Here is a 115,343-nt window from a genome sequence, read left to right as displayed (position 1 = left end):
ATAAGATTAGAAAGTATATCCATGCTCGTCTTTCTAAAGCGAGTGTATCGCGTGTAATCATCGAGCGCACGCTTAAGCTTGTAACCGTTACTATCACTACTGCTAGACCTGGTATTATTATCGGGAAAGGTGGTCAGGAGGTAGACAAGCTTAAGGAAGAGCTAAAAAAGATTACCGACAAGGAAGTTCAAATAAACATCTTTGAGATTAAGAGGCCAGAACTTGATGCTCACCTTGTGGGTGCGAGTGTTGCCAGACAAATTGAGAATCGTATCTCTTACCGTCGTGCAATTAAAATGGCTATCGCGGCTGCAATGAGAATGAATGCTGAAGGAATCAAAATAGAGATTTCCGGACGTTTAAATGGTGCTGAAATGGCACGTTCAGAATCATACAAAGATGGAAGAATTCCATTGTCTACTTTTAGGGCTGATATTGACTATGCTTTAGTTGAAGCACACACTACTTATGGTAGATTGGGTGTTAAAGTATGGATCATGAAAGGTGAGGTATACGGAAAAAGAGAGCTTTCGCCTCTTGTTGGCCTTGCGAAAAATCAAGGTAAGAAGTCCGGAGCCGGACGAGGTGGTAACAAATCACGTCGTAGAAAGTAATTTTTTAAAGTAAAGAAAAAATGTTACAACCTAAAAGAACAAAATACCGTAAGCAACAGAAAGGCCGTATGAAAGGTTTGTCTCAAAGAGGGCACAGACTTTCTAACGGTACCTTCGGAATCAAATCTATGGATTCCAGTTTTGTTACTGCACGTCAAATAGAAGCAGCGCGTATCGCCGCTACCCGTTATATGAAAAGAGAAGGATCTATCTGGATCAAAATTTTCCCGGATAAGCCTATCACAAAGAAACCTCTTGAAGTACGTATGGGTAAAGGTAAAGGTGCGGTTGAATATTGGGCAGCTGTGGTAAAACCAGGAAGAATCATGTTCGAAATTGGTGGTGTACCAATGGACGTGGCTAAAGAGGCATTACGTCTTGCAGCGCAAAAACTTCCTGTGAGAACTAAATTTGTAGTAGCTAGAGATTATCAAGAATAATATTGGAATTATGAAACAATCAGAAGTAAAAGAATTGTCTGTTGCAGAATTGCAAGAAGAGCTTGGTAAGTCTAGAAAAGCTTATTCAGATTTGAAAATGGCTCACGCTGTTTCGCCTTTGGAAAATCCAATACAGTTAAGAACTGTAAGAAGAGATGTGGCGAGATTAGCTACAGAGTTAACTAAAAGAGAACAACAATAATTGTTATTCTGCTGAAAGATGGAAAAAAGAAACTTAAGAAAAGAGCGTGTAGGAGTTGTTACAAGTAACAAAATGCAGAAATCCATAGTGGTTTCTGAAGTGAAAAAAGTAAAACATCCTATGTATGGAAAATTCGTTTTAAAAACGAAAAAATACGTAGCCCACGACGAAAATAACGACTGCAACGAAGGTGATACTGTAAAGATCATGGAAACACGACCTTTAAGTAAATCCAAGACTTGGAGACTAGTAGAAATAATTGAAAGAGCTAAATAACCATGGTACAACAAGAGTCCAGACTAAAAGTAGCAGATAATACCGGGGCTAAAGAAGTTTTAGCAATCCGTGTATTAGGAGGTACAAAGAAAAGATACGCATCTGTTGGAGACAAGATAGTTGTCAGTGTAAAAGAAGCTACCCCTAACGGAAGTATCAAGAAGGGTGCAGTTTCAACAGCAGTTGTTGTTCGTACCAGGAAAGAAGTTCGCAGACCAGACGGATCTTATATTCGTTTTGATGATAATGCATGTGTATTGTTAGGTCCTCAGGGAGAAATGCGCGGAACCCGTGTTTTTGGTCCTGTAGCTCGTGAGCTTCGTGATAAGCAATTCATGAAAATTGTATCATTGGCACCAGAAGTGCTTTAATACATTAAAAAGATGACAAAGCTTAAGATAAAATCAGGAGATACCGTTCGTGTAATTGCTGGAGACCATAAAGGTCAGGAAGGTAAAGTGCAGAAGGTACTTATTGAAAAGAACAAAGCCATTGTGGAAGGGGTTAATATGATCTCTAAACATGAGAAGCCAAGTGCTTCTAATCCACAAGGTGGTATTAAGGAGAAAGAAGCTCCTATCCATATTTCTAATCTTTCACTAATCGATAAGAATGGTGATACAACCAGAGTTGGTTATAAAGAAGAAGATGGAAAGAAAGTGAGATTTTCTAAAAAATCTAATGAAGTAATATAGTTATGGCATACGTACCAAGACTTAGACAGGAATATAACGAGAGAGTGAAAAGTGCTCTTAAGGAAGAATTCAGCTACTCCAATATAATGGAGGTGCCAAAACTTACGAAAATAGTAATTAGCCGTGGAGTTGGTGGAGCAGTGGCAGATAAGAAACTTATCGACCATGCTATCGACGAACTTTCAGCTATTAGCGGTCAAAAGGCCGTTTCTACTATTTCGAAAAAGGATGTTGCATCGTTTAAGCTGCGTAAGGGAATGCCAATTGGAGCAAAAGTTACTTTACGCGGATATAGAATGTATGAATTCTTAGATAGATTAATCACTAGTGCGTTACCACGTGTACGTGATTTTAACGGAATCAAATCTAATGGATTTGATGGTAGAGGTAACTATAACCTTGGGGTGACAGAGCAAATCATCTTCCCTGAGATAGATATTGATGCAGTGAATAGAATCGCTGGTATGGATATCACATTTGTTACCACTGCTGATACCGATAAGGAAGCAAAAGCATTGTTAACAGAACTAGGATTACCTTTTAAAAAGAACTAATTATGGCTAAAGAATCAATGAAAGCCCGTGAGGTGAAAAGACAGAAATTGGTGAAGAAGTATGCTGAAAAAAGAGCCGCTTTAAAAGAAGCTGGTGATTACGAAGGCCTACAGAAACTACCAAAGAATTCTTCTCCGGTTCGTTTGCATAACAGATGTAAATTAACAGGTAGACCTAAAGGGTATATGAGACAATTTGGTCTTTCTCGTGTAATGTTCAGAGAAATGGCTAATCAAGGTCTTATCCCAGGAGTTAAGAAAGCAAGCTGGTAAAATTATAAATTGAATGAAGGTTCTCCCGATAGCTATCGGGATTGAAAACCACATTCGCAAATAAAGATAAATGAATACAGATCCTATTGCAGATTACTTAACAAGAATCAGGAATGCAAATGCTGCGAACCACAGAGTAGTGGAAATTCCTGCTTCCAATGTTAAAAAAGAGATCACAAAGATATTATTCGATCAGGGATATATTCTTAGTTATAAATTCGAAGATACTACCGCTCAGGGAACTATCAAGATCGCTCTTAAGTACGATAAACTTACTAAAGAGCCGGTAATTAAGAAGATCCAGAGAATAAGTAAACCTGGTTTACGTAAATACGCTGGATCAACTGAAATTCCAAGAATCCTTAATGGTCTTGGTATTGCGGTTGTTTCTACTTCTCACGGAGTAATGACTGGAAAACAAGCGAAAGCGAATAAAGTTGGTGGCGAGGTATTGTGCTACGTATACTAATACTTAAAAGACTAAAGAAATGTCAAGAATAGGTAAAAGCCCAGTTACAATTCCAGAAGGTGTGACAGTAGATCACAAAGATGGTGTTGTAACGGTAAAAGGAAAGTTAGGAGAGCTTAAGCAAGAGATAAGAGATATCGATGTTAAAATCGAAGATAATGTTATTACTTTTGAGCGTTCTTCAGAAAAAAGTGATCAGAAAGCTAAACATGGTTTGTACCGTGCTTTGGTAAACAATATGATTGAAGGGGTTACAAACGGTTACACTAAATCACTTGAATTGGTAGGTGTAGGTTACCGTGCTACGAACCAGGGGAACAAGTTAGATCTTGCTGTTGGTTATTCCCATAATATTGTGCTAGATTTGGCTCCCGAAGTTAAGGTGGAGACTATCTCAGAAAAAGGTAAGAACCCGATCGTAAAGGTAACTTCTCATGATAAACAACTTGTTGGACAGGTTGCAGCTAAAATCCGTTCATTCAGAGCACCAGAACCATATAAAGGTAAAGGTATCAAGTTTGTTGGAGAGCAATTGAGAAGAAAAGCAGGTAAATCAGCTTAATAAAGTTTAGTTATGGCATTATCAAAATTAGATAGAAGAAATAAAATTAGAAAACGTATCCGTAAGGATATCGTTGGAACAACAAGCCGTCCTAGATTATCTGTTTTTAGAAGCAATAAAGAAATTTATGCTCAGATTATCGATGACGTTGAAGGTAAAACTTTGGCATCAGCTTCTTCAAGAGATAAGGATATCGCTTCTGCTTCTGCAGATAGAAAAGAGCAGGCTCAAATGGTTGGAAAAACCATTGCTGAGAAGGCGAAAAAAGCCGGAATAGATACTATTTCTTTTGATAGAGGTGGTTATTTATATCACGGTAGAGTTAAATCATTAGCAGAAGGTGCTCGCGAGGGAGGACTAAAATTCTAGAAAATATGTATCAAGATTATAAAAACGTAGAACATGTAAAACCAGGAGGTCTTGAATTAAAGGATCGTTTGGTTGGAGTACAACGTGTTACTAAGGTTACAAAAGGTGGTAGAGCATTTGGATTCTCTGCTATTGTTGTAGTTGGAGATGAAAATGGTGTTGTTGGACAAGGACTTGGAAAATCCAAGGAAGTTGCAGACGCTATTTCTAAAGCGGTAGAAGATGCTAAGAAAAATCTGGTACGCATCCCTTTACACAAAGGAACTTTACCGCACGAACAAAAAGGTAAGTATGGTGGAGCAAGAGTAATGCTTCTTCCAGCTGCTGCCGGTACCGGTATTATTGCTGGTGGTGCGATTCGTGCAGTATTGGAATCTGTTGGGGTACATGATGTACTTTCTAAGAACCAGGGATCTTCAAACCCTCACAATGTTGTAAAAGCTACTTTTGATGCCTTACTACAATTAAGAAGTGCTGAAACTGTTGCGAAACAGAGAGGCGTTTCATTGGAAAAGGTTTTTAAAGGATAAATCAAGGAATAAGATGGGAAAGATAAAAGTCACAAAAGTAAAAAGTGCCATCAACCGCACGAAGAACCAAAAATTAGTTCTTGAATCTTTAGGATTGAAGAAGATTGGTCAAACGGTTGAGCATGACGATACGCCAAACATCCTTGGTATGGTAAATAAAGTTAAACACTTAGTTTCTGTAGAAGAAACAAAATAATAATCTCTCATGGATTTAAGTAACTTAAAACCTGCAGAAGGTTCAGTTAGAAAGAATAGCAAGCGTATTGGTCGTGGTGAAGGATCTGGTAAAGGTGGAACCGCTACCAGAGGTCACAAAGGTGCCAAGTCACGTTCAGGTTATTCTAAAAAGATTGGTTTTGAAGGTGGGCAGATGCCACTTCAGAGACGTGTTCCAAAATTTGGATTCACTAACAGAAACCGTAAAGTATATCAGGGAATTAACCTGGATACATTACAGAACCTGGTAGATGAAGGAAGAATTAAGGATACAGTTGATATGGACGTGTTGGTTGAAAACGGTCTTGCCGGAAGAAACGAGCTTGTTAAGATATTAGGTAGAGGTGAATTAAAGGCTAAGTTGAAAATATCTGTTCATAAATTTACGGCCTCAGCGAAAGAAGCTATTGAAGCTGCCGGAGGTGAAGTTGTTACTTTATAATAGATAATCAAATGAAATTCATCAATACGATTCAAAATATTTGGAAAATCGAGGAGCTAAAAAATAGAATTTTAGTTACCCTCGGTTTGCTTTTGGTTTATCGTTTTGGGGCACAGGTTGTGCTTCCCGGAATTGATGCCGCTCAGCTTTCTAATCTGGCTACCCAAACGGATGGTGGATTATTAGGGCTTCTTAATGCTTTTACCGGAGGTGCATTCTCAAATGCATCGGTTTTTGCACTGGGGATCATGCCCTATATTTCTGCTTCCATTGTGGTGCAGCTGATGGGAATTGCGATTCCTTATCTTCAGAAGCTTCAGAAAGAAGGAGAAAGCGGGCGTAAGAAGATTAATCAGATCACACGTTGGCTTACCATTGCGATTACCCTTGTACAGGGGCCAGGTTATATCTATAACCTGTTTGCGACCTTACCAGGTGAAGCATTTTTGTTAGGCGATAATCTAACATTTGTGGTATCATCAGTAATTATACTTACTACAGGTACTATTTTCGCGATGTGGCTTGGTGAGAAGATCACAGATAAAGGTATTGGTAACGGTATTTCATTATTGATTATGGTTGGTATTATTGCCACACTGCCACAAGCCTTTATTCAGGAATTCGCTTCAAGAGTATTTGAATCGAATGGTGGTCTTGTAATGATACTGATAGAATTAGTTATCTGGTTTGCCATTATAATGGCTTCAGTAATGCTGGTTATGGCAGTACGTCAAATTCCTGTGCAGTATGCCAGGAGATCTGCTTCAGGCGGATATGAAAAGAATGTTTTCGGATCAAGACAATATATACCGTTAAAACTGAATGCATCAGGGGTTATGCCTATCATCTTTGCTCAGGCGATTATGTTTATTCCTGTGGCTGTAGCTGGTCTATCAGACTCAGATACTGCTCAGGGTGTAACTGCTGCATTTCAGAATATTTTCGGATTTTGGTATAATCTAGTGTTTGCATTATTGATTATAATATTTACATATTTCTATACTGCGATCACAGTTCCAACAAATAAAATGGCTGACGATCTTAAAAGAAGTGGTGGATTTATTCCTGGTATTCGTCCGGGAGGTGAAACTTCTGAATATTTAGATCGTATTATGTCTCAGATAACCCTTCCGGGATCTATATTCCTGGCTCTTATTGCAGTGTTCCCTGCGATAGTTGTTCAACTGTTGGGTGTACAACAGAACTGGGCGTTATTCTTTGGAGGTACTTCGCTTTTAATTATGGTTGGAGTTGCAATAGATACTATGCAACAGGTAAATTCTTACTTGCTGAATAGACACTATGATGGATTAATGAAAACAGGTAAAAACAGAAAAGCAGTAGCTTAAATTATGGCAAAGCAAGCAGCAATCGAACAAGACGGAACTATCATTGAGGCATTGTCTAATGCTATGTTTCGTGTAGAATTGGAAAATGGTCACGTGGTGACTGCACACATCTCCGGAAAAATGCGTATGCATTATATAAAATTACTTCCTGGAGATAAAGTAAAACTGGAAATGAGTCCTTACGATTTAACTAAGGCTCGAATAACTTACAGATACTAAAAAGTAATTTTCAGCCTTTTATAAATTTTTTATACTTTTGCACTCTGAAAAATTTATGACGGCTAAAATTTCACAGAATGAGTTAAGACTCTGCCGGTGAATAAAAAAGAGATAAGATGAAAGTTAGAGCATCAATAAAAAAGAGAAGTGCCGACTGCAAAATTGTACGCAGAAAAGGGCGCCTTTACGTAATTAACAAAAAGAATCCTAGATTTAAACAAAGACAAGGCTAATTATGGCAAGAATTGCAGGGGTAGATATACCTAAACAAAAGCGAGGGGTTATAGCATTGACCTATATCTTCGGAATTGGCAGAAGCAGGGCTCAGGAGATACTTGCACAAGCTAAAGTAGACGAGAGTAAGAAAGTCTCAGATTGGGACGATGACGAGATTGGTAAAATCCGTGAGGCTGTTGGTCAGTTTACAATTGAAGGAGAATTACGTACTGAAGTTCAAATTAGTATCAAACGTCTTATGGACATTGGATGCTATAGAGGAATTCGTCACAGAGCTGGACTTCCATTAAGAGGTCAAAGAACTAAGAACAACTCCAGAACCAGAAAAGGAAGAAGAAAAACAGTTGCTAACAAGAAAAAAGCGACTAAATAGTAAGTAGTATGGCAAAGAAAGCAAATCCAAAAGCTAAAACTCAGAAAAAACGTAAAGTAGTCGTTGAATCCAACGGTGAAGCACACGTAACTGCTTCTTTTAACAACATTATTATTTCTCTTACCAACAAAAAGGGAGATGTTGTTGCATGGTCGTCTGCAGGTAAGATGGGCTTTAGAGGATCTAAGAAAAATACTCCTTACGCTGCACAATTAGCTGCTGAAGATGCTTCGAAAGTAGCACATGAGGCAGGTATGCGTAAAGTGAAGGTTTATGTAAAAGGTCCTGGAAACGGTAGAGAATCTGCAATAAGAGCAGTTCACAATAGTGGTATCGAAGTTACTGAAATTATCGATATTACTCCACTTCCACACAACGGTTGTCGTCCACCAAAGAGACGTAGAGTTTAATAAATTTTAATAATAAGAGAGGATTTAGATTATCGAAGGACTTATGCCTTAATTCATAATCCCTTTCTAAAATAACTATAGTAATGGCAAGATATACAGGTCCAAAAACTAAAATAGCCCGTAAATTCGGTGAAGCTATTTTTGGAGACGACAAATCTTTCGAAAAAAGAAATTATCCTCCGGGACAGCACGGTAATAACCGTCGTCGTGGAAAAAAATCAGAATATGCTATCCAGTTAATGGAGAAGCAAAAAGCCAAGTATACGTATGGTATTCTTGAGCGTCAATTCCGTAACATGTTTGAAAAAGCTACCCGTGCCCAGGGAATTACTGGTGAGGTTCTTCTTCAACTTTGCGAATCTCGTTTAGATAATGTAGTGTACCGTATGGGTGTAGCACCTTCAAGAAGAGCTGCCCGTCAGTTAGTTGGTCACCGTCATATCACTGTAAATGGGGAATTGGTAAACATTCCTTCTTATCACCTAAAAGCTGGTGACGTTGTTGGAGTTAGAGAAAAATCTAAATCACTTGCTGTGGTACAGGAATCACTATCAAATAACAGCAGTGTTTACGAATGGATTTCATGGAATTCAGAAAAGAAAGAAGGTACTTTCGTAGCTGTTCCTGGAAGAGTTCAGATTCCTGAAAACATTAACGAGCAATTTATAGTCGAATTATATTCGAAATAATAATTCACACAGAAGTCGAAATATGGCAATACTAAATTTTCAGAAGCCCGATAAAGTTATAATGATTGATTCAACCGATTTCGAAGGGAAATTTGAATTTCGCCCTTTGGAGCCTGGTTATGGATTAACTGTTGGTAACGCTTTAAGACGAGTGCTTTTATCTTCTTTGGAAGGTTTCGCGATCACTTCAGTAAGAATTGAAGGTGTAGATCACGAATTCTCTACCATTGCAGGTGTAGTGGAAGACGTAACTGAAATTATCCTGAATCTTAAACAAGTAAGATTCAAGAGACAAATCGATGAGATCGATAATGAATCGGTTACTATTTCGGTTTCAGGAGAAGAGCAATTAACTGCCGGTCACTTCCAGAAATTCATTTCAGGATTTCAGGTTCTTAATCCAGATCAGGTAATCTGTCACATGGATAAGAAAGTTAGCTTGAACATGGAGATCACTATCGAGAAAGGTAGAGGTTATGTTCCGGCTGAAGAAAACAAAAAAGCCAATGCTCCTCTAGGAACGATTTTCGTAGATTCTATTTACACTCCTATTAAGAATGTAAAATATAGTATCGAAAACTTTCGTGTTGAGCAGAAGACTGACTACGAAAAACTGGTATTTGAAATTATCAGTGATGGTTCTATTCATCCAAAAGATGCTTTAACCGAAGCAGCTAAGACACTTATACATCACTTCATGTTATTCTCTGATGAGCGTATCACTCTTGAAGCAGATGAAATTGCCCAAACTGAAACTTACGATGAAGAATCTCTTCATATGAGACAACTTCTTAAGACGAAGTTGGTAGATATGGATCTTTCAGTAAGAGCATTGAACTGTCTTAAAGCAGCTGAAGTTGATACTTTGGGAGACCTTGTTTCTTATAATAAGAACGATTTGATGAAGTTTAGAAATTTCGGTAAAAAATCACTTACTGAATTGGAAGAGCTTGTAAGCAATAAAGGTTTGAACTTTGGAATGGACCTTTCAAAATATAAATTAGATAAAGACTAGTTCAGGATTCAATTCTTAACTGGGATTTAAAATAAATAACCGTCATAATTTGCTCCTCAAAATGAGTTGTAGCAAGATGATGAAACATAAAATGTCATGAGACACGGAAAGAAAATAAACCACTTAGGTAGACAAACTGCACATCGTAAAGCTATGCTTGCGAATATGGCATGTTCCCTAATTGAGCATAAACGTATCAATACAACGGTAGCTAAAGCTAAAGCTCTTAAAGTATTTGTAGAGCCTCTAGTTACTAAATGTAAGAACGATACTACTCACAACAGACGTCTTGTGTTTAGTAAGCTTAGAAGTAAAGAAGCTGTAAGCGAATTATTTCGTGAAGTAGCTCCTAAAGTAGGAGATCGCCCGGGAGGTTATACCAGAGTTATCAAACTTGGTAGTCGTCTTGGGGATGCTGCAGAAATGGCATTGGTAGAACTTGTAGACTTTAATGAAACCTACAATGTAGGAGAGAAGCCTAAGAAGAAAAAATCTACTCGTCGTGCTGGTAAGAAGAAGACTGAAGATACAGCTTCTACTGCCGAGCCTAAAGAAGCTTCTGCTAAAGAAACGAAAAAAGAAGAGCCTAAAGCTAAAGAGCCAAAGGCTGAAGAAAAAAAGGACGATAAAAAAGAGGAATAACAATGATTCTTATTACCGCCTAAATTTTAAAAGGATAAGCTTTAATAGTTTATCCTTTTTTTATACCCAATAAATAAATTATTAAATTTGCCGCAGCATCAACTATATCACAACTATGAAATATCAGGCTAAACGTAAAGCGATCATCTTACTTGAAGATGGAACCATTTTTTATGGAAAATCAGTCGGAAATAAGGAAGGTAGCGCCGTAGGAGAAGTTTGTTTTAATACGGGAATGACAGGTTACCAGGAGATCTTTACAGATCCTTCTTATTATGGACAATTAATGGTGACCACCAATGCTCATATTGGTAATTATGGAACCAGTGAAAGGGAAAATGAATCCAATACTGCTAAAATATCGGGGCTTATCTGTAAGAATTTTAGTTATACAGAATCCAGGCCGGCATCAGATAGAACGCTGGAGGAGTTTCTGAATGAAAATAATATTTTCGCTATTTCAGATGTAGATACCAGGGCTTTGGTGACTTATATTAGAGAAAACGGTGCTATGAACGCTATAATTTCTTCTGATGTGACAAATATTGAAGGTCTTAAAAAACAATTGGCAGAAGTGCCAAATATGAACGGACTGGAATTGGCTTCTAAAGTTTCTACTAAAGAGGCGTACTACTTTGGTGATGAAAATGCGACCTACAGGATTGCAGCCTTGGATGTAGGTATTAAAACTAATATTCTTAGAAATCTCTCTGAAAGGGATGCCTATATAAAAGTGTTTCCTTACAATGCTACCTATGAAGAAATGAAAGAATGGAATCCTGATGGATACTTCCTTTCTAACGGACCTGGGGATCCGCAACCTTTGGAGAGTGCAATCAACGTTACAAAGACTATTATTGAAAAGGATCATCCCTTATTCGGAATCTGCCTTGGTCACCAGATTATAGCGATAGCAAACGGAATTAAAACCTATAAAATGCATCACGGACACCGAGGGATAAATCATCCTGTAAAGAATATGGTGAGTGGTAAAGGTGAAATCACGTCTCAAAATCACGGTTTTTCAGTAGACAAAGATCAAACTGAAGCACATCCTGATGTAGAAGTTACACATATATGTCTTAATGACGGTACAGTTGGAGGGTTGGCTATGAAAAACAAAAATACTTTTTCTGTGCAGTATCACCCGGAAGCAAGTCCTGGACCACATGATGCCAGTTACTTGTTTGATGAGTTTATAGATCGAATCAAATCAGTGAAAGCTTAGAAACAAAAATTATATAAATATAGAAAAGCCGGAATCTCGATTTCGGCTTTTTTTTTGGTTACTCTTAGAACTAAAATAAAATTTGCCAATTAGGTATATTCGGCTAGCTTTGAATCTTCGTCCTATCTAGATATTAAAATGAAGCATTTCTTATTTGTTCTGGCATTAATAGCAAGTCTGAATATATTTTCTCAGGAAACAACTACAAATAATCAATTCTCTCTAAATTTATTAGCTCCTTCAGCCGAATATGAATTTTCAGTTTCAGATCGGTCAACCATAGATTTAAATCTTGGAATTGGATTCACGTATCAATATTCTTCTTTATTCGGGGAAGCCTATGGTATTTATCCAGGCTTTGAGGCTCAATATCGTTATTATTATAATTTCGAAAAAAGAGCGGATAAGGGTAAAAAAACTTCAGAGAATTCGGCTAACTATATTACCGGTATCGCTTCTGTAACCAGCGGCAATGCAATAATAGGTGATTTGGATTATGAAAATGATTACGGCGCATTTGTAGGCCCAGCCTGGGGATTGCAAAGAGTTTATGAAAGCGGATTTAAATTGAATTTAAACCTGGGGCTTGGTTTAGGATTTAATGATTCAGGGGACACCTACGTTAAACCACTATTTTCGTTTCAGTTAGGATGGTTGGTCGCACAATAATAATTTTCTTCTTCATACTTAATTCCATACATGGAATTGCGCAAAAGCACCCGGTGTTGTATGGGGGCTTTGAATATTATCGGCATACAGGATTTGAGAATGATGCTTTTTATAATGTAAACTTTGGAAGTCAGGTTTATCAATGGGAATTTTTTGCACCTGAAGTAGGGTTGAATTTTAGTGCTGGAATATTGCCTGAAAGGGAATTTAATGATAGTCCGGATCCAAATGCCATTCCTGGTGCTTTATACAAAGCTTCATTTACTTCTTTTTCTATAAGTCTTGCCCCAAAATTAAAATTTGGGAATGAGGAGGCTGCGCTAGTTCTTATTCCGGAGTATAATTTTGGAAAGCTCTATGCAAAAGGGAACTACTTTCTATATAATGGAAATGAGAGATACGAGCTGGAAGAGAAGCAGAAGTATTCAAAAGATCAGAACTATTGGAGTTTTGCAGCAGGAATAGAAGGGCAATTAGTGAATGTTGATCATCTCTGGTTTGCCTTTTATTTGAAGTACACCAGGTTAAATTCTAAAGAAGGTATAGAGTCTCTTGATTTTTCAGACTACGATTTTACGTCTGGAGGAGGTAGCAAAGATGGAATTGGTTTAGGAATACGTGTGTATTATGACCTCTTTTCAGCATTATGATAAAAACTTCATAAACCGAAAACGTTTTAGTATGTTTTAATGTTATAAATGCTTTAAAACTAACAGTCTCAGTCGATTTTTTATACTTGTCTTTGTATCTTGCAGATTGTTCAACTAACTAATAAAATAAGAAAATGAGCGCTATTTTAGATATTCACGCACGTCAGATTTTTGATTCAAGAGGAAACCCTACTGTAGAAGTAGATGTATATACAGAAAATGGAATTATGGGCCGTGCAGCGGTTCCTTCAGGAGCTTCCACGGGAGAACATGAGGCTGTTGAGCTTCGTGACGGAGGTAAGGATTTTATGGGAAAGGGAGTTCAGAAAGCTGTTGATAATGTAAATGGAGAGATCGCAGATCATTTATTGGGATTTTCAGTATTTGAACAAAACCTGATAGACCAGACAATGATAGATCTTGATGGAACTCCAAACAAATCTAAATTAGGGGCTAACGCCATTCTTGGGGTTTCTCTTGCTGTAGCCAAAGCAGCTGCGAACGAATTAAATATGCCTCTTTACAGATATGTAGGTGGAGTGAGTGCAAATACACTTCCGGTGCCTATGATGAATATCATTAATGGAGGTTCTCACAGTGATGCGCCTATCGCGTTTCAGGAATTTATGATCATGCCGGTAATGGCAGATAGCTTTTCCCATGCTTTGAAAATGGGAACTGAAATTTTTCATAATTTAAAGAATGTACTACACGATCGCGGTTTAAGTACAGCTGTTGGGGATGAAGGTGGTTTTGCCCCAACCCTTGATGGAACTGAAGATGCTTTAGATACTATTCTGAAAGCTATAGAAAAAGCGGGTTATAAGCCAGGGAAAGAAGTGATGATCGCTTTAGATTGTGCTGCAGCTGAATTTTTTGTAGACGGGAAATACGATTATACCAAATTTGAAGGAGATAAAGGGAAAGTAAGAACGAGCGAAGAACAGGCAGATTACCTTGCAGAACTTGCTTCAAAATATCCAATTATCTCTATTGAAGATGGAATGGATGAAAATGACTGGGAAGGTTGGAAAGCAGTTACCGATAAAATCGGGGATAAAGTTCAGTTGGTTGGTGATGACCTTTTCGTAACCAATGTGGAGCGTTTGGGAAGAGGAATTAAAGAAAGTATTGCAAATTCTATTTTGATCAAAGTAAATCAGATTGGAACGTTAACTGAAACTATTGCTGCGGTAAATATGGCTCATAATGCCGGGTACACTTCTGTAATGTCACACAGATCTGGAGAAACTGAAGATAATACGATTGCAGATCTTGCGGTGGCATTGAATACTGGCCAGATTAAAACAGGTTCTGCTTCCCGTAGTGATCGTATGGCTAAATACAATCAATTGTTAAGAATTGAGGAAGAACTTGGAGATGTAGCCTTCTATCCTCAGGATAAAGCATTCAAAATAAAGTAGTATTTTTTATAGATACATTAAAAAGCCTCTTCGGAAGAAGGGGCTTTTTTTTGTTTAATTATTTTCGATTATCTATTTTATTAACAATCATTTAATCAATTTCGCTGTGAGAGTCGTAGTTTTATGATTAAATTCAATTACTTAACTAACCAAAATCTTTGAAGACCAATTTTCTATTTGTCGCTGCTGAAAACGATGGAATTCCACGCTGTAAAGCTGGTGGAATGGGTGATGTTGTTCGTGACGTACCGAGACAGATAGCGGCAAAGGGCGATATCGTAAATGTAATCACGCCTTCATATTCACGTTTACATATTTCTGAAGCTAGAAAGATTGCCGACGTGAATTTTGTTTTCCGGGGAGTACCTCATAATGGAGAAGTGTACCAGGTTCAGGGGAAAAAACAGATTGCCGGAATAAAACATTATGTATTTCATCATCCAGATATAAAAGCCGGGGATATCGCCCATATTTATTTTAATGATCCCGATCAACCTTTTTTTACAGACGCCAATGTTTTTTCACTGTTTTGTACAGGTGTTGCCGCGGCTATCCGGGAAGAAATATTTGGAAAAATAGATATCATTCACCTTCATGACTGGCATACAAGCATGCTATTATTTTTGAAAGAATTTAATCCAAAATTTAGTGTATTAAAAGATATCAGGTTTGTGTATTCAATTCATAATCTGGCCATACAGGGAATAAGACCTTTCAGTAATAATTACTCTTCTGTAGATGCATTCTTTCCGGATTTAGAATATGATCGGGAAAAATTATACGATCGTCGCTATCCGGATTGTATTAATCTTATGGCGGTGGGGATTAGATTGGCAGATGCAGTACATACCGTATCGCCATCTTACAAAGAAGATATTCAGAAGCCGAGTCATCCGCCCCATTTTATTGGAGGTGAAGGTCTGGAAGAAGATCTTAAAAAAGCAAAAAAGGAAAAGCGTTTATTCGGAATCTTAAATGGAGCCAACTACTCAAATATTAATGAGGTAGAAAAAGGTATTTTATTAAGACAATGTGTTCGAAGACTTTTTCGCTGGTTGCAAGAAGATAATAAAGATTATAAAGCACATTATCTGGCACATACAGGAGAAAAAATCACTCGATGGCAAGAGCACAACCCGGATTTTATTTGTGCCAGTGTTGCACGCTTAACAGAACAGAAATTTTTCTTCTTCAAAGAAAATCCTGATCTACTGGCTGGATTAATGGAAAAACTCACCGAGGTTAATGGAATATATATCCTTCTTGGAACCGGTGCACCAGAATATGAATCAATCTTTAGAGAGGCTAGCTATAAATACAAGAACTTTATATTTATAAATGCACAGTCTGATAGTATTATAGATATGTTATATCAAGAGTCTGATTTGTACCTAATGCCCAGTCAGTTTGAGCCCTGCGGAATTAGTCAGATGCTCGCAATGAGAAATGCGCAGCCGTGCCTGGTTCATCATACAGGTGGATTAAAGGATACTGTTGTACATAAGAAGACTGGTTTTAGTTTTGATGGGAAGAATATAGAAGAAAAAACCAAAAATTTTGTAGATGTATTCTCAGAAGCAGTAGATCTCTTTTTTAATGATAAGGAGACATGGCAAAAAATATGCGTGAATGCGAAGCAAGAGAGATTTACATGGGAAAAATCGGTAAATAGATACTATAAAGAACTTTATAAGATTTGAAGTTAGCAATGTTGTATTAGATCTGTTTGCGGTTAATGACATTCTTTATTGTCTCATAAAAACTTAATATTGAAACCTGCATTTTTTCCATATTTAAGCCTTTATTATTAAAACAAGCCTAAGTTTTTGGTTGTCTATAGTTAAATTTCATGAAAACTGAATAAAATCGGACTATTTATGAAATTTCGTTACTAGCCTTAAAATTATTTTAACACTAAATTTCGTAATTTAGCAATCCTTAAAAATTAATCTAAAAGAATTATATATAATATGTCTAAAACAGCGACACTCGAATTTGACGGAAAAAAATATGAGTTTCCCGTTACTAAGGGAACCGAAGATGAAATAGGCGTAGATATTAAACAACTACGTGGAGAAGCAGGAATCATAACTTTAGACCCAGGATTTAAAAATACTGGAAGCTGTGAGAGTGCTATCACATTTTTGGACGGTGAGAAAGGTATTTTAAGATATCGTGGTTATGCAATTGAAGATCTTGCAGAAAAAGCTGATTTTCTTGAAGTGGTATATCTATTGATTTTCGGAGAATTACCAAATAAGCAACAACTTGAGAAGTTTACTACAGATATTAAAGAACAATCTCATGTAGATGAGGAAATGAAGAAGATCCTTGATGGATTTCCGAAATCAGCACATCCAATGGGAGTTCTTTCATCGTTAACAAGTGCTTTGATCGCTTTTAACCCATCTTCAGTAGATGTTTCTTCAGAAGAAGAGATGTATAAGGCAATCGTTAAGATTCTCGGGAAATTCCCGGTACTTGCTGCTTGGACGTTGAGAAAGAAAAATAGCCTTCCGCTTAATTATGGTGATGAGTCTCTTGGTTATGTAGAGAATCTGCATAAAATGATGTTCGAAAAACCAAATAAAACCTATAGCGTAGATAAAACTGTGATTGATGCTTTAGATAAATTATTGATTCTTCATGCAGATCATGAGCAGAATTGTTCTACGTCAACGGTAAGAATGGTAGGTTCTTCTCATGCTGGATTATTTGCATCACTTTCTGCAGGTATTTCTGCGCTTTGGGGGCCACTTCACGGTGGAGCTAACCAGGCAGTAATTGAAATGCTTGAAAAAATTAAGGAAGATGGTGGAGATACTCACAAGTTCATGCAGAAGGCGAAGGATAAAGAAGATCCTTTCCGTTTAATGGGCTTTGGTCACCGTGTTTACAAAAACTTTGACCCTAGAGCTAAGATCATTAAGAAATCTGCTGATGAAGTTCTTAGTCAGTTAGGAGTTGAAGACCCTGTGCTTGATATTGCAAAGGGATTGGAGAAAGAAGCATTAGAAGATGATTATTTCGTAAAAAGGAAATTATATCCAAACGTAGATTTCTATTCGGGAATTATCTATCGTGCACTGGGAATTCCTGTAGAAATGTTCACGGTAATGTTTGCATTAGGTAGACTTCCGGGCTGGATCGCTCAATGGAGAGAAATGAGATTAAAAAAGGAACCAATCGGTCGTCCACGTCAGATTTATATTGGTGAAAATCACAGAGATTTTAAGCCACTTGGAAATAGATAAGATTCCATATTCTTATCAAAAATGAATTAATTAAAAAAGCTTCATCAACGGATGAAGCTTTTTTATATTTGTCAAAATTTTAGCAATGAAATTGCATATAAGCAACGAAACTTCAAGACTTAGAACTGTGGTGCTGGGAACAGCCGAAAGTAATGGTCCTATTCCTACATTAGAAGAGGCATACGATCCAAAGTCTCAAGAGCATATTAAGGCCGGGACCTATCCTGAAGAAGAAGATATGATTAAAGAAATGGAAGCGGTGGCTGCTGTTTTTGAAAAATATGAAGTTGAGGTATTCAGACCTAAGGTAATTGAGAATTATAATCAGATCTTTACTCGCGATATCGCGTTTGTGATAGATGATAAGTTTATAAAATCAAATATACTTCCAGACCGTGATCAGGAGATTGATGCTATTGAACATGTTCTTAAAAAAATAGATCCTGCCAAGATTATCACCTTGCCTGAAGAAGCACATATTGAAGGTGGTGATGTAATGCCTTACGGGGATTATATTTTTGTTGGCACCTACAAAGGAAAAGATTATAAAGATTTTATAACCGCCAGAACTAACTGGCAGGCAGTAGAAGCTTTAGAAAAGATCTTTCCCGAAAAGAAGGTTGTTTCCTTTAGCCTGAAAAAATCTAATACCATAGCAAAAGATAATGCGTTGCACCTGGATTGTTGTTTTCAACCTGTAGGAAAAAATAAGGCTATCCTATATAAAGGTGGTTTTTTAATTGAAGAGGAATATGAATGGCTTATAAATTTCTTCGGAAGAGATAATGTGTACGAGATCACTCGTGATGAAATGTACCAGATGAATTCTAATATTTTCTCAATTTCTGAAGATGTGGTAATTTCTGAAAAAGGATTTACCAGATTAAATTCATGGCTTAGAGAACAGGGAATCACTGTTGAAGAAGTGCCTTACGCTGAAATTTCCAAACAGGAAGGTTTATTACGATGTTCTACTTTACCTTTAATTAGGGATTAAATTTTTTATGATGAAGCAGATTACAGATACGATATTGATGGTAAGACCGGTTGGTTTTAGAATGAATGAACAAACCGCGGTAAATAATTATTTCCAGACCGAAATTGAAGGAGATGACATAAATGAGCTGGCCACACAGGAGTTCGATATTTTTGTGGAGAAACTAAGATCGGTTGGAGTAAATGTGGTGGTAGTAAATGATGTTCCTGAAGATGATACACCAGATTCAATATTTCCAAATAATTGGGTCTCTTTTCATGAAGACGGAAAAATTGCGCTATATCCAATGTTTGCTGAAAATAGAAGAAAAGAACGCCGACTTCAATATTTTGCTGAACTGGAAGATGCAGGCTTAAAAATTAAGGAAATTGTAGATTATACAATTGCAGAAGAAGATGATGTTTTTTTAGAAGGAACAGGGAGTCTTATTTTAGATAGAGAACATCAAAAGGCTTACTGTGCTATTTCTCCAAGAGCAGATGAAGATTTATTGATCGAATTTTGTGAGGATTTTGAATTTACACCGGTTATTTTCAATGCATATCAAAGTGTTGAAAATAAAAGGCTTCCTATTTATCATACCAATGTCATGATGTGCGTCGCCGAAGAATTTGCGGTTATTTGTTTGGATACTATAGATGATAAAAAGGAACGTAAGAATGTTGTAAAGCATCTTAAAATGGATAACAAGGAGATTATTTCCATCAGTGAAGAGCAGATGCATGAGTTTGCCGGGAATATGCTTCAGGTTCAGGGTTCAGAAAAGAAATATCTTGTGATGAGCGCCAGAGCTCACAGAAGTCTTACTGATGATCAGATTTCAAGAATTGAGAAACATTGCGAAATTTTAAGTTCTGAAATTCAAACGATAGAAACCTGCGGTGGCGGTAGTGCAAGATGCATGATGGCCGAGGTGTTCCTGCCAGAAGCTTAGATTTTTTCTGATCTTCTTCTAAAAAGTTTAATGCTGAAAAGCAGGATAATTATCACGCTTAAAATAGCAAACGGCAAAGAGCTTATAATTAAGAATTTCTGCATAGCGGTTAAAACATCAGCATCAGGTTTAACCTGACCTAGAACAATAATCGCTTCACAAAATATAAGGATCAATACCGCCCAGAGAAGGCGGTATTTTCTTTTCGGTTCAGGATTACCTTTATCGGTAAACATACTTAGAACGAAGATTGCAGAATCCACCGAAGTAACCAGAAAACTGATAAGTAAAACGATCACCATAATACTTGTAATAACAGGTAAAGGATAAGCCTCAAAAAACACGAACATGGAGGTGAAGACATTTCCAAATTCATTGTTATAAGAATTCCAGCTTTCAATTAACTCAAATGCCGAGGTGCCAAAAACGCTAAACCAGAAAAAACTTCCTAAAGAAGGGATGAGTAAAACGCCCAATATCATCTCACGGATGGTTCTTCCTTTTGAAATACGAGCGATAAATATTCCTGTAAAAGGGGCCCAGGCTAACCAGAATGCCCAGTAATAATAGGTCCAGTCAGTAAGAAACTTCACTCCGGGATCGTAGTCTCCTATTGCCAGACTTAGAGGAATAAAATCAATAATATAATGATAGAGGGAATTGAAGAAATTCAGTAATATTTCAGAAATATCCCCGGTTAAAAACACAAAAAGCATTAGTAAGAGCGCTACATAAATATTCCAGTTGGAAATTCTTTTTATGCCTTTGTTTACTCCAGCCCATGCAGACATGAAGGCTAGGGAACAAATAAGAAATACCAGTGCCATATTTTGCAATAATGAACCTGGTTCTCTGGATTCCATATGACTCAATCCACCTTCAATTTGGGTAGTCCCTAAACCAATCGCCGCCACAAGTCCGATTACCGTCGTTAGTATGGTGAGAATATCAATAGCTGGCGGTAGTAGCCGAATTTTCTTAAATTCTGAAAATCCAGAACTCAATCTCACATCTGCCTTCTCTACAAAAATGGAATAGCCAATAACGAGTGCAAAAAGCCCGTAAAATGCCCAGGCTGTAAATCCCCACTGATAAAAGGTGTACTCTAAAGAAATAATTTCCGCAGTTTCTCCGGTTTGAATGGGATTGTTTAGAAACATGAATACTGGCTCCTGTACTGCTCTTAGAAGAATACCGGCTCCCATTCCTGCAGAATAAAGCATTGCGATCCATGATAATCTATCGAATTCTGGCGCAGAAGTGCCCAGTCTTATTCTTCCGAATTTAGAGAATGCAATAATGAGAAGGAAAATAACACAGCCTAATCCCAGCCAGAGATAAAAAGTTCCGAAGTATTCCCTTACCCAAAGGGAGAGTTCTTCGATGCTATTATAAAACTGATTCGTAAATACGAAAATGAGGATAGAGCTAAGAATAAGAATGATCGCAGAGATCAAAAAGACTTTATTCTTAAATAGTGCGTTGAAATTTGACTTCAAGTTGGGTGGTTCTTAGTTCATAAAACTAATCTTTTTTAATCCCCTTCGCAATTCTATTGATCATACCCTCAAATATGAAATAATGAAACGGATACATAGAATACCAGTAAGCCCGCCCAAGTAAACCCTTAGGTCTAAAAGTAGCATTTTGGTGAAGTACATTGTCTTCATCTATTTTAAATTCCAGCCATGCTTCCCCGGGAACTTTCATTTCAGCAAATAACAGTAATCTTTTTTCCTCTTTATCGGCCAGGAGAACTCTCCAGAAATCAAGTGAATCTCCGGCATTGATCCTGTTTGGGTGGGTTCTCCCTCTGCGAAGGCCAACTCCACCAAAAAGTTTATCCATGTAACCACGTACTTTCCAAAGCCAGTTTCCGTAATACCAACCATTTAGTCCACCAATTGCCCATACTCTTTCCAGGGCTTCCTCGGGATCTTCAACTTCTATGGATTTTTTATCCTGCAGACACCCGTATTTCGGAATCTGAACATACTTATTCAGTTCTTTTCTGAACCTCCCGCTACTAAGGGAATCTTTCCAGCTGGAGATCACCTCATTTTGTTCAATTTTATGAAATGCCATTTTAATGGCTTCTTTATACTGAATGAGTTCAATATTAAGGATTTCCTGAAGACGTGTATCTTTGGTGATAACTTCAATAGCCATACTATCTACAAGATTTTGCGCAAGTCGGTAAGAAGTGGAGGTTACAAAATACAACCAGTAGGAACTTAGTTTTGGGGACATAAATGGTACTCCAACGATCCAGAGTTTTAAGCCTCGAACTTCAGCATATTGTTCCATCATTTCCTGATAGGTGATAACATCTGGACCGCCAACATCAAAAGATTCGTTATAACATTCTTCAAGACCAATAACTCCGGTCAAATACTGAATAATATTCCGGATAGCAATAGGTTGGGATTTTGTTTTCACCCATTTTGGAGTGATCATAGCGGGGAGTTTTTCACAAAGATCACGAATGATCTCAAACGAAGAACTTCCTGAACCTACAATAATAGCCGCTCTTAAAACGGTGACATTGAAATTTCCTTTGTAAAGAATTTCTTCAACAGCTTTTCTGGATTTTAAATGTTTAGATAACTCTTCTTCGTTAATGATACCGCTAAGGTAGATCACCTGATTTACGGAAGTTTCAGCCATCATTTTATTAAAATTCTCTGCAGCCTGGGCTTCCTGTTTGTCAAAATCTTTGGTGGAACCCGTCATTGAATGGATGAGGTAATAAGCAACATCGATATTTTTAATCTTTTCCGCTGCTGTTGAATCCTTAAGAAAATCTATTTCTACAATTTCAACTTTCTCTTTGAGTTCTTCATTGGAGGTAAACCTGCTTCGGTTTCGAACTGCACAAACTACTTCATGTCCCTGTTCAAGCAATTGTGGCAAAAGCCTCATACCTATGTATCCATTGGCCCCGGTAAGTAATATGCGCATTTGAAGAATTTGAACATCAAATTAGAGATTAAATTATTACTTTCACTTCAGATTAATAAAACTTTATTAAATGAATAACGTGCTTAAATTTGTCCTTTTGATCATTGGAATAGGATTGGTTGGTTATGGAGCGTATCAGCTCATTACACCTGAATTTTCAATAGATGCAGGGCCTTTGCAGGTTGAAGCTCATGGCGATAACACCCAGTCTTATGCTATGATCGTATTTGGAATACTTTCTTTAGTTGGAGGATTAGCTTTTAGGAAAAGGTAATTTATTAAACACTACTTAATAAGTTTATGACAGATGAACTTATATATTCCACACCAATAGCGATTACAATAAACCCGATAATCCTTGATATTGCGTTGATTCCGGATGCTCCAAGTATATTTACAATATAATGCGAACTTCTTAGCACTAATAAAGTTGCCAGGCAAACACTAAAAATTGCCATTACAGCAATTAATTTATCATTCCATGATTCATATTCCTGGTAAAGTCCGATAAGAAATGAAATTGATCCAGGTCCTGCAAGCATTGGGATTGCCAGCGGTGTAAGCGAAACACCATCCCTTTGAAAAGCATCTTCCTTTACTTTTGGCTTATCCATTCCTTTATGTTTTGAAAAAGAACCTGTAAGCAAGGCAAATCCCGAAGTTGTTATGATAAGTCCGCCCGCGATTCTTAGGGAGTCTAGACTTATTCCGAAGAAATTTAGAATATACCTGCCGGTAAAAAAGCTAATAAGCAGAATAACAAAGATATTGATCACCGTTAAAATGGACGTTTTTGATCTTTCGGCTTTTGAATCTTCTTTGGTGAGTCCAACAAAGATCGGGACCGTTCCTAGCGGATTTATAACCGAGAAGAGTGCTGCGAAAATATAAATAAATAGCTCCATTAATTTTTTCAGCAAAATTGCATCAGCTTTTCTTCTGAAAAATTAAAATGAAATCAATTTTAGGTTAAACAAAACACTTGAAAATTGAAGAATGTAAACTGAGTATTACCGAAGATCTTCAATTTGAGTTGGCGCATTGTCATTCTTATAATCAATAATCTTTTTGAAAAACTTATGAATTCCCGGGGTATCAGCCTTTACCTTGATAAAATGATGATCCTTATAGATGCTGTATTCTTCAGCTTTGCCTTTGTAAAGGTTCAATTTATAATATGGAATTACCAGAGCGTAGGTTTCTAATAGCGATCTAAACATCACAATAATGCCACTATTTCTCATTTCTACATTGCAAATATTGGCGTTGTTATCCAGAATAAGGAGATTGTGAATGTCTATACTTGTGGAGGTAATTTGCAGTTTTGGGGATCCGCTGCCTTTTAATTTTACCCTTTGCATCAACGTGAAAGGCTTACCCACTTCTGTATTTATTTTTTCTGAAATGGCCGGGCGGTTATAGGAAATATTAATTAGCATTTCTTTTTTCCTAAATATAAGGATTTGAATTTTAAATGACTTCGAGATATGCTTTATTACCTGATCTTACCAATGATAATTATTTCACTAATTTAAATGATCAGTTTCAAGATTTGGGTAATTTATTATGGCCTATCGAAAGTTTATAGTAAAATTTGAAGTGAAACTACCGTAGAATTTTAGGCTGTTTGAGCTTGCCAACTCATTCTACTCACGAGAATTTTTATAGCGAGTTCCTAAAATTTAGGTGGTGAACGATAAATTTAAATCAACTTGTGTAAGCCTAGATTTTTTTGGTTACTTTTTTCATCAATAGAAAAAAAGTAATAAAGGCAAATATGAGGGATAATATTCTTTTAAATCCTGATGTCGGCTGTCTATAATACTATGCCTTTAGAAATTTTTTATTTTATCTTTGCACACTTAAATTATTGGAAATACGCTAAAAAGCATAGGAAAATGAATATTGAACAAATTCTTGCATCAAAAGTAAACGAGGCCGTCAAGAAGCATTATGAGGTTGAACCTGAAAACATCGAATTTCAGCCTACCCGTAAAGATTTTGAAGGCGATATCACTTTGGTGGTTTTTCCGATGCTAAAACAGCTCAGAACCAGTCCTGCGCAATTAGCTGAAAAAATTGGGAAGTATCTGGAAGATGAGGTTGAAGAAGTTGCCAGTTTTAATGTAATTCAGGGTTTTCTGAATATCGTGATCAGTGACCAATATTACATCAATTTCTTTAATGATGTTAAGGATAGAGAAGATTTCGGGATTCTTTTGCCACAAAGCGACGCCAGCGGAATTATGGTGGAATATTCTTCACCTAATACCAATAAGCCGTTGCATCTTGGTCATATTAGAAACAACCTCTTAGGATATTCAGTTTCTGAAATTTTAAAAGCGGCCGGAAATGAAGTTTATAAGGTGCAGGTGATCAATGACCGTGGAATACATATTTGTAAATCTATGGTCGCCTGGCAGAAATTTGGAAATGAAGAAACTCCGCAATCTACCGGTCTAAAAGGCGATAAACTGGTTGGGAATTACTACGTAAAATTTGATCAGGAATATAAGAAGGAAATAGCTCAGCTAAAGGAAGAAGGAAAGAGCGAAGAGGAAGCAAAGGCTCAGGCTCCAATTTTTGTAGAAGCTCAGGAAATGCTGAGAAAATGGGAAGCGAACGATCTGGAAGTAGTGAAACTTTGGTCTACCATGAACCAATGGGTTTATGACGGATTCGAGAAAACCTATGATGCTCTCGGGGTCGATTTTGACAAGAATTATTACGAAAGCGAAACTTATATATTAGGTAAGGATAATATTCAGAAAGGCCTGGAAGACGGAGTTTTTTATAAAAAAGATGATGGAAGTGTCTGGATTGATCTTAGTGACGAGGGGCTGGATGAAAAGATCGTTCTAAGAAGTGACGGAACAGCGGTTTATATGACCCAGGATATTGGAACTGCCATTCAGAGATTTGCAGATTTTGATATCAACCAGATGGTATATACCGTTGGGAACGAACAGGAATATCATTTTAAAGTGCTTTTCCTTATTCTGAAAAAACTTGGTTACGATTGGGCAGATGCCTTGTATCACCTAAGTTACGGAATGGTGGATCTTCCTAGCGGGAAGATGAAAAGTCGTGAAGGTACGGTAGTTGATGCTGATGATCTTATTAGGGAAATGGCTGAAACTGCTAAAAATATTTCAGAGGAATTAGGGAAGCTTGATGGCTATTCTGAAACCGAAAAAGAAGAACTATACAGAATTATTGGGCTTGGAGCTTTGAAATATTACATTTTAAAGGTAGACCCTAAAAAACGAATCCTTTTTAATCCTGAAGAATCGGTCGATTTTCAGGGAAATACGGGGCCGTTTATTCAATATACTTATGCAAGGATCCAGTCAATTCTAAGAAAAGCTGAATTTGATACTTCAGCAGAGCTATCGAAAGAGTTTAGTTTTCATGAAAAAGAGAAAGAATTGATCAAGCAGGTTCAATTATTTCCAGAGACCATTGCTTTAGCGGCAGAAAATCATTCGCCTGCACTAATCGCTAATTACACCTATGAACTGGTGAAATCTTTCAATTCCTTTTATCAAAATGTTCAGATTTTGGGTATTGATGATGAAGCTGAAAAAGTTTTCAGAGTACAATTGTCAGGATTAGTAGCAAACGTTATAAAATCAGGGTTTAAGCTACTTGGGATCGAGGTTCCGGAGAGAATGTAAGCTGAAGTTAGAAGTGAAGAGTGAGAAGTGAAGAGTGAAGGGAGAAAAGAATCTGCGGAAGTCTTCGGAAGAAAGTAAATAAAAGAGGAAGTACGAAGTGAAACATTTCGTCATGCTGAACTTGTTTCAGCATCTAAACTGAAAAGCATTTTAAGGCGTTAAGAAATACGATTGTCATCCTGAGCGCAGTCGAAGGATGAAATTTTAATATTGAACTTTCTGTTTCAGCTTCAAATCATTAAATTTGCAATTCGCTGCATAGCAGCCATAGAATAAAATCACAGGAAAGATTATGTTTGATAATTTAAGCGATAAGTTAGATAGTGCCTTTCACGTCCTGAAAGGGCATGGGCAGATTACAGAGATAAACGTTGCGGAAAGCCTCAAAGAGGTTCGCCGTGCTTTGGTTGATGCCGATGTTAACTACAAAATAGCCAAAGAATTTACCAATACGGTAAAAGAAAGGGCTCTTGGTCAGGACGTATTGACTACCCTTAAGCCGGGACAGTTGATGGTAAAGCTTGTTAAAGATGAGCTTACCGAATTGATGGGTGGAGAAGCTGAAGGAATTAATCTTTCTGGAGATCCTTCTGTGATTTTAATGTCTGGCTTACAGGGTAGTGGTAAAACAACGTTTTCTGGTAAACTCGCAAATTTTCTAAAAAACAAGAAAACAAAAAAACCTTTATTGGTAGCCTGTGATGTATACCGTCCTGCAGCGATCAACCAGCTTCATGTAGTTGGGGAACAGGTGGGTGTTGAGGTGTATTCTGATGAAGGAAATCAGGATCCGGTTGCGATCTCTAAAGATGCAATTGCCTATGCCAAAGAAAATGGTCACAATGTGGTGATTATTGATACCGCGGGTCGACTTGCAGTAGATGAGGCGATGATGACCGAGATCTCAAATATTCATGAGGCAATCCAACCACAGGAAACACTATTTGTAGTGGATTCTATGACTGGTCAGGATGCGGTGAATACAGCCAAAACCTTCAACGAAAGGCTGAATTTTGACGGGGTGATCCTTACAAAATTAGATGGTGATACTCGTGGTGGTGCGGCAATCTCAATTAAATCTGTTGTAAATAAACCTATCAAGTTCATCGGTACCGGTGAAAAGATGGATGCGATTGATATTTTTTATCCTTCGCGTATGGCCGACAGGATTCTGGGGATGGGGGATGTTGTTTCCCTTGTAGAGAGAGCCCAGGAGCAGTATGATGAAGAGGAAGCGAGAAAGCTTCAGAAAAAAATTGCAAAGAACGCATTTGGTTTTGATGATTTTCTGAATCAGCTTCAGCAGATCAAGAAAATGGGATCTATGAAAGATCTTATGGGAATGATCCCGGGAGCAGGAAAGATGCTAAAGGATGTTGATATTGATGACGATGCTTTTAAAGGTATTGAAGCCATTATCCATTCTATGACTCCGGAAGAAAGAAGCGAGCCAAAGGTGATCAATGCGAGCAGAAAGAAAAGAATTGCCAAAGGTTCCGGGACTACGGTTCAGGAAGTGAATCAGCTTTTGAAGCAATTCAACCAGATGGGTAAAATGATGAAGATGATGCAAGGTGGCGGTGGCCGAAAAATGATGCAAATGATGAAGGGGATGCAATAATTTTTAGTGTCCAGTGAACAGTAGCAGTAAGGAGTAAGAATAAAAATATGGATTTTAAATCTTTAAAGGCTTATGTGATAGCATTTGAGTTAGCCATGAAGATTTTCGAAATTTCAAAAAAGTTTCCAAAAGAAGAAACTTATAGTTTAACGGACCAGATTCGTAGAAGTTCCAGGTCGGTTTGTTCTAATATAGCAGAAGCATATCGAAAAAGGAATTATCCCAATCATTTCAAAAGCAAATTAACTGATAGTGATTCAGAAAATGCAGAGACCCAGAGCTGGTTGCATTTTGCAAAAGAGTGTGGATATCTTACGAAGCTTGAATTTGAGGAGTCGAATCTGAAAAGTGAAGAAGTAGGAAAGATTTTAAATTATATGATAAATAATCCTGGCAAATTTGGAGTTAAGGTGCAATAACTGCCAACTGCAACTGCCAACTGAATACTGAAAAAAATATGACTATTCTCGATGGTAAAAAGATCAGTAATGATATAAAAGATGAAATTGCTGGGGAGGTTACCAAAATTAAGAAACGGGGAGAGAAAGTACCGCATCTTGCCGCAATTATTGTAGGTAAGGACGGTGCGAGTATGACTTATGTGAATTCCAAAGTTAAAGCCTGCGAAAGAGTAGGTTTTGAATCCTCACTTTTCAGACTTCCACATACGGTGAGTGAGCTGGAACTGCTGGATAAGATCGAAGAGCTCAACGAAAATGACGATATAGACGGATTTATTGTTCAGCTTCCTTTACCCCCCCAGATAAATACCCAGAAAGTATTGAATGCCGTAGATCCTGATAAAGATGTAGATGGATTCCATCCTACAAATTTCGGGAAAATGGCGTTGGATATGACGAGTTTCATTCCGGCTACCCCTTTTGGAATATTAGAACTTTTAGAGCGTTATGATATTCCGACAAAAGGCAAGCATACGGTTGTTATTGGTAGAAGTTATATTGTTGGGAGACCTATGAGTATTTTAATGGGAAGAAGCGGATTCCCGGGGAATTCTACAGTGACGTTAACTCACGAATTCACAAAGAATATTACCCAGGTAACTTCACAGGCAGATATTATAATTATTGCCGTGGGTATTCCAGATTTTCTTAAAGGTGAAATGATCAAGGATGATGCAGTGATCATCGATGTTGGAATTACAAGGGTTCCAGACGATCATGCCGAACGAGGTTATGTGATTAAAGGAGATGTTGATTTTGAAAATGTAAGTAAACGTGCGTCGTTTATCACACCTGTGCCCGGTGGAGTAGGGCCCATGACCGTTTCGATGTTGTTGAAAAACACGCTTCTAGCCAGAGAGCGACATCATAAAAGAGCTGTTGATGCTAAAAAATAGGAAAAAAGGGAGTTGTATTTAGCTCCCTTTTTATTTTAAATAGGATCGGTAGTATCGCCTTGTTCCAATTTCCAGTCCAGATAATTATGAATGTCAGACTGTATAAATCTTAAGCCAAAGGTAACTACCGCCATGTCATCAATGTATCCCAGCCCAGGTACAAAATCTGGAATAATATCTAATGGATTTAAAATATACAGAAAAGAGAAAGCAATGGTAGCAATCGTAAACCATGGCACTTTGTTATAAACTCCTTTTCTATAATCTTTTAGCATCCCATACATTACTTTAGCTAGTTCGCTATACTTTTGAAGCATCCCTGAGTTATTGATCTTTCTATCAACTTCTTCCTGGTTGTCCATAGCAATGTTAACATCATCATCATTAATCTTGGCAACTTCTGTTTTTACGTAGTCTTCATTTATTTCTTTTTTCTTTTTTCCGAACATATCTCAGTAATTTTAATTTATAATCTATGGTGTGAGTTTCCGTATTCTTTTTTATAGATCTTTAGGATTAAAAGAAAAAGGGATACTAATAACGGCCCGAAAATGAGACCAATAAAACCGAATAGTGGAACTCCGACGATCACTCCAAAAAGCGTAATTAATGGATGGACGCTTGCAAGTTTTTCTAATACATATAATCTAATAATATTATCTGTAGATCCTACTACCACGAATCCATAAATAAGCAGCGATATTGCCTGAAAATCGTTTCCCTGGGCAAACAACAGAATACATGCGGGTAGAATCCCTATAGCAGTCCCTATAAATGGGATCATAGATCCTATGGCGGTTATAACGAACCAGAAGAAGGGATCTGGAACGCCAAATATCAAAAAACCAATCAGGGCAATAATTCCCTGCACCAGGGCAACCAGCGGTATTCCCAGTGCATTGGACTTTACCAGTTGATTGCTTTCTTCTCCTATGATTCTAAGATTATCTTTCCCTAATGGGATATAGGTGATCATGGAGTCCCTTAAAGACTCCCGGTTTGTTAGCATATAGTAAAGCATGAAATACATGATACCAATAGCTATAAAGGCATTAAATGTACCACCGGCAAGGTTTTGCAGGTTTGAAGAAACCCAATTGGTAATAGAAGAAGTGTCTATACTGGAGCTAATGCTGAACCCTATTTCTGCTTCAATATTATTTAATTGATCTTTAAGCGCTTTAAGTACCCGTTCTGAATTTGCGACAGCTTTGCCAATCTTGGAAGTAAGCATAATAGCAATAAGCGTAACGGGAATCAAAATTCCAACAAAGGAGCCAGCCATTAAAAGTGAAGCAGCCAACGGAGGTCTCCACCCTCTGTTTACAAGCTTTTTCATCCAGCTTTTTAGGATTACATATAGTGTGACAGCTCCTAAAACACCCGAAAGATAAGGTAGTGTTTCCCGTACAATTAAAACCGTTAAGAAAAGTATGAGCAACAGAACAAATATCTGTCGCACTAAGGACGGTTTAAGTCTATCCATATTTTGGTTGGTTTGTTTTTTCTTTTGCTATTATTTAGCAAAAAGCTGATCCATATTTTTGAAGGCTTTAAATTCCAGGGCATTCCCGCAGGGATCCTTAAAGAACATGGTCGCTTGTTCTCCTGGTTTTCCTTCAAATCTAATATAGGGTTCTATTACAAAATCAACATTTTTGCTCTTTAGTAACTTCGCAAATTCTTGAAATACCTCCCATTGAAGTACAACTCCAAAATGTGGTACTGGTACATCTTTTCCATCTACGGGATTTGAGGTTGAAGCTTTGGTCTCTTGTGGATCCTGATAATGAATCACTAATTGATGACCAAAAAAGTTAAAATCTACCCAGTGATCACTGATTCGTCCTTCCCCACAGCCCAGAGTCTCCTTGTAGAATTTTCTACATTTTTGAAGATCAGAAACAGGGATGGCGAGGTGAAATGGCTGTACTTTCATTCTTTAAATATTAATTCTATTAAAGATAAGATAATAGATCTTATTCAGGAATCTAAAATTAAAAAGAACTATGAAGATATATCTAATAGTAGCAGCTAATTCTCTGTTAAGATTTAGGTTTGCGAGGTCGTTTTCCTGTTCTGAGATTTGCCTTTTTAGCAGTGCTTGTTAAAGAACCTTCCTCGGTCTTTGTGGATTCATCAGTTAGATTATTGATGGTTTTTAATTCTTCTGAAGTTAGATCCCTCCATTCTCCTACAGGAATATCTAGAGAAACATTCATGATACGAATTCTTTTAAGCGACGTAACTTGATAGTCTAAAAATTCACACATTCGGCGAATTTGCCTGTTTAATCCCTGAGTCAATACAATTCTGAAAGTATGATGCCCAAGTTTTTCGATCTCACATTCACGCGTCACAGTGTCTAAAATAGGAACTCCTGCAGACATTTTCTTTAAAAATTCTGAAGAAACAGGTTTATTAACGGAAACTACATATTCCTTTTCGTGATTGTTTCTAGCCCGAAGTATTTTGTTTACAATATCACCATCATTGGTTAAAAAGATCAATCCTTCACTTGGTTTATCAAGTCTTCCTATTGGAAAGATTCTCTTTGGATAATTAATGTAATCGATAATATTATCCTTTTCTACACGGGTATCTGTTGTGCAAACAATGCCAACGGGTTTATTGAAAGCGATATAAACATTGGGTTCTTTAAGTTCCTCTTTGGAAACAGGTTTGCCATCTACTTTTACCAGATCTCCTGGAGTCACCTTAGTTCCCATTTCAGGAACTTTATCGTTGATGGTAATCCTACCCTGGTCAATAAGTTTGTCGGCTGCTCTTCTGGAGCAGTATCCTAATTGACTCAAATATTTGTTTATTCTTACTTCTTCTGCCATAAAAACTATTCTGCTACAAAGATACTTTGAAAATAGTGAATGATGAAGAGTGAGGAGGGAAGAGTGAAAAGTGAAAAATTGTGAATAAATCTTTTAAAGTAAGACCAATAATTATTTTTCCGCAACCCGCAACCCGCAACCCGCAACCCTTCTTGACAACTATTTCAGTTTTTTCAGAAAAAAAATAAACCTCAGGCAACCTTTTGTAATTTTCAGACGTCTATATAAATAGAAGGCCTTTTGAAAATGGTAAAAGTTATACAGCTTTTTAAGAATGAATCCTCTTTGATAAAAAGAGCGTCTGTGGGAAACCAGGATGCTCAGAAAAGAATCTATGAGATGTATTCGTCAAAAATGTTGAGTATTTGCAGACAATATATTAAAGATATACAGCATGCTGAAGATACAATGCTTAAAGGCTTTTTTAAAGTTTTTACACACTTAAAAGATTTTAAGGAGGAGGGAAGTTTTGAAGGTTGGATAAGAAAGATCATGGTTAGAGAAGCCATATCTTTTTTAAGACAACACAAAAAACTGGAGTTTCAGGAAGATATGACCTATGAAGCGAGTGAGGTCTTTAATAATATAAATTCTGAAATGGAGGTAGCCGACATACAAAGTTTAATAGACAGTTTGCCCCAGGGTTATAAAATGGTCTTTGTAATGTATGCGGTAGAAGGTTACAAGCATTCTGAAATTTCGAAAATGCTTGATATAAGCGAAGGGACTTCAAAATCCCAATTATTTAAAGCACGAAAAATGCTACAGGAAAAATTAAAAACGATTAATTCATCTAGCTATGGCACCAATTAAATTTGAAGAGCATATAAAGGAGAAGCTGGATCAAAGAGAAATTCAGCCTTCAGCAGGGAGTTGGAAAAAATTGAATGCTCAGTTGGATAATTCCAATAAAGGTTCAGGTAAAAAATGGTGGCTTTCGGCTGTCGCTGCTGTGGCAGTATTACTAATTGCAAGTGTCTTATTTGTTAATCAACAGAATCAAATTTCAACCCCAATCGTTGAAACTCCTTCTGAAAATTATGATAAATCAGATAATGTTCAGTTTGAACAACCTGTTGAATTGGCTTCCGAGGAAAGTAAAGAAGACGTTGAGTCAGCCATTCAGTTGCCGGCTGAAACCCCTGCAGAAGAAAGAACTTCGAAAGATCAAGTCTCGGAAAATAATGGTGGTGAAAATTTAGCATCAAATACTTTAGAAGATAAAAAATCTATTGAGCCCATCGGCATGAAGCCATCAATTCTGAAAACTCAAAATAATATTCAGGTTTCAGAAGAATTGGAAGGAATTCTAGCTAAAGTTTCAGAAATGGAAAAAGTAAATGGTAAAGTGTCTGATGCCGAGGTGGATGCTTTGCTAGCTGAAGCCGCTGCAGAAATTAGTAAAGAGCAAAATTTATATATTGAAAATACTATAAGTGCTGAAGCTTTACTGGCCGATGTTGAATACGAGGTAGATCAATCTTTTAGAAAAGAAGTATTCGATTTTCTGAAAGAAGAATTTCTAAAAGCGAAAACAGCGGTTGCCACTAGAAACGACTAACAAAAACAATCAATTTAAATATTAATTATTCCCAAAAGGGTCATTCATCAATCACTTTTGATAAGGAGGGTTTTTGCCCAAATTTGATAAACTAAAAACATCATTATCATGAAAACAATTCTCATTTACCTAACACTATTTTTATTCTCACTAATAGCCGCTACAAGCTATAGTCAGGAAAGCGACACTACCTCCCAGGAGAACAATAAGAGGAAGTTTTTTGAAAAGCAAAAGCAAGAGATTATAACAGAGGAAAAAGAAAAACTGAGAAGAAAAGTAGAGATGTACAATGCTCAATTAGAAAATAAGGTGATAACCCTGGAAGAAGCGGAAAAATTAAAAAAAGATGCTGCCAGATTACATGCCAAGAATATAGAAAACCGATTGGTGATTCTGGAAAATGAGTTTGAATTACAGGAGCGCAATGAGGGAAGTGGTAATATGGTTTCCATAGAATTTGGGTCAGATGGCAAAGTACTACAACTAAATTCTACAGAAAGGAATAGAAAATACGATAATAGAACAACCAGTGATCTGGTTATAGCCGTAGGATTTAATAATGCGCTTTCTGAAGGACAATCCTTAAATGATTCCGACTTTAAAATAGGAGGGAGCCGGTTTTTTGAATTAGGATGGGCATGGAAAACGAGAGTTTTTGATAATTCTAATTGGTTGAGGCTTAAGTATGGTTTTTCCTTCCAGTTTAATGGTCTAAAACCTACAGATAACCGGTATTTTGTAGAAAACGAAGGGATTACGGAGCTTCAGGAATTCGATTATGATCTTGATAAGTCAAAATTCAGAATGGATAATCTTGTTGTACCAGTACATTTTGAGTTCGGCCCATCTACTAAAACTGAAACTACCAAAACGATCCGATATAATGCAGATGGTAAATTGAAATTAGGACTTGGAGGATATGCCGGATTGAATATAGGAGAGCGTCAAAAACTCAAATACTCAGTTGATGGGGACAAGAAAAAAGATAAACTCAAGGGAAATTACAATACGAATGACTTTGTTTATGGTCTTAGTGGATATTTAGGGTGGGGTGGAGCAACTTTATACGCTAAGTATGATCTAAATCCAATATTTAAAGATCCAAACATAGAGCTACATAACTTTTCTGTAGGTCTAAGGTTTGATGTTGATTAATTAGCCAATATAGTTTAGTTTTGCAGGGCTTTAAATTTGAGAAATCATTTTTAAAGCCCTTTCTTTTTTAGTAATTTCCGAATAAATATTCTCACTGAATTGATCTCTAGAACTACCATAGATAATGTTTTCGAAACCGCCCGTGTAGAGGAGGTTATAGGTGATTTTGTTCAGCTAAAAAGATCGGGAAGCAATCTAAAAGGCTTGAGTCCGTTTACCGATGAACGCAGTCCGAGTTTCATGGTCTCTCCGGTAAAGCAGATCTGGAAAGATTTTAGTAGTGGAAAAGGTGGGAATGTGGTTGCTTTCTTAATGGAGCATGAGCATTTTAACTATCCGGAGGCAATTAAGTATCTCGCTAAAAAATACGGGATTGAAATCGAGGAAACTGAGCAGAGTGATGAGCAAAAGGAGCTAGCCAATGAAAGAGAGAGCATGTATCTGGTTTCAGAATATGCTAATAAGTTCTTTCAAAAAAAAATGCATGAGACCGATGAAGGTCAGGCAATAGGACTAAGTTATTTTAAGGAACGTGGTTTTTCTGCTGAAACCATTAAAAAGTTTGATCTGGGTTATTCTCCAGATGACTGGGAAATTTTTACAAAAACAGCATTAGACGACGGTTATAAATTAGAGTTTCTCGAAAAAACGGGTCTAAGCATTGTAAAAGAAAATAAGCGTTTTGACAGGTTTAAAGGAAGGGTGATGTTTCCTATTCATTCCATGTCTGGAAGAGTACTGGGTTTTGGGGGAAGAATTCTTTCAAACACTAAAAAAGCGGCAAAATACCTGAATTCACCGGAGAGTGACATTTACCACAAGAGTAAAGTTCTTTACGGAATTTATTACGCCAAACAGGCAATTGCCAAAGAAGATAATTGCTATCTCGTTGAGGGGTATACCGATGTTATTCAGTTTCATCAAAGCGGGATTGAGAATACAGTTTCTTCATCGGGAACAGCACTAACACCAGAGCAAATAAGGCTCATTAATAGGCTAACTAAGAATATAACCGTTCTTTTCGATGGGGATGCAGCGGGAACCAGAGCTTCTCTTCGTGGGATAGATCTAATCCTGGAACAGGGAATGAACGTAAAAGTTTGTCCGTTTCCAGAGGGTGAAGATCCCGATAGTTTTGCCCGGGCAAATAATGAGGATGAATTAAGGGAGTTTTTAGAAGAAAATTCTTATGATTTTATCACCTATAAAGCCTCTTTGTTGATGGATGAATCTAAGAATGATCCTGTAAAAAAGGCTGGGCTTATTCGGGATATGGTGAATAGTATCGCAAAGATTCCAGATAATATTCAACGTGAAGTTTATTTACAGGAATGTTCCAGGATCATGGATATTTCTGAAGACGTTCTTTATGCTACGCTTGCTCAAATTGAAAAGAAAGATAATCCATCTTCAGGAGGTTCTAAGAAACGAAAAATGGAGGTGGTTAAGGAAGAGTCTACTCCTAAAGTAAAAATAGATCATCTTTATATTCTGGAGCGAAATATCATTAAGATTCTGCTTTTATATGGAAACAAAGAAGAGGAGTTTGAAGATCTTTTATTAAAACAGAATGAAGATACCGGCGAATTGGAGTTAGAACCTGAAAAACAAAGTTCAAAGGTTTTTGAAAAGATTTATCTTGATCTACAGGAAGATGAAATTGCTTTTTCGAACGAAGATTTCAGAAAACTTTATCAATTACTAATTACAAAGTTGAATAGTGAGGATGAGGTAGCGATAGAGAATATTATAAATGACCTGGAAACTTCACAGTCTAAAGAGGTGACCGATATTTTGATGCAGGAAGAGCAGTATGAGCTGCATAACTGGGACCGTCATGATATTCCGGTAAAGAATAAAGAGCAAACGGTTAATCAGTTTGTGAGTCAAACTATTTTAAATCTAAGACGACATCTTATAGACAAAAAACTCAATGAACTGCTGGAAGATATAAGAATAGCAGAGACCGAGGATGAACGTACAGATATCAAAAATGAGGTAATGGGCTTTAATAAGCTCAGAACTCTTTTGTCTGATAGGCTTGGACGTGTTATGTAGTATTTATTTGAAGTAATCTCGATTGTGTAATAAGGTCGGCTACATTATCTACTTTCAATTTTTTAAGCAGTCGGGTTTTATAAGTGCTTACCGTTTTTTCGTTAATATCTAATGCTTCGGCAATGTCCTTATTTCGTTTTCCAGAAGAAAGTAAATTCAGTACTTCCGTTTCCCTTGTAGAAAGTTTTTTAAACTTTGTAATCAAACTCTTACCTCTTGAAATTCCTGAATTTAATTTTTCAGTGATACTTCTATTCAAGTAAATTCCACCGCGGGCAACCTGGTAAATTGCCTTTTCTAAAGTTTCATTATCTGTATGTTTAGAAATATAGCCCGCAGCTCCTGCCTTAATAGCACTTAAAGCATACATCTCTTCAGGATGTGAGCTAAAAATCAAAGTTTTAACCTCAGGGAACTCCTGCTTAATACGCCTTATAGCGTTGATTCCATTAATTTGAGGAAGATCCAGTTCTACGATCAAAACATCGGGGGCATCTTTTTCTAACTGATTAAAAAGTTGAGTTCCGCTTCCCACTCTGCCAGTTACCTGTAGCGCCGGATTGTTTTGAAGAACACATTTTACACCTTCCAGAATGATAGGATGGTGATCTGCAATTAATACTCGATACATGATTTTAAATTAAAAACAAGCCCGGGGGTAACTCGTTGAGTTTGGTTTTGTTAACCTAAAATAATGCTTTGACATTTTAAAAAGTGAAAGAGACTGAGTTATTCGATAAGATGCTTACTTCTTCAGATGAACGGGTATCTGGCACACCGGGATTGGAATCATTTTGTGTGTGTTGGCAATATTTAATTTGCTGTAAATATTAAAAACTTCTCGCTGTCTTCCTTCAAAATCCAATTCAGTTTTGCCATTTTCTATACTTTTCATTGCCTGTTCCAGTTCATCATAAGAGGCGCCAAGCTGGTCTTCGTCACTTCTGCTGTCACCAAATAATCCATCGGTAGGTGCGGCGATCATTATTTCTTCAATAATATTCAAATATTCACCTAATTCATAAACTTCACTTTTCAATAGATCTGCAATTGGACTAAGATCTACTCCGCCATCACCATATTTTGTGTAAAATCCTACGCCAAAATCCTCGATCTTATTCCCGGTTCCTGCAACAAGATATTTATGAAGTCCGGCGAAATAATATAACGTGGTCATTCTTAATCTTGCGCGGGAATTTGCAAGTGCCAGGTCTACAGAAGATGTTTCTCTGTGTTGTGGAACTCCTTTTTTGAACTGCTCAAAAACAGGGGTAAGATTAACCTCTAGCGCACTTACATTGGCAAAATTATGCTGAAGCTCATCGATATGTTTTCTGGCTCTGCTTACTTGGTTTTCACTCTGATGAATTGGCATTTCAAGACATAGTGTAGGCAGCCCTGTTTTAGCACATAAAGTAGAAGCTACTGCAGAATCTATACCACCACTAACTCCAATGACAAATCCATTCATATTCGCTTTTGTGGCATACTCTTTAAGCCAGTTTATTATATGGTCTGCCACTTTTTCGATCTGCATAATATTGGGTGATTAAATTTGTAAGTAATACCTTTGCCTCACAAATCTAATACTTAAAGCCAATTTTTAAAAGGGACAGGCGTTAAAGCCTTCATAATAGAGAGATATGCTGAAGAGATTCTGGTTTTTAATACTATTTGTAAGTATTCTTTCTTGCGATAATACCTCTGAAACTGAAGCCAGGATAGAGAAAATAGATGCCAACTTTGAAGTTATTCGATTTGATCAGAAATTTGCTGAGGTGACCGAAGATAGTTTGCCAGAACTTAAAGCTCAATATCCATTTTTATTTCCGAAACAATTTCCTGACAGTGTTTGGATTCAAAAGCTAAACGACAGTATTCAATTAGAAATTGAAGCTGAAGTTACTAAAACCTTTCCTGAATTTTCTGAAGAGACAGATGATCTACACGCCCTGTTTCAGCATGTGAAATACTATTTTCCAGATTTTCAAATTCCCGATGTTATTACCATAACTTCTGAAGTTGATTATAAGAACAAAGCGATATATACTAGCGACTATTTGTTTTTATCCCTGGATACTTATCTTGGGGAGGAGCATAAATTTTATATTGGGATTCAGGATTTTCTCAGGAAGAATTTCAGAAAAAACCAGATAATTCCAGATGCAGCGAATGAAATAGCTAAGAGTTATGTTCCAAAAGCTGATTCCAGGACATTTTTAGCTCATATGCTGTACTACGGGAAAATCTTGTATCTAAAAGATAAATTTATTCCGTTTAAGAATGATGCTGAAAAGATAGGCTATACCCGGAAAGAAATGGATTGGGCACAATCTAATGAAGATCAGATTTGGCGTTATTTTATTGAAAATGAACTTATTTATGATACCGATTCCCAATTGTATACCAGGTTTTTGTACCCAGCGCCATTTTCAAAATTTTATCTTCAGCTGGATGCTGAGTCCCCCGCGAGAATAGGACAATATATAGGGTGGAACATTGTTCGAGCCTATATGGACAAGAACGACGTCTCGATCAATAAAATGCTGAATACATCAGCAGAAGAAATTTTTAATAAAGCAAACTACAAACCCAAGAAGTAATGGCTGATTTTAAGAAGTCTGAAATAAATATCGAAGTTGTAACCGATGAAAATCATGTTCCCGAAAATATTACCTGGAGTGCCCAGGATGGGAATATCTATAAAGAAGAAGCTAAAGCATTAATGCTTTCAGTGTGGGATAATAAGGATCAGGAAACTTTAAGAATAGACCTTTGGACTAAGGAGATGCCGGTAGATGAGATGAAGAAATTCTTTCACCAAACGCTGGTTTCTATGAGCGACACGTATTTTAGGGCTACTCAGGATGATAAAATGAGAGATACGATGAAAGATTTTTGCGATTATTTCGCTGAAAAGACCGAGATTAAAAAGAGCTAATTGGAGAAGCTTATTTTTGTATATAATGCAGATTCTGGCAAGTTGAATGCTCTGATGGATTCGGTGTACAAAGTGGTGAATCCATCTACATATTCCTGCAAATTATGTGAGCTTACTTATGGTTCTTTCCAGGAAAAGAAAGCCTGGAAGGAGTTTAGAGAAGATCTGGATTTCGAAACGGAATTTTTACATAAGGATGAATTTCAGGAAATTTACGCATCCAAATTCGGACATAAATTTGAATTTCCCATTGTGCTTACTCAAACAAAAAATGGGCTGGAAGTATTGGTGTCTTCTAAGAAGTTTTCAGAAATTGATTCTATTAGTGAATTTATAAGCTTGCTTTATAAACTAGTTTAATTTCTTTCGAAATTTTTATATCATATTTAAAGCTGAAAATCACAAACGATCTTCGTACAATATTTGCTTCCAAAAAGGCTAATTTTTAGTTGCTTTTTTTAGTTCAGGATCACTGAAATAAATATTCCATCTATTAGGTTCAAGAAATTTTGCATAGTTGTATAAACCAAATTCTCCAGTGTTCATAAGTAACGCCTGTCCATTTGGTTTTACAAGAAGGTAAGAGCCACAACTGGATGGCGTGGTAAAGAATTTATTTCTGAAATAATTGCCAGTATCTTTCAGTAATATAAAATCTTTATTGATTTTATCAAATTCTATTCCTTCCTGAAACAAATAGATGATTTGAATATTATCGAATTTCTTCTTTATCTTCTTCATTTCTTTCTTTTGCCACCTGTATAAAAAGTAAACGTCAGAGGAGTCAAAGAAATTAGAACCTCTACTCAAATTGCAGCGATCATTTAAAAATTGGTATGTTATTAAAAAAGTAGGATTTTCAGAAGACAGTTCGTTTGAAGTGAGTTGCTTTAATTTAGATTTAAACTTAACATAATCCACGAGGTAGATGCCAAATCTATCCTCGGTAATATAAGTGTAAGAAGTATCAGGACTTGTAGGTGGCAAAAACCAGTTCGTATATCGATGCGATTCTTCAAGAAATTTGGATCTTGAAATGGTGTCTTTCTCCGCTGTGATATATAAAAAAGTTCGATTTGTTTCCTGCCCTTGGATATCAGGAGTATTAAAATACACTAAGACTAATAATATAGATAATACTCTTCTCAAATCGAATTATTAATTCCTTCAATATAATCCAAAATATCATCCTGTCCCAGTTTTGAAGTTGCTGAAGTGATGAAATACTCCGGCATTTCTACCCAACTTTCCAGCATTTCATTTTTATAATTTTCAATATTCTTATCCAGAATTTTAGGTTTTAGCTTATCTGCTTTGGTAAAGATGATACAGAAAGGAATATTATGTTCGCCCAGCCATTGCATAAATTCCATATCAATAGGCTGAGGTTTATGTCTTGAATCAATCAATACAAAAGCGCAGATCATCTGCTCCCTTTTTTTAAAATAAGCTGTGATAAATTTCTGAAATACTTTTTTGGTAGATTTTGAAACCTGAGCATACCCATATCCCGGGAGGTCAACCAGATGCCAGTTATTATTGATTAAGAAATGATTGATCAATTGCGTTTTTCCTGGTTTTGCAGAAGTTTTCGCTAGAGATTTTCTGCCGGTAAGCATGTTTATTAAAGAAGATTTACCCACGTTACTGCGGCCAATAAATGCATATTCTGGCAAAGTGCTGTTGGGACAATGATCAACCTTCGAGTTGCTTATCACAAATTCAGCCGTCTTAATTTTCATAAAAGCCTATTTAGATCTCTCGTTGTTTCAACCACCCATGTAATACCTGATTGAATTCTTCAGGATGTTCCATCATTGCTGCATGCCCGCACTTATCAATCCAATATAGATCTGAATCTGGTAAAAGACGCTGAAAATCTTCAGCAACCTCAGGAGGAGTAACCGTATCATTTTTACCCCAGATAATGCAAGTAGAAGTCTGCATATTTGGGAGGTCTTTAGCCATATTGTGACGAATAGCACTCTTGGCAATTGCCAGGGTTTTCACCAGTTTATTACGATCACTTACCGTATTGTAAACTTCGTCTACGATCTCTTTAGTTGCAACTTCGGGATCGTAAAAAACTGCTTCCGCTTTTTTCTTTATAAAATCATAATCGCCACGTCTGGGATAGCTTTCTCCCATGGCATTTTCGTAAAGACCAGAACTCCCTGTAATTACAAGTGCCTGAACAGTTTCAGGAAACATTTTTGTAGCTAAAAGTGCGATGTGACCACCCAAAGAATTTCCAAGTAAGATTACATTACTAAAACCTTTGAAATCAAGAAATTCCTTTAAATATTTAGCAAATGTGCCTACACTGGTTTTTAAAAGTGACATGGAGTAAAGCGGTAGTTCCGGAATAACAACTTTGTAGCCCTTTTCCGGAAAATAATCCACTACGCCATCAAAATTACTGAGGCCTCCCATAAGTCCGTGAAGAATAACAATTGGTGTTCCTTCGCCTTTTTCAAGATATGTGAATTTCCCCTCTTGCCTTAAGTGATCTTTCATTGATAGCCTTTGCGGTTAGCAATCGCAAATATAGCGATTTCGATACAAGTATAATCATTTTTGAGCAACTGCAAAGGCTTTTCTGTGAAGTGGGAAATATATAAACAGGATGTTTTTTAGGCGATATTATCCACATTTCTTCAGCATTTTTCAAAATACTGAATCATAAGCGAATAGCGCTATTTAAAAGGTTTTCAAATACATAGGGTGGTAAAACTTATCAACATTGTGGTAAAAAGTGGTAAATTGTGGTAATATTTTCAATATATTTGACTCTATAAAGCTTAACCGTGATAAATCTAATTGGGACATACGAATGTAAAGTCGATGCGAAAGGCCGTTTAATGGTGCCTTCAGCATTGAAGAAGCAATTGGCTCCCATGATGCAGGATGGTTTTGTGATTAAGCGAGCAGTTTTTCAGAACTGTTTGGAGCTTTACCCGATGGAGGAGTGGAATGTGTTAATGAAGCGAATGAACGGGTTAAACAGGTTCAAAAAAAAGAACAACGATTTTATTAGAAGATTTACCGCTGGGGTTAAAACCGTTGAGGTTGATACCAACGGCAGGCTTTTAATTCCGAAAGATCTTGTTGGGTTTGCCGGAATTGAGAAAGAAATTGTCCTTTCTTCAGCAATCAATATTGTTGAGATCTGGGATAAAGATAAATATGAACAAACCCTTGAGGATTCTTCAGATGATTTTGCAGATCTGGCTGAAGAAGTGATGGGAAATGATGATTTTGATGGAGTATCATAATCCAGTTCTTTTAAAAGAGTCTGTTGATGGCCTTGATGTAAAGCCTGATGGAATCTATGTGGATGTAACCTTTGGTGGAGGAGGGCATTCTAAAGAGATTCTTAAAAGACTTGGTCCCGATGGAAAACTTTATGCTTTTGATCAGGATAAGGACGCTCTTGAAAATAAGATTGAAGATGGCCGTTTTACGCTTATCAATGAAAATTTCAGGTATCTGAAGCGTTTTTTGAGATTTTACGGTATTAAAAAGGTGGACGGTGTTCTTGGTGATTTTGGCGTTTCCTCGCATCAGTTTAATGAAGCTGAAAGAGGATTTTCAACCAGATTCGATGCGAAACTGGATATGAGAATGAACCAGGGTGATAAGTTGAGTGCTTATGAAGTGATCAATGAATATGAAGAGGAGCAGCTAAAAAAGTTGTTTTGGGCTTACGCAGATCTAAAGAACGCACCAAAACTGGCAAGAACGATTGTTTCTGAAAGAAAAAACAATCCTATAGAAACAAGTGAGCAGTTGAATGATTTATTGAAGCCTTTATTATTTAAAGGAAAAGAAAATAAAATTCTGGCTCAGATATATCAGGCAATTAGGATAGAGGTGAATCAGGAGATCGAAGTTCTAAAAGAGTTTTTGTTGCAAACTGAAGAGATCCTTAAGCCGGGTGGAAGACTGAGTTTGATCTCTTATCATTCTCTGGAAGACAGATTGGTAAAAAGGTATATAAGAAGCGGTTTGTTTGAGGGAGAGCCTGAAAAAGATATGTATGGTAATATCTCGGTTCCCTTTAAAAAAGTAAATGGATTAATAATTCCTTCAAAAGAGGAGATTCAGCAAAATAACAGGGCGAGAAGTGCCAAGTTAAGAGTGGCGAGAAAGCTTTAGAAGAAGATGAAAAAAGGTTTTTACAACATATTGAAAGCGAATTTTTTAATCAGTGAAGATGCTGTAAAAAACTGGCGTTTTATCGTTTTCTGTACCATGCTGGCCATTATTATGATCGCAAGTTCGCACAGCGCGGAAAAAAAAGTGCATCAAATAGCAAAATTGAATAATGAAGTGAGAGAATTGAGGAGTGAGTTTGTTGAGAGACGTTCAGATTTAATGAAGATTAAGATGGAGTCTACCATTACTGGAAAAATGATAGAAAAAGGGATAGGGCCTTCAGAAACCCCGCCCAATAAAATAAGAGTGATAATAAAAGATTAACCCGCAATGGCTACAACCGAAAAAAGCATCCTGAATCGAATGTATTTCGTGGCCGGCTGTCTGCTTGTTTTTGCGATAGCGGTAGGGTTTAAATTGCTTGATATTCAGTTTGCGCATGGAGAGCATTATAAAGAGCTGGCTGAAGAGCGCACTTTGAAAAATTTCAAAATTCCTGCGAATCGCGGTAATTTATATGATGTAAATGGAAATCTCCTCGCAACATCGGTTCCTAAGTATGATATACGTTTTGATGCTGTAACAGTATCTGATGAAAATTTTGAAGAGAACGTAGGCTCGCTTTCAGAAAAACTTTCAGGAATGTTGGGTCGCTCCACGTCTTATTATTCTCAAAAATTAAGAGCTGCAAGAGCGAACAAACAACGTTATGTTTTGATCGCTAAAAACCTTGGGTATTCAGATTATATGAAGATAAGACAATTCCCAATGTTTAATCTTGGAACTTATAAAGGAGGGATGATTACTGAACAAAGTACCGTTCGTGAGCACCCGCTTGGAAAAATGGGCGAAAGAACTGTTGGTTACGAGAGAAGGGATGAAAATGGATATTTTACCAGAGTAGGTCTTGAAGGTGCTTTTAGTAATTATTTGAGAGGAACCGATGGTAGAAGACTTAAGCAAAAGATCGCTAAAGGACAATGGAAACCTATTAGTGATAATAATGAAATGGAGCCAAAAGATGGTTATGATGTGGTTTCAACGATAGATGTGAATATTCAGGATATCGCACACCATTCATTATTACGTCAGCTGGAATATTTTGAAGCTGAACATGGAACGGTGGTGGTAATGGAAACTGCAACCGGAGAGATCAAAGCTATGTCTAATTTGGGTAGAACCAAAGAGGGTACCTATTTCGAAAAACGAAATTATGCGGTCTATGAGGCTCATGAGCCTGGTTCTACGTTCAAATTAATGGCAATGGTAGCTGCACTTGAAGATAAGGTGATAGACACCAGTGACGTGATAGATACCGAAAAAGGAGTCGTAAGATTTTATGGGAGACCAGTCAGGGATTCTCGTCATGGCGGGTACGGAGAAATTTCAGCGGCCAAAGCTTTCGAAGTTTCTTCTAATACAGCATTTACAAAAATGATCACCGAAGGATATAAGAATGATCCTTCAAAATTTGTTGATCGACTTTATTCAATGGGACTTAACCAGAAGATTGGTCTTGAAATCAAGGGTGAGGGATCCCCCCGAATTCCTCACCCACAAGACAAAAGCTGGAACGGTTTGAGCTTACCCTGGATGGCATTTGGTTATGGAGTTTCAATAACACCTTTGCAAACCCTGACTTTTTATAATGCTATAGCCAATGATGGTGAAATGATCAAGCCAAGATTTATTAAAGAAGTAAAAGATCGTGATAAGCCAATTATCACGATGGATAAACAGGTAATGAACCCTGCAATTTGCTCGGTGGAAACCGCAAAAAAGGTAAGGGCGATGATGAGGAAAACTGTGGAGCGTGGTACTGCGGCCAATATTTATACGGAGAATTTTTCGATGGCCGGTAAAACAGGTACCTGTCAGACAGAATACTGGATCGAGCCGGGAAGATACATTGCATCTTTTGCGGGGTATTTCCCTGCTGAAAACCCTAAATATTCCTGTATCGTGGTAATACATAAGCCTAACAGAAGAAAAGGTTATTACGGGAATATTGTCGCTGCTCCGGTTTTTAAAGATATCGCCAGAAAGATTTATACCGATACTCCGGTAATGGACGAATTGGAATCTTTGGAAGTAAATGATAAAAAGGTGAAAACCGATTTTGAAAAATACTATACCAAGATGCAGGATGAAAAATTATTGATGCCAGATGTTACCGGAATGCCGGCAATGGATGCAATCTCAATTCTGGAGAATCTTGGATTAGAGGTGAGATTTAATGGTAAGGGAGTGGTAAAAAGACAATCTGTATCTGCAGGACAAAAACTAAAGAATAAGCAAACGGTAAAATTGGAATTGAGTTAATGAGCGTTCTAAAAGACATACTCTATAAGGTGAATATGAAGGCAGTGACCGGGGATACCGGCGTAACCATCAATAATATTCATTTTGACTCTAGAAAGGTACAGTTGAATGATGTTTTTATCGCTATAAGAGGAAGTATTTCAGATGGTCACGATTATATTAAGAACGCAGAAAACCAGGGTGCACTGGCAATTGTATGTGAAAAGATCCCTGATGAAGTTATCAATGGGGTTACCTATATAGAGGTAGAAGATACGAAGAGAGCACTGGCCTATATTTCTGCGAATTATTACGATAATCCTTCTGAAAAATTAAAACTGGTTGGAGTAACCGGCACCAACGGGAAAACTACCATCGCTACTTTATTGTACGATCTTTTTACAAAAGCCGGTTTTAAATGCGGGCTTCTTTCTACAGTAAAGGTAATGGTGGGAAATGATGAGCATACTGCCATAAGAACCACTCCAGATTCTATTACCATCAATTCTTATTTGAAGGATATGAATGATGTTGGTGTTGAATTTTGCTTTATGGAAGTGAGTTCTCACGGAATAGACCAGCATAGAACCACGGCTTTAAAATTTGAAGGTGGGATTTTTACGAATTTGTCACATGACCATCTGGATTATCATAAAGATTTTGCGGAATACCGCGATGTGAAAAAACGCTTTTTTGATGAATTACCGGCTTCGGCATTTGCGCTTACGAACGTAGATGATAAGAACGGGGAGATAATGCTTCAGAATACGAAGGCTAAAAAACATACCTACGCTTTAAAGTCTTTTGCAGACTATAAAGCTCAGATTCTGGAAAATAATTTTACTGGTTTATTATTAAAAGTTGATGATCAGGAATTGTGGACGAAACTTATAGGAAATTTCAATGCTTATAATGTTCTGGCAATTTACGCCATGGCAGACCTTTTAGGATTGAAAACTTTAGAAATACTTCGAATAATCAGTGAACTGAATTCAGTAAGCGGAAGATTTCAGTATGTGATTTCAGAAAAAGAGAAGATCACAGCAATTGTAGATTATGCGCATACTCCTGATGCTTTAAAAAACGTACTGGAAACTATCAATAGCATCCGAACCAGGAATGAGGAATTGATTACGGTTGTTGGTTGTGGGGGAGATAGAGATACTACCAAAAGACCTAAAATGGGGCATATCGCTTCCGCTTTAAGTACAAAAGTGGTCTTTACGAGCGATAATCCCAGGACTGAGGATCCGGATAAGATAATTGAAGAAGTAGAGGGCGGGGTGGAACCTCAGAATTTTAAAAAAACAATGAGTGTCACCAATAGGAAACAGGCCATAAAAACAGCCTGTCAAATGGCGGGGCAAAATGATATTATTCTCATTGCCGGAAAAGGCCATGAGACCTACCAGGAAGTTAACGGAGAAAGGGTTGATTTTGATGATCTCAAGATCGTGAATGAATTTTTAAAACAACTGGACAAATAATGCTGTATTACTTATTCAAATTCTTAGAAGAGCAGTATCAGTTGCCTGGTGCGCAGTTGTTTGATTTCCTGTCATTCCGATCGGCAATGGCGATCATTTTGTCGCTTGGGATCTCCACAATTTATGGTAAGCGAATCATTAATTACCTAAGGGCGAAACAAATTGGAGAAAGCGTTCGCGACCTTGGATTAAAAGGTCAGACAGAAAAAGCGGGGACTCCAACCATGGGAGGGGTGATAATTATCATTGCAACTCTAATCCCGGTATTGCTTTTTGCAAAACTTGAAAATATTTATGTGATCCTTTTGATCGTCACCACTTTATGGATGGGCGCTATTGGCTTCCTGGATGATTATATCAAAACCTTTAAAAAAGATAAAGAAGGTCTTAAAGGAATCTTTAAAGTGATCGGGCAAATTGGGCTTGGATTGATCGTGGGTTGTACCATGTATTTCCACCCTCAGATCACTACCAAGGAAGTGGTTACGGAAACTAATCCTACGGAAAATGTGATCGCCCGTGCCGAGGTGGTAGATATGGGACCTGAAGTTAAGGATACCACTACTACCATTCCTTTTGTAAAGAATAACGAATTTGAATATTCAAGTTTGATCAGCTGGATCAACCCTTCGCTGGTAAATTATGCGTGGTTAATTTTTATCCCTATTGTAATATTTATAGTAACAGCGGTATCTAATGGAGCGAATCTTACCGATGGAATCGATGGACTTGCCGCAGGCTCTTCAGCCATAATAGTTTTAACACTAGGTCTTTTTGCCTGGGTTTCGGGTAACATCATTTTCTCAGATTATCTGAATATTATGTATATCCCGCGTTCCGGAGAAATGACAATTTTTATCACTGCGTTCGCCGGTGCCCTGGTTGGTTTCTTATGGTACAACACGTATCCCGCGCAGGTTTTTATGGGAGATACCGGGAGTTTAACCATAGGGGGGATCATTGCGGTTTTGGCTATCGCAACCAGAAAAGAACTATTGATTCCAGTTTTATGCGGAATATTCTTGATAGAAAATCTTTCAGTAGTAATGCAGGTAGGATGGTTCAAGTTTACCAGGATGAAGTATGGTGAGGGAAGACGAATTTTTCTGATGTCTCCATTGCACCATCATTATCAGAAGAAAGGGAAACATGAAAGCAAGATTGTAGTGAGGTTCTGGATTATCGGAATATTTCTGGCAATCCTAAGCATAATTACTCTAAAGGTTAGATAAGCTGGAAACTGTGGGTAAGAAGATAGTCATACTGGGAGGAGGAGAAAGCGGAATTGGAACTGCAATTCTGGCGAAGAAAAACGGATATGATGTCTTTCTTTCAGATAAAGGAAAGATCAAAGATAAATACAAAGAAGTTCTTAAACATATTGAGATCGAGTGGGAAGACGAAAAGCATACAGAGTCTAAGATTTTTGATGCAGATGTGGTTATGAAAAGCCCGGGAATTCCTGATAAAGCTCCAATGATCGTTAAGCTGAAAGAAAAAGGGATTTCTGTAGTTTCTGAAATTGAATTTGCCTCCTGGTTTTCTGAAGTTCCTGTTATAGGGATTACCGGAAGTAACGGGAAGACAACCGTGACAAATCTCGTTCAGCATTTACTGAAAGAAGGAGGGATTAATTCAGGAATGGGAGGGAATATTGGAAATTCATACGCCAAGATGGTCGCCGAAGAAATGCATGATTGGTTTGTACTGGAATTGAGCAGTTTTCAGCTGGATGGAATTGAAAAGTTCAAACCGCATATTGCGATTCTAACCAATATCACTCCGGATCACCTGGATAGGTATGATTATAAACTGGAAAATTATATAGCCTCAAAATTCAGGATAGCAGAGAATCAAACCGAAGAAGATTATTTTATCTACGATGCAGATGACAAGAATATTACAGACTGGCTTGAAAAGAACCCTGTAAGATCTCAAAAATTGCCTTTTTCAATAGAGAAGAAAATTGAAAATGGCGCATATATAGAAAACGAAAATATTGTTGTAACAATTAATAATACAAAATTTACTATGCCAACATCAGAACTTGCCCTACAAGGCAAACATAATGCTAAAAATGCCATGGCCGCTTCCATGGTATCCCAATTACTTCGTATTAGAAAACAGACTATACGCGAGAGTATGGCTAGTTTTCAGGGGGTTGAACATCGTCTTGAAAAAGTACTGAAGATCAATAATGTACTTTACATAAATGATTCTAAAGCAACCAATGTAAACGCTACTTTTTACGCGCTGGAGAGCATGGAGTCTGAAACGGTTTGGATTCTTGGAGGCGTGGATAAAGGAAACGTTTATGATGATCTTTTACCCCTGGTAAATGAAAAAGTAAAAGCCATAATCTGTCTCGGTGTGGATAATGAAAAGATCGTGAGTGCTTTTGGAAATATCGTTGATACGATGGTGGAAACTACCTCGATGAGCGAAGCAGTACAAATGGCTTACAGACTCTCTGATAAAGGTGATAATGTGCTATTATCTCCGGCATGTGCGAGTTTTGATCTGTTTGAAAATTATGAAGATAGAGGAAGACAATTTAAAGAGGCGGTAAGGAATTTATAGAATTGATAAGACGTCATCCTGAACTTGTTTCAGGATCTACAAAATAGATTTCATGAGAAGCTGAAACAAGTTCAGCTTGACGAAAAAAGGAAAAATTGATAAGAGTATAAATGAGTAACGTTTTTTCAAATCTTAAAGGAGACAAGGTGATCTGGGCAGTAGCCGGACTGTTGGCTATATTTTCGTTTTTGCCGGTATACAGTGCCAGCAGTAACCTTGCGTATCTCCATGGCGATGGGAGTACTTCCGGGTATCTGGTAGTACACTTTTTCCATTTGCTTTTAGGATTTTGCGTATTGTTCGCAGTGCATAAAATACCTTATCATTATTTCCGCGGAATTTCCATTTTATTATTACCAGTGGTGATTCTGCTGTTGTTATTTACAATGGCTCAGGGAACTACCATAGATGGGGCGTATGCCAGTAGGTGGATACAGATTCCGGTACTAAATGTATCATTTCAATCCTCTACTCTGGCAGCCGTGGTACTTATGGTCTATGTGGCCAGATATTTATCCAAAATCACTGAAAAAACTCTGACTTTTAAAGAGACAATTCTTCCGCTTTGGCTGCCTGTTTTCGTGGTATTAGTATTAATTTTGCCGGCCAATTTCTCCACAACGGCGATCATTTTTTGTATGACCCTGGTGTTGATGTTTTTAGGCGGATACCCCATAAAATACCTGGGTGCAATAGTAGGCGTTGGGATCGTTATGCTAAGCATTTTTGTTCTTACGGCCAAAGCATTTCCCGGTCTTTTGCCAAATAGAGTGGATACCTGGACAAGCAGGATCGAAACATTTTTTGACGATGATGAAGGAACGGAGCAATATCAGGTTGAAAAGGCCAAAATTGCTATAGCTCAGGGAGGAATTACAGGAACGGGAATTGGCAAGAGTGTTCAAAGAAATTTTTTACCACAGTCATCTTCAGATTTTATATATGCGATTATTGTTGAAGAAATGGGATTAATAGGTGGCTTTGGAGTGATGCTTGCATACCTTTTATTGCTGTTCAGGATCGTGATTGTAGCAACCAAGGCCAATACGGTCTTCGGAAAACTCGTTGTAATGGGTGTTGGACTGCCGGTAGTTTTTCAGGCGCTTATAAATATGGGAGTCGCGGTGGAACTTTTTCCGGTAACGGGACAAACCCTTCCGCTTGTTAGTAGTGGAGGAACATCGGTTTGGATGACTTGTATAGCACTTGGTATTATTTTAAGTGTAAGTGCAAAACGAGAAGAAATTAAAAAATCAGAAAATAGTGGAATAGAAGAAGAGGGGGAGAATCCTCTCGACATCTTAAGCGAAGCGATATAAAAGCCTATAATGGGCATTTAAAAAATGGTCAATAACAAACGAAATAAATAAAGAATAAGGGAGACTAGTTAATTTTTAAATAGATGAAAGAAGGTTTACGAGTCATATTATCAGGTGGAGGTACAGGTGGACATATCTATCCTGCGATTGCCATCGCCGATGAAATAAAGAGAAGGTATCCCAATGCGGAAATTCTCTTTGTGGGTGCTCAAGACCGAATGGAGATGGAAAAAGTTCCACAGGCGGGTTATGAGATCAAAGGTCTTTGGATTAGTGGAATTGATCGCTCGTTTAGCCTTAAGAATTTCATATTCCCTTTTAAACTAATGAGTAGTCTTTCAAAATCGAGAAAGATCATCAAAAAGTTTAAACCGGATATTGTGATAGGAACCGGTGGTTTCGGAAGTGGCCCATTGTTAAGGATTGCGATTTCTAAAGGAATCCCAACCTTGATCCAGGAGCAAAATTCCTTGCCGGGTGTAACTAATAGGATTTTATCTAAAAATGCAAGTATTATTTGTGCGGCCTATGAGAAAGTAAAGGATGTTTTTCCTGCTGAAAAAACGATCATTACTGGAAATCCTGTAAGACAGGATCTTCTGAAGGTAGATCAACTTCGAGAGGAAGCTTTAGAATATTTTCAGCTCTCGAAAGATAAGAAAACAGTACTGGTACTTGGTGGAAGCCTTGGAGCCAGAAGGATTAACCGGCTTATTGAAAATGATCTTAAGAAATTTAAGGATGAAGGAGTACAGCTCGTATGGCAGATTGGGAAACTTTATTTTGATGAATACAGGAAATACGACTCAGCAACTGTAAGAGCAAAAGAATTCATTAATAGAATGGATTTAGCTTATGCTGCGGCTGATGTGATTATTTCCAGAGCTGGAGCTGGAAGTGTTTCAGAATTATGTGTCGTTGGAAAACCGGTGCTGTTCATCCCATCGCCAAATGTGGCTGAAAATCACCAGGCGAAAAATGCTATGGCGGTAACAGAACACGACGCAGCGTTAATGATTACAGAAGATGAGTTAACCGAAAGGTTCGAGCCGTGTTTTTTCAGCCTCTTACAAGATGAAAGAAGAATGAATCGTTTCGCTGCAAATATCAAAAAACTGGCGTTGCCAAATGCAACTTCAGATATTGTAGATGAAGTTGAAAAATTAATAAATAACAAGGTCTAGTCGGTTTTTAAAACCTGACAGGATTAAAGATATAATTTGAAAGATTTAAACCACATAAAACATTTTTACTTCATCGGGGTCGGTGGAATAGGGATGAGCGCCCTTGCCAGATATTTCAAGGCGAAAGGGAATTTTGTGGCTGGTTACGATCGAACTTCAACAGAATTGACCAGGATGCTGGAGGATGAAAATATTGAAGTTAATTATGAAGATGATATTACTATAATTCCTGAAACTATTCTCAATAATCAGGAAAATACCCTTATTGTTTATACCCCTGCGGTTCCAAAAGATCATAAACAATTTGAGTTCTTAAAAAAGAAGAATTTTGAGGTTGTAAAAAGAGCTGAGCTTCTTGGAATGGTGACCGATCAAAAATATTGTCTGGCAGTTGCAGGAACTCATGGTAAAACAACTACGACTGCTATTCTCGGACATTTATTGAAGGAAACCGGAGCGAAGGTTACGGCTTTTCTGGGCGGTATTAGTGAAGATATTCAGTCAAACCTGATCATGCAGGGAGATAAAGTGGTAGTGGTGGAAGCTGATGAATTTGATCGTTCATTTCTGAAACTTTCGCCAAATCTAGCTGCGATCACTTCTATGGATGCAGATCATCTGGATATCTATGGAGATAAATCTGAACTGGAAAAATCATTCAGAGAGTTTGCAGCCAAAGTGCCGGAAGATGGAAAACTTTTCGTGAAGAATGGGTTGCCTGTAAATGGAAGTAGCGTTGGAATAAATGATAACAGCGATTTTTCAGCTCAAAATATTAGAATAGAAGAAGGAAGTTATGTTTTTGATCTAAAAACACCTTCAGAAACTATAAAGAATTTAAAATTTAATCTGCCCGGCAATCATAATTTGCTAAATGCTATAACAGCCCTGGCAATGGCGATCGAGTACGGAACCTCAATCCACGATCTCACCAGGGCTTTATATTCATTTAAAGGTGTAAAGCGCAGATTTAGTTATAAAATAAAGAAGGATCACCTGGTTTTAATCGATGATTATGCGCATCACCCTACAGAAATTTCAGCAGTACACCAGGCAGTTCGTGAAATGTACCCCAACAAAAAAGTTTTAGCGGTTTTTCAGCCCCACCTGTTTAGCCGTACCCGTGACTTCGCTGAAGATTTTGCCTCAAGCCTTTCAGATTTTGATAAGGTATTCCTGCTGGATATTTATCCGGCAAGGGAATTACCCATTGAAGGGATTTCTTCAGCATGGTTACTGGATAAAATTTCAAATACTAATAAGGCACTTATTCAGAAGAAAAATTTAAGTGAAATGATTAAGACTGAAGAGGCTGAGGTTGTGGTGATGATGGGTGCTGGAGATATTGGCGAAGAAGTTGAAAAAGTAAAAAAAGCATTGTTACATGAAGCGTAGTTTAGGTTACATAAAGGCTCTCGTTTTAGTGGCAATAATCTGCCTTTTATATGGTTTTGCTGAGAAACGGCATAGATCAAGGGGTATCAAAGAAGTAAAGGTAGAATTTACTGATAATGAAAATCTCTATGTGACTGAGGAAGTGGTTAATAAATTGTTAATACAAAATAATGCGACCATCTCGAGCATAGATAAAGAAACTTTAGATTTGAATAGGGTGGAATCTCTTTTAAATCAACATCAAATGATTGAAAATGCGGAAGTTTACCTTACACTCGATGGAAAACTGGAAGCAAAAGTAAGTCAGAGAAAGCCGATTGGTAGGGTTGTAGGGAATTCATCATTTTATTTGGATAAGAATGGGGAGATCATGCCACTGTCTCAGTTTTATTCAGCGAGAGTTCCGCTAATGTTTGGTTTTGATGGTTCAAATGTTTCAAAAGCTTACTCAATTATTAAGCATATAAAAGAGGATGAATTTTTAAACAGACATATCACCGGGATTAACCGGTTAAATGGAGATAAATATAGCCTTGAACTAAGAGAGCAGGATTTTGAACTGTATATGGGAGATTCAAGCAACGTGGCGTTGAAATTCAATAATTTTAAGGCCTTTTATAAGAAAGCACAGAAAGAAAATAAATTAGATACCTACAAAAAAGTGAACTTACAATTTGGAGATCAGGTTGTGTGCACGAAAAAATAGTTTATGGAACAGAACGATATTGCAGTAGGCTTAGATATTGGAACAACAAAGATTGTGGCTATGATTGGTCGCAAGAATGAGTACGGCAAGGTGGAGATCATCGGGATAGGAAAATCTAAATCTCTTGGCGTACATAGGGGCGTAGTGAATAATATCACACAAACCATCCAATCTATTCAGCAGGCAATACAGGAAGCAGAAGCCGATAGCGGTTTAAAAATTAGTGAAGTGGTGGTAGGCATTGCCGGGCAACATATTAGAAGCCTTCAGCATAGTGATTATATCACTCGGCAGAATCCGGATGAAGTGATAGATGCCGATGATATCCATACACTTTGTAACCAGGTTCACAAGCTGGTAATGCTTCCGGGAGAAGAAATTATTCATGTACTTCCGCAGGAATTTAAAGTAGACGGGCAGGCTGAAATTAAAGAGCCTATCGGGATGTATGGAGGGAGACTGGAAGCTAATTTCCATGTGGTAGTTGGTCAGGTTTCTTCGATTAGAAATATTGGAAGATGTGTAAAGAGTTCCGGACTTGAACTTTCAGCAGTAACCCTGGAGCCATTGGCTTCAGCAAATGCCGTGTTGAGTCAGGAAGAAAAAGAAGCCGGAGTAGCGCTTATCGATATAGGTGGTGGTACTACCGATCTGGCAATTTTCAAGGACGGAATTATTCGCCATACGGCGGTGATCCCTTTCGGAGGTAATGTAATTACTGAAGATATTAAAGAAGGATGCTCGATCATTGAAAAGCAGGCTGAATTACTGAAGATTAAATTCGGTTCAGCATGGCCGGGTGAAAATAAAGATAATGAGATTGTTTCTATTCCGGGTTTACGAGGAAGAGAACCGAAAGAAATTACCCTTAAAAATCTTTCTAAGATCATTCATGCGCGTGTAGTTGAAATTATCGAACAGGTTTACCTGGAGATCAAGAACTATGGTCATGATGAACAGAAGAAGAAACTGATTGCCGGATTAGTACTTACCGGTGGTGGTGCGCAATTAAAGCACATCAAGCAACTTGCTGAATATATCACAGGGATGGATACTAGGATAGGCTATCCTAACGAGCATTTAGCCGGAACAACAGATTCTGAAACTACAAGTCCGGTTTATGCAACCGCTGTAGGATTAGTGATGAATAGCCTTGAAAAAGGAAATAGTAGATTTCAGGAAGAAGCCGTGCTTTCAGAGAATAGTCCGGTAGAAGGTTCCGAAGGAAATGAAGACGGAGATCAGTTTTATGAAGAAGCTGATCCAGAGGAACAGACCTCGAAAAAAGTTGCCCGCAAAACTATTTTTGACAAGTGGGCTGAAAAATTTAAAGATTTTTTAGATAACGCAGAGTAATAAAGATACAACCAGTAAAACAGAGTTTATGAGCAGTAAAGAATTTGGAGACATCTCATTCGATTTACCTAAGAATCAATCGAACGTCATCAAAGTGATAGGAGTAGGCGGTGGAGGAAGCAATGCCATCAACCATATGTTCCAGTTGGGAATAAAAGGGGTTGATTTCGTTGTTTGTAATACCGATTCCCAGGCACTTGATAACAGTTCGGTTCCTAATAAGATTCAATTAGGTGTGACCTTAACTGAAGGACTTGGAGCAGGAGCAAACCCGGAAGTTGGAGAAAAAGCAGCTGTAGAGAGTTTTGAGGAAATCAAGCAAATGTTGGATACCAATACTAAGATGGTATTTATCACCGCAGGAATGGGTGGTGGTACCGGAACCGGTGCAGCACCAATTATTGCTAAACAAGCTAAAGAACTTGGTATTCTAACGGTTGGTATTGTCACAATTCCTTTTCAGTTTGAAGGAAAAAATAGAAATGAACAGGCGCAATTAGGAGTTGAGAGACTTAGACAGAATGTAGATTCCCTGATTGTGATTAATAATAATAAGCTTCGTGAGGTTTATGGAAATCTTGGTTTTAAAGCCGGATTCTCTAAGGCTGATGAGGTGCTTGCTACAGCTTCCAGAGGGATCGCTGAAGTAATTACGCATCACTATACGCAGAATATTGACTTGCGGGATGCCAAAACCGTACTTAGCAAAAGTGGTACTGCAATCATGGGGTCCGCTCAGGCTTCAGGAGCCAGCAGGGCTACAGATGCTATTATGAAAGCTCTTGATTCTCCGTTATTAAACGACAATAAGATCACCGGTGCCAAAAATGTTTTACTGCTAATTGTATCTGGTAACGAAGAGATCACTATAGACGAAATTGGAGAAATTAACGATCATATCCAGGCTGAAGCTGGTCATAGCGCGAACATTATTATGGGTGTTGGTGAAGATGAGGCTTTAGAAGATGCTATTGCTGTAACTATTATCGCTACTGGTTTCGATGTAGAGCAGCAAAATGAGATCACTAATACTGAAACTAAAAAGATCATTCATACGCTTGAAGATGAGCAAAGAGCGGAACAGGACTTAACTGCTAAAAGATCTGCTCCTATTTCCCAGGTAACCAATGCGCCTGTGGATGATAGTCCCAAGAATGAGTTGCAATTTGAAGAGCCTGCAAAGGACGAGAAAATAGTGCATACGCTCGATGAATCTGAGGAAGAAGTGGACGAAGTGGGGAATATTCATAAAAAAGTGGATGATGTTCTAAAAACCCCGGATTTTGCCAGAAAACTGGATGTTACCTATGAAGAAATAGATCCAGAAGATTTCATCATCAATGATGCTGGTGAAGCGGCAAGAGCGATGGAAGCGAACAAGCCGGAAGACGAAAAGTCTGAAAACGAAGAGCAGTTCATGTTTACTTTTGATATGCCTATGAAGAAAGAGGAGGCACCACAGAGTGAAACTTCTAAAAAAGTTACCAGACATAGCCTTGAAGATGAAGAGATAGAAGAAAGAACTAAGAATATACAAGTAAACGAGCCGGTAGAAATTGTTCCGGTTACTGAAAGTTCTGCTCAGGGTGTAAAGAGATATAGTCTTGATGATTATATGGAAATGGAAGAAAAACTGGAAAAGTCTAAAGCTCCAAAAAAGGAAGAAATTAAAGATGAGACTATAGCCTTTGAAAAGAAAACTGTAGCACCTTCTCCTGAAAGAGAAAATACGGGGGATGGTCATGATCCTTTCGATAACCCTATTTCTTCTGAAGTCGTAAGACAAAGAACTGCAGAAAGAAAGGCGAAAATGAAGGAATTCAATTATAAGTTCAGAACCGGTGGATCAGCTCAAATAGACGAGATTGAAAAGCAGCCTGCTTATAAGAGAGCCGGGATTGAGCTCGATAATTCCAAACCCGGTGAAGGAAAGCTTTCCCGAACCAGCATAGATCAGGACGATAATAATGATCTTCACTTCAGGAAGAACAACTCTTTTCTACATGACAATGTAGATTAGTTTTATAATCTCATTTGTCACATCGAGCGCAGTCGAGATGCTTATATTAAGCCTTCAACTGCCCTCATGCTTACATAATTATCTAAAAGTGTTTGAGTTTTTGAACATTTTATTATTCAATCTAGAAACGAAAAAAGGGACGCAATTTTGCGCCCCTTTTTTTATTTAAAAAATTAAGATGAGATTAATTCTGGCTTTTTGCCTGAACTTCATCGGTATCTTTTCTGTATTTTAACATTGAAATTCCGGCGACAAAGAATACGAAGCCAAGGATGGTGAGCGCCCAGGGGCTAAGCATTAACGCTACACTACCAAAAATTCCTAATACGCCCATTACAAGTGCAATTGCACCTCCAATAAGCATAATCATTGCTAAGACTTTAATCATATCTTGTTTTATTGGTTAAGAAATAAATGTACTTAAACAATTAAGAATAGCTACAATATTAACAAATTTTACAATTCTACATGAAGTCGTAATATCTCTTTTTTCGTTTCCTCTTCGTCCGCCCAGCCTTGTATTTCAGTCTTATCTGCGGGATCATAATTTGTAAACCAACTTTCCAGAATTTCTTTAGCAGGTTCATACTTTTTAACGAAATCTTTAAAAGTTTCAGTATTAATCGTCCTTAAATTTAGGTCTGCAGGAATTGCAATCACCTTGTAGTCTTCTTCACCGGCATCCATCAGTTTCAACATTCCTATGGGGATTATTTCAATAATTTTCCCAGAAGGAATTGTGGAGCTAAGCACCATTACGTCCAGGGCGTCGCCATCCCCTCCTTTCTCAGGGTTTGAAAAAGTTGAGGGAATAAAGCCGTAATTGGCTGGATACGCAAGAAAATCAATAGTTCTTTCTTTTCCGTCTTTCAAAGATGGCTTAAAGATCTTTGAAACTTTATCATATTCAATTTTGGAATTGGTTCCTGCGGGAATTTCAATTACTGCCTGGTAATATCCATTTTGAGATTTTAAATCTGTATTTAGGTAATCTACCTGGGACTTACATCCGTACATTAAGCATAGGGTTATGACCAACAGAAAATTACGCATCTCTAATTCCAGTAGATCATAAAGTATTTAATTTTCGCATCATCAGGAATTTGAGAGGCCATGATCTTACTATCGGTATCATACCTTAAATTCGTAGGTAACTGATTCTTATCTATGGTAATATAAGCGTTGATCTCATCTAGAAACACTACCGCAGAATTTATCGTATTCTCTATTCTGGAAATATTGTAATTCTCCACGATTTCCTTAAATGAACTTTTGATATTTACTCCATGCTTGGTTTCATAGCGAGCGTCAAGAATTCTAATATAGCCAATAGTGCTTGTAGAATCAAATTCCTGTAAAGGTTCAAGGCTCATTAATGCCTGGCCTTCTTCACTAAAGACCTTAATTTCATCTGTTGAGCGAAATTCCTGAGGGCCACTCGTTTGTCTAACAATACTATCTCCCTGAAATATAGAATCTAACTGATGTATCTTATTCTCTTTTTTTAGCGGGCCAACCTGAGTGGGAGAAATAAGAAAAGGATTTTCTTCATCACTAGTACAGGATAATACACTTACACATAAACCAATAATTAATAAAGCTCTTTTATACATTTTAAATTGGGTAATTTTATTTTAAAAATTTATTCAGAATTCCCATCACTCCTCGAATAAAGGTTGCGCTGGTTAGGACTTTTATAATAGCTCCTTCACTACTTTTTGTTCGACGGCGGGAACTGGGTTTCGTTACTTCTTTTCTTTCTTTTTCGGCTTTTTCTTTCGCTTCTTCTTTCTCAGCCGTTTCAATCTTTCTATTTAGAATTTCGTAAGCACTCTCTCTGTCAAGTTCTTCATTGTATTTTGGAACAAGAGCAGAACTGTTTATTAAATCTTTTAATTCTTTATCTGAAAGAATATCCATTCTACTCATGGGAGCTCTAAGCATTGTAGCAACAAGTGGAGAAGGTCTCCCTTTCTCGTCTAAAGCTGAAACCAATGCCTCTCCTATACCTAACGCTGTAAGCATATTTTTGGTATCATAAAATTCTGAAACCGGATAATTTTCAGCAGCAAGTTTAATCGCTTTTCTGTCTTTTGCCGTAAATGCCCTTAGAGCATGCTGAATCTTTAAACCTAACTGACCAAGTACCTCCTCTGGAACATCGGCGGGATTTTGGGTCACAAAATAAATTCCCACACCTTTAGACCTAATTAATTTTACGATACTTTCAATTTGATCTAACAATGCATCTGAAGCTTCTTCAAAAATAAGATGAGCCTCGTCTATAAACATCACTAGTTCCGGTTTGTCCATATCACCTTTTTCTGGAAAGGTGGAATAAATTTCCGCAAGCAGGCTTAGCATGAATGTTGAAAAAAGTTTTGGCCTATCCTGAATATCTGTAAGTCTTAGAATATTTACATAACCTTTACCGTCTCGAGTCTTTCTAAGCAGATCATTTACTTCAAACGATCTTTCTCCAAAAAAAAGATCTGCTCCCTGTTGTTCTAAAGACACGATTTTTCTCAAAATAGCACCGGTAGAGGCTCTGGAGATTCTTCCGTAGTTTTTTTCAAATTCTTCTTTTCCGTTTTCGGTTGAATATTGAATGATCTTTTTAAGATCTTTAAGGTCAAGTAACGGAAGCTGGTTATCATCGCAATATTTAAAAATAATTGCCAGGATGCCTGTTTGAGTGGAGGTAAGATCTAGTATTCGGGATAATAACACGGGGCCAAACTCGCTAACAGTAGCTCTTAACCTAATCCCTTCCTGGTCCGAAAGTGTTAATATTTCAGCGGGTGAGCTTGTGGCTGAAAATGGAAAATCAAGTTTTAGATGTCTTTCGGTAATAAAATCTTTTTCTTCTGCAGCTTCAGCAATACCACTAAGATCTCCTTTTACGTCCATGAGCATTACAGGAACTCCCTTTTCTGAAAGATTTTCAGCAATGATCTGAAGTGTTTTTGATTTTCCGGTTCCGGTAGCTCCAGCGATCAAACCATGTCTATTCATGGTTTTTAGGGGAATTTTTACCGCGGCTTCAGAATGTACCTCACCATCAATCATCCCTGCGCCCAGATAAATATAATCTCCCTTGGTGGTATAGCCTTTCTGAATTTCTTCTACAAATTGTGCTTTTTTATCCATTGATGCTAAGTTATTATAAAAATGATAATTCAAAAGAGGAAATTTCCGGCTTTTAAAAAATAGGTATTCCGTGTTGATTCAGTTTTTAAATATTAAATCAGTTTAAGAAATAACAGATTATCTAATATATTTGAAAGTATCAATTTCGTCTACCATGTTTAAATATCTTTCAATCGTTGCAATATTTCTGCTTATTGCAAGCTGTAGTATGAGCCAGAATGTGCTTAAACAGGTTTCTTTATCTCAAAACAGCAAACTTTCCGAAGTATTCAGCAATCCCGAGAAATATGAGGTTCAGATCATTTATTCCAGAATAATACGGACTGATGGAGCAGTGGAATTTGAAGATTATAAATATAGAGTTGATGCTGAAGCATATTTTTACCCTGCCAGCACAGTGAAATTACCAATAGCTGTTTTAAGTCTTGAGAAGGTCAACGAATTGAGTGAAGAGGGCATTGATATTTATAAATCTACCCCTTATCATCTGGAGAATGATTCTATTAATCATAGCATTGCGAATGATATAGATGCGATTTTCGCTGTAAGTGATAATGATGCATATAACCGGCTTTTCGAGTTCCTTGGTCAGGATTATATCAACGCCAAGCTGAAATCTAAAGGACTTGCTCCGGTTCGCATCTCCCATAGATTTTCAGGAGAAGGATCGGGCGATACTCTTACAAAACAAATGATCTTTAAAACGGAAAATGGAGAGTTCAAGTTGCCAGTTTCCAATAATGCTAAGGCAGATTCCCTTATGATCCATGATGTGATAAAAGGAGTCGGTTATATAGAGAATGAAGAGAAGGTAGACGAGCCGTTTAGTTTTGCTTTTAAAAATTATTTTCCGCTGGAAACTCAGCATAAACTCATGAAAATGCTATTTTTCCCAGGTAATTTTCCGAAATCAAAAAACTTCCATATTGAACCTGAACAAATGGAATTTCTGAAACAGGCGATGGCTACATTACCCGGAGAAGCCGGCTATGACGAACAAGAATTCTATGATAGTTATGGCAAGTTCTTTATATATGGGGACTCAAAAGAGCGAATCCCTTCTCACATCAAGATATATAATAAGGTAGGTTATGCTTACGGAACATTAACGGAAACGGCTTATATCACCGATGAAAAGAATAATATAGAATTTCTTCTTTCAGCAAGTCTTCTTGTAAACCAAAATGGAATATTCAATGATGGAGTTTACGAGTACAAACATCTTGGGATTCCCTTCCTGGCTGAGTTAGGTAGAGAGCTTCATCAAAAAGAACTAAAGCGAAAAAAATAAAATATCCTCTATTTCACTGCCGGGGATAATAGTCTAATAGTTCCATTTGTTGCGTCAAGTTCGGCCTGGATTCCATTTGGGATCGTAACATTATCGTCAATATGGCCAATCATTGCTCCAGAAAATGCTGGAATTCCCAGAGGTTTAATATAGTGATCAATGACTTCTTCCAGAGTCAGGGATCCATAACCGCTACCGCCGGGATCACAATCGGTACATTTGCCGAAAACAAATCCGCTGATCTGGTTCAGTACTCCACCAAGTTGAATTTGTGTCATCATTCGGTCTACGGCATAAATCTTTTCTCCAACGTCTTCGAGATATAGTATTTTACCTGTCCAGTCTTTAGGAAAATATTCAGATCCCATAATTCCTGTGAGGACGGAAAGGTTGCCCCCTAGTAATTGTCCCTTAACACTACCCTCATTAATTACTCGTATCCTGTTTTTGGTTTGCACCAATTCATCCCCTTTTGACGCTGGATTACTATATGTGATGGCTTCGTTTTTAAATAATAAACGTCTTAAATAGTCAGCACTAAAAGAATTCCAGGTGGACACGGCGACAGGCCCATGAAAGCTTACCAGACGGGTTTTCTCAAATATTGCCAGGTGCAGAGCCGTAATATCACTGTAGCCGATAAATATCTTTGGATTATTCATTATTGCCTCGTAATCCAGTTTATCAAGTATCCTGGCCGCTCCAGAACCACCTCTCAAAGCAATAATCGCCTTTACAGACTTATCCCGAAACATTTCATTTAATTCTTCTGCCCGCTCTTCATCTGTTCCGGCTAAATGCCCATATCGGTTTCTGGTGTTTTTGCCGAATTTCACTTTTAGTCCCATCGCTTCAAAAAATTCTTTGGCAATGGTATAAGGTTCAGATTCAAAAATTGCACTGGCAGGGCTAACAATTCCTATAGTATCTCCTTCTTTAAGTGCTTCAGGTATTAATACATCCTCATCGAGAATTTCTGCTTTATTTTGATCGAAACTAAGTGGGTTTAGGGGTAACATAAGTCCGCCGATTCCAATATTCTGAATAAATTTTCTTCTTTGCATTTGAGTATTGCTGTTTAATAATTATCTCTGATCATTTCCAGAATGCGAGTCATGCCTTGTTTTAATTCTGAAGTAGGCACGGTATAATTACTATTCATAAAGCTAAAAATAAGCGTTTTTCCACTTTTGGTAATAAGAAAACCGCTAAGGCTATGATTATTTCTTAAAGTTCCTGTTTTGGCATAAATATAAGGAGTTTCAGCTTTGTAATAATTCTTAAGTGTTCCAGATTCACCTCCGGCTGCGAGGATCTTGAAAAGTTCTTCTTTCGGCATCTCCTTTTCTATTTTTTCAATCAGCTTAATCATTGACCTTGGAGTAAATAAATTGTACCTGGAAAGTCCTGACCCATCAACCCACTTAGCTTCATCAAGGAGATCCCCTAAATAATTCTCTTTCATATAATCTATAGCAATGCTTGTTTTTAAACTATCTGAGATTTTATCGGCGGCCATTAAAAGGATCTGTTCAGCAATAAAATTATCACTTACCTGCATCATACGTTTATAAATGCTATCACCAGGAACACTGTAGAGAGTTTTGTTAAACTTAAGGGTTTTGGTATCTCCTCTATATATTTCAACTTTCCTGTTTAGTGTATCTGAAAGTAACTTTACAATAAGTTCTGAAGAGAAGTTAAAAGGAATATTTTGGGTGAAATCTTCCTCTCTCGGGAAATTTTGATATTCCATTTTATTTGAAGCAATTTCCCTTTGAACATATTTGTTTTTAACTTTTGCCGGTTTTATTGCATGAATAGAATCTGATAGCAATCCTGGTTTTATAGAGGGCTTAGATGCTCCTTTTTCAAATTTAATTTCTATCAGATTACCGTAGATAGGAAAATCAATTTTTTCCGCGGAATAATAAGAATCATAATCATCCCACGCCCAGCCAGATCCTAATCGTTTTTCTTTAAATACCGGGGGGGCATAAAACAGCTTTTTATCACTGTTCTTTAAAAAGTTCCATACATGGGATTTTGGTAATTCAGGATTTAAAAATGATGGATCTCCAGTGCCTTTAAAAATTAAACTATCGCCTACAGTGGTATATTTTAAAGCCGGAATGGAACCTCCCAGTATCTTTAATCCAGTGTAGAGGGAAAAGAGTTTAGTGTTAGAAGCCGGGGTAAAATATTTTTCAGCATTGTGGGTGTAAAGCATTTTATCTATAGCCGGATCATATAATGCAAAACCAGCGTAGCCTTTTTTAAATACTGGGGATTCATGAAAATCTGTTTCTATTTCTTTATTTGTTTTTTTAATTGCTGAACAGGATATAATTAAAAGCGAGCTTAGGAATAGCATTGATTTAACAGCTATACTTAATTTTACTGAATGTTTGATCATGGTGTTAAAAGAGTAGAATATAATCGTTATAAGAACTAAAAAGATGAACAGTTGTTAAATATATTGATAAAATGAAGTAACATAATAAATATAGATGTATTATATTTAGACTTCATTCACAATTAATTAACAAAATAAGGTATGAAATTAAAAACTTCAATAATAGCCTTTTTAGCTATTTTTCAATTTGCAACCTTGTTGGCACAGGAAAATTCTGTAAGCGGTTTGATTACCGGATCTGAAGACGGGGAGCCTCTAAACGGGGTAAATGTGCTAATTAAAGGAACGAATCGGGGTACGATCACCGATTTTGATGGGAACTATCGAATAGATATAGAACCTGGGGAAGTCCTGGTTTTCTCTTCTGTTGGATTCGAAACTCAGGAAATTTCTTATACAGGACAATCCACCCTGGATGTTACCCTGGTGGCAGACCTGGAAAGTCTTGATGAGGTCGTAGTGACTTCTTTCGGGATAGAGCAGGAAAAAAAGTCCCTTGGGTATGCTATCCAGGAGATTGATTCTGAAGAGATTACAAAGACAAAACAACAGAATCTTGTAAGTGCTTTGCAGGGGCAGGCTGCAGGAGTTCAAATCACTAATTCTGGAGGCGCGCCAGGAATGAGTGCCAGAATAATTATTAGAGGTGTAAACTCCCTGGATCCTAATGCAGATAACCAGCCATTATTTGTTATAGATGGGGTGCCAATAGACAACTCTACTGTTGAATCTGTGGGCACGCCAAGAGGACTTTCTAACAGGGCTGCAGATATCAATCCTAACGATATTGAATCTATGAGTATCCTTAAAGGTGCTGCTGCAACTGCTCTCTATGGGGTTAGGGCGGCAAATGGTGCTGTGATCATTACTACAAAAAAAGGAAAGGCCGGTAGGATAAAAATAAATCTTAACTCATCGGTGGGATTTGAAGAAATCAATAGATTTCCGGAATTTCAGGAAACTTATGGTCAGGGTTTCTCTGGAGTTTATGACCCCGATTCTTTTTGGCCGAACTGGGGACCATCCATGGCTGAAATAAATGAAATAGATCCTGATGTAGTTTTTAATGATATATGGAGAGATGCCATGCAAACGGGTATTCAGATTGATAATACATTGAGTATTTCTGGAGGTAGCGAAAATGTGACATTCTATGGATCTTTAGGTAACTTAGATCAAGAAGGAATCATTCCTTTTAGTGATTGGGGGAGAACTTCGGCCAAACTAAGTGGAGAAATAAAGTTTAGTGAAAAATTTAGATTTTCAGGCAATGTGAATTATACAATTTCTGGAGGTAATAGGGTACCCCATGATCGCTTTATGGAGCGATTAGTTTACTGGGCTCCGAACCACGATGTTGAAGATTATATTAATCCAGATGGCACCATGAAAACTTATGGAAATACCAATCCAATATATGATGCTCGTTTTAGCACATTTGAAGATGAAGTGAATAGAACAGTGGGTAATTTTCGGTTTTCTTATAGTCCCTGGAAGTTTTTGGATGTCACTTATTTAATAGGTACAGATTATTATAGTGACCGGCGTACAGAAATTACACCTGGTCCGTTAGGTATAGATGGTGAAAATCCTTTAGACAGTGAAGGTTTTATTCGTGAAACCAGAATTAATAGCCGGGATATAAATTCTAATATATTCCTAACTTTTAAAAACGACTGGACAGAGAAGTTCAAAACCACTTTGAGGGTGGGTAATGATATCTTTGAAAGGGATTATGAGAGGGTGGATGCTGAAGGAGAAGACTTTGTAATCCCAAGATTTTATGATCTTAGTTATACCAGTAGGGTTTCAACTTCACAAGACAAAAGGAAAAGACGGCTTGTAGGGGTGTATGGGGACTTAATGCTTAATTATGACGAGACTTTATTCCTTAATATAACTGCCAGAAATGACTGGACTTCAACATTACCAATAGGGAACAATTCATTTTTCTATCCATCAGTAAACCTGGGGTATGTATTTACAGAAAGTTTTGAGCAACCAGGTTGGTTCACTTTTGGAAAGTTAAGAGGATCTTGGGCTCAAGTAGGTAAGGATACAAATCCTTATGCGATTGGTCAAACTTATAACTCTCCAGATGTTTATCCTTTAAATGGACAGGTAGGATTTACAAGATTTAGCCAGTTTGGCGATCTTGAACTGAAACCTGAAAAAACTACTGCGATAGAATTTGGTACTGATCTTCGATTTTTTGAAAATCGGTTAGGACTAGATATAACCTGGTATAAATCTAATAGTAAAGATCAAATTATACCGGTTCCTGTGAGTGAGTCGGCTGGATTCTCCACTTTTATAACTAATGCAGGGGAAATTGAAAATCAAGGTTGGGAGTTTATAATAAGAGGTACTCCTATTAAGAATGAGGAGTTTAGATGGGATATAACATTGAATGCAGCTTACAATAAAAATGAAGTAAAGAGTATACGTGAAGGGATTGAAGAGATTGAAGTGGGGAGCCAATTTGGCTATGCAGGGAGTCGCGTTACAATTAAATTGTTGGAAGGAGAGGCGTATGGCAATTTGTTCGGAACCAGCTATGGTAGATTTGGTTCAGATCCCGAGGATATTTTTCTAAATGAGAGTTTACCTATAATTATTGGTGCAGATGGTTTTCCCACAAGGAATTCAGATCAGTTAATCCTTGGAAATTCTACTCCAAAATGGATTGGAGGCTTAAGTAATAACTTTGCATATAAAGGTTTTGATTTTTCATTTCTCATTGACTTTAGAGCAGGAGTTCAACAGTACAATCAGTTTGATAACTTTTTCTCAGCATTTGGTATTGCAGAATATACTCTAAATAGAAACGAGACTATTGTTTTTGATGGTGTACTGGAAGATGGCAGTCCAAATACACAGCCAGTATTCCTTGGTCAGGGGGAGGGGCCAGATGGCAGGGATTACGGAGCAGGTTTTTATAGGAATCGATATCGAGGAGTAAGTGAGAATTTTGTGCAAGACGCTGCTTTTATAAAACTTAGGAATATCACATTGGGGTATAATTTACAGGAAAACATGTTAGAACGTCTTCCGTTTACTTCTGTAAGAGCTTCAGTGGCTGCAAATAATATTATTTTGTACACTCCATGGGACGGTTTTGATCCGGAATCCTTTAGTGTTGGAGCCGGAGGGAATGCCACAGGTTTAACAGGCTTAGGATATCCCGGAGTAAGAAGTTTATTCTTTACCCTTAATCTGGGCATATAAAAATAAAAAATCTTGGATATGAAATTTAAAATAAAAAAATATAAGTATGTGATCTTCGCCTTTGCTTTTTCATTTACAGCTTGCGACGATTACCTGGATATCAATGAAAATCCCAATAATCCCTCAGAGGCGCCCTTAGCGGGTTTAATGGTAAATTCTACCTTTGAATCTTCACAGAATACCTTTAGGATGGGAGATATAACTTCAAACTACGTACAGCACTTGGCGTCGCCCAACCCTGGAAGTTCTTCAGATGTAATGGATCCAGTTAGTTATAGTGGTACATGGGCATCAATGTACAATGCAATGACCGATATAAATGATATGATGTTGAAGGCTGAAGAAGAAGGAGCAAACCATTATCTGGGCATCGGTCAAATCTTAATGGCTTATAATTTAGCCACTACGGTAGATGCCTGGGGAGCTATACCGTATAATGAAGGATTCAATTTTGTTACTATAACGCCGGCTTATGATAATGACGATCAGTTATATTCGACAGTTTTGAATTTACTGAATAGTGGTATTAGTAATTTGGCTACCGAGACAGAAAATTCAGTAGAAGAGGATGATTTTATCTATCAGGGTGATATATCTAAGTGGATAAAATTTGGAAATATGCTCAAGGCAAGATATCTAAATCATTATAGTGAAACAGAACAATACGATCCAGCTTCGGTCTTGACAGCTCTTGAAAACGCCTTCGAAAGTTCAGATGATGACGCTCAGGTGGAGTATTTTGCAGAGGAGATAAATCCTTGGGCAGATGTAGCGATAGACAATGCTAATCTATTTCTGGGGGGGTGGATTTCCGAACAATTTATTGAAGCTACTGATGGAACCACTTTTGGAGTCCTAGATCCTAGATTGCCTTATATGGTAAGTACAACAGAGGATGGGGAATACGTGGGGACTTTAAACGGTGCTGGTAGGGGAGACGCTGCTGAAGAAGGAGAACGATCTGTGTTGGAGCCTGGGGATTATTATACAACAGAACAGGGGCCTGTACTTATGGCAACCTATTTTGAACAAAAATTTATTGAAGCCGAAGCAGCTTTCAGTATTGATAAAGACCAGTCTTATCAGGCTTATTTAGATGGAATTAGGGCGCATATGGTAAAAATTGGTGTCCCTGCTGATGAAATTGAAGATTATATAAATACGCCTGAAGTAAGTATGGGAGTGGAAAGTTTTACAATTGCTGATATTTTTAAGGAAAAATGGGTGGCTATGTTTCTTCATCCTGAAGCATGGGTAGATGCGCGTCGTTATGATTATGATTATGAGAATTTTAGTCTTCCGGAAAATGTGAATCCAGATTTAAACGGAATGTTTATTAAAAGGCTTGCTTATCCTGATTCTGAAGTAAGTAGAAATGGCAATAATGTACCTAATGTTACATTATTGGATCCTATTTTTTGGGATGAATAGCATGTGCTAAATTTAAGAGGATGTTTAAAAGATAAATTTGGACCTTATTGTGAATTGAGTGAAGTATTTTATTAGATACTCAAATGCTTACAGATTGCTCGGTTTCACGCAATAACGATTTCTCAAAGTTTTTAGATATCCTTTTTTTTAAAATAATATGAGAAAAAGAAAGTTTTTTGGATTAGTTGGTTCCTTTATATTGTTAATCTTATTCGCATGCGAAAGTTCGAGAATTATTGAAAAGCCTATCGATTTTGAAAAAGATCGCATTGAACTTACATTAGAATATCTAAAAAATCGTTATGGACTTGAGCAGAATTCCCCGGAAATTGATCCTAAGATGATCGTTTTACATTGGACGGAAATTCCGACATTGGAAGATTCATTTCGGGCATTTAAAAATTCAAAACTACCCCAATCTAGAGAAGCTATTTCAGGAGCTAGTCAACTGAATGTATCATCACATTTCCTGGTAGATAAAAATGGAGCTATTTATAGGTTAATGCCTGAGACTGTAATGGCTCGCCATGTTATTGGATTGAATCATACAGCCATTGGAGTGGAAAATGTAGGTGGAACTAAAGACACTCCTCTCACCGCTGCTCAGGTAGCGTCTAATATCTGGCTGGTAAATTATTTAAGTGATAAATATAATATTCAATATGTAATTGGGCATTATGAGTATACAAATTTTGAAGGTCATGACTTATGGTTAGAGAAAGATTCGGGTTACCGAACTATGAAAGTTGACCCGGGAGAAGAATTTATGAAAGAAGTTAGAAATGCAACACAAAATAGGAATTTAAAAAAAGTTCCTCTAAAAAAATAAATATGAAAAGAGTTTTTGGCTTTGTTACTGCACTACTGGTAATCATAAATGTTTCAACAGCTCAAAACAATGGGTTCTCAAGTAAATTATTTGATAACTATTCAAAATTTAAGGAAAAAGAGATCACAAACAGAAGGCTGAAGCATGAGGATATCGTTTCTCTCTTGGATATTCTGAAGTCTGAAAACAAACTTCATATTCAAAAAGTTGGGGAATCTATTGAAGGTCGAAGCCTGAACCTTATTAGCTTAGGGGATGGAGAAACAGATGTGTTCTTGTGGTCACAAATGCACGGAGATGAATCTACTGCAACGATGGCAATTTTCGATATGCTCAATTTTTTTAATTCCGAAGAGTTTGAAGATGAAAGGAAGATAATATTGAAGAAGTTAAGAATTCACTTTCTGCCGATGTTGAATCCTGATGGAGCAGAGAAATTTATGCGTCGAAATGCTTTAGGTGTAGATGTGAATCGCGATGCACTAAGACTTCAGTCTCCCGAGGCGAAAACATTAAAGAGGATAAGGGATAGTCTCGATGCAGATTTTGGTTTTAATCTTCACGATCAAAGTAAATATTATAATGCTGAGCAAACCGAAAAACCTGCTACAATTTCATTTTTAGCTCCTGCTTATAATTACGAGAAAGAAATAAATGTGGTGAGGGGAGATGCCATGAAAGTTATTGTGCAGATGAATAAAGTATTACAGAAATTTGTCCCTGGGCAGGTGGGAAGGTATAATGACGATTTTGAGCCAAGGGCATTTGGAGACAATATCCAGAAGTGGGGAACCAGCACTATTCTTATTGAATCTGGTGGATTTCCAGAGGATCCGGAAAAGCAGGAGATTAGAAAATTGAATTTTGTAAGTATTCTTTCGGCCTTAAATTCTATTGCCACAGAGAGTTATAGAACAGAAGATATTTCAGAATACGAAAGGATTCCCAATAACGACCGGATGTTATTTGACCTTAAAATTACAGGACTTAAATATCACCTGAATGAAAAGGATTATATTTTAGATATTGGAATTAACAAGGACGAAAATGATATTGAAGGAGCTGCAGATTTTTATTATTCTGGGAGAGTTGTAGATCTGGGAGATCTTTCTACGAGTTATGGATATGAAGAACTTGATGCATCAGGACTAAAACTGGTATTTGGAAAGGTTTATCCTGAAAAAATATCTTCTCCAAAAGAATTAGAGGTTTTAAATGCAAAAGAGCTGCTTGAAAAGGGATATGCTTATATTAAAGTTGATTCATCAATGCTTAAAGTGCCCTATTCTAATTTTCCGATTAATCTTGTTCCCGAAGATTATAAAATTAATACTCATCTGGCTCCGGGAAAAAATGCAAACTTTTTTCTTTATAAAAATGGTGAGATGGAATATGCTATTATAAATGGGTTCCTGTTAGATACTAAGGTTTCACTGGATAAGATTATCAATACCTTAATTTTCAAATAGGTTTTTACCTATTCAAACCTGCTTAAGTAATTTAGAAGTTCAAGTTTACTTATCTTTGCAGGCTATGATTTCAGAAGAGACAAAAGAACTGGTAGATAAAGGAGTTATGCTTCCGCTAATGGAAGAATTCTATACCATTCAGGGAGAGGGATTCCATAAAGGAACGGCGGCCTATTTTATAAGAATAGGTGGTTGTGATGTTGGTTGTCACTGGTGCGATGTGAAGGAGAGCTGGGATGCGGAGGTGCACCCTCCAACCCGTATTGGTCAAATTGTTGAAAACGCCGTGAAATATAGTAAAACAATAGTGATTACGGGAGGAGAACCTCTTACTTGGGATATGACTGAATTAACTGGGAGTCTCAAAAAGAAAGGTTGCGATATTCATATTGAAACTTCGGGAGCTTATGATCTTACCGGAACCTGGGACTGGATTTGTCTTTCTCCGAAGAAAATAAAACTTCCGAAAGATAAAATCTATCCAGTCGCGAATGAATTAAAAGTAATTGTTTTTAATAAGCACGATCTTAAATTCGCTGAGGAACAAGCTGCTAAAGTTGGGGAGAAATGTGTTCTTTATCTTCAGCCTGAATGGAGCAAGAGAGAAGAAATGATCCCATTAATTGTAGATTATGTAATGGCAAATCCCAAGTGGAAAGTATCTCTGCAAACTCATAAATATTTGAATATTCCATAAAAAAAGACGCCTTTTCGGGCGTCTTTTTAGTTTACAAATATCGAAACTTATTATTTTACGTTCTCAAAAGGAACTTTTACATAACTGCTATCCCATCCAATTAAAAGATCTGCGCCTTTTTTAGATTCCTGGAATGCCATAGAAAGAGATTCGATAGTATTTGGAGCTTGTCTTACCGGTACTTTGATTCTCACTTTATCTTCTTTATCGGTATATTCATAAGATCCCCAGGTGTTAGTTTTACTATTTAGAATTACTGTCCATTCTTTTTCACCGGGAATACTATATAAGGTATAAGTGCCAGCCTTTACAACAGCATCGGCAACCTTCATGTCCTGGTATAAAGTAAGTTCAGTAGCCTCATTAGCTCCTGTTCTCCATACTTCACCATAAGGGATTAGTTTTCCAAAAATTTCACGGTTTCTTTTTTGCGGACGGCTATAAATCACTCTAGCTACGGTCGCATCGTTTTTATCTCTATACAATGCCAGATCCATTGGACTCGCATCCATTTTAGAGAATTTCAGTTCTTCTTTTGTAAAGTTAACCTTATCATCTTCCTGTGCGTTTATGGGATTTGTGATCAATAAACAAATTGCACTGAGTCCTCCTATTATAAATTTCTTCATGTCTTTCTGTGTTAATTAAATTTTCAATAAAGATAATTCATGACGGTACGTTGATTTGTTAAAAAAGAACAAAGTTGCTGTTAAAATTTGAAATCTTTACAGATGAAAGGATCTGCCAAATTATTTTCAGTTTGTGTTTAAATTAATATCAAATACTAATTTTTTACTTTACAATAGTTATCCAAATGATATATTATGTTTTCTAAAAGTAAGTTTAAACTCATATTTGTATTGTAATTATAAATAATATAAGTCATGTGTGGAATTTTAGCAGTTATCGGAAAAGACATTGAAACGGCAAAAATAGCTAGCCTTTCAAAAAGAATGTCTCATAGAGGTCCCGATGAAAGCGGATTAAAAATTACTGAAAAAGGACATGTGCTTTCGCACGAACGCCTTTCAATTGTAGATCTAACTACAGGTATGCAGCCTATCCAGGGAACCGGATCGGCCTGGATGATCCATAACGGAGAGATCTATAACCACATGGACTTGAGAAATAATGAATTAAAAGATCATTCTTTCAGGACTACAGGAGATTCAGAAGTGATCGTACATATGTATGAGAAATATGGGTATGATTTTGTAGATATGCTTGATGGGGTGTTTTCCTTTGTAATTATCGATGGAGATGATTTTATCGTTGCCAGAGATCCAATTGGGGTTAAACCTCTTTATTATGGAACCGATGAAAAAGGAGCTTTATGGTTTGCAAGTGAAATGAAAGCTTTGACAGATCATTGTACAGAATTTTCAGCATTTCCTCCTGGTCATTATTATACTCCGGAAACAGGTTTCGTTAGATATTATACTCCTGAATGGTTTGATTCTGAAAAAGCAGTACAACCTGCAGATCTTAAAAAATTAAGAGAAAGCCTTATTGAGGCTACCAGAAAAAGATTAATGGCAGATGTGCCTCTGGGTGTTTTGTTGAGCGGTGGTCTTGATTCTTCTCTGACTTCTTCTATAGCAGCCCGATTAATGGAAGGGTCTGGGCAAAAATTACATTCCTTTTCCATTGGATTAGATGCTGAAGCTCCAGATTTAATTGCAGCAAGAAAGGTTGCAGAATTTTTAGGAACCGAGCATCATGAAATTCACTTCACGGTAAAAGAAGGAATAGAAATTCTTGAAAAACTAGTTTGGCATTTAGAAACTTATGATGTCACTTCCATTAGAGCAAGTACGCCTATGTATTTTCTTTCAAAAGCAATTGCTGAAAAAGGGATCAAAGTAGTGCTTTCAGGAGAAGGTTCAGATGAGATTCTCGGAGGGTATCTTTACTTTAAAAACGCTCCTTCACCAAAAGAATTTCAGAAGGAAACGATTAGAAGAGTTCAGAGATTGGCAACTGCAGATTGTTTACGAGCAGATAAATCTACCATGGCTCATGGACTGGAAGCCAGGGTACCATTCTTGGATAAAGCGTTTTTGAAAACCGCGATGGAAATGGTTCCTGAAGAAAAAATGCCTGCTACGTACGATGGAGCTGAAAAATATATTCTCAGGAAAGCTTTTGATACCCCTGAAAGACCATTTTTACCGGATGAGGTCTTATGGAGACAAAAAGAACAGTTTAGCGATGGGGTTGGTTACAACTGGATAGATCAGCTTATAGAATATGCTTCAAAGCAGGTAAGTGATTCTCAAATGGAGACAGCAGAAGAGAAATATCCTGTAAATACACCTGCCACAAAAGAAGCTTATTTCTACCGTGAATTGTTCAGTAAACATTTTCCACAGGAAGCTGCGGCTAAAACCGTAAAGAGGTGGATTCCAAAATGGCAAAAAGATTTGGATCCAAGCGGTAGAGCAAACGAAACACATGTCGCTCCAGGAATGAAAAAGGAGATGGCAAAAATTTAGAATTAGCCATATTTTAAATATTTAACCCGAAGTACATAATTTTCCTTGCGCTTCGGGTTTTTCCACATTATTTGTTGATAACTTAAAGGCTTATAAGGCTGCTTCAACCTGTTAAAAATATGCGAATTGTTATATTTGTTCGTTATCCAAAAGAGACGAAATTAATTAGCATATTATATGAGCGAAGAAGCTAAGAAACATAATTATTCCGCCGACAGTATTCAGGCGTTGGAAGGGATGGAGCATGTTCGTATGCGGCCTTCAATGTACATTGGAGATACCGGCGTTCGAGGTTTGCATCATTTGGTATATGAAGTTGTTGATAACTCTATCGATGAAGCCCTTGCCGGACACTGTGATAATATAAAAGTTACCATAAACGAGGATAATTCTATTACTACCGAAGATAATGGTAGGGGTATTCCTATAGACTTACATAAAAAAGAAGGAGTTTCTGCGCTGCAGGTTGTAATGACCAAGATTGGTGCCGGAGGTAAATTTGATAAGGATTCTTATAAAGTTTCCGGGGGTCTTCACGGGGTTGGTGTAAGTTGTGTGAATGCACTTTCAGAACACTTAACTGCTATAGTTTTTCGTGATGGTCAGGTTTGGCAGCAGGAATATGAATTAGGTAAGCCGCTATACCCTGTAAAACCTACAGGTGAAACTGAGTTGAGTGGTACTATTGTGACTTTCAAGCCAGATCCAAGTATTTTTACTCAAACACTTGAGTATAATTACGATACGCTTGCCAGCCGTATGCGTGAGTTAGCTTATCTAAACAAGGGTATAAGAATCAGTTTAACTGATAAAAGGAATAAAGAAGATAATGGTGAGTTTGTTCATGATGATTTCCATTCTGAAGAAGGATTAAAAGAATTTATCAGGTTCCTTGATGGAAACCGTGAACCTATTATTGGTGATGTGATCTCAATGGAAGGGGAGAAGAATGATATTCCTGTAGAGGTAGCGATGGTTTATAATACTTCTTTTAGTGAGAATCTACATTCGTATGTAAACAATATTAATACACATGAAGGTGGGACACATCTTTCTGGGTTTAGAAGGGGGTTAACAACAACTCTTAAGAAGTATGCAGATTCTTCGGGACTTCTCGATAAGGTGAAATTTGAAATTACAGGAGATGATTTTCGTGAAGGTTTAACAGCGATTATTTCTGTGAAAGTAGCTGAACCTCAATTTGAGGGGCAGACAAAAACTAAGCTAGGTAACCGTGAGGTGACTTCAGCTGTTTCTCAAGCTGTTTCAGAAATGCTTGAGAATTACTTAGAAGAAAATCCGAATGATGCTAAAACCATCGTTCAAAAAGTAATATTAGCTGCGCAGGCTAGAAATGCTGCGAAAAAAGCCCGTGAAATGGTTCAGCGTAAAACCGTCATGAGTGTTGGCGGTTTGCCTGGGAAATTATCTGATTGCTCTGATCAGGATCCGGAACAATGTGAAGTATTTCTTGTTGAGGGTGACTCGGCGGGTGGTACTGCCAAGCAGGGAAGAGATCGTAAGTTTCAGGCAATCCTTCCATTGAGGGGTAAAATTCTGAATGTTGAAAAAGCCATGTCTCACAGGGTTTTTGATAATGAGGAAATTAAGAATATCTATACTGCTCTTGGAGTTACCATAGGTACTGAAGAGGATAGTAAGGCATTGAATCTTTCTAAATTGAGATATCATAAGGTCGTGATCATGTGTGATGCCGATGTTGATGGTAGTCATATTGAAACTTTGATCTTAACTTTCTTTTTCCGTTATATGAAAGAGTTGATCGAAAATGGTCATATTTATATAGCAACACCACCACTTTATTTGGTAAAGAAAGGGCAGAAGAAGCGATATGCCTGGAGTGAAAAAGAGCGTGATGAAATAGCTGAAAGTTATAGCGGTGGAGTGCAGATCCAGCGATATAAAGGTCTTGGGGAAATGAATGCTGAGCAACTTTGGGATACGACTATGGATCCTGAATTTAGAATATTGAGACAGGTGAACATCGATAATGGTGGAGAAGCTGATAGGATTTTCTCTATGTTAATGGGAGATGAGGTTCCACCAAGAAGGGAATTTATTGAGAAGAATGCTAAGTATGCAAATATTGATGCCTAATCAAACCTAGAATATATTTTTAAGAACCCACACTTTTCTAATAAGTGTGGGTTTTTTGCGTTATAATGGGGAGCAAACCCATATTTTATTATTTTTGCAGCAACTTAATCTACTTTACCATGAAAAAATTCAAATACTTTTTTCTTTCCATATTTATTTTTGCTTCTGGCAAATCATTTTCACAAGCTATTCCCGAGGAAGGAAGGGAAATAATCAATGACTTTTTGATCTTAGCAGATGGTTTTGCGACTCCGGCTGCTGAAAGTGCGGCATATCAGGGGACTGCAAGCTGGTTTACCTCGGCAAGAGCTTTAGAGCCCTGGAAGGTGGATGTTTCGCTTCATGCCAATGCGCTATTTGTACCATCCAGTAAAAAGGAATTTACGGTGAATAATGGTGATTTTGCAAACCTTACTATTAATGATGGAGACCGTGGAGCTGTAATTCCAACTGCGTTTGGAAGCGATTCTGAAGTTATGTTCAATGGAACTTTCATGGGTGAGGATTTTAGTTTTCAGGCTCTGGAAGGAATAGATAAAGGAGCACTGTTTTATCCTTTCGCACAGGTGTCAGTTGGACTGCCATACGGTTTCCAATTGGGCGTGCGAGCGTTGCCAGAATTAGAAGTAGATGGCTCTAAATTTAGCACCTATGGTGTAGGTCTTAAATATAATATTAGTCAGTTTTTTAGATATAACAAAGAAGAAGATTTACAAGTGGCCGCAATATTAGCTTATGATATTTTTGACGTAGGTTATGAATTTGAACAGGTTAGTGTTCCTGGTCTGGTAAACCTTAATGAAATAGACGTAAGTGCCGGAATCTGGATGGCCGAAATGATGGCTTCCAAACGATATGAAAATTTCGAGATCTTTGGTGCCTTGGGAGTTGCCCAATCAGATTTTGAATATGAGTTTGGTGGAAATGGTTTGGGGCTTGGATTAGTGAACTCAGAACTAGCCACTTTGAATGATAAAGAAGCTCAGTTTAAAGGGGATATTGGCTTTAATCTTTATTTCAACAAGTTTAAGGTTAGTACAATGGCGACTGCCGGAAAATTTGTAAATCTTAATGTTGGACTTCATTTCTTATTATAATAGGAAAATGATTTAACCATTCCTTATTATTAATACTGCCTCATTATTCGTAATTTCGCAATCATTATTAATAGTAATTAAATAATATTTTAACATGAAAGTTACCATCGTAGGAGCAGGTGCCGTAGGTGCCAGCTGTGCTGAATATGTCGCCATTAAAAATTTTGCTTCAGAAGTTGTATTGCTTGATATTAAAGAAGGCTATGCTGAAGGTAAAGCAATGGATCTTATGCAAACAGCAACTCTTAATGGCTTCGATACAAAAATAACAGGAAGTACGAACGATTATTCAAAAACGGCAAATAGTGATATCGCTGTAATTACAAGTGGTATACCACGTAAGCCGGGAATGACCAGAGAAGAATTGATTGGGATTAATGCAGGGATCGTGAAAGAAGTTTCTGCTAGTCTAATTAAGCATTCACCAAATGTGACACTTATCGTGGTTAGTAATCCAATGGATACTATGACTTATTTGGTGCATAAAACTACAGGGCTTCCAAAAAATAAAATTATAGGAATGGGTGGTGCATTAGATAGCGCTCGTTTTAAGTATAGATTAAGTGAAGCTTTAGAGTGTCCTCCATCAGATGTTGACGGAATGGTAATTGGTGGTCACAGTGATACCGGAATGGTGCCTCTTACAAGGCTGGCTACCAGAAACTCTGTTCCTGTAAAGGCATTTTTATCAGAAGACAGGTTAAACCAGGTTTCTGAAGATACTAAAGTAGGAGGAGCAACTTTAACGAAGTTATTAGGAACCAGTGCATGGTACGCCCCGGGAGCTGCCGTTTCTGGATTGGTGCAGGCGATTGCTTGTGACCAGAAGAAAATGTTTCCATGTTCAGCTTTATTAGAAGGAGAGTATGGACTAAATGATCTTTGTATTGGAGTGCCGGCTATTCTTGGAAAAGATGGTTTGGAGAAAATTGTGGAATTACAGTTGAATGATGCTGAAATAGCAAAAATGAAGGAGAGTGCTGAAGGTGTAAAGAAAACCAACGGATTGCTTGACGTGTAATTTTTTAGCAGAATTCATTCAAAATACTCTTGAAAGCCACAGTTTTTGTGGCTTTTTTGTTGGATTTAAAAGTTAAAATTATCCAAAAAAAAATATTGGGATTTGAATTATGAAGTCCTATATTTGTCCGTTTTTAAAATCGACCTATAATCAATAATTTGAGGAATAATGCAGAATAAAGGACTGATTAAAGTTTTTGCAATTTTGTTTGGACTGGTATGTCTATACCAGTTGTCTTTTACGTTTATAACAAATAATGTTGAAACTGATGCTGAAGAGTTTGCCGTTCAGGGTATTACTGAAGATGAAGAGAATTACTCAGAACTGCGTGATCAGGCAGAAGCCAGGTATTTAGATTCTATTGGTAATAATGAAGTTATTGCCGGAATCACTTATAATGATGCCAAGGACAAAGAACTTAATAAGGGGCTTGACTTAAAAGGAGGGATCAACGTGATTCTTCAAATTTCGGTTAGAGATATCTTAAGCGGATTGGCTAACGATACCAGAGATCCTGCTTTTAGAAAAGCAATCGCTGAGGCTGATGAGGCTCAAACAGATAGCCAGGAGAATTATATAGATCTTTTCTTCGAGTCTTTTAATAATATTCCGGATGCTAAACTTGCATCGCCAGATGTTTTCGCAAATAAGACGCTAAGCGATGAGGTTAACTTCAACATGAGTAATGAAGAAGTTGAACCGGTTATCAGAAAAAAGATTGATGAGTCTATTACTTCAGCTTTTGAAGTATTAAGAAAGCGTATAGATAAGTTTGGTGTTACACAACCAAATATTCAGCGTCTTGGAAATTCAGGAAGAATTCTTGTTGAATTACCGGGAGCTAAAGATATAAGCAGGGTGAAGAACCTTCTGCAAAGTACAGCTCAATTAGAGTTCTGGCATGTGTACAAAAACAATGAAATAGGAAATTTCCTTGTTCAGGCCAATAACAAATTAATTGAGATGAAACGCTCAGAAGGAGCGGCTTCAGAAGAAGAAACTGATTCTACTGCAACTTCTGGTGATAGTGAAATTGATGAGCTTTTGGCAGATGCTGAAGACAGCACGGAAGTTGAAACAGGAAATAATCCACTTTTTGACCTTATTGTTTCTCCAGGGTATCAGGGAGGTCCGGTAATTGCGAATTTTAAAGTTCAGGATACCGCTAAAGTGATGGATTATATTCAGAATCCTCAAATTAGATCTTTGCTTCCTTCAGAAATGAGATATGCAAAATTTGTTTGGGGGGTTCCCGATGAAGATACAGAGACTGCCGGATTATATGCTTTAAAAGGTAACCGCAACATGGAACCACCATTAAGTGGTAGTGTGATTACAGATGCTCAACAAACTTATGACCAGTTAGGGCGTATTGCAGTAAGTATGCAAATGGATGGTACCGGGGCTAAGATCTGGGAAGATATGACAGGGAAAGCTTCTAACGAACAAAGCCAGATCGCGATCGTTCTAGATAACATTGTGTATTCTGCACCTGGTGTATCTACTGGGGCTATTTCAGGAGGAAGAAGTGAAATAAGTGGAGATTTTTCAATTACTGAAGGTCAGGATTTAGCAAACGTATTGCGTGCAGGTAAACTTCCTGCTTCCGCAGATATTATCCAGAGTGAAGTAGTTGGCCCGTCATTAGGTCAGGAAGCTATTGATAGTGGTATTAACTCCTTTGGAATAGCATTGATCCTGGTTTTAATTTGGATGATCCTTTACTATGGTAAAGCGGGACTGTTTGCAGATGTTGCACTTGTAGTGAATATTCTATTCATTTTCGGAATTCTTGCAGGTCTTGGAGCTGTTCTTACCTTGCCTGGGATTGCAGGTATTGTATTAACAATAGGGATGTCTGTAGATGCGAATGTTCTTATTTTTGAAAGAATTAAAGAAGAACTGGCTAAAGGTAAAGTACAAAAAGATGCTATTAAAGATGGTTTCAACAATGCATTGTCATCCATTCTTGATGCGAATATTACTACAGGATTAACAGGTCTTATTTTATTCCTGCTAGGAACAGGTCCTATTAAAGGATTTGCAACTACCTTATTAATTGGTATTGCTACTTCTTTGTTTACTGCAATTTTTATCACAAGATTATTTATTGATGGATACGGTATAAAAGGTAAATCTTTAGATTTTACGACTTCTCTTACTAAGAATCTGTTTACAAATATGAATATCGACTTCCTTAAGAAAAGGAAAGTTGCTTATGTTGTTTCAGGATTATTTATTGTAATTAGTGTTGGATCGTTGCTTACGCAGGGTCTTAACGAGGGTGTAGATTTTGTTGGAGGTAGAACTTATACGGTAAGATTTGCCAATGATGTTAATCCTACCGAAGTTCAGAATGACCTTGTCGCTACTTTTGGAAGTGCCGAAGCAAAAACTTTTGGACCAGACAACCAGTTAAAAATTACAACAAAGTATAAAGTAGATGAAGAAGGGGCTGAAGTTGATGAAGAAATTCAAAAATCACTTTATGAATCTTTAAATTCATACCTACCAGCAGATATAACTTATGAAGAGTTTATAGATGGAGACGATGATAAGCAGGTTGGTGTAATGAAGTCTATGAAAGTAGGTGCAACTATTGCAGATGATATTAAAAATGCTTCCTTCTGGGCGGTATTGGGGTCATTGATCGTGGTATTCCTTTATATCTTATTACGTTTTAGAAAATGGCAATTTAGTTTGGGTGCTGTAACTGCAGTATTCCATGATGTCCTGGTAGTATTAGGTATTTTCTCACTGCTTTACAAGGTGATGCCATTTAACATGGAGATTGATCAGGCATTTATAGCTGCGATCTTAACTGTAATTGGTTATTCTCTGAATGATACCGTGGTTGTATTTGATAGAATTAGGGAATATGTAAATGAGCATACAAGCTGGCCGTTAGGGAAGACTGTAAATGCAGCCTTAAATAGTACTATTAGTAGAACTTTGAATACCTCGCTTACTACTTTGGTAGTATTACTTGCAATCTTCATTTTTGGAGGAGAAAGTATTAGAGGGTTTATGTTCGCACTTATTGTGGGTGTTATTGTAGGTACTTATTCCTCGCTATTCATTGCAACTCCGGTGATGTTTGATAGTGTGAAGAAGAAGTCATCTATTCAGAAGAAAGAAAAGCCTAAGACAGAAGAGGCAACTACTGTTTAAACATGATGTAGATAATAGAATTAAAAATGCTTTTCTTCTTGGAAAAGCATTTTTTTTTGACCTAAATCTTTAGGATGAACTTGCTAAAAAACACACATAAAAACTGGTTGCTATTTTTAGCTATTTTCAGCATGATCATTGCTGTAATCTTATTGCTGAACATTGGAGAGAAATTAGTACAGGGTTCCAGAAATTTCTCTGATCTAGCTTTTGGAATAACTGTTCTTGCTGTTGCAATCCTGGCTCCAATTTATGAGGAGTTCGTCTTTCGGGGCATTTACACCTCTAAAAAAGTATTCAGGATAATTTCTTTCATTTTATTACCAGTATTTGTTCTTCTTACTGAAGCAGGAATCCTCAGTATAATTTTATTGATCTTTTTTGGAATATCGTACATATTATCAATAAGATTTGAAATTAGATATATGAAAGATCTTTCCATGTTTCTTAATATCCTGTTGTTTACATCAGTTCATTATAAAATGGAGGAATTAGTAGATCCCGCTATGTTCTATTTTGCATTTTTTCAGTTTGCCCTGGGTTCACTTTTTATCTGGATAATTTTGAATTTTGGGATTTTTAGGGCTGTTTTATCCCATGTGATCTGGAATTCTACCATGATGGTCATTGCGGTTTTAGCTGTTCAGTATCCCGATGAAGAAATAAACAGGTTTGAAAATTCAGAAATTACGGTAGAATGGAAAAGAGTTCCCAAATTTAACGATAAGATAAGTTCAATTAAAAATATAAGTGATGATACTTTAATTGCAAAAAATGTAGAAGCTAGATTCTTTTATAAATTTTTGAAAGATCCTCATGATCTAAGATTCTGCGATAAAAACTTCAGGTTACTACAAACCGAAAACTACATGAGATATAATTTCAATGTTGTAGTCCAGAATTCTCAGGTAGATTCATTAAGAGAAAAGACAATTGATTTTCTAATCGAGCAGAAGCTTATTTACCTACTTGAAAAGTAATTTTATTCAATTTTTTTTAAACTGAACTTATCATCCTGTTCCAATCCCCATTGATCAGATAACCCACCGTTTACTTCAAGAATATACTGTGCAGGTCCTTCAGAAGGTAACGAAGTTTCATCCCTTGGAGTTGTATTTTTTTGAATGCTTACAAGAGTACTGTCTGCTTCATAATAAATGATATCAAGAGAAATGTAAGTGTTCTTCATATAGAAGTTCCTTACTCTTTCAGAATTATAAATGAAAAGCATCCCCTGGTTCTCCTCCATGCTTTCACGGTACATCAAACCTGTCTGGTGTTCATAATCACTTTCAGCAAGTTCAATGTCCAGTTTTTTGAGAGTATCTCCTGAAGCTTTAATGAGATATAATTCACCTTCTTTGGTGAAAGTAATTGGGTCGGTTTCAATGCTTTCTTCCTTCTTTTCGTCATTATCGCAAGAAGTAAATGATAAGCTAAAGAAAAGTGATAATGTTGCCAGGCTTAATATTCGTTTTTTCATGCAACTGTTTTTTGCCTGGTAGGCCTGTACATAAAGTATAGACCGGCAATCACAAATGGAATGCTTAGCCATTGACCGGTATTCAATAACCAGTTCGCACGTTCGCCTACCTGGGGCTCTTTTATAAATTCAATAAAGAATCTTACCGTCCATAATAGCACGAGGAATAAGCCAAAGATATAACCCGTTTTAAAGCGTTTCTCCGTTTTCCAGTATAAGAACCATAAAATTAGAAAAATGGCCAGATAACATGCAGATTCATATAACTGAGCCGGATGTCTCGCAAAGTCTTCTCCTAATTTTTCAAATATGATCCCGTAATCTGAATTGGTGGGTTTTCCTATAATTTCAGAATTTATAAAATTTCCAATCCTTACGAAAATAGCTCCACTGGCAACAGGTATTACAATTCTGTCCAGGATCCAAAGTACCGGTTTTTGAATAATTCTTTTTGCATAGAGGTACATTGCAACTATAATACCTATAGCTGCTCCGTGACTCGCTAATCCCCTGAATCCGGTAAATTCAAATTCCGGTTCAAAGCGAACAGGGAGGAATATCTCTAATAAATGATTTTGAAAATATTCCCAATCATAGAATATAACGTGACCTAGTCTTGCACCGATCAGGGTTGCGAGAACCGTATATATAAATAGAGAATCTAATTTTTCTATAGAAATACCTTCGCGGGTATAAATACTTTTCATGATATACCAGCCTAACGTAAAAGCGATGATAAACATTACGCTATAATAGTGAAGGGTTAAGAATCCTAAATCAAGTCCTTCGGATGGATTCCATCGAATAGCATTAAAAAGCATACAGATTTATTTGATTAGCCGTAAATATACATATTTGCGATTTCTTTAGCTCGATTTGTCTTCGGATTTTCCCGGAACAGGATCGTAACCACAGCCTCCCCACGGATTACATCTCGCAATTCTTTTAATACCAAGCCAGAATCCTTTAAAAGCACCATGAGTTTCAATTGCTTTAAGCATATAACTGGAGCATGATGGTTCGTATCTGCAAGTCGCAGGCGTAAGTGGAGAAATAAATTTCTTGTAAAACTGAACTAAAGAGGTCAATATATAACTCAACCATCGATTCAGCATCCTAAAGATCATTTTACGGAAAAAGAGGTTCCCTCTTTACCATCTTTAAGTTGAATTCCTATTTCCTGTAATCGATCCCTAATCTGATCGCTTAAGGCAAAATCTTTATTATTTCTGGCATCGGCTCTCAACTTTATCAAAAGCTCAATGGTTCCGGCGAGTTTGTCTCCTTCGTTCTTATTTTCTGAAGCAGCATCAATAAGACCTAATATATCAAACATAAAGGCACTCATGGTAGCTTTGAACTCTTCTTTATCTGTATCAGTAATTTGAATTGAACCATCCTTAATGCCGTTAATAGTCTTTACAGCATCAAATAGCTTAGCGATAAGAATAGGGCTGTTAAAATCATCATTCATGGCATCATAGCAAGATTGTTTCCATTCGCTAAGATTAAAATCAGATTTATCAGAAGCAGGAAGTTCTTCAATAGAGCGGTAGGCGTCCATCAATCTATTGAAACCTTTTTCACTACCTAAAAGTGCATCACTAGAGAAATCAAGAATGCTTCTGTAATGGGCTTGAAGTACAAAGAATCTTACCACATTGGGAGAAAATGCCTTGGTGAGTACCTCGTTATTTCCGGTAAAAATTTGTTCCGGAAGAATAAAGTTCCCGGTACTTTTAGCCATTTTCTTACCGTTTAGAGTAAGCATGTTTGCGTGAAGCCAGTAATTAACCGGAGATTTTCCCGTTGCAGCTTCACCCTGGGCAATTTCGCATTCATGATGAGGGAATTTAAGATCCATTCCGCCGCCATGAATGTCAAATTCTTCGCCAAGATATTTTGTGCTCATCACAGTACATTCAAGATGCCAGCCGGGGAAGCCGTCACTCCATGGAGAAGGCCACCTCATAATATGTTGAGGCTCTGCTTTTTTCCATAAAGCAAAATCCTGAGGGCTTCTTTTGTCGCTCTGCGCAGAAAGTTCCCTGGTATTGGCGATCATATCTTCAATCGCTCTACCACTTAGTTTGCCGTATGAATGCTCCTTGTTGAATTTTACTACATCAAAATAAACCGATCCATTGGCCTCATAAGCAAAGCCATTATCAAGAATCGTCTTAATGATCTCAATTTGCTCAACAATATGGCCAGTAGCCGTTGGCTCTATACTTGGAGGATAATTGTTGAATTTATTAAGGATATTATGAAAGTCAACCGTATATTTTTGAACCACTTCCATGGGTTCAATCTGCTCCAGCCTGGCTTTTTTTGCAATTCTATCTTCACCGCTGTCAGCATCGTTTTCAAGATGACCGGCATCGGTAATGTTTCTTACATAGCGAACTTTATAACCAAGGTGCTTTAAGTATCTAAAAACAAGATCGAAAGACATAAATGTTCGGCAGTTGCCCAGGTGCACATTACTGTAAACCGTGGGTCCGCAAACGTACATGCCTACGTTTCCTTCGTTAATCGGGGTGAAAGTCTCTTTTTCACCACTCATTGAGTTGTAAAGTTTCAGGCTTTGTTCCTGGTAAAGCGCCATGTAATAAATGTATTTTGAATTATTAGAACGATGTGTCTAATTTAATATAATCCAGAAATTCTCTTCTAACTTCTTTCTTTTTAAATGCTCCTCCAAATTCGCTGGTAACCGTACTGCTTTCTATATCACGAATTCCTCTGCTATTTACACAAAGATGCTTAGCATCTATAACGCAGGCCACATCTGGTGTTCCCAGTACATTTTGAAGTTCATGCACGATTTGCATCGTCATACGTTCCTGTACCTGTGGTCTTTTTGCGAAATAGTCAACAATTCGGTTCATTTTGGATAAACCAACTACAGTTCCGTTAGAAATATAGGCCACATGAGCTTTTCCAACAATTGGAAGAAGGTGGTGCTCACAGGTAGAATATACAGTGATATTCTTTTCAACCAGCATTTCCCCGTATTGATATTTATTTTCGAAAGTTGAGGCTTTCGGTTTTCTTTTGGGGTGAAGTCCGGAAAAAATTTCATTCACAAACATTTTGGCGACTCTTTGTGGAGTACCTTTCAGGCTATCGTCATTAAGATCCAGACCCAATGTGTCTAAAATATTCCTGACATCTTTTTTAATCAGTTCAATTTTTTCCTCATCACTTAGATCGAACGCATCTTCCCTTAGCGGATTATTTGCGCTACTGCCTGCATGGGCGTCACCCATCTCTTCTATTTCATTCAATATTTTATCTACTTTCATGCTCTTTTGCAATAATAGTCGGTAAAAACCGTATTGGCTTGCAAAGATACATATTTATAAGGTTCTAGCCGTATTCAAAATTAGATAAGCCTTAACTGCATGTCTGTGCATTATTTCATATTTTGCATTGGCTAACTTTTTGTTGGGAATGAAAATAATATTAAGAATATTATTGATTTTTATTTTGGGGCTATTTTCGATGAATTCGATAAACGCTCAGGGGACAAGATGTGCCGATATTGAGCCTTTTTGCGCTGGTGAAGAGCGATTAACATTTCCAAATGCTAATTTTCAGAATAGTACTCAAATTAGCGGAGAGCTGGGACCTAACTATGGATGTTTAGATGATCAGCCTTATCCAGCCTGGTTTTTTTTACAGATAGAGAATGAGGGAGATCTTAGGTTTCGTATTTCTCAATATCAGAATATTAATGGATCTGGTGCCGCCTTAGATGTGGACTTCGTTGTCTGGGGGCCTTTTGAGCGCGGGGATGATTATTGCTCTAGTACATCGCTTAGTGCAAATAAAATTGTGGATTGCAGTTATCTTCCAGATGCTGTAGAGTTTATGTCGATTCCCGATGCGCAGGCAAATGATATTTATGTAGTAGTAATAACAAATTTTGAACAGGTTCCGGGCTTTATTAGCCTTGAGCAAACCAATAGCGGACAGGGATCTACCGATTGTTCAATATTAGATCTTGATCTTGGAGGGAGTATTTCAGTTTGTGATGATGATCAATATATACTAGATGGTTCGACAGATGAAGCGGTTACTTATGAATGGTTTGTTTATAATGAAGATACTGCCCAGTATGAAGCTATTCCCAATGAAACCGGTCCCACTTATACGGTAACAGAATCTGGAGACTACAAATTAGTTATTATAGATGAGATTGAGAATAAGACAGAAGAAGATGAAGTCACGGTCACTTTTTATGACTCACCTTTAATTGGTGAATTGGATAAGCTTTCTATTTGTAAGGATGGTATGGAAACCATTGATCTAAAAGGTGCATCCTTAGATTTTATAGCGCCTAATGGGAATTCTTCTAATTATCAGGTTTTTTATTATGAATCTAGTGAGGATATTCAAAACTCAGAGCCTATTATATCTCCACAATCTTATACTTTCGAAGAAGGGAAAACGATCTACGCTCAGGTACGAGATAAAACCAGTGGGTGCTTTTCTGAATCAAGATCTTTCGAATTAACTACTTTTAATTTTCCTGAATATAACCTCCCTGAAGAACTTATTTTCTGCGTAGATTTTAATAATAATGTTTTAGGTTCTGTGAGTGCGGGAGAAGATCTTGGTGATGGATATTTTTACGAATGGTTTGATGGAGATGAATTAATTAGTACTGAACCAATTATAAGCCTTAATGAACTACCTGCACAATCTGAAATAGCGGTTAGAATCTCCCATCCAGAATCTGGATGCGAATTAGAATTTAGTACTAATGCTGTTTCAGTTTCCCGTCCAGAAATTCTTTCAATAGTAATATCCGGTTCAGATTTTGGCGATGGCTATACAGTAACTGCCAGTCCTGAAAATATAATTGGTGAAGATTTCGCAGAATTTGAATACAGGTTGGGTAATGGCAACTGGCAGGAAAGCAATATTTTCACTAAAGTTCCTCCGGGTAGTCATATAATTACTGTTCGTGAAATTAATGGATGCGGGGAAACAACAAGTGAAAGTTTTTTCCTGGTGGGATATCCGCGTTTTTTTAGTCCAAATTCAGATGGTTACAATGATACCTGGAATCTTATAACAGATAGCTTTATAACTATTAAAAAGCTATATATTTTTGATAGGTATGGCAAATTAATCAGAGAATTAAATCCTAATCAGGGTAAAGGCTGGGATGGCACTTATAATGGGAAGCCTTTACCTTCTGACGATTATTGGTTCAAGGTGGAGTTTATAGATGAAAAGACCGGTGATCACAGGGAGTATATGTCTAATTTTACGCTGATGAGATAAAAAATAAGCGCCAATAAAGGCGCTTATATCGTTGCGGAATCTATATTCTATAATCCAAAAGTTAGTGATAGCACCACTTTAGATAGATCTCTATCAATATTTACTGGATCGGTTAGGCCAACATTATAAATTGGATTTCCTTCCTCGTAACTTGCATTGCTATAAGCAAGGTCTAAATTGATACTTCCAAATGAATATCCAACTCCCCCGCTGTATCCTGTAAGATCACCCACGCGATTTTCATCTTTGAAAGGACTTTCTTCAAACCTATATCCTGCTCTCAAACTAAAATCGGCTATTCGGTATTCACCGCCGACTCTGTAAGTGGAAGCAGCCTTCATATTATCAGAAATATTTGCATTAAGATTTTGAAAATCTATTTCATTTTCGGGTTTGAATTTAATATTTGAATAATCCTTTCTACCGTAGTCAAAGCTGATTAATCCTTGCTTCCCAAATAAATATGCTGCGCTAGCTGAAATCTTGGACGGGATCTCAAGCCGATATTCAGGGTATACATTTATAATGTTTGGAATTACACTCACAAATTCGTCTGCTGGACTGTTAGATTCCAGGTATTGTGTAGTTTCTTCCCTTATAGAGAACCAGGTAGGTGAATCATAGGAGAGGCCTAATCTAATGTTTTCGTTTAATTTTGCGATTCCACCTAGTTGAAATGAAAAACCATCTCCATTTGTAAGTAAGGAATTTCCAAAATAAACTTCTGTAGTAAGACTTTCTGGATTATTGTTGAATTCACTTAATTCTGTAGAATTTTCATAATTGATAAAATGGGAGTTTAGGTTTAATCCCAGATATAGAAAATCTTTATATTGCGTTCCTATATTAAAAGTGAGTTTTCCATTCAGCCCGGTTGCGGCATATGCATATCTCTGGTCAAAACTTCCATCATCAATCAAAGAAAAGTATTCGGTATTTTCAGGGCTGTCTGCTTCGGCTTCAATAACAAATCCCTGATATCCTAAAAAGGCTTGTTGAGTTCCAAAACCATAATTTTCACCGAGAAATGAATAAAGATCAGAAATATTTTCAGAATCCTGTAGCTGAAGTAATTCTAAAGGGACACCATCGGCATAATTTAGAAAATATTGATCTATAGAATTGCTTGAGGTTCCTCTAACCGTATAATTCTCATCAAAATTTCTTTCCGTAGAATAATTAAGACCAAGAGATATTTTTTTCCAGTCACTATCCTTATTGGTCGTAAAAACAAAAACGCCACCAATATTATCCAGGTCAATATTGCTTTCTGAACTATTACTGCGTCCTCCATTGTAAAGAATACTATTGTCCAGGCCTCTGTAAGATAAGCTTGCTGTAGCGCTACTTGAGAGAAAAACAGCAGAAGAGGCTGGATTCGAAGTCATTGCAGAAATATCTCCTCCAAGGGCTCCAAAAGCACCGCTCATTCCAATAAATCTTGCAGTACCTGAAAGTTCTGAAGTTGAATAGCGATAAGCGTCCTGCATTGTTTGGCCTTGAACCGATGAAATAATAGCAATAAATACTAAAAATGATACAATTCTTTTCATGATGATATAATTTTTATAAAAAAACCTTACAGATATCAATCTGTAAGGTTGGTTATTATTTTATCCATTTATTATTGACCTCCACCACGGCCGCCTCTGGAGGATCTTCCACCTGAGCTTCTGGTAGTTCCAGAACTTCTGCTGGAACTGCTAGAGCTTCTTGTAGTGGTAGATCTAGTGGAGCTTGATGAACTTCTTCGGGATGGAGAAGAGCGATATGTTCTATTGCTGCTGCTTCTGGAAGATCTTTCGTAACTAGGAGAGGTACTCCTGCTTCTACTGTTGTCGTAACTTCTGGAAGGTTCAGATCTTCTGCTAGTCCTGGTATAAACCCTTGCATCAGTATTACCGGTACTATTTCTAACTCTTGAAGTACCATAATCTGAAGATCTAGAGCTTCTTATATCTCTAATCCGTTCAGAATAAGAACTTCTTCTGCTTTGTCCTTCTCTGTAGCTAGCTGTAGAATTTCTTCTACTATTATTATAAGCAACGTTATGGTTATAAGGTTGGTTGTAATAATTGTAATTATTATAATGGTGAGGGTAGTAGGGATTATAATATCCTCCATAACCGCGGCCAAAGCCATATCCAAAACCAAAGCCGAATCCAAAACCTATATTCCATCCTGAACCGCCATAGGCGTAAGGACCATATCCGCCACCCCAGTAAGGATCATACCAACCACCGTAAGGAAATCCAAAGCCTCTTCCATAACCGTATCCATATCTCCATGGAGAATTGAAACCGCCATAAAATCCATTACCATACAATCCATTGTTATAAATATTTACAGTGTAAGTATCGGGATCTTCGCCCCAAGGCGCATTTCCTCCAACATACGCTATATCCCCCCCCAACTTCAGAATAGTTTTCATATCCGTCGTTAGAAGTATAGCTATCTACATCGGTAAAAACATCACTTTCTAAAACTTCGCCAACCATTTCAGATTGTTGAGCAAAAAGATCTTTATAGTACGAATTGTTACCATTAGGTTTAACCTCAGCAGTTTCTTGATTCTGATTTTGCTGTTCCCATATTCCCGGTCTTGATTCTCCATAAATGCCGTCGGCCTCATATCCAGAATATTGATAAGAACCGCAGGATACCAGTGCGAAAAGAGCCATCGGCGCGAGCAGAAGACTTAGTCTATTTCTTAAAGTGTAGTAAAGTTCCATTGGTAATTCTTTTTATTGTTGGGCATACTAAAAATGGTTAGTTTTGCCCGAACGGTTAGTATTATATACTGGAAAAAGGTACAAGTTTTATGCCAAATAACAAGAGATGGGAAAGAATCTAACGAAGAGAAGTGAAGACTATTCAAAATGGTATAACGAATTGGTGGTAAAAGCCGATTTGGCCGAAAACTCAGCGGTGCGTGGATGTATGGTTATTAAACCTTATGGATACGCGATATGGGAGAAGATGCAAGCAGAATTGGATCGTATGTTTAAGGAAACAGGGCATCAAAATGCTTATTTCCCACTATTTGTTCCGAAACATTTATTTGAAGCAGAAGAGAAAAATGCCGAAGGTTTTGCCAAGGAATGCGCCGTGGTAACTCATTATAGATTAAAGAATGATCCTGATAAGCCGGGCAAGCTTATGGTGGATCCCGATGCAAAGTTGGAAGAAGAGTTAGTGGTAAGACCAACTTCTGAAGCCATTATCTGGAATACTTATAAAAACTGGATTCAATCTTATAGAGATCTTCCAATTAAAGTGAATCAGTGGGCTAATGTGGTACGCTGGGAAATGAGAACCAGGTTGTTCCTGAGAACAGCTGAATTTTTGTGGCAGGAAGGGCATACAGCCCATGCAACGAAAGATGAAGCACTTGAGGAAACCGAATTGATGAATAATATTTATGCGGAATTTGCTGAAAATTTTATGGCGATGCCCGTTGTAAAAGGAAGTAAAACCGAAAGTGAACGATTTGCCGGAGCTTTAGAAACCTATTGTATTGAAGCTTTAATGCAGGATGGGAAAGCCTTACAGGCAGGAACTTCACATTTTCTGGGACAGAATTTTGCTGAAGCATTTGATGTGAAATTTGCCACGAAAGAAGGTGGATTGGAGCATGTTTGGGCTACTTCCTGGGGAGTTTCTACAAGACTCATGGGAGCCTTGATTATGACACATAGTGATGATAACGGACTTGTGTTGCCTCCAAACCTTGCACCTATACAGGTGGTTATTGTGCCAATATATAGAAGTGAGGAGCAATTAGATCAAATATCAGAGGTTGCAAATGAGTTGGTTAAAGAGCTCAGGGCAGTTGGCGTTTCGGTTAAGTTTGATAATAATGATAATCAGAAGCCTGGCTGGAAATTCGCTCAATATGAACTACAGGGTGTTCCTTTAAGATTGGCGATAGGACCTAAAGATTTGGAGAAAGGAACGGTTGAGCTTGCAAGAAGAGATACATTAACTAAAGAATTTGTAAATAGGAGTGAAGTTGTTGAAAAAATAAAGGCTCTTATGACTGAAATTCAGGATAGCTTATTTGATAAAGCTAAACAGTATAGAAATGAGCATATTACTGAAGTAGATTCTTTTGATGATTTTAAAAAAGTACTGAAAGAAAAAGGAGGATTTATTTCTGCTCACTGGGATGGAACACCTGAGACAGAGAATAAAATTAAAGATCTAACCAAAGCAACGATTAGATGTGTTCCTTTTGATCGAAAAGAAGGGGCTGGAGAGTGTGTATTGACAGGTAATCCATCAGAAGGAAGAGTCTTATTTGCGAAGGCCTATTAAAAAATTGAAAAATTTTTGTAGAACATTTGCGGCATTCCAAAAAAGTTGTATTTTTGCATCCGCATTTGAAACAAAATGGTCCGTTCGTCTAGGGGTTAGGACGCCAGGTTTTCATCCTGGTAACAGGGGTTCGATTCCCCTACGGACTACGAATAAAAACACTGAGGTTTTAGTGTTTGTTTAAAGCAACATTTTAGCGTTGCATTTTGAAATAAATAACGGTCCGTTCGTCTAGGGGTTAGGACGCCAGGTTTTCATCCTGGTAACAGGGGTTCGATTCCCCTACGGACTACTTTTAAAAATACATTTAAATAACAATTGTAATGGCAAATCATAAGTCAGCGTTGAAGAGGATTCGTAGCAATGAGACTAAACGTCTAAGAAATCGCTACCAGCATAAAACTACAAGAAACGCGATTAAAAAATTGCGTGATGCCGATAAGAAAGAGGCTGAAGGAATGTTGCCTTCTGTAATTTCTATGGTAGACAAATTGGCTAAGAAAAATATTATTCACGATAATAAAGCTGCTAACCTAAAGTCACAATTGACTAAGCACGTCGCAGCACTTTAATTTTAGCAGTGTTCAATTTATAAAAGGATGCTTTTCGATTTTTCGGAAGGCATTTTTTTGTTTGTATTAGTTTAAAAGGCTTCCGTAAGCGTCGCGGATAGAATTTACTTTTTTCGTTTTATCTTCAATCTTTCATACGAGAAGTAACTCTATTTAAAACACCGAAACTCCAGTTAGAGTTGTAAATCTTTCCAATGCTTTCATACCTAATTCTGAATTCCCATTTTCATTGAGAATAGGACTCCATACAGCTACTGAATAATTATCTGGGTGTATTGCTACAATTCCACCACCAACACCACTCTTCCCGGGCATACCAACCTGAAAACTAAATTCTCCGGCTTCATCGTAAAAGCCGCAGGTTTGCATTAAAGCATTTATCCTTTTTACAGTTTTAGGTTTTAATATCTTTTCATCTGTTTCAAGAATTCTTCCTTTATTGGCAAAAATCATAAAAGCCTTTGAAAGCTGGCTACAAGACATCGCCAGGGAACACTGGTAAAAGTAGAAGTCTACAATAGGTTCAACATCACATTTTATATTTCCCAAAGCTTTGATATAATTTACAAGAGCGATATTTCTATATCCGGTAGATTTTTCAGAAGCAGCTACCGTCTCATTATAATGAATATTGTCATCTCCGGTGATCTTTCTTACAAACTCCAGTAATTCTTTTTTAGGATCTTCTAGTTGATCTACCAGAATATCTGAAATTACCAGTGCACCAGCATTGATGAATGGATTTCGCGGAATTCCACTTTCATACTCTAGCTGGGTTAAACTATTAAAAGGATCGCCAGAAGGTTCCACGTCCAGTCGATCCCAGAGGTCTTCACCCATAAGTCGCATCGCCATTGCCAGCGTAAATACTTTTGAAATACTCTGTATGGAAAAATTCTCCTCACTATCTCCAAATGAAAAATGTTGTTGATCACCACAATAAACATGCATTCCAAATTTTCTCCGGTCAACTTTAGCTAGTTCCGGGATATAGGAAGCTACCTTTCCAGTAACATCCCGGTAGCTCATTTCATCATTAATAGTGTCTAGAATTTGTTGGTAATCCATATTAATTCAAATCGGTTAAATCTGTTCCTGTCTCTACTTCGAAAGGTAATTTATCCTTTTCGAAAACTCTTGCTTGCAGCTCTCCTTTTAACGTAACTTTATTATCCCTCAACTCCAGCCAACTCCCTTCTCGCAGACCTACAACGGGCTGGGAATTTAGCCCGTGAAATTCTTTTATTCTTGTTTCCCTGGTTTCACCTTTGTGTTCTGAATTTGGATTGGGATCCAGATAATGCGGATTAATATTAAACGGAACTAAGCTTAGCGTCTGAAAGGAAGGAGGATAAACAATAGGCATATCATTGGTTGTTTGCATACTTAAACCTCCAATATTTGTTCCTGCGCTGGTGCCCATATAAGGAGTCCCGTTTTTTACAACTTCTTTAATCACATTCATTACCTTATTTCTGTACAATTTTGAAACGAGTAAAAAGGTATTGCCGCCTCCGGTAAAAATACCATCAGCTTCTTTTATTGCTGTTACCGGATTTTCAAATTCATGAATACCCTTAATTTTAATACCGGCTTCTGAAAAAGCTTCCGCAGCCTTCTCTGTGTATTCTTCATGAGAAATTCCTTCGGGTCTTGCGTAAGGAATAAAAAGAACCTCCTTTGCATTTTTATATAATCCTGGCAGGTGAGGAATTAAGTATTCAAGATAATCCTGATTATGTAATGTCGAGGTGCTTGCAAGTATGGCGTTCATCATTTTTTAGGGTAAATTTATAGAAATGCGAGCATTAACAAAAGTTTACCGCTTAATAAAGGCGAAAACTGAAATTGCTGCGTTATTAAAATATTACGAATACTAACCAATTCGTCTTGATCCGGAAAATTAAATTTAGGTATCTACCTTTTTTTATGCTGCTATTATTTGCAGATTTTGAATTGTTCTCCCAGGAAGTTGCACTTCTGGAGGGACAAATTATTGTTGATACTATTTCTCCAGCCAATATTCATGTTGTTAATCTAAATTTAGAAAAAGGAACTACTAGTGATAATTCCGGTACGTTCAAAATTTATGCGGAAACCGGGGACCGTCTTTTATTTTCTTCAGTTCAATTTGAAAATAGGGAAATAGTAATATCTCAAACAGATGTTGATTCGGGTAGAATTGTAGTGAAATTATTTCCAGCAAGAAACGAACTGGACGAAGTTCAGATTAGTGATCTGAAACTGAGTGGTTATCTTGATTCAGATCTTTCCAAAATCAAATATTTTGATCGTGAAAAGTATGGCATTCCTTATCCCAAAAAACAATTGAGTCAGACCCAAAGGCGACTTTACACCGCAAACGAAAATATTACAAGCAGGTGGCAATATATTGGGGTTTTATTAGGAGGTGTTTCTTTAGATGTGATAATGAATGATATTAATGGCAGGACTAAATATTTGAAGAAACTGGACAAACAGGATAAACTTCAGCTAAGAGTGCAACATGGTATCGATGTTTTGGGTAAGAATCTTTTTGTAATCGAACTGAAAATACCTGAAACTGAAATTGAAAATTTTGTGTATTATGTGGCCAGAGAGCCTGATTTTGAGGCGATCCTTGAATCTAAGGACAGGCTAAAACTAATCGAATATTATAAAAGTAAAACAAAAGACTTCATCAATCTAAGACAACTTAATGACGCCGCCGAAAACTAATTTGTACGTTCCCTTCTTTCTCTTCATTTTGCTTCTGTTTTTTCAACATTCTGAAGCACAGGAAAGACAGGTGTTAAAAGGACAAATTATAGTGGATAGTATTCAAAATTCTTCCGGGGTTCATGTTATTAATCTGAATGCTGAAACAGGCACCACTACAGATGTAAATGGTAAATTTTTAATTCCAGCCAGAACGGGAGATACTATTTTCTTTTCTTCCATTCAATTTGAAAATAAGCAGTTCATTGTTAGGGATGCTAATTTTGAAACTCCCATAAAAGTGAGACTGATAGATAAATTTAATGAACTGGATGAGGTTCAATTAGATGATATTAGGCTTTCCGGAGTGCTTTCAGAAGATGTGACAAGAATGCCAAAATCAATCTATGAAAAACTTGGGATGCCTTTTCCTAAACCAAGAAGAACTAGTTTGGAGCTGGCAATACAATCTGCCACCAGTGGAGGTCCGTTAGTTTCGGTTATAAACAGATTGAATGGAACTGCTGAGCGTTTGGAAAAAGCAGAGAAAAATAATCAAATTTCGATTTTGGTTAATAAAGGCCTGAATCTTGTAGGAAAAAGTTTCTTTGTTTCACAGTTGGATATAAACGAACAGGAAATTATCAATTTTCTATTCTATTGCGCAGATGATCCCAAATACAAAGAACTTGTAGATGCCGAAAGTTTATTGAAAATGATTGAGTTTTTTAATACTAAAGTAGATTCTTTTAAAGAATTGCGAGAACTGGATTAAAATCGCTTTTTTTGTGAAATCAAATTGTTTGCCGGTAAAGCATCCTAAACTTAAAAATGGCGTCACCCTGTCCCGATAACTATCGGGACAGGGTGACGAAAGAGCTTTTAGGACAGAAAACGGGTATATATAAAAATCAATATTAAACAAATAGGATCATTAAAATTAAAAAATTTGAAATTACACATTGGTAATAAATTAATAATAGTCAGTATCATGAGCTTCATGTTTCTGTGTAGCTTTAGTTTCTACGCTCAGGAATCCTCGAATCTTAGGGGAAAAGTTAAAGCAAATAGCTCTGATATTGAAAAAATACATATAATCAACCTTACTCTGGAAAAGGGTGCGGTTACTGATGAATATGGAAATTTTCAAATTCAGGCAAATGAGAAGGATAGCCTTTATGTATCGTCGGTTCAATTTGAGAATAAGACTATTGTTGTAACAAAAGAAATGATCGAGTCAAAAGCTTTTATTATCGATCTTCAGAATAGAATGAATGAGCTTGCAGAGGTTGTGATAGATGATATTAAACTTACGGGTTATTTAGCAAGTGACCTTAATAAGATTTCTGTAACAAGTGTCGAGACCAAAAACAGGTTGCAGAATGAACTCAATATGTTTATTGAAAAAGATAAAAAACTAAATCCTTATGGGAAGCCGAATCCTGTTGGGGGTATTAATATAAATAAGGTCGCGGGCGCTGTGATAGACAAACTTTCTGAAAATTCAGAAAAGCCTAAACAGTATTCTCCGAAAGAACTGGCAAATAAGAGTATTCAAATAGTAGGACACGAATTCTTTAGGGAAGACCTGGATTTGGAAGAGAATGAGATATGCAACTTTGTTTATTTTTGTACTGAAGATTCCAGATTTAAACGCCTAGTTATTAATAACAATGCTTTTGTTCTAATTGAGTATTTTCAAACTAAAATTGAAGATTTTAGAGAAAGGCGGGGATCTGCTTTAAATGCTATAAGACAAATTCCAGGATAACTTCAAAATCAAGTTAAACCTTTGAGACTTTCTTAAGTCTAAGGATTATCAGTACCTAAATTATTTTTTGGTTTGGTATTTGTTAATGAAATACTAAAAAAACAATATGAAAAAGACGTTTGTTCTTTTCTTTGCGCTTATATTTTTATCTTCTTTTGTTTCAAATACACATGAGACTTACCTGAGTGTTACCGAGATAGAGTACAATAAAGACAAAAAAAGTCTTCAAATAATTTCCAGAGTTTTTATTGACGATTTTGAAGATGTTCTTAGTAAGAGATATCAAAAGGATATTAGTTTATCTTACAAAGAAGATCTCGAAGAAAACCAGGATATTATGGAAAAGTATCTAAAAAAGAAACTGAAAGTCACTGTAGATGAAAAGCTTCTAAACCTAAAACTTCTTGGAAGTAAATTTGATGCCGATCAAATTGTACTTTTTATAGAGTCAAAAAATATGGAAAGCTTCAGAAAAGTGAAAGTGGAGAATCTTATTCTAACCGATCTTTTTGATGCTCAAAAAAATATTACCCATGTAAAAAAGGGGGAAACGATAGAAAGTATGTTGCTTACTAAAGCAAAGGCTAGTAACACCGTTATTTTTTAGAAAGCTTTTCCCTATGGAATTAAAAATACTTATTTTTAGCAACCTTAAATTAAAACAAAGTAAATGAAGAGATTAAACATGTTATGCTCCGTGTTTTTAATATTTGTTTTCGCAGGTGTATCCGCACAGGACACTGAACAAAAGGAACCACGACAGGAGGGACACACAAATCAGAACAAATTCAGGCAGATGTACCAGGAACTTGCCACTCCTAATCAATATCGTACTGCATCTGGTGCTCCGGGACCAGAGTACTACCAGAATGAAGCCGATTATAAAATGGACATTGTTCTGGACGATGAAAATTCAATAATTACAGGAGAAGAGAATATTACCTACCATAACAATTCTCCACAGGACCTAGAATATCTATGGGTTCAGTTAGATCAAAATATTCGAAAAAAGGATGCTCCTGCGCTTCAAAAAGATGGTGATGGGATGAGTCCTGTGAATACTGCCAGCAGGTTTGCAACCAATTATATGCAGGAAGCCTTTGATGGTGGTTTCAATATTAAAGAGGTTTCTAAAAATGGTTCTTCTATAAAATATACAATTCACCAAACCATGATGCGTATAGATATGCCTCAGCCTTTAAAAGCAGGAGAGAGCTATTCTTTTGATATTAAATGGTCTTACCAGGTGAACAATCACGTAACTAATCGTGCACGTTCAGGATATGAATTTTTTCCTGAAGATGGGAATAAAGCATATGTAATCGCTCAATTCTTTCCAAGAATGGCGGTTTATAATGATGTAGAAGGTTGGCAGAATTATCAATTTTGGGGTAATGGCGAATTCGCTCTTCCATTTGGAGATTATGAAGTGAATATTACTGTACCTGCAGATCACGTGATGGAGGCTACAGGGGAACTTCAGAATAGAAAAGATGTTTACTCTAAAGATATGATGAAGCGTTACGATCAGGCAAAAAAGAGCTATGATAAGCCGGTTATGATCGTGACCCAGGAAGAAGCAGAAAAAGCGGAAAAAGATTTTTCCAGCAAAACCAAAACATGGACTTACAAAGCTGATATGGTTCGTGACTTTGCATTCTCTACTTCAAGAAAATTCATATTAGATATGATGGCTGTAGATGTAATGGGTAAAGATGTGATGGCGGTTTCTGTTTATCCAAAAGAAGGAAATCCATTATGGGAGCAGTGGTCAACAAGATCTGTTGCCAGTACATTAAAGAGTTATTCAGCACATACGTTCCAGTATCCTTATCATAAAGCAGTTTCGGTACATGCTAAAAACCAGGGTATGGAATATCCTATGATCTGCTGGAATTATGGTCGTCCTGATGAAGAAGGAAACTATAGTGATAGAACTAAATTTGGGATGATAAGTGTGATTATTCACGAAGTTGGTCATAACTTTTTCCCGATGATCGTCAATTCTGATGAACGCCAATGGGGATGGATGGATGAAGGTATTAATACCTTTGTGCAGTATATGGCAGAACAGGAATTTGCAGAAGAATATCCTGAAGCTATTACTCCATTGACTAAATATCCTTCAAGAAGAGGAGAGGCAAGTAAGATTGTTCCTTACATGAAAGGAAACCAGGATTATATTTCTCCAATTATGTCTAACCCGGAACAGGTGCACCAATTAGGAAATAACGCCTACGGAAAACCTGCTACTGCGTTGAATATACTTCGTGAGACTGTAATGGGACGTGAGCTTTTTGATTATGCCTTCGCTACCTACTCTCACAGATGGATGTTTAAGCATCCTACTCCTGAAGACTTTTTCCGTACGATGGAAGATGCTTCAAGTATAGATCTTGACTGGTTCTGGAGAGGTTGGTTCTATACTACAGATAATGTAGACATTGGAATTAAAGAAGTAAATAAGTACTATGTTACAGATACTCCAACAAAGGCCGGGAAGGAAATGCTGGAGAGATATGGAACTACTCCTGAAGAAACCAAGGCTCTTTATGTAGTCACCGAAGAGGATGAAGAATTTAATGAAGACATGAAGAATAAGTCTTTATTAGAGAGTTCTGAGACACTTCAGGCTTATGTAATGGATAATTTTACTGAAGAAGAAAGAAAGAACTTAAAGGCACCAAAATATTTCTACCAGGTGGTATTTGAAAAGCCAGGCGGATTGGTAATGCCATTAATCGTTGAGGTTGCTTATGCTGATGGTACTTCAGAAAAGATCACTTATCCAGTTCAAATTTGGAGAAAAAATGATAAGCTGGTAAGTAAAGTGATTCCTTCAAATAAAGAAATTACAAGTATTACTATAGATCCAGATCTGGAAACAGCAGATGTTGATGTAAATAATAATAGCTGGCCAAAGAATGAGAACAAGAATGAATTTGATGAATTCAAAGATTCTACTCAGGACTAGTACTTATTAGTTAGAATATTTAAGCCGACTTTAACGAGTCGGCTTTTTTTATGCTTAGATTTGTATATATATTTGTCGCACTATGCATACGTTACCTTTATTTATTAGTGGAGCTGAAATTGCCTTTATCATGTTTATCCTGGTAATGGTATTTGGAGCTGATAAAATTCCGGATATCGCCAGAGGATTAGGAAAAGGCATGAAATCTATTAAAAATGCCTCCAATGATATTAAAAGTGAAATTCAGAAAAGTGCCGATAAACAAGGCATAAATACTGATTTCACAAAGGATGTACGAGGTGAAATAGACAAGGTTAAGGAAGATATCGATGAAATTACCGGTTCAGTAAGACGCAAGCCCTAAATTTTAGTTTGAATGTGGGAGCAAATTCAGGAATGGGACAGGGAGCTCTTTGTATATCTCAACAGTCTTGGTATTGAAAGATATGACGGATTTTGGATCTTCGTGACCAATCCAAGACATTGGATCCCTCTTTATCTGTTGTTTTTCTTATTTTTCTTTTTGGCATTTCATTGGAAGAAGGCTGTATTTTCGTCACTTTTTTTGCTTGCCACCGTATTTACAACCTGGGGTTTTACAAACCTGGTAAAGGGAATTGCCCTAAGGCTTCGCCCAAATAACACTCCAGAACTCATTGAGATGATACGTGTTCTTCAGGAACCAACAAATTATAGTTTTTTCTCCGGTCACTCATCTACTTCATTTGCCGCCACCACTTTTATTGTACTTGTAATTTCTCAAAGCACTCGCTGGATATATCTGGCTTATATATGGCCAATAATATTTGTGATGAGCCGTATCTATGTAGGAGTACATTACCCTGGAGATATCCTTGTAGGTATGATTGTGGGAATTATAATAGCATTTATTTTCTTCAGACTTTACCAAAGATCAGGAAGAAGACTTTATTAAAGAACTCTGGTCAACGTTAGTCCATCTCTAATAGGTAGTATAACCGTTTCTACTCGTTCATCTTCCGCCAGTAATTTGTTATACACCAATAAGGCCTGGGTAGATTCATCGTCTTTCTGTATATTTTTTACAACTTTTCCAGACCATAGAACATTATCGGATAATATGATTCCACCGGGATTCATTTTTTCTATGATCAGTTTAAAATAGTTAGGATAATTGGGTTTATCAGCATCAATAAAAACTAGATCAAATTTGGCGTTAATTTCAGGGATTATCTTCGTTGCATCCCCAAGGTATTGTTTGATTTGGTTCTTATAATCAGACGCATCAAAGTATTTCTTCTGAAGATCATAGAGTTCTTCATTCACGTCTATAGTATGCAAAGAACCATCTTTTGTTAAACCTTCAGCAAGACATAAGGCCGAATAGCCCGTATAAGTACCAATTTCCAGAATATTCTTTGGCATTTTCATTTTAGATAGTAAACTTAAGACCCGACCTTGATAATGCCCACTCAGCATCCTGGGTTGCATTACTTTTTGATTGGTTTCCCGGTTCAGTTTTGCTAAGAGATCTGGTTCTTTTTGAGAATGAGCAACAATATAATCGTCTATATCTTCCGGTAAAAAATGCATTCTGAAATTTTTGATAAAATTAAAGATTTTATACGGAGTAGCAGCCCCGGGACATTTAAAACGAAATTGTATTTTTACAAAAAAAGATAAATATGCAGTTTGAAAATACCAGGGAATTTGCCAAAAAGCTCGACAATGAAGATAAGATCTCAAAATATAGGGATGAGTTTATCTTTCCGAAAGTAAATGGCAAAGATGTAATTTACTTTGTTGGGAATTCACTGGGACTTCAACCTAAAACAGCCCGAAAATACGTAGATGAGGTGATGAAAGATTGGGCTGAACTTGCCGTAGAGGGACATTTTTATGCTGAAAAATCCTGGTGGGACTATCATGAAAGATTTTCAGAAAAATTAGCCAGGGTAGTAGGTGCGAATCCTTCTGAAGTTACCGTAATGAACACACTTACCGTTAATCTTCATTTATTGATGGTTTCTTTCTATAGACCTTCAGGTAAACGTTATAAAATTATTTGTGAGGAAAAAGCTTTCCCAAGTGATCAATATATGATTTCCAGTCAGGTACGTTTTCATGGTTACGAACCTTCAGATGCTATTGTTGAAATTATGAAGCGAGAGGGGGAGAACAACTTTAGAACTGAAGATATACTCAAAAAGATAGAGGAAGTAGGAGAGGAGTGTGCCCTGGTCTTAATAGGAGGTGTAAATTATTATACGGGACAGGTTTTTGATATGGAAACGATTACAAAAGCTGGACACGATATAGGAGCTTTTGTAGGTTGGGATCTTGCACACGGAGCAGGAAATATTGAATTAAAGTTAAGTGAGTGGAATGTAGATTTCGCTGCCTGGTGTAGCTACAAGTACATGAATTCGGGCCCTGGAAATGCATCCGGTTGTTTTATAAATAAGAAATATCATAATAAGAAGGATATACCAAGGTTTGAAGGTTGGTGGGGTCATAATAAAGAAAGAAGATTTTTAATGGAACCGGAATTTCAACCGGAACCAACAGCAGATGCCTGGCAAATAAGCAATGCTCCTATTCTGGCATTGGCACCATATTTAGCATCATTAGAGATGTTTGATGAGGTGGGAATGCCAGCATTAATAGAGAAAAGAAATAAGATCGTAGCTTATCTGGAATTTGTATTACATGAAATTGATGAGGAAGTAGATAGCTCTTTTGAAATCATCACTCCTGCAGATCAAAATGAGCGCGGTACGCAGCTTTCAGTATTTTTGCATGGAGAAGGAAAGGAGCTTTTCAGATATTTAATGGATCAGGGGGTAATCACAGATTGGCGCGAGCCAAATGTGATAAGGTTAGCTCCTGCACCTTTTTACTGTTCTTTTGAAGATATGTATGAATTTGGACAGATCCTTAAAAAAGGGATTTTAAGTAAGTAATAGACATAAAAAAGGAGGCAATCGCCTCCTTTTTTACTTTATATTAATCGTGTTATTCAACAGAAACGTCTGTAAAAAACAGCTCAAAATTGCCATCTTTAGACTTGTGCATTTTAGAGATCTTAACTCCATTAAAATCCTGGTAATCTTCCCAGGTCGTCGCCATTTCTCTGCCTCCACCTGAAGCTTTGTAAACCCATTCCTGGATCATATAATCTTCATCAAAGTAAATATCATAACTATCTCCGGGAGTATAACCTCCTTCTGAAGGGAAACTTACGGTAAGCATCTGCATTTCATCTTCACTAATCGGAGCCTTCGCTGTTTTAGCATCACTAAATTTTGCATCAGACCATTTTAGCTGATAAGGAAAAAGAAGCCAGTAAGAATCATTTACAAAACGCTGATCTATATACTCTTTTTCTTTCGCTAGACTATCTTTTCTAGTGTAGCTCATGGTTGAGTCCTTTTCTGTAAGACTAATTTTACCGCTTTTAAGATTCCAGGCCCATTTTCTTTCAGAGCGCACGGTGTCATTCATTTTTACATTGAAGGTGAATTTGACCTTGTTAATACTGTCAAATTCTTCAAATCCATTTGCCATGGCAATTTTTTCATGGACTTCAAGATTTGGATCCTTAGCGATTTTTTCCTGTTCTTTTTTCTTCTCGTTACAAGAGATCATAAGTACTCCCATGATCGCTACTAATACTAATTTTTTCATTGAGTTAGTTTTTTATAAAGGTACTAAATATTAAGATTTACAATGCGGTAATACTCATTCCACCATCGGCAACAATATTCTGCCCGGTTACAAAGGATGACTTATCCATAGCCAGAAAAGAAATAATAGAAGATATTTCTTCGGCTTCTGCTACTCTTTTCAAAGGAGTTCTACTTAATATTGAGTCCATTTTCTTCTCATTATGGAGGTATCCTTCAGTAAGCGGAGTTTTAGTAAACCATGGAGAAACCGAATTTACTCTAATTTGGTCTTCAGCCCATTCTACAGCAAGGCTTCGGGACTGTTGTAGAAGTCCAGATTTTGACATGGCGTAAGGCGTGCCCGTACCAACATCTTGTATAGCTGCTGAAGACGCAATATTTATGATAGACGCTTTTCCAGATTTTTTTAAGAATGGATACAAAGCTCTGCTAATTTCAAATGGAGCTACCAAATTTATTTCGAGAACCTTACGAAATTCTTCTTCAGAATAGTCGATAGCTTGTTTTCTAATATTAATACCGGCATTATTCACCAATATATCTAAACTATTCCAACGCTCTGCGATCCAGTTTTTTATTTTCTTTATGTCTTCTGGCTTTGCTGAATCGGCTACTAAACCTGTTACCTGATGGCCTTCTTCTTTAAGTTCAGTTTCCAGCAGCTTAATATCTTTCTCATTTCTGGCAGTAAAGAGAACTTCTGCGCCTAATTTCAAGAATTCTATCACTGTGGCTTTTCCTATTCCTTTGGAACCGCCGGTAATTAGTGCTTTTTTATCATTTAATTTCCACATAGATTTTAGCAAATAGGTATTTAAAATAAAAAACCCTTTGATCGCTCAAAGGGTTGTATAAAACTTTTAATTTATTAGAGTCGCCTTCCTGTAAGTAATTTATAAAGGATAAGTATAACAGCAAGTACTATTAAAATGTGGATAATGCTTCCAAGATCTGGAAATGCAAAATACCCTACTAGCCATCCAATTACCAGTAAAACGATAATAAGCCAAATTAAATCTCTCATGTCAGGTTGAATTTTTGACAGGCCAAAAAGCTTGCCGTTGGTTAATATTAATTATTAGTTAGTTGAATTCTTATACTAATTTAGATAATAGAATTAGCTGTTGCTGTTCCTTTAACCTTGATTTAACGTTAGATATTAAAAGATCGAGGGATTGCTAATTATCTTTTTTGCTCGCTTTCTGATTTTCTCAAGTTCACCAGGATCCTTTTTGTCCAGTAGGCTAAACATCATTTTCATCCGCTGGTTTCCCTTAAGGTATTCACGTTTTGAGTCTAAAAAATTCCAATAAAGACTGTTAAAGGGGCAGGCATCCTCCTCGGTCTTTTTGCTTACTTTATAGTGGCAATTCTTACAGTAGTTACTCATTTTATTAATATAACTTCCACTGGATACATAAGGTTTGGTTGCTACTATTCCGCCATCTGCAAATTGGCTCATTCCGCGGGTATTGGTTATTTCTACCCACTCTATGGCATCAATATAAATTCCCAGATACCAATGATCTACTTCATCTGGATGGGTTTGGGTAAGCAGTGCATAATTCCCTGTTATCATTAAACGTTGAATATGATGGGCATAAGCATTTTCTAAACTGTTTTTTATAGAATGATGTAAACAATTCATCTTCGTTTCAGCATTCCAGTAAAATTCTGGCAGTTTATTTTGATTGTCTAGTTTATTTGCCCTGCGATAACCTGGCATTTCTTTCCAGTAAATTCCGCGCATATATTCTCTCCAACCAAGAATCTGGCGAACAAATCCTTCAACCTGAGAAATATCGATGGTGTCTCTGTGCTCATAATAGAAGTCTATAACAGAATCTACAACTTCCCTGGGACTAAGCATTTTTGAGTTCATACTAAATGACAATCGGGAATGAAACAGGTATTCCTGTTCGGTGTGAAGTGCATCCTGAAAATCTCCGAAATGGATTAATAGATTTTTACAGAAGTAGTTTAAAACCGAAAGCGAATCTTCCCTGGAAGTGGGCCAGTTGAATTTTTTTTCATCTAAGCTGCCCATGGTTTTAATTTCGGCTTGTTCTATTTCTTTGAGAATCTTAGATACATCTTTTCTGAATCCACGTTCATGGGGAATTTCAGGATCCCCTGTCCATTTTTTACGATTAGACTTATCAAAATTCCATTTTCCACCTTCAGGATCTTTTTCTGTGGCCATGAGGATATTATTTTTTTCTCTCATGTACCTGTAGAAGTACTCCATTGTTAACTGCTTTTTTCCTTCATAAAATTTCTCCAGATCATCTCTTTTGGTAAAAAAATGTTCTGAATCAAAAGCTTCACTTTTAATATGTAGGTGTTTGCTGAATTTCTTCAGTTGCTCATCAAGTCTATATTCATCAGGAAACTGATACTCGAATTTTTCAATGTTCTTTTCTGAAATTATTTTATTTAGATTTTTATCAAGATTTTGAAGATTTTCAGGATCATTAATGGAAAGATAAATAACCTGAAAATCTTTGTTCCGAAGATAATTTCCGAAATTTCGCATAGCACTGAAGAATGCCACGACTTTTTGAATATGATGAACTACATAATCGGTTTCCTGCCGCATTTCCATCAATACATACGTAATATCATCTTGTTCATCGTTAAACCAACTATGCTGATGATTTAACTGGTCACCGAGAATAAGGCGCAAGGTCTTCAGTCTTTTAGCCATAAGTCCTGATATTCGTTATTTGGATCATACCTTTCAGCCTGATTTTTTATGTTGAATTTTCTGTCCCTGGGATCATTACCTACTCCGCTATTATACATCCAGTTGCCCCAGTTACTGTGCACATCGTAATCTATTAGGAGGCTCTCAAAATATGCCGCGCCAATACGCCAGTCCTGCTTTAATTCTTTTGCCCAGAAACTATTAACATTTTGGCGTCCACGATTGCTCATAAAGCCGGTATTTGAGATTTCTCGCATATTTGCATTCACGAAATCATATTTGGTATTTCCGTGGATCCAGTCTTTAAGACTTTGTTTGTCATAATTCCACTCTAATGATCTATTCTGAATACCTCCCAGTTTAAAGATCTTATTAGCATGTTTTAGAGAAATGTATTTAAAAAAATCCCTCCAGATCAGTTCAAATATTAGCCAGTAAGTACTTAGATTGCTGGTAATTTCTTTTTCGAATTTTTTTACTTCATGATAAACCTGTCTGGCAGAGATGCTACCGTTAGCAAGCCATGCAGACAATTTTGAGCTATAATTTGCTCCTATCATTTCATTTCTTGTTTCTTTATACCGGGTTAAATTTTTCGATTCCCAGAAATATTCCTGAATTCGCTTTTTCGCCTGATCTTCCCCACCTTTAAATGGAAATGCAGATCTTTTATCTTTTTCATAATCATCATGGCCCAGGTCTTTGAACGACGGAATTTTTGCTTTTTCCGGTAAATTTCTCGCTGGAAGAGGAGAGGGCAGGTTTACAAGTTCTCTAACCTTAGAATATTTCTCGCAGGATTTTCTAAATTCGGTATATACTTTTGGAATATCATTAAAGGAGGAGAACGGAATATCTTCAGGATGAAAAAGAAATTGCTGATAATAGGAATTAAATTCAATATCATTTACCAATCTTCTAACTTCCTTTTCAACATCATGTTCTTCCTGTGTCCATTCTTTCTGAAAATAAACTGACTTTACACTATATTCTGATATTATTTCAGGAATTATATCTTCCGGTTTTTCCTGAAAAACGAGCAGCTCAATATTCAGGGTTTCCAGGTTCTTTTGCAGCTCCTCGATAGTTTCAATTAAAAATTTTGAGCGAAATTTACCTGTTTTAATAAACCCAAACTGATCTTTTAAATAATGTCTCGGGTCAAAGCAGTAAATCCCAATAATCTTTTCATGGCTATTGCAAGCGGTCGTCAAAGCTTCATGATCTGAGATTCTCAGGTCATTTCTAAACCATACTAAACCAGTGTTCGTTGTTTGTTTTTTCGGCATCTTTCGCTGCAATATTTAACGTTTTCCCAATCTTTTTCCCACTTTTTTCTCCACTTAAAAGCTCTACCGCAAACAGGGCAAATTTTTTCAGGGAGATTTTCTTTTCTCATGAATCTGTTTTCTTGCTAAAGAAAGATTTAACTTCCTGGTTGGGACGCGCGTAATGAAAACGGTCTAATAGACTAGGTAGGGCATATCCATCTAAACCGTTAACAGCGACAGTTTCGGCATCTTCAAGTCGCAACCAGCCATCGGGCATTTGTATTCCCTCGTCAAAATAAATATGTTCTATGGCTGCTACAACCAAAAGAGTGTCGTTCTCTTTAATTGGATATTCATTTAAATATTTACAGCCCAACTTGATTTCTGACTGTTCTACATAAGGAGCATGAAAATCATCCAGATACTTTTCATTTAAGCCTGTTTTATGAAATTCAGAAATCTCTTCGTCATATTTTGCGGCAGTTTGATGCGCCTGTTCAATCATTTTTTGATGTATGTGATTTACAGTAAAATATGAGGTCTCTTTGATATTTTTATAGGTATTCCTGGAAACACTCAAAGGCCTGGTAACAAATCCAAGCATAGCAGGATTACTTCCCATATGAGTTATGGAGCTAAAGACAGCCACATTTGAATTCCCATTTTTAGATTTTGTGGCTATGAGGTTGGCAGATTTATAGCCTGTACAACTATTTATTAAATTCAAACGGAAAATTTTTTCCATTTTTTCGATATCACTGGAATTAATATGTTTCATAAAAAAAGGTCAGTTTTACACTGACCTCAATTTATAGATTGCTTCTTTAAAAGCCTGTTAATGTATTTTTAAATTAATCCTGATTCTCCATTTTGTTAATGGCCATTTCATATTCTTCCATCGCTTCCCTAATTGCATCGATATTATCTGAGGCTTTTTGATGGGCATCTTCCATCACTTTTTCCAGATTTTTATCGGGATGTTCAAATAAATCTGTGATCACATGATTAATTTTATCAATGATACTACTTTGTGTATTCTTGATATCTTCTAATCTGTTTAATGTAGACCTCATGTGGTCAAGTTTCTTCTGATCCATAATTTATATGTTTTTAATTAATTCTAAGTTACCTTAAGATTTATACCGTCCAAACTCTATTAACAGCTTTTAGAATAGGTTTATAAAAAAATTATGAATCTTTATCTCCTTCATAATTTGGATAATCTGTGTATCCCTCTTTTCCAGTAGTATAAAAAGTGTCTTCATCATATTCGGCTAAAGGCCATTTATTTTCAAAGCGTTTTGGCAGATCAGGATTTGAAATAAACCATTTTGCGTAGGCTACCAGGTCTGCATCTCCTTCTTCGATTACCTTATTCCCAGATTCACGATCAAAGCCATTATTGATCATCAAAGTTCCCTTGTAAATTTTTCTGTAATGTTTGGCAATTTCAGTTTCCAGGTATGGTACATCACTTACATCTGTAAAAGGTTCTGAGAGATGTACATAAGCCAGATCGTACGCATTGAGTTTTTCAATGATATAGTCGAAAGTAGCTATGCTTTCTTCAGTAGCAATAATTCCAAATGATTTGTGAAGCGATGGGTTGAATCTGCATCCAATTTGATTTTCGGGCCAGATTTCACTTACGGCTTCCAGTACATCAAAGAAAAAACGAGCTCTGTTTTGAATATTTCCACCATAATCATCGGTTCTATGATTGGCATTTTTATTAAAAAACTGGTGAAAAAGATATCCGTTTGAAGAATGTATCTCTATACCATCAAATCCGGCATCTTTTGCCATTTGTGCTGCATGTTTGAATTCTTGGATGGTTTCCTGGATCTCCTGCATGCTCATTTCTTTAGGCTCCGTTGTTTTTTCAAAACCTTCAGGAGTATAAACCTGTTCATTAGGGTTAACGGGGCTTGGAGCTAATGGTTTTTCTCCATTATGAAATTTAGGGTGAGAAATTCTTCCCACATGCCACAGCTGCATAAAAATTTTACCTTCTTTTTCATGAACTGATTCCGTCACTTTTTTCCATCCCTGTACTTGTTCTGAGGTATGGATTCCCGGCGTGTTTACATAACCAATTCCTCTTTCTGAAACCTGGGAACCTTCTGTAATAATTAAGCCGGCGCCAGCTCGTTGCGTGTAATATTTCACATGCATATCTGTGGGTGTCTTTTTTGGATTATCGGCACGGCTTCTGGTCATTGGAGCCATAATAACCCTGTTTTTTAAAGTGATATTCCCAAGTTTGTATGATTGTAGTAAGGCTTGATTTTCTGTATTCATAGCTTATTTTTCCTTAAAATTAGGAGTTCTGATGCTTCTTCGCTGTTAATTAAATTATAAATGAAAATCACCAAAGTTGGCAATAGCCATGCGAGTACAAAGTCTGTTTCATATTAATTAAGTAATTTCGTAATTAGAAATAATTGCAATCTTTAGGCACACTACAAACCTCTGCCGGGATTTACCTTTCAAACCAATACATGCAAAAAGAAAAAGATGTTGCAATAGTAGGATCGGGACTAGTTGGGTCGTTACTAGCTATTTTTCTAAGAAAACAAGGCCATAAAGTTACCGTTTTTGATCGTCGGCCTGATGTTCGAAACGTTCAGTTTTCGGGTAGGTCTATTAATCTTGCGATGTCTAACCGGGGCTGGAAAGCTTTACGGGAAGCCGGGATTGAAGATGAAATACGGGAGCTTGCACTTCCGCTAGATAAAAGAGCCATGCATGTGGAAGGGCAGTCTGTGTATTTTCAGAAATATGGGGAAGAAGGGGAAGCGATCTATTCTATTTCCAGAGGTATTTTAAACCGAAAAATGATCGATCTGGCAGAATCTGCCGGAGCTACTTTCCGATTTGAAGAAAAGATCTGGGATGTTGATATGAAGGAAGCCAGGCTTTATACTGGAGAGTCTGAAAAAAGCGTATGGAAAGAATATCAGTTTGATTTGATCTTCGGGGCTGACGGAGCTTTTTCAAGGGTTCGTCATAAAATGCAACGGCAAAGTAGATTCAACTATTCACAACATTTTATAGATGTCGGGTATAAAGAACTTACTATCCTTGCCAATGAAGATGGTTCTCATAAAATGGATAATTCTTCTTTTCATATTTGGCCACGTGGTAATTTTATGCTTATCGCCATGCCAAATCTTGATGGCACTTTTACCTGCACGTTATTTATGCCATTTGATGGAGAAACCTCGTTTGAAAGTATAAAGACAGAAGATGAGGCGGATATATTCTTTGAAAAGTATTTCCCTGATATCAAGGATGAAATTTCGAATTTGAAGAAGGATTTTTTTAAGAATCCAACGAGTGCCATGGTGACCATTAAATGTTTCCCATGGTCATATTTTGATAAGATTACTCTGGTGGGAGATTCGGCACACGCCATTGTTCCATTTTATGGACAGGGGATGAATGCCGGGTTTGAAGATATTTCTGTGTTGAATGAGAAGATGAACCTTTATGGTGATGACTGGGAGAAGGTATTTGAAGATTATCAAACGGAAAGAAAGCCGAATGCTGATGCAATCGCAGAATTGAGTTATCGTAATTTTGTGGAGATGAGCAAAAAAACTGCGGATCCTAAGTTTTTGCTGAGAAAAAAGATCGAGCAGAAATTTGCTGAAAATCATCCAGATCTTTGGACTCCTTTATACTCCAGGGTAACATTTTCGGATAAAGCGTATTCTGACGCTCTTAAAATTGGAGATTACCAAAGAGAAATCATGGATGAGGTAATGAAAATACCTGGGATAGAAGAGAAGTGGGAAAGTAGCGAGGTTGAAGAGAAAATTATAAGTCTCATTAAAAAGTAAAAAAAGCTGCCAATTGGCAGCTTTTTAATTTAGTGCGCATCTTCCTTTAAAATATCGGGAAACTTCGCTTTAAATCTATTCAATCTTGGAATAGAAACATTTTGGATATATGGATTTTGAGGATTGTTTTTTTCATAATTCTGGTGATAATCTTCAGCTACCCAGAATTTCTGGAACGGTAAAATTTCAGCAGCAATTGCTTTGTCGTAATTCTTAGCAACTTCGGCTTTTACTTCTTCTATAATCTTTTTTTGATCTGCATTCTGATAAAATATAAGAGAACGATATTGTGAGCCTCTGTCTGGTCCCTGCCCGTTTACCTGTGTTGGATCTTGAGAGCCGTAATAAACTTCTACAAGGGTTTTGAAGCTTACCACTTCAGGGTCATAAATTACTTCTACAGCCTCGGCATGTCCTGTTTTCCCGGTATTGCTTCCTTCGTAGGTTGGGTTTTTTGTATGACCGCCAGCATATCCGGAAATAGATTCTGATACTCCTTCTACACTTTCATAGATAGCTTCAACGCACCAAAAACAACCACTAGCGAAATAGGCTTTTTTCATCCCATCTTGAGTAGATACTTCAACAGGTTCTGCATTTGCGATTTCGGGTTTGGTAATGTTGCTGTCTTTTGCCTGGTTTCCGCAGGCTAAAAGAACAAGGCTCACAAAGTTTAATAATAAAAATTTCATAGTTATTTCTTTTTATACGATCCCTCAAGGGTTTTCTTTCCGTAGAGAGCATAGTCAATAGCAATTTCACCATTTATGGAGAATCCTTTCCAGTCGAGTTTGAAGCCATTGGCTGTAGGGTTTAATACTGCAATAGGTGTACCAGTCTCGAATTCATCCCAGGGGATTTCTTCATTACTGGTTCTTGCTGATTTTCCAGAGTAGTAAATGTCGATGTTATTTCCGTTCGGCTGAAAGCGAGCCTTAATATAAAGATCATCTTCTTTTAAACATAACTCAGACGAACCACTGGTTGAAACATCAATACAGAAACATTTGCAGGAAGTGTCTTCAAGATGATCATTTTTCACGTAAACCCCTGAAATTGCACCAGAAGATTTAGTCGTATTTTCTTCCGGAACGTCTTCTGTATCATCTTCATTTTGAGAATTAGGGTTATTTCGATCTAAAGGTTGATCACGATTTGAAGTGTCTTTATCATTATTGATTTCTATCGATTCATTTTGACTGGACGTAGCTTCAGAATCTTTTTCTTTCTTAGAATCATTACATGAAGTTATACTTAGAAATAAGCATAAAAGGATTATTGGAATTCTCATAATAAACGAAATTGGGTTAGTTAAAGGTAGCTTTTAAAATAGTCATTATTGTGAAATACTTGTTAATCCATTAGAATAGAAGGTCGTTGGGATTAGGACATAAAAAAACTGCCTAAAAAACTTTTGCTTCAGATCATAAGATCTTACTATTATTTTTCAGGCAGTCTATAATAAGTATGGAAGTAAAAAAAGTTTAGAACTTTTTAAACATACCTTCCATTTTTTCTTGCTCTTCTTTAGCTAGTTCTTCATCTACAAGGATTCTACCACTATGCTCATCGGTAATGATCTTTTTACGTCCCGCAATTTCCATGATTACCTGTGGCGGAATTGTAAAGAAAGATCCTCCTGAAGCTCCACGCTCTACAGGAACTACTGCCAGACCGTTTTTAACGTTACTTCTAATTCTCTTGTAAGCGGTTACAAGTCTTTCTTCGATATTTTTCTCATATTCCTGAGATTTATCGATTAATGCTTGCTCTTCTTTTTCGGTTTCTTTTAGGATCTCATCAAGCTCACTCTTTTTATGTTTAAGGTGCTCCTGGCGCTCAGAAAGTTTTTCTTTGGTTTTAGTGATCACCTCTTTCTTTTGCTCGATCTTAACTTTGTATTCCTTGATGTG

122 protein-coding genes and 2 tRNA genes (2 of these 124 running past the window's edge) are annotated in these 115,343 nt (G+C 37.1%); 81 read left to right on the top strand and 43 right to left on the bottom strand.

Annotated elements, in window-relative coordinates:
- The 30 genes from rpsC to ctlX all read left to right on the top strand — a co-directional run.
- Positions 1-614: the 3' portion of a 30S ribosomal protein S3 gene (gene rpsC / locus GFO_RS13355; protein ID WP_011710690.1), read on the top strand. Its footprint begins 106 nt before the window's first position; only the last 614 of its 720 coding nucleotides appear in the window; its start codon lies beyond the left edge, outside the window; the stop codon is at positions 612-614.
- 20 nt (positions 615-634) lie between these two features.
- A complete protein-coding gene (rplP, locus tag GFO_RS13350; RefSeq protein WP_011710689.1) occupies positions 635-1,054 on the top strand; it encodes a 50S ribosomal protein L16 in 420 nt (139 codons plus the stop codon).
- A gap of 10 nt (positions 1,055-1,064) precedes the next feature.
- The gene (gene rpmC / locus GFO_RS13345; protein ID WP_011710688.1) at positions 1,065-1,256 is read left to right on the top strand and encodes a 50S ribosomal protein L29; all 192 of its coding nucleotides are present in this window, start codon (positions 1,065-1,067) and stop codon (positions 1,254-1,256) included.
- A gap of 18 nt (positions 1,257-1,274) precedes the next feature.
- On the top strand, positions 1,275-1,532 hold the full coding sequence (gene rpsQ, locus GFO_RS13340; protein ID WP_011710687.1) for a 30S ribosomal protein S17: 258 nt from the start codon (positions 1,275-1,277) through the stop codon (positions 1,530-1,532).
- A 2-nt stretch (positions 1,533-1,534) separates the two neighbouring features.
- The gene (gene rplN, locus GFO_RS13335; protein WP_011710686.1) at positions 1,535-1,903 is read left to right on the top strand and encodes a 50S ribosomal protein L14; all 369 of its coding nucleotides are present in this window, start codon (positions 1,535-1,537) and stop codon (positions 1,901-1,903) included.
- A gap of 12 nt (positions 1,904-1,915) precedes the next feature.
- Entirely contained in the window at positions 1,916-2,227 is a 312-nt protein-coding gene (gene rplX, locus GFO_RS13330) for a 50S ribosomal protein L24 (RefSeq protein ID WP_011710685.1), read from the top strand.
- Positions 2,228-2,229: 2 nt separating this feature from the next.
- Entirely contained in the window at positions 2,230-2,781 is a 552-nt protein-coding gene (gene rplE / locus GFO_RS13325) for a 50S ribosomal protein L5 (protein ID WP_011710684.1), read from the top strand.
- A gap of 2 nt (positions 2,782-2,783) precedes the next feature.
- Entirely contained in the window at positions 2,784-3,053 is a 270-nt protein-coding gene (gene rpsN, locus GFO_RS13320) for a 30S ribosomal protein S14 (protein ID WP_011710683.1), read from the top strand.
- 70 nt (positions 3,054-3,123) lie between these two features.
- Positions 3,124-3,522: a 30S ribosomal protein S8 gene (gene rpsH / locus GFO_RS13315; RefSeq protein WP_011710682.1), complete on the top strand. Its 399-nt coding sequence runs from the start codon at positions 3,124-3,126 to the stop codon at positions 3,520-3,522.
- 19 nt (positions 3,523-3,541) lie between these two features.
- Positions 3,542-4,084: a 50S ribosomal protein L6 gene (gene rplF, locus GFO_RS13310; protein WP_011710681.1), complete on the top strand. Its 543-nt coding sequence runs from the start codon at positions 3,542-3,544 to the stop codon at positions 4,082-4,084.
- 12 nt (positions 4,085-4,096) lie between these two features.
- The gene (rplR, locus tag GFO_RS13305; RefSeq protein WP_011710680.1) at positions 4,097-4,453 is read left to right on the top strand and encodes a 50S ribosomal protein L18; all 357 of its coding nucleotides are present in this window, start codon (positions 4,097-4,099) and stop codon (positions 4,451-4,453) included.
- A 5-nt stretch (positions 4,454-4,458) separates the two neighbouring features.
- A complete protein-coding gene (gene rpsE / locus GFO_RS13300) occupies positions 4,459-4,983 on the top strand; it encodes a 30S ribosomal protein S5 (protein ID WP_011710679.1) in 525 nt (174 codons plus the stop codon).
- A gap of 13 nt (positions 4,984-4,996) precedes the next feature.
- On the top strand, positions 4,997-5,179 hold the full coding sequence (rpmD, locus tag GFO_RS13295; protein WP_026933557.1) for a 50S ribosomal protein L30: 183 nt from the start codon (positions 4,997-4,999) through the stop codon (positions 5,177-5,179).
- Between the two features lie 9 nt (positions 5,180-5,188).
- The gene (gene rplO / locus GFO_RS13290) at positions 5,189-5,641 is read left to right on the top strand and encodes a 50S ribosomal protein L15 (protein WP_011710677.1); all 453 of its coding nucleotides are present in this window, start codon (positions 5,189-5,191) and stop codon (positions 5,639-5,641) included.
- Between the two features lie 11 nt (positions 5,642-5,652).
- Positions 5,653-6,990 (top strand): preprotein translocase subunit SecY, encoded by a 1,338-nt coding sequence (gene secY / locus GFO_RS13285; RefSeq protein ID WP_011710676.1) that lies wholly within the window; start codon positions 5,653-5,655, stop codon positions 6,988-6,990.
- 3 nt (positions 6,991-6,993) lie between these two features.
- Positions 6,994-7,209 carry a translation initiation factor IF-1 gene (infA, locus tag GFO_RS13280; protein ID WP_011710675.1) on the top strand — a complete coding sequence of 72 codons (216 nt, stop codon included), beginning with the start codon at positions 6,994-6,996 and terminating at the stop codon, positions 7,207-7,209.
- Between the two features lie 116 nt (positions 7,210-7,325).
- Positions 7,326-7,442 (top strand): type B 50S ribosomal protein L36, encoded by a 117-nt coding sequence (ykgO, locus tag GFO_RS17595; RefSeq protein ID WP_010519235.1) that lies wholly within the window; start codon positions 7,326-7,328, stop codon positions 7,440-7,442.
- 2 nt (positions 7,443-7,444) lie between these two features.
- A complete protein-coding gene (rpsM, locus tag GFO_RS13275) occupies positions 7,445-7,819 on the top strand; it encodes a 30S ribosomal protein S13 (protein WP_011710674.1) in 375 nt (124 codons plus the stop codon).
- Positions 7,820-7,827: 8 nt separating this feature from the next.
- Positions 7,828-8,229, top strand: coding sequence for a 30S ribosomal protein S11 (rpsK, locus tag GFO_RS13270; protein WP_011710673.1), 402 nt, complete (start codon positions 7,828-7,830; stop codon positions 8,227-8,229).
- An 83-nt stretch (positions 8,230-8,312) separates the two neighbouring features.
- Complete coding sequence (rpsD, locus tag GFO_RS13265) at positions 8,313-8,918, top strand: 30S ribosomal protein S4 (RefSeq protein ID WP_011710672.1); 606 nt, start codon at positions 8,313-8,315, stop codon at positions 8,916-8,918.
- 22 nt (positions 8,919-8,940) lie between these two features.
- Complete coding sequence (locus GFO_RS13260) at positions 8,941-9,933, top strand: DNA-directed RNA polymerase subunit alpha (protein WP_011710671.1); 993 nt, start codon at positions 8,941-8,943, stop codon at positions 9,931-9,933.
- A 96-nt stretch (positions 9,934-10,029) separates the two neighbouring features.
- Positions 10,030-10,575, top strand: a complete 546-nt coding sequence (rplQ, locus tag GFO_RS13255) for a 50S ribosomal protein L17 (protein WP_011710670.1) — start codon at positions 10,030-10,032, stop codon at positions 10,573-10,575.
- Between the two features lie 115 nt (positions 10,576-10,690).
- Positions 10,691-11,803, top strand: a complete 1,113-nt coding sequence (carA, locus tag GFO_RS13250; protein ID WP_011710669.1) for a glutamine-hydrolyzing carbamoyl-phosphate synthase small subunit — start codon at positions 10,691-10,693, stop codon at positions 11,801-11,803.
- A 138-nt stretch (positions 11,804-11,941) separates the two neighbouring features.
- A complete protein-coding gene (locus GFO_RS13245; protein ID WP_011710668.1) occupies positions 11,942-12,472 on the top strand; it encodes a hypothetical protein in 531 nt (176 codons plus the stop codon).
- A gap of 56 nt (positions 12,473-12,528) precedes the next feature.
- A complete protein-coding gene (locus tag GFO_RS13240; protein WP_041250139.1) occupies positions 12,529-13,122 on the top strand; it encodes a hypothetical protein in 594 nt (197 codons plus the stop codon).
- 134 nt (positions 13,123-13,256) lie between these two features.
- Positions 13,257-14,546 carry a phosphopyruvate hydratase gene (eno, locus tag GFO_RS13235; RefSeq protein ID WP_011710666.1) on the top strand — a complete coding sequence of 430 codons (1,290 nt, stop codon included), beginning with the start codon at positions 13,257-13,259 and terminating at the stop codon, positions 14,544-14,546.
- A gap of 158 nt (positions 14,547-14,704) precedes the next feature.
- Positions 14,705-16,246, top strand: coding sequence for a glycogen synthase (locus GFO_RS13230; RefSeq protein WP_011710665.1), 1,542 nt, complete (start codon positions 14,705-14,707; stop codon positions 16,244-16,246).
- Positions 16,247-16,516: 270 nt separating this feature from the next.
- A complete protein-coding gene (locus tag GFO_RS13225) occupies positions 16,517-17,800 on the top strand; it encodes a citrate synthase (RefSeq protein WP_011710664.1) in 1,284 nt (427 codons plus the stop codon).
- Positions 17,801-17,885: 85 nt separating this feature from the next.
- Complete coding sequence (locus GFO_RS13220) at positions 17,886-18,797, top strand: dimethylarginine dimethylaminohydrolase family protein (protein ID WP_011710663.1); 912 nt, start codon at positions 17,886-17,888, stop codon at positions 18,795-18,797.
- Positions 18,798-18,807: 10 nt separating this feature from the next.
- Positions 18,808-19,731, top strand: a complete 924-nt coding sequence (ctlX, locus tag GFO_RS13215; RefSeq protein WP_041250138.1) for a citrulline utilization hydrolase CtlX — start codon at positions 18,808-18,810, stop codon at positions 19,729-19,731.
- Here ctlX and GFO_RS13210 read toward each other — a convergent pair.
- The gene (locus GFO_RS13210) at positions 19,728-21,230 is read right to left on the bottom strand and encodes a BCCT family transporter (protein WP_011710661.1); all 1,503 of its coding nucleotides are present in this window, start codon (positions 21,228-21,230) and stop codon (positions 19,728-19,730) included. The genes ctlX and GFO_RS13210 overlap by 4 nt on opposite strands.
- Before the next feature lie 25 nt (positions 21,231-21,255).
- The gene (locus GFO_RS13205) at positions 21,256-22,692 is read right to left on the bottom strand and encodes an SDR family oxidoreductase (RefSeq protein WP_011710660.1); all 1,437 of its coding nucleotides are present in this window, start codon (positions 22,690-22,692) and stop codon (positions 21,256-21,258) included.
- A 70-nt stretch (positions 22,693-22,762) separates the two neighbouring features.
- Here GFO_RS13205 and GFO_RS13200 point away from each other — a divergent pair, with 70 nt between their 5' ends.
- Positions 22,763-22,966, top strand: a complete 204-nt coding sequence (locus GFO_RS13200; RefSeq protein ID WP_011710659.1) for a hypothetical protein — start codon at positions 22,763-22,765, stop codon at positions 22,964-22,966.
- A 4-nt stretch (positions 22,967-22,970) separates the two neighbouring features.
- Here the strand turns inward: GFO_RS13200 and GFO_RS13195 are convergent, their stop codons facing one another.
- Positions 22,971-23,597: a MarC family protein gene (locus GFO_RS13195; protein ID WP_011710658.1), complete on the bottom strand. Its 627-nt coding sequence runs from the start codon at positions 23,595-23,597 to the stop codon at positions 22,971-22,973.
- A 105-nt stretch (positions 23,598-23,702) separates the two neighbouring features.
- Positions 23,703-24,131 (bottom strand): hypothetical protein, encoded by a 429-nt coding sequence (locus GFO_RS13190; protein ID WP_011710657.1) that lies wholly within the window; start codon positions 24,129-24,131, stop codon positions 23,703-23,705.
- A 459-nt stretch (positions 24,132-24,590) separates the two neighbouring features.
- Between GFO_RS13190 and argS the strand changes: the two genes are divergently transcribed.
- The 4 genes from argS to GFO_RS13170 all read left to right on the top strand — a co-directional run bounded on the left by argS (position 24,591) and on the right by GFO_RS13170 (position 29,347).
- On the top strand, positions 24,591-26,369 hold the full coding sequence (gene argS, locus GFO_RS13185) for an arginine--tRNA ligase (RefSeq protein ID WP_041250387.1): 1,779 nt from the start codon (positions 24,591-24,593) through the stop codon (positions 26,367-26,369).
- A gap of 292 nt (positions 26,370-26,661) precedes the next feature.
- The gene (gene ffh / locus GFO_RS13180; protein ID WP_011710654.1) at positions 26,662-27,990 is read left to right on the top strand and encodes a signal recognition particle protein; all 1,329 of its coding nucleotides are present in this window, start codon (positions 26,662-26,664) and stop codon (positions 27,988-27,990) included.
- Between the two features lie 47 nt (positions 27,991-28,037).
- The gene (locus tag GFO_RS13175; protein WP_011710653.1) at positions 28,038-28,409 is read left to right on the top strand and encodes a four helix bundle protein; all 372 of its coding nucleotides are present in this window, start codon (positions 28,038-28,040) and stop codon (positions 28,407-28,409) included.
- Positions 28,410-28,447: 38 nt separating this feature from the next.
- Positions 28,448-29,347 carry a bifunctional 5,10-methylenetetrahydrofolate dehydrogenase/5,10-methenyltetrahydrofolate cyclohydrolase gene (locus tag GFO_RS13170; RefSeq protein WP_011710652.1) on the top strand — a complete coding sequence of 300 codons (900 nt, stop codon included), beginning with the start codon at positions 28,448-28,450 and terminating at the stop codon, positions 29,345-29,347.
- Between the two features lie 35 nt (positions 29,348-29,382).
- Here the strand turns inward: GFO_RS13170 and GFO_RS13165 are convergent, their stop codons facing one another.
- The 4 genes from GFO_RS13165 to rluF all read right to left on the bottom strand — a co-directional run bounded on the left by GFO_RS13165 (position 29,383) and on the right by rluF (position 32,193).
- The gene (locus tag GFO_RS13165; protein WP_011710651.1) at positions 29,383-29,796 is read right to left on the bottom strand and encodes a YkvA family protein; all 414 of its coding nucleotides are present in this window, start codon (positions 29,794-29,796) and stop codon (positions 29,383-29,385) included.
- 17 nt (positions 29,797-29,813) lie between these two features.
- Complete coding sequence (locus GFO_RS13160) at positions 29,814-30,833, bottom strand: AI-2E family transporter (protein WP_011710650.1); 1,020 nt, start codon at positions 30,831-30,833, stop codon at positions 29,814-29,816.
- Between the two features lie 30 nt (positions 30,834-30,863).
- Positions 30,864-31,286, bottom strand: coding sequence for a VOC family protein (locus GFO_RS13155; RefSeq protein WP_041250137.1), 423 nt, complete (start codon positions 31,284-31,286; stop codon positions 30,864-30,866).
- Positions 31,287-31,392: 106 nt separating this feature from the next.
- Entirely contained in the window at positions 31,393-32,193 is an 801-nt protein-coding gene (rluF, locus tag GFO_RS13150) for a 23S rRNA pseudouridine(2604) synthase RluF (protein WP_011710647.1), read from the bottom strand.
- Between the two features lie 246 nt (positions 32,194-32,439).
- Between rluF and GFO_RS13145 the strand changes: the two genes are divergently transcribed.
- The 4 genes from GFO_RS13145 to dnaG all read left to right on the top strand — a co-directional run bounded on the left by GFO_RS13145 (position 32,440) and on the right by dnaG (position 36,967).
- A complete protein-coding gene (locus GFO_RS13145; RefSeq protein WP_011710645.1) occupies positions 32,440-33,006 on the top strand; it encodes an RNA polymerase sigma factor in 567 nt (188 codons plus the stop codon).
- A complete protein-coding gene (locus tag GFO_RS13140; protein ID WP_011710644.1) occupies positions 32,993-33,754 on the top strand; it encodes a hypothetical protein in 762 nt (253 codons plus the stop codon). Before GFO_RS13145 ends, GFO_RS13140 begins: the two co-directional genes overlap by 14 nt.
- A 108-nt stretch (positions 33,755-33,862) precedes the next feature.
- Positions 33,863-34,909, top strand: a complete 1,047-nt coding sequence (locus tag GFO_RS13135) for a porin family protein (RefSeq protein ID WP_011710643.1) — start codon at positions 33,863-33,865, stop codon at positions 34,907-34,909.
- A 99-nt stretch (positions 34,910-35,008) separates the two neighbouring features.
- Positions 35,009-36,967: a DNA primase gene (dnaG, locus tag GFO_RS13130; protein ID WP_011710642.1), complete on the top strand. Its 1,959-nt coding sequence runs from the start codon at positions 35,009-35,011 to the stop codon at positions 36,965-36,967.
- On the opposite strand, the gene GFO_RS13125 is transcribed toward dnaG, so the two are convergent.
- Positions 36,960-37,598 (bottom strand): response regulator, encoded by a 639-nt coding sequence (locus GFO_RS13125; RefSeq protein WP_011710641.1) that lies wholly within the window; start codon positions 37,596-37,598, stop codon positions 36,960-36,962. The genes dnaG and GFO_RS13125 overlap by 8 nt on opposite strands.
- A gap of 114 nt (positions 37,599-37,712) precedes the next feature.
- On the bottom strand, positions 37,713-38,504 hold the full coding sequence (gene nadE, locus GFO_RS13120) for an NAD(+) synthase (protein WP_011710640.1): 792 nt from the start codon (positions 38,502-38,504) through the stop codon (positions 37,713-37,715).
- Positions 38,505-38,610: 106 nt separating this feature from the next.
- Here nadE and gldB point away from each other — a divergent pair, with 106 nt between their 5' ends.
- From gldB to GFO_RS13105, 3 genes are read left to right on the top strand one after another with little or no spacing between them, the layout of a single operon-like run.
- The gene (gene gldB / locus GFO_RS13115; RefSeq protein ID WP_011710639.1) at positions 38,611-39,570 is read left to right on the top strand and encodes a gliding motility lipoprotein GldB; all 960 of its coding nucleotides are present in this window, start codon (positions 38,611-38,613) and stop codon (positions 39,568-39,570) included.
- Entirely contained in the window at positions 39,570-39,908 is a 339-nt protein-coding gene (gene gldC, locus GFO_RS13110; protein WP_011710638.1) for a gliding motility protein GldC, read from the top strand. The genes gldB and gldC overlap by 1 nt, the downstream gene beginning before the upstream one ends.
- On the top strand, positions 39,909-40,268 hold the full coding sequence (locus GFO_RS13105; RefSeq protein ID WP_011710637.1) for a hypothetical protein: 360 nt from the start codon (positions 39,909-39,911) through the stop codon (positions 40,266-40,268). It abuts the gene before it with no gap.
- A 78-nt stretch (positions 40,269-40,346) separates the two neighbouring features.
- Here the strand turns inward: GFO_RS13105 and GFO_RS13100 are convergent, their stop codons facing one another.
- The 3 genes from GFO_RS13100 to GFO_RS13090 are packed head-to-tail and all read right to left on the bottom strand — an operon-like array spanning position 40,347 to position 42,425.
- On the bottom strand, positions 40,347-41,057 hold the full coding sequence (locus GFO_RS13100; RefSeq protein ID WP_011710636.1) for a hypothetical protein: 711 nt from the start codon (positions 41,055-41,057) through the stop codon (positions 40,347-40,349).
- Positions 41,054-41,650, bottom strand: a complete 597-nt coding sequence (gene yihA / locus GFO_RS13095) for a ribosome biogenesis GTP-binding protein YihA/YsxC (protein WP_011710635.1) — start codon at positions 41,648-41,650, stop codon at positions 41,054-41,056. The genes GFO_RS13100 and yihA overlap by 4 nt, the downstream gene beginning before the upstream one ends.
- Positions 41,651-41,660: 10 nt before the next feature.
- A complete protein-coding gene (locus GFO_RS13090; protein ID WP_011710634.1) occupies positions 41,661-42,425 on the bottom strand; it encodes an alpha/beta fold hydrolase in 765 nt (254 codons plus the stop codon).
- Between the two features lie 290 nt (positions 42,426-42,715).
- Between GFO_RS13090 and mraZ the strand changes: the two genes are divergently transcribed.
- The 13 genes from mraZ to ftsZ all read left to right on the top strand — a co-directional run bounded on the left by mraZ (position 42,716) and on the right by ftsZ (position 58,414).
- On the top strand, positions 42,716-43,183 hold the full coding sequence (gene mraZ / locus GFO_RS13085; RefSeq protein ID WP_011710633.1) for a division/cell wall cluster transcriptional repressor MraZ: 468 nt from the start codon (positions 42,716-42,718) through the stop codon (positions 43,181-43,183).
- On the top strand, positions 43,170-44,066 hold the full coding sequence (gene rsmH / locus GFO_RS13080) for a 16S rRNA (cytosine(1402)-N(4))-methyltransferase RsmH (protein WP_041250385.1): 897 nt from the start codon (positions 43,170-43,172) through the stop codon (positions 44,064-44,066). The genes mraZ and rsmH overlap by 14 nt, the downstream gene beginning before the upstream one ends.
- A gap of 6 nt (positions 44,067-44,072) precedes the next feature.
- Positions 44,073-44,390, top strand: coding sequence for an FtsL-like putative cell division protein (locus GFO_RS13075; RefSeq protein ID WP_011710631.1), 318 nt, complete (start codon positions 44,073-44,075; stop codon positions 44,388-44,390).
- Between the two features lie 6 nt (positions 44,391-44,396).
- Entirely contained in the window at positions 44,397-46,388 is a 1,992-nt protein-coding gene (locus GFO_RS13070; RefSeq protein ID WP_011710630.1) for a penicillin-binding protein, read from the top strand.
- Positions 46,388-47,854: a UDP-N-acetylmuramoyl-L-alanyl-D-glutamate--2,6-diaminopimelate ligase gene (locus GFO_RS13065; protein ID WP_011710629.1), complete on the top strand. Its 1,467-nt coding sequence runs from the start codon at positions 46,388-46,390 to the stop codon at positions 47,852-47,854. Before GFO_RS13070 ends, GFO_RS13065 begins: the two co-directional genes overlap by 1 nt.
- Positions 47,854-49,086 (top strand): phospho-N-acetylmuramoyl-pentapeptide-transferase, encoded by a 1,233-nt coding sequence (mraY, locus tag GFO_RS13060; protein WP_011710628.1) that lies wholly within the window; start codon positions 47,854-47,856, stop codon positions 49,084-49,086. Before GFO_RS13065 ends, mraY begins: the two co-directional genes overlap by 1 nt.
- 10 nt (positions 49,087-49,096) lie before the next feature.
- Entirely contained in the window at positions 49,097-50,434 is a 1,338-nt protein-coding gene (gene murD / locus GFO_RS13055) for a UDP-N-acetylmuramoyl-L-alanine--D-glutamate ligase (RefSeq protein ID WP_011710627.1), read from the top strand.
- Between the two features lie 110 nt (positions 50,435-50,544).
- Positions 50,545-51,753, top strand: coding sequence for an FtsW/RodA/SpoVE family cell cycle protein (locus tag GFO_RS13050; protein ID WP_011710626.1), 1,209 nt, complete (start codon positions 50,545-50,547; stop codon positions 51,751-51,753).
- 83 nt (positions 51,754-51,836) lie between these two features.
- Entirely contained in the window at positions 51,837-52,937 is a 1,101-nt protein-coding gene (murG, locus tag GFO_RS13045) for an undecaprenyldiphospho-muramoylpentapeptide beta-N-acetylglucosaminyltransferase (RefSeq protein ID WP_011710625.1), read from the top strand.
- Positions 52,938-52,973: 36 nt separating this feature from the next.
- Positions 52,974-54,332, top strand: a complete 1,359-nt coding sequence (gene murC, locus GFO_RS13040) for a UDP-N-acetylmuramate--L-alanine ligase (protein WP_011710624.1) — start codon at positions 52,974-52,976, stop codon at positions 54,330-54,332.
- Complete coding sequence (locus GFO_RS13035; protein ID WP_011710623.1) at positions 54,322-55,038, top strand: cell division protein FtsQ/DivIB; 717 nt, start codon at positions 54,322-54,324, stop codon at positions 55,036-55,038. The genes murC and GFO_RS13035 overlap by 11 nt, the downstream gene beginning before the upstream one ends.
- A gap of 3 nt (positions 55,039-55,041) precedes the next feature.
- On the top strand, positions 55,042-56,394 hold the full coding sequence (gene ftsA / locus GFO_RS13030) for a cell division protein FtsA (RefSeq protein ID WP_011710622.1): 1,353 nt from the start codon (positions 55,042-55,044) through the stop codon (positions 56,392-56,394).
- A 28-nt stretch (positions 56,395-56,422) separates the two neighbouring features.
- Complete coding sequence (gene ftsZ / locus GFO_RS13025; RefSeq protein WP_011710621.1) at positions 56,423-58,414, top strand: cell division protein FtsZ; 1,992 nt, start codon at positions 56,423-56,425, stop codon at positions 58,412-58,414.
- Positions 58,415-58,598: 184 nt separating this feature from the next.
- Here ftsZ and GFO_RS13020 read toward each other — a convergent pair whose 3' ends face one another.
- The 4 genes from GFO_RS13020 to GFO_RS13005 all read right to left on the bottom strand — a co-directional run bounded on the left by GFO_RS13020 (position 58,599) and on the right by GFO_RS13005 (position 61,564).
- Positions 58,599-58,802: a hypothetical protein gene (locus tag GFO_RS13020; RefSeq protein WP_011710620.1), complete on the bottom strand. Its 204-nt coding sequence runs from the start codon at positions 58,800-58,802 to the stop codon at positions 58,599-58,601.
- A 68-nt stretch (positions 58,803-58,870) separates the two neighbouring features.
- Entirely contained in the window at positions 58,871-59,431 is a 561-nt protein-coding gene (locus GFO_RS13015) for an inorganic diphosphatase (protein WP_158308628.1), read from the bottom strand.
- 38 nt (positions 59,432-59,469) lie between these two features.
- Positions 59,470-60,027, bottom strand: coding sequence for a hypothetical protein (locus GFO_RS13010; RefSeq protein ID WP_011710618.1), 558 nt, complete (start codon positions 60,025-60,027; stop codon positions 59,470-59,472).
- A 16-nt stretch (positions 60,028-60,043) separates the two neighbouring features.
- The gene (locus GFO_RS13005; protein WP_011710617.1) at positions 60,044-61,564 is read right to left on the bottom strand and encodes a helicase HerA-like domain-containing protein; all 1,521 of its coding nucleotides are present in this window, start codon (positions 61,562-61,564) and stop codon (positions 60,044-60,046) included.
- A gap of 154 nt (positions 61,565-61,718) precedes the next feature.
- On the opposite strand from GFO_RS13005, the gene GFO_RS13000 reads away from it, so the two are divergent.
- Complete coding sequence (locus GFO_RS13000) at positions 61,719-62,855, top strand: serine hydrolase (protein WP_011710616.1); 1,137 nt, start codon at positions 61,719-61,721, stop codon at positions 62,853-62,855.
- Between the two features lie 8 nt (positions 62,856-62,863).
- On the opposite strand, the gene GFO_RS12995 is transcribed toward GFO_RS13000, so the two are convergent.
- Together GFO_RS12995 and GFO_RS12990 are read right to left on the bottom strand one after the other, a co-directional pair.
- Positions 62,864-63,919, bottom strand: coding sequence for a S66 peptidase family protein (locus GFO_RS12995; RefSeq protein ID WP_011710615.1), 1,056 nt, complete (start codon positions 63,917-63,919; stop codon positions 62,864-62,866).
- 14 nt (positions 63,920-63,933) lie between these two features.
- Complete coding sequence (locus tag GFO_RS12990) at positions 63,934-65,271, bottom strand: D-alanyl-D-alanine carboxypeptidase (protein ID WP_011710614.1); 1,338 nt, start codon at positions 65,269-65,271, stop codon at positions 63,934-63,936.
- Positions 65,272-65,412: 141 nt separating this feature from the next.
- Here GFO_RS12990 and GFO_RS12985 point away from each other — a divergent pair, with 141 nt between their 5' ends.
- The 5 genes from GFO_RS12985 (at position 65,413) to GFO_RS12965 (ending at position 72,925) form a co-directional block, all read left to right on the top strand.
- Entirely contained in the window at positions 65,413-68,499 is a 3,087-nt protein-coding gene (locus GFO_RS12985; protein ID WP_011710613.1) for a SusC/RagA family TonB-linked outer membrane protein, read from the top strand.
- Between the two features lie 18 nt (positions 68,500-68,517).
- On the top strand, positions 68,518-69,930 hold the full coding sequence (locus GFO_RS12980; RefSeq protein WP_011710612.1) for a SusD/RagB family nutrient-binding outer membrane lipoprotein: 1,413 nt from the start codon (positions 68,518-68,520) through the stop codon (positions 69,928-69,930).
- A gap of 157 nt (positions 69,931-70,087) precedes the next feature.
- Positions 70,088-70,759, top strand: a complete 672-nt coding sequence (locus GFO_RS12975) for an N-acetylmuramoyl-L-alanine amidase (RefSeq protein ID WP_011710611.1) — start codon at positions 70,088-70,090, stop codon at positions 70,757-70,759.
- A 2-nt stretch (positions 70,760-70,761) separates the two neighbouring features.
- Positions 70,762-72,228, top strand: coding sequence for a M14 family metallopeptidase (locus GFO_RS12970; protein ID WP_011710610.1), 1,467 nt, complete (start codon positions 70,762-70,764; stop codon positions 72,226-72,228).
- Positions 72,229-72,292: 64 nt separating this feature from the next.
- Complete coding sequence (locus GFO_RS12965) at positions 72,293-72,925, top strand: 7-carboxy-7-deazaguanine synthase QueE (protein WP_011710609.1); 633 nt, start codon at positions 72,293-72,295, stop codon at positions 72,923-72,925.
- 50 nt (positions 72,926-72,975) lie between these two features.
- Here the strand turns inward: GFO_RS12965 and GFO_RS12960 are convergent, their stop codons facing one another.
- Entirely contained in the window at positions 72,976-73,554 is a 579-nt protein-coding gene (locus GFO_RS12960) for a DUF2911 domain-containing protein (protein WP_011710608.1), read from the bottom strand.
- A 255-nt stretch (positions 73,555-73,809) separates the two neighbouring features.
- Between GFO_RS12960 and asnB the strand changes: the two genes are divergently transcribed.
- The 6 genes from asnB (at position 73,810) to GFO_RS12930 (ending at position 83,807) form a co-directional block, all read left to right on the top strand.
- Positions 73,810-75,420, top strand: a complete 1,611-nt coding sequence (gene asnB, locus GFO_RS12955; protein WP_011710607.1) for an asparagine synthase B — start codon at positions 73,810-73,812, stop codon at positions 75,418-75,420.
- 177 nt (positions 75,421-75,597) lie between these two features.
- Positions 75,598-77,538 carry a DNA topoisomerase (ATP-hydrolyzing) subunit B gene (gene gyrB / locus GFO_RS12950; protein WP_011710606.1) on the top strand — a complete coding sequence of 647 codons (1,941 nt, stop codon included), beginning with the start codon at positions 75,598-75,600 and terminating at the stop codon, positions 77,536-77,538.
- Positions 77,539-77,657: 119 nt separating this feature from the next.
- Positions 77,658-78,635 (top strand): DUF6588 family protein, encoded by a 978-nt coding sequence (locus GFO_RS12945; RefSeq protein ID WP_041250135.1) that lies wholly within the window; start codon positions 77,658-77,660, stop codon positions 78,633-78,635.
- 94 nt (positions 78,636-78,729) lie between these two features.
- Positions 78,730-79,656: a malate dehydrogenase gene (mdh, locus tag GFO_RS12940; protein ID WP_011710604.1), complete on the top strand. Its 927-nt coding sequence runs from the start codon at positions 78,730-78,732 to the stop codon at positions 79,654-79,656.
- Positions 79,657-79,824: 168 nt separating this feature from the next.
- Positions 79,825-82,827 (top strand): protein translocase subunit SecDF, encoded by a 3,003-nt coding sequence (gene secDF / locus GFO_RS12935; RefSeq protein WP_011710603.1) that lies wholly within the window; start codon positions 79,825-79,827, stop codon positions 82,825-82,827.
- Positions 82,828-82,901: 74 nt separating this feature from the next.
- On the top strand, positions 82,902-83,807 hold the full coding sequence (locus GFO_RS12930; protein ID WP_011710602.1) for a CPBP family intramembrane metalloprotease: 906 nt from the start codon (positions 82,902-82,904) through the stop codon (positions 83,805-83,807).
- A 2-nt stretch (positions 83,808-83,809) separates the two neighbouring features.
- Here the strand turns inward: GFO_RS12930 and GFO_RS12925 are convergent, their stop codons facing one another.
- Genes GFO_RS12925 through folE form a run of 5 tightly spaced genes read right to left on the bottom strand, consistent with a single transcriptional unit; the run spans position 83,810 to position 87,618 of the window.
- On the bottom strand, positions 83,810-84,310 hold the full coding sequence (locus tag GFO_RS12925) for a DUF192 domain-containing protein (RefSeq protein WP_011710601.1): 501 nt from the start codon (positions 84,308-84,310) through the stop codon (positions 83,810-83,812).
- Complete coding sequence (lgt, locus tag GFO_RS12920) at positions 84,307-85,131, bottom strand: prolipoprotein diacylglyceryl transferase (protein WP_011710600.1); 825 nt, start codon at positions 85,129-85,131, stop codon at positions 84,307-84,309. The genes GFO_RS12925 and lgt overlap by 4 nt, the downstream gene beginning before the upstream one ends.
- 45 nt (positions 85,132-85,176) lie before the next feature.
- Positions 85,177-85,425, bottom strand: a complete 249-nt coding sequence (gene yidD / locus GFO_RS17590; protein WP_011710599.1) for a membrane protein insertion efficiency factor YidD — start codon at positions 85,423-85,425, stop codon at positions 85,177-85,179.
- 8 nt (positions 85,426-85,433) lie between these two features.
- Complete coding sequence (cysS, locus tag GFO_RS12915) at positions 85,434-86,918, bottom strand: cysteine--tRNA ligase (RefSeq protein ID WP_011710598.1); 1,485 nt, start codon at positions 86,916-86,918, stop codon at positions 85,434-85,436.
- A 22-nt stretch (positions 86,919-86,940) separates the two neighbouring features.
- Entirely contained in the window at positions 86,941-87,618 is a 678-nt protein-coding gene (folE, locus tag GFO_RS12910) for a GTP cyclohydrolase I FolE (protein WP_011710597.1), read from the bottom strand.
- Positions 87,619-87,766: 148 nt separating this feature from the next.
- Here folE and GFO_RS12905 point away from each other — a divergent pair, with 148 nt between their 5' ends.
- Entirely contained in the window at positions 87,767-89,608 is a 1,842-nt protein-coding gene (locus GFO_RS12905; RefSeq protein ID WP_148264625.1) for a T9SS type B sorting domain-containing protein, read from the top strand.
- A gap of 47 nt (positions 89,609-89,655) precedes the next feature.
- Here the strand turns inward: GFO_RS12905 and GFO_RS12900 are convergent, their stop codons facing one another.
- The 3 genes from GFO_RS12900 to GFO_RS12885 all read right to left on the bottom strand — a co-directional run bounded on the left by GFO_RS12900 (position 89,656) and on the right by GFO_RS12885 (position 92,340).
- Complete coding sequence (locus tag GFO_RS12900; RefSeq protein ID WP_011710595.1) at positions 89,656-91,161, bottom strand: OmpP1/FadL family transporter; 1,506 nt, start codon at positions 91,159-91,161, stop codon at positions 89,656-89,658.
- A gap of 71 nt (positions 91,162-91,232) precedes the next feature.
- Positions 91,233-92,039: a hypothetical protein gene (locus tag GFO_RS17695; protein ID WP_148264624.1), complete on the bottom strand. Its 807-nt coding sequence runs from the start codon at positions 92,037-92,039 to the stop codon at positions 91,233-91,235.
- Positions 91,942-92,340 carry a hypothetical protein gene (locus tag GFO_RS12885; protein WP_011710592.1) on the bottom strand — a complete coding sequence of 133 codons (399 nt, stop codon included), beginning with the start codon at positions 92,338-92,340 and terminating at the stop codon, positions 91,942-91,944. The genes GFO_RS17695 and GFO_RS12885 overlap by 98 nt, the downstream gene beginning before the upstream one ends.
- Before the next feature lie 106 nt (positions 92,341-92,446).
- Here GFO_RS12885 and proS point away from each other — a divergent pair, with 106 nt between their 5' ends.
- The 4 genes from proS (at position 92,447) to rpsT (ending at position 94,497) form a co-directional block, all read left to right on the top strand.
- Positions 92,447-93,925 (top strand): proline--tRNA ligase, encoded by a 1,479-nt coding sequence (proS, locus tag GFO_RS12880; protein ID WP_011710591.1) that lies wholly within the window; start codon positions 92,447-92,449, stop codon positions 93,923-93,925.
- Positions 93,926-94,002: 77 nt separating this feature from the next.
- Positions 94,003-94,074 (top strand) — tRNA-Glu (locus GFO_RS12875).
- A gap of 71 nt (positions 94,075-94,145) precedes the next feature.
- Positions 94,146-94,217 (top strand) — tRNA-Glu (locus GFO_RS12870).
- 31 nt (positions 94,218-94,248) lie between these two features.
- On the top strand, positions 94,249-94,497 hold the full coding sequence (gene rpsT / locus GFO_RS12865) for a 30S ribosomal protein S20 (protein ID WP_011710590.1): 249 nt from the start codon (positions 94,249-94,251) through the stop codon (positions 94,495-94,497).
- Positions 94,498-94,650: 153 nt separating this feature from the next.
- On the opposite strand, the gene GFO_RS12860 is transcribed toward rpsT, so the two are convergent.
- Together GFO_RS12860 and pepE are read right to left on the bottom strand one after the other, a co-directional pair.
- Entirely contained in the window at positions 94,651-95,565 is a 915-nt protein-coding gene (locus GFO_RS12860) for a glutaminase (protein ID WP_011710589.1), read from the bottom strand.
- Between the two features lies 1 nt (position 95,566).
- Positions 95,567-96,274, bottom strand: coding sequence for a dipeptidase PepE (gene pepE, locus GFO_RS12855; protein WP_011710588.1), 708 nt, complete (start codon positions 96,272-96,274; stop codon positions 95,567-95,569).
- Positions 96,275-96,426: 152 nt separating this feature from the next.
- Between pepE and GFO_RS12850 the strand changes: the two genes are divergently transcribed.
- The 7 genes from GFO_RS12850 (at position 96,427) to GFO_RS12820 (ending at position 102,873) form a co-directional block, all read left to right on the top strand.
- Positions 96,427-97,215 (top strand): peptidase associated/transthyretin-like domain-containing protein, encoded by a 789-nt coding sequence (locus GFO_RS12850; protein WP_011710587.1) that lies wholly within the window; start codon positions 96,427-96,429, stop codon positions 97,213-97,215.
- Positions 97,196-97,969, top strand: coding sequence for a peptidase associated/transthyretin-like domain-containing protein (locus tag GFO_RS12845; RefSeq protein ID WP_011710586.1), 774 nt, complete (start codon positions 97,196-97,198; stop codon positions 97,967-97,969). The genes GFO_RS12850 and GFO_RS12845 overlap by 20 nt, the downstream gene beginning before the upstream one ends.
- Positions 97,970-98,143: 174 nt before the next feature.
- The gene (locus GFO_RS17365; protein WP_011710585.1) at positions 98,144-98,965 is read left to right on the top strand and encodes a carboxypeptidase-like regulatory domain-containing protein; all 822 of its coding nucleotides are present in this window, start codon (positions 98,144-98,146) and stop codon (positions 98,963-98,965) included.
- A gap of 106 nt (positions 98,966-99,071) precedes the next feature.
- Positions 99,072-99,572: a DUF6702 family protein gene (locus GFO_RS12835; protein WP_011710584.1), complete on the top strand. Its 501-nt coding sequence runs from the start codon at positions 99,072-99,074 to the stop codon at positions 99,570-99,572.
- A gap of 63 nt (positions 99,573-99,635) precedes the next feature.
- Positions 99,636-101,939: a M1 family metallopeptidase gene (locus GFO_RS12830; RefSeq protein ID WP_011710583.1), complete on the top strand. Its 2,304-nt coding sequence runs from the start codon at positions 99,636-99,638 to the stop codon at positions 101,937-101,939.
- 82 nt (positions 101,940-102,021) lie between these two features.
- Positions 102,022-102,303: a Sec-independent protein translocase subunit TatA/TatB gene (locus GFO_RS12825; protein WP_011710582.1), complete on the top strand. Its 282-nt coding sequence runs from the start codon at positions 102,022-102,024 to the stop codon at positions 102,301-102,303.
- A 12-nt stretch (positions 102,304-102,315) separates the two neighbouring features.
- Entirely contained in the window at positions 102,316-102,873 is a 558-nt protein-coding gene (locus GFO_RS12820) for a phosphatase PAP2 family protein (RefSeq protein WP_011710581.1), read from the top strand.
- On the opposite strand, the gene GFO_RS12815 is transcribed toward GFO_RS12820, so the two are convergent.
- A complete protein-coding gene (locus GFO_RS12815) occupies positions 102,870-103,511 on the bottom strand; it encodes an O-methyltransferase (protein WP_011710580.1) in 642 nt (213 codons plus the stop codon). The genes GFO_RS12820 and GFO_RS12815 overlap by 4 nt on opposite strands.
- Before the next feature lie 92 nt (positions 103,512-103,603).
- On the opposite strand from GFO_RS12815, the gene kynU reads away from it, so the two are divergent.
- On the top strand, positions 103,604-104,881 hold the full coding sequence (gene kynU / locus GFO_RS12810; protein ID WP_011710579.1) for a kynureninase: 1,278 nt from the start codon (positions 103,604-103,606) through the stop codon (positions 104,879-104,881).
- Positions 104,882-104,933: 52 nt separating this feature from the next.
- On the opposite strand, the gene GFO_RS12805 is transcribed toward kynU, so the two are convergent.
- The 9 genes from GFO_RS12805 to GFO_RS12775 form a co-directional block, all read right to left on the bottom strand.
- Positions 104,934-105,605: a hypothetical protein gene (locus GFO_RS12805; RefSeq protein WP_011710578.1), complete on the bottom strand. Its 672-nt coding sequence runs from the start codon at positions 105,603-105,605 to the stop codon at positions 104,934-104,936.
- Positions 105,606-105,642: 37 nt separating this feature from the next.
- The gene (locus tag GFO_RS12800; RefSeq protein ID WP_011710577.1) at positions 105,643-106,401 is read right to left on the bottom strand and encodes an SDR family oxidoreductase; all 759 of its coding nucleotides are present in this window, start codon (positions 106,399-106,401) and stop codon (positions 105,643-105,645) included.
- 74 nt (positions 106,402-106,475) lie between these two features.
- Complete coding sequence (locus GFO_RS17690) at positions 106,476-106,631, bottom strand: lmo0937 family membrane protein (protein WP_011710576.1); 156 nt, start codon at positions 106,629-106,631, stop codon at positions 106,476-106,478.
- A gap of 135 nt (positions 106,632-106,766) precedes the next feature.
- Positions 106,767-108,314 carry a cryptochrome/photolyase family protein gene (locus GFO_RS12795; RefSeq protein WP_011710575.1) on the bottom strand — a complete coding sequence of 516 codons (1,548 nt, stop codon included), beginning with the start codon at positions 108,312-108,314 and terminating at the stop codon, positions 106,767-106,769.
- Positions 108,299-109,603, bottom strand: coding sequence for a DASH family cryptochrome (locus GFO_RS12790; RefSeq protein ID WP_041250131.1), 1,305 nt, complete (start codon positions 109,601-109,603; stop codon positions 108,299-108,301). The genes GFO_RS12795 and GFO_RS12790 overlap by 16 nt, the downstream gene beginning before the upstream one ends.
- Entirely contained in the window at positions 109,570-109,713 is a 144-nt protein-coding gene (locus tag GFO_RS17585; protein ID WP_083830815.1) for a DUF2256 domain-containing protein, read from the bottom strand. Before GFO_RS17585 ends, GFO_RS12790 begins: the two co-directional genes overlap by 34 nt.
- A complete protein-coding gene (locus tag GFO_RS12785; RefSeq protein WP_011710573.1) occupies positions 109,710-110,363 on the bottom strand; it encodes a flavin reductase family protein in 654 nt (217 codons plus the stop codon). Before GFO_RS12785 ends, GFO_RS17585 begins: the two co-directional genes overlap by 4 nt.
- 73 nt (positions 110,364-110,436) lie before the next feature.
- Positions 110,437-110,682: a hypothetical protein gene (locus tag GFO_RS12780; RefSeq protein WP_011710572.1), complete on the bottom strand. Its 246-nt coding sequence runs from the start codon at positions 110,680-110,682 to the stop codon at positions 110,437-110,439.
- A gap of 91 nt (positions 110,683-110,773) precedes the next feature.
- A complete protein-coding gene (locus GFO_RS12775) occupies positions 110,774-111,886 on the bottom strand; it encodes an alkene reductase (protein WP_011710571.1) in 1,113 nt (370 codons plus the stop codon).
- Between the two features lie 200 nt (positions 111,887-112,086).
- On the opposite strand from GFO_RS12775, the gene GFO_RS12770 reads away from it, so the two are divergent.
- Positions 112,087-113,430 (top strand): FAD-dependent oxidoreductase, encoded by a 1,344-nt coding sequence (locus GFO_RS12770; RefSeq protein WP_041250130.1) that lies wholly within the window; start codon positions 112,087-112,089, stop codon positions 113,428-113,430.
- Between the two features lie 29 nt (positions 113,431-113,459).
- On the opposite strand, the gene msrA is transcribed toward GFO_RS12770, so the two are convergent.
- The 3 genes from msrA to GFO_RS12755 all read right to left on the bottom strand — a co-directional run.
- Positions 113,460-114,122 carry a peptide-methionine (S)-S-oxide reductase MsrA gene (gene msrA / locus GFO_RS12765; RefSeq protein WP_011710569.1) on the bottom strand — a complete coding sequence of 221 codons (663 nt, stop codon included), beginning with the start codon at positions 114,120-114,122 and terminating at the stop codon, positions 113,460-113,462.
- Between the two features lie 2 nt (positions 114,123-114,124).
- Positions 114,125-114,721 (bottom strand): hypothetical protein, encoded by a 597-nt coding sequence (locus GFO_RS12760; RefSeq protein WP_011710568.1) that lies wholly within the window; start codon positions 114,719-114,721, stop codon positions 114,125-114,127.
- Positions 114,722-114,914: 193 nt separating this feature from the next.
- Positions 114,915-115,343 carry the 3' portion of a zinc ribbon domain-containing protein gene (locus tag GFO_RS12755; RefSeq protein WP_011710567.1) on the bottom strand. 351 nt of this gene lie beyond the right edge of the window, so 429 of the gene's 780 nt are visible here — the last part of the coding sequence; the start codon falls outside the window, past its right edge — the gene reads right to left on this strand; it ends in the stop codon at positions 114,915-114,917.

Source organism: Christiangramia forsetii KT0803, from assembly GCF_000060345.1.
Lineage (GTDB): Bacteria > Bacteroidota > Bacteroidia > Flavobacteriales > Flavobacteriaceae > Christiangramia > Christiangramia forsetii.
This window is presented reverse-complemented; position numbering and strand designations above follow the sequence as displayed.

Coding starts and splice junctions, on each gene's coding strand:
- GFO_RS13010 (WP_011710618.1), bottom strand. CDS start 60,027: ATGTATAAAAGAGCTTTATTAATTATTGGTTTATGTGTAAGTGTATTA.
- cysS (WP_011710598.1), bottom strand. CDS start 86,918: ATGGCGCTTTACCAGGAACAAAGCCTGAAACTTTACAACTCAATGAGT.
- rpmD (WP_026933557.1), top strand. CDS start 4,997: ATGGGAAAGATAAAAGTCACAAAAGTAAAAAGTGCCATCAACCGCACG.
- GFO_RS12885 (WP_011710592.1), bottom strand. CDS start 92,340: ATGGAACTTTACTACACTTTAAGAAATAGACTAAGTCTTCTGCTCGCG.
- asnB (WP_011710607.1), top strand. CDS start 73,810: ATGTGTGGAATTTTAGCAGTTATCGGAAAAGACATTGAAACGGCAAAA.
- GFO_RS12985 (WP_011710613.1), top strand. CDS start 65,413: ATGAAATTAAAAACTTCAATAATAGCCTTTTTAGCTATTTTTCAATTT.
- GFO_RS13070 (WP_011710630.1), top strand. CDS start 44,397: ATGGCTACAACCGAAAAAAGCATCCTGAATCGAATGTATTTCGTGGCC.
- rpsT (WP_011710590.1), top strand. CDS start 94,249: ATGGCAAATCATAAGTCAGCGTTGAAGAGGATTCGTAGCAATGAGACT.
- mraY (WP_011710628.1), top strand. CDS start 47,854: ATGCTGTATTACTTATTCAAATTCTTAGAAGAGCAGTATCAGTTGCCT.
- ffh (WP_011710654.1), top strand. CDS start 26,662: ATGTTTGATAATTTAAGCGATAAGTTAGATAGTGCCTTTCACGTCCTG.
- GFO_RS12770 (WP_041250130.1), top strand. CDS start 112,087: ATGCAAAAAGAAAAAGATGTTGCAATAGTAGGATCGGGACTAGTTGGG.
- rsmH (WP_041250385.1), top strand. CDS start 43,170: ATGGAGTATCATAATCCAGTTCTTTTAAAAGAGTCTGTTGATGGCCTT.
- nadE (WP_011710640.1), bottom strand. CDS start 38,504: ATGCAGATCGAAAAAGTGGCAGACCATATAATAAACTGGCTTAAAGAG.
- GFO_RS13195 (WP_011710658.1), bottom strand. CDS start 23,597: ATGGAGCTATTTATTTATATTTTCGCAGCACTCTTCTCGGTTATAAAT.
- GFO_RS12825 (WP_011710582.1), top strand. CDS start 102,022: ATGCATACGTTACCTTTATTTATTAGTGGAGCTGAAATTGCCTTTATC.
- GFO_RS12785 (WP_011710573.1), bottom strand. CDS start 110,363: ATGAAACATATTAATTCCAGTGATATCGAAAAAATGGAAAAAATTTTC.
- GFO_RS13165 (WP_011710651.1), bottom strand. CDS start 29,796: ATGTTCGGAAAAAAGAAAAAAGAAATAAATGAAGACTACGTAAAAACA.
- yidD (WP_011710599.1), bottom strand. CDS start 85,425: ATGCTGAATCGATGGTTGAGTTATATATTGACCTCTTTAGTTCAGTTT.
- GFO_RS12925 (WP_011710601.1), bottom strand. CDS start 84,310: ATGAAAAAACGAATATTAAGCCTGGCAACATTATCACTTTTCTTTAGC.
- GFO_RS13015 (WP_158308628.1), bottom strand. CDS start 59,431: ATGTACGGATGTAAGTCCCAGGTAGATTACCTAAATACAGATTTAAAA.
- infA (WP_011710675.1), top strand. CDS start 6,994: ATGGCAAAGCAAGCAGCAATCGAACAAGACGGAACTATCATTGAGGCA.
- gyrB (WP_011710606.1), top strand. CDS start 75,598: ATGAGCGAAGAAGCTAAGAAACATAATTATTCCGCCGACAGTATTCAG.
- GFO_RS17585 (WP_083830815.1), bottom strand. CDS start 109,713: ATGAGAAAAGAAAATCTCCCTGAAAAAATTTGCCCTGTTTGCGGTAGA.
- GFO_RS12900 (WP_011710595.1), bottom strand. CDS start 91,161: ATGAAAAGAATTGTATCATTTTTAGTATTTATTGCTATTATTTCATCG.
- msrA (WP_011710569.1), bottom strand. CDS start 114,122: ATGAAATTTTTATTATTAAACTTTGTGAGCCTTGTTCTTTTAGCCTGC.
- GFO_RS13170 (WP_011710652.1), top strand. CDS start 28,448: ATGACTATTCTCGATGGTAAAAAGATCAGTAATGATATAAAAGATGAA.
- GFO_RS13155 (WP_041250137.1), bottom strand. CDS start 31,286: ATGAAAGTACAGCCATTTCACCTCGCCATCCCTGTTTCTGATCTTCAA.
- rpsN (WP_011710683.1), top strand. CDS start 2,784: ATGGCTAAAGAATCAATGAAAGCCCGTGAGGTGAAAAGACAGAAATTG.
- GFO_RS12945 (WP_041250135.1), top strand. CDS start 77,658: ATGAAAAAATTCAAATACTTTTTTCTTTCCATATTTATTTTTGCTTCT.
- rplN (WP_011710686.1), top strand. CDS start 1,535: ATGGTACAACAAGAGTCCAGACTAAAAGTAGCAGATAATACCGGGGCT.
- GFO_RS13020 (WP_011710620.1), bottom strand. CDS start 58,802: ATGATTAAAGTCTTAGCAATGATTATGCTTATTGGAGGTGCAATTGCA.
- GFO_RS13140 (WP_011710644.1), top strand. CDS start 32,993: ATGGCACCAATTAAATTTGAAGAGCATATAAAGGAGAAGCTGGATCAA.
- pepE (WP_011710588.1), bottom strand. CDS start 96,274: ATGATGAACGCCATACTTGCAAGCACCTCGACATTACATAATCAGGAT.
- GFO_RS12970 (WP_011710610.1), top strand. CDS start 70,762: ATGAAAAGAGTTTTTGGCTTTGTTACTGCACTACTGGTAATCATAAAT.
- GFO_RS12905 (WP_148264625.1), top strand. CDS start 87,767: ATGAAAATAATATTAAGAATATTATTGATTTTTATTTTGGGGCTATTT.
- GFO_RS12815 (WP_011710580.1), bottom strand. CDS start 103,511: ATGCATTTTTTACCGGAAGATATAGACGATTATATTGTTGCTCATTCT.
- rpsK (WP_011710673.1), top strand. CDS start 7,828: ATGGCAAAGAAAGCAAATCCAAAAGCTAAAACTCAGAAAAAACGTAAA.
- ftsA (WP_011710622.1), top strand. CDS start 55,042: ATGGAACAGAACGATATTGCAGTAGGCTTAGATATTGGAACAACAAAG.
- rplP (WP_011710689.1), top strand. CDS start 635: ATGTTACAACCTAAAAGAACAAAATACCGTAAGCAACAGAAAGGCCGT.
- GFO_RS12775 (WP_011710571.1), bottom strand. CDS start 111,886: ATGAATACAGAAAATCAAGCCTTACTACAATCATACAAACTTGGGAAT.
- rplE (WP_011710684.1), top strand. CDS start 2,230: ATGGCATACGTACCAAGACTTAGACAGGAATATAACGAGAGAGTGAAA.
- GFO_RS12845 (WP_011710586.1), top strand. CDS start 97,196: ATGACGCCGCCGAAAACTAATTTGTACGTTCCCTTCTTTCTCTTCATT.
- GFO_RS12790 (WP_041250131.1), bottom strand. CDS start 109,603: ATGCCGAAAAAACAAACAACGAACACTGGTTTAGTATGGTTTAGAAAT.
- GFO_RS13000 (WP_011710616.1), top strand. CDS start 61,719: ATGTTTAAATATCTTTCAATCGTTGCAATATTTCTGCTTATTGCAAGC.
- carA (WP_011710669.1), top strand. CDS start 10,691: ATGAAATATCAGGCTAAACGTAAAGCGATCATCTTACTTGAAGATGGA.
- GFO_RS12990 (WP_011710614.1), bottom strand. CDS start 65,271: ATGATCAAACATTCAGTAAAATTAAGTATAGCTGTTAAATCAATGCTA.
- ftsZ (WP_011710621.1), top strand. CDS start 56,423: ATGAGCAGTAAAGAATTTGGAGACATCTCATTCGATTTACCTAAGAAT.
- GFO_RS12835 (WP_011710584.1), top strand. CDS start 99,072: ATGAAAAAGACGTTTGTTCTTTTCTTTGCGCTTATATTTTTATCTTCT.
- GFO_RS13175 (WP_011710653.1), top strand. CDS start 28,038: ATGGATTTTAAATCTTTAAAGGCTTATGTGATAGCATTTGAGTTAGCC.
- rluF (WP_011710647.1), bottom strand. CDS start 32,193: ATGGCAGAAGAAGTAAGAATAAACAAATATTTGAGTCAATTAGGATAC.
- kynU (WP_011710579.1), top strand. CDS start 103,604: ATGCAGTTTGAAAATACCAGGGAATTTGCCAAAAAGCTCGACAATGAA.
- murG (WP_011710625.1), top strand. CDS start 51,837: ATGAAAGAAGGTTTACGAGTCATATTATCAGGTGGAGGTACAGGTGGA.
- GFO_RS13075 (WP_011710631.1), top strand. CDS start 44,073: ATGAAAAAAGGTTTTTACAACATATTGAAAGCGAATTTTTTAATCAGT.
- GFO_RS12795 (WP_011710575.1), bottom strand. CDS start 108,314: ATGGCTAAAAGACTGAAGACCTTGCGCCTTATTCTCGGTGACCAGTTA.
- GFO_RS12965 (WP_011710609.1), top strand. CDS start 72,293: ATGATTTCAGAAGAGACAAAAGAACTGGTAGATAAAGGAGTTATGCTT.
- GFO_RS13225 (WP_011710664.1), top strand. CDS start 16,517: ATGTCTAAAACAGCGACACTCGAATTTGACGGAAAAAAATATGAGTTT.
- GFO_RS12760 (WP_011710568.1), bottom strand. CDS start 114,721: ATGAGAATTCCAATAATCCTTTTATGCTTATTTCTAAGTATAACTTCA.
- GFO_RS12960 (WP_011710608.1), bottom strand. CDS start 73,554: ATGAAGAAATTTATAATAGGAGGACTCAGTGCAATTTGTTTATTGATC.
- GFO_RS13190 (WP_011710657.1), bottom strand. CDS start 24,131: ATGCTAATTAATATTTCCTATAACCGCCCGGCCATTTCAGAAAAAATA.
- ctlX (WP_041250138.1), top strand. CDS start 18,808: ATGAAGCAGATTACAGATACGATATTGATGGTAAGACCGGTTGGTTTT.
- GFO_RS13205 (WP_011710660.1), bottom strand. CDS start 22,692: ATGCGCATATTACTTACCGGGGCCAATGGATACATAGGTATGAGGCTT.
- rpsH (WP_011710682.1), top strand. CDS start 3,124: ATGAATACAGATCCTATTGCAGATTACTTAACAAGAATCAGGAATGCA.
- GFO_RS13220 (WP_011710663.1), top strand. CDS start 17,886: ATGAAATTGCATATAAGCAACGAAACTTCAAGACTTAGAACTGTGGTG.
- GFO_RS13035 (WP_011710623.1), top strand. CDS start 54,322: ATGAAGCGTAGTTTAGGTTACATAAAGGCTCTCGTTTTAGTGGCAATA.
- folE (WP_011710597.1), bottom strand. CDS start 87,618: ATGAAAGTAGATAAAATATTGAATGAAATAGAAGAGATGGGTGACGCC.
- lgt (WP_011710600.1), bottom strand. CDS start 85,131: ATGCTTTTTAATGCTATTCGATGGAATCCATCCGAAGGACTTGATTTA.
- GFO_RS12860 (WP_011710589.1), bottom strand. CDS start 95,565: ATGGATTACCAACAAATTCTAGACACTATTAATGATGAAATGAGCTAC.
- GFO_RS12805 (WP_011710578.1), bottom strand. CDS start 105,605: ATGAAAAAATTAGTATTAGTAGCGATCATGGGAGTACTTATGATCTCT.
- GFO_RS13260 (WP_011710671.1), top strand. CDS start 8,941: ATGGCAATACTAAATTTTCAGAAGCCCGATAAAGTTATAATGATTGAT.
- GFO_RS13200 (WP_011710659.1), top strand. CDS start 22,763: ATGAATAACGTGCTTAAATTTGTCCTTTTGATCATTGGAATAGGATTG.
- eno (WP_011710666.1), top strand. CDS start 13,257: ATGAGCGCTATTTTAGATATTCACGCACGTCAGATTTTTGATTCAAGA.
- gldB (WP_011710639.1), top strand. CDS start 38,611: ATGCTGAAGAGATTCTGGTTTTTAATACTATTTGTAAGTATTCTTTCT.
- secY (WP_011710676.1), top strand. CDS start 5,653: ATGAAATTCATCAATACGATTCAAAATATTTGGAAAATCGAGGAGCTA.
- GFO_RS13245 (WP_011710668.1), top strand. CDS start 11,942: ATGAAGCATTTCTTATTTGTTCTGGCATTAATAGCAAGTCTGAATATA.
- rplF (WP_011710681.1), top strand. CDS start 3,542: ATGTCAAGAATAGGTAAAAGCCCAGTTACAATTCCAGAAGGTGTGACA.
- proS (WP_011710591.1), top strand. CDS start 92,447: ATGGGAAAGAATCTAACGAAGAGAAGTGAAGACTATTCAAAATGGTAT.
- mdh (WP_011710604.1), top strand. CDS start 78,730: ATGAAAGTTACCATCGTAGGAGCAGGTGCCGTAGGTGCCAGCTGTGCT.
- GFO_RS13125 (WP_011710641.1), bottom strand. CDS start 37,598: ATGTATCGAGTATTAATTGCAGATCACCATCCTATCATTCTGGAAGGT.
- GFO_RS12800 (WP_011710577.1), bottom strand. CDS start 106,401: ATGTGGAAATTAAATGATAAAAAAGCACTAATTACCGGCGGTTCCAAA.
- GFO_RS13005 (WP_011710617.1), bottom strand. CDS start 61,564: ATGGATAAAAAAGCACAATTTGTAGAAGAAATTCAGAAAGGCTATACC.
- rplO (WP_011710677.1), top strand. CDS start 5,189: ATGGATTTAAGTAACTTAAAACCTGCAGAAGGTTCAGTTAGAAAGAAT.
- GFO_RS12980 (WP_011710612.1), top strand. CDS start 68,518: ATGAAATTTAAAATAAAAAAATATAAGTATGTGATCTTCGCCTTTGCT.
- GFO_RS13065 (WP_011710629.1), top strand. CDS start 46,388: ATGAGCGTTCTAAAAGACATACTCTATAAGGTGAATATGAAGGCAGTG.
- GFO_RS13160 (WP_011710650.1), bottom strand. CDS start 30,833: ATGGATAGACTTAAACCGTCCTTAGTGCGACAGATATTTGTTCTGTTG.
- GFO_RS12975 (WP_011710611.1), top strand. CDS start 70,088: ATGAGAAAAAGAAAGTTTTTTGGATTAGTTGGTTCCTTTATATTGTTA.
- GFO_RS13135 (WP_011710643.1), top strand. CDS start 33,863: ATGAAAACAATTCTCATTTACCTAACACTATTTTTATTCTCACTAATA.
- rpmC (WP_011710688.1), top strand. CDS start 1,065: ATGAAACAATCAGAAGTAAAAGAATTGTCTGTTGCAGAATTGCAAGAA.
- rplR (WP_011710680.1), top strand. CDS start 4,097: ATGGCATTATCAAAATTAGATAGAAGAAATAAAATTAGAAAACGTATC.
- GFO_RS12820 (WP_011710581.1), top strand. CDS start 102,316: ATGTGGGAGCAAATTCAGGAATGGGACAGGGAGCTCTTTGTATATCTC.
- GFO_RS12780 (WP_011710572.1), bottom strand. CDS start 110,682: ATGGATCAGAAGAAACTTGACCACATGAGGTCTACATTAAACAGATTA.
- GFO_RS12930 (WP_011710602.1), top strand. CDS start 82,902: ATGAACTTGCTAAAAAACACACATAAAAACTGGTTGCTATTTTTAGCT.
- rpsM (WP_011710674.1), top strand. CDS start 7,445: ATGGCAAGAATTGCAGGGGTAGATATACCTAAACAAAAGCGAGGGGTT.
- GFO_RS13050 (WP_011710626.1), top strand. CDS start 50,545: ATGAGTAACGTTTTTTCAAATCTTAAAGGAGACAAGGTGATCTGGGCA.
- GFO_RS12995 (WP_011710615.1), bottom strand. CDS start 63,919: ATGCAAAGAAGAAAATTTATTCAGAATATTGGAATCGGCGGACTTATG.
- rpsD (WP_011710672.1), top strand. CDS start 8,313: ATGGCAAGATATACAGGTCCAAAAACTAAAATAGCCCGTAAATTCGGT.
- GFO_RS17695 (WP_148264624.1), bottom strand. CDS start 92,039: ATGAAAACTATTCTGAAGTTGGGGGGGGATATAGCGTATGTTGGAGGA.
- argS (WP_041250387.1), top strand. CDS start 24,591: ATGAATATTGAACAAATTCTTGCATCAAAAGTAAACGAGGCCGTCAAG.
- rpsE (WP_011710679.1), top strand. CDS start 4,459: ATGTATCAAGATTATAAAAACGTAGAACATGTAAAACCAGGAGGTCTT.
- ykgO (WP_010519235.1), top strand. CDS start 7,326: ATGAAAGTTAGAGCATCAATAAAAAAGAGAAGTGCCGACTGCAAAATT.
- rplX (WP_011710685.1), top strand. CDS start 1,916: ATGACAAAGCTTAAGATAAAATCAGGAGATACCGTTCGTGTAATTGCT.
- GFO_RS12830 (WP_011710583.1), top strand. CDS start 99,636: ATGAAGAGATTAAACATGTTATGCTCCGTGTTTTTAATATTTGTTTTC.
- yihA (WP_011710635.1), bottom strand. CDS start 41,650: ATGAAAATTAAGACGGCTGAATTTGTGATAAGCAACTCGAAGGTTGAT.
- GFO_RS13090 (WP_011710634.1), bottom strand. CDS start 42,425: ATGAAAGATCACTTAAGGCAAGAGGGGAAATTCACATATCTTGAAAAA.
- GFO_RS13145 (WP_011710645.1), top strand. CDS start 32,440: ATGGTAAAAGTTATACAGCTTTTTAAGAATGAATCCTCTTTGATAAAA.
- secDF (WP_011710603.1), top strand. CDS start 79,825: ATGCAGAATAAAGGACTGATTAAAGTTTTTGCAATTTTGTTTGGACTG.
- GFO_RS17690 (WP_011710576.1), bottom strand. CDS start 106,631: ATGAGAGATTTAATTTGGCTTATTATCGTTTTACTGGTAATTGGATGG.
- rpsQ (WP_011710687.1), top strand. CDS start 1,275: ATGGAAAAAAGAAACTTAAGAAAAGAGCGTGTAGGAGTTGTTACAAGT.
- GFO_RS12850 (WP_011710587.1), top strand. CDS start 96,427: ATGCTGCTATTATTTGCAGATTTTGAATTGTTCTCCCAGGAAGTTGCA.
- gldC (WP_011710638.1), top strand. CDS start 39,570: ATGGCTGATTTTAAGAAGTCTGAAATAAATATCGAAGTTGTAACCGAT.
- rplQ (WP_011710670.1), top strand. CDS start 10,030: ATGAGACACGGAAAGAAAATAAACCACTTAGGTAGACAAACTGCACAT.